Source organism: Erythrobacter fulvus (genome assembly GCF_028595285.1).
GTDB classification, from domain to species: domain Bacteria; phylum Pseudomonadota; class Alphaproteobacteria; order Sphingomonadales; family Sphingomonadaceae; genus Erythrobacter; species Erythrobacter fulvus.
Window position 1 is genome coordinate 1 of sequence record NZ_JAQQXQ010000003.1, and the last position, 115,343, is coordinate 115,343.

87 protein-coding genes and 1 pseudogene (1 of these 88 running past the window's edge) are annotated in these 115,343 nt (G+C 64.1%); 48 read left to right on the top strand and 40 right to left on the bottom strand.

From position 1 onward, the window contains the following. Positions 1-294 precede the first annotated feature (294 nt). Positions 295-765, top strand: a complete 471-nt coding sequence (locus OIK40_RS04665; RefSeq protein ID WP_273676638.1) for a hypothetical protein — start codon at positions 295-297, stop codon at positions 763-765. A gap of 255 nt (positions 766-1,020) precedes the next feature. Here OIK40_RS04665 and OIK40_RS04670 read toward each other — a convergent pair whose 3' ends face one another. Next, the gene (locus OIK40_RS04670; protein ID WP_273676640.1) at positions 1,021-1,338 is read right to left on the bottom strand and encodes a hypothetical protein; all 318 of its coding nucleotides are present in this window, start codon (positions 1,336-1,338) and stop codon (positions 1,021-1,023) included. Between the two features lie 500 nt (positions 1,339-1,838). On the opposite strand from OIK40_RS04670, the gene OIK40_RS04675 reads away from it, so the two are divergent. The 12 genes from OIK40_RS04675 (at position 1,839) to OIK40_RS04730 (ending at position 15,913) form a co-directional block, all read left to right on the top strand. Next, positions 1,839-2,330 carry a PilZ domain-containing protein gene (locus OIK40_RS04675; RefSeq protein ID WP_273676978.1) on the top strand — a complete coding sequence of 164 codons (492 nt, stop codon included), beginning with the start codon at positions 1,839-1,841 and terminating at the stop codon, positions 2,328-2,330. 448 nt (positions 2,331-2,778) lie between these two features. After that, positions 2,779-4,524: a putative bifunctional diguanylate cyclase/phosphodiesterase gene (locus tag OIK40_RS04680; protein ID WP_273676641.1), complete on the top strand. Its 1,746-nt coding sequence runs from the start codon at positions 2,779-2,781 to the stop codon at positions 4,522-4,524. 569 nt (positions 4,525-5,093) lie between these two features. Next, on the top strand, positions 5,094-7,475 hold the full coding sequence (locus tag OIK40_RS04685; protein ID WP_273676642.1) for a xanthine dehydrogenase family protein molybdopterin-binding subunit: 2,382 nt from the start codon (positions 5,094-5,096) through the stop codon (positions 7,473-7,475). A 15-nt stretch (positions 7,476-7,490) separates the two neighbouring features. Beyond that, positions 7,491-7,946, top strand: coding sequence for a (2Fe-2S)-binding protein (locus OIK40_RS04690; protein WP_273676644.1), 456 nt, complete (start codon positions 7,491-7,493; stop codon positions 7,944-7,946). A gap of 409 nt (positions 7,947-8,355) precedes the next feature. Continuing rightward, complete coding sequence (locus tag OIK40_RS04695) at positions 8,356-8,931, top strand: VOC family protein (RefSeq protein WP_273676646.1); 576 nt, start codon at positions 8,356-8,358, stop codon at positions 8,929-8,931. Next, the gene (locus OIK40_RS04700) at positions 8,928-9,071 is read left to right on the top strand and encodes a hypothetical protein (protein ID WP_273676648.1); all 144 of its coding nucleotides are present in this window, start codon (positions 8,928-8,930) and stop codon (positions 9,069-9,071) included. Before OIK40_RS04695 ends, OIK40_RS04700 begins: the two co-directional genes overlap by 4 nt. Then, complete coding sequence (locus OIK40_RS04705) at positions 9,068-9,850, top strand: SDR family NAD(P)-dependent oxidoreductase (protein ID WP_273676650.1); 783 nt, start codon at positions 9,068-9,070, stop codon at positions 9,848-9,850. Before OIK40_RS04700 ends, OIK40_RS04705 begins: the two co-directional genes overlap by 4 nt. Positions 9,851-9,951: 101 nt before the next feature. After that, positions 9,952-10,740, top strand: coding sequence for a GNAT family N-acetyltransferase (locus OIK40_RS04710; RefSeq protein ID WP_273676651.1), 789 nt, complete (start codon positions 9,952-9,954; stop codon positions 10,738-10,740). Further along, positions 10,737-12,764 carry an SMP-30/gluconolactonase/LRE family protein gene (locus OIK40_RS04715; protein WP_273676652.1) on the top strand — a complete coding sequence of 676 codons (2,028 nt, stop codon included), beginning with the start codon at positions 10,737-10,739 and terminating at the stop codon, positions 12,762-12,764. The genes OIK40_RS04710 and OIK40_RS04715 overlap by 4 nt, the downstream gene beginning before the upstream one ends. An 82-nt stretch (positions 12,765-12,846) precedes the next feature. Beyond that, on the top strand, positions 12,847-13,794 hold the full coding sequence (locus OIK40_RS04720; RefSeq protein ID WP_273676653.1) for a sulfotransferase domain-containing protein: 948 nt from the start codon (positions 12,847-12,849) through the stop codon (positions 13,792-13,794). Positions 13,795-13,931: 137 nt separating this feature from the next. Further along, positions 13,932-14,750: a sulfite exporter TauE/SafE family protein gene (locus tag OIK40_RS04725; RefSeq protein ID WP_273676655.1), complete on the top strand. Its 819-nt coding sequence runs from the start codon at positions 13,932-13,934 to the stop codon at positions 14,748-14,750. Between the two features lie 32 nt (positions 14,751-14,782). Then, on the top strand, positions 14,783-15,913 hold the full coding sequence (locus OIK40_RS04730) for a pyridoxal phosphate-dependent aminotransferase (RefSeq protein ID WP_273676657.1): 1,131 nt from the start codon (positions 14,783-14,785) through the stop codon (positions 15,911-15,913). A 36-nt stretch (positions 15,914-15,949) separates the two neighbouring features. On the opposite strand, the gene OIK40_RS04735 is transcribed toward OIK40_RS04730, so the two are convergent. From OIK40_RS04735 to OIK40_RS04780, 10 genes are all read right to left on the bottom strand, one after another. Beyond that, positions 15,950-17,746: a carboxypeptidase regulatory-like domain-containing protein gene (locus OIK40_RS04735; RefSeq protein ID WP_273676658.1), complete on the bottom strand. Its 1,797-nt coding sequence runs from the start codon at positions 17,744-17,746 to the stop codon at positions 15,950-15,952. Then, entirely contained in the window at positions 17,746-19,854 is a 2,109-nt protein-coding gene (locus tag OIK40_RS04740) for a DUF4175 family protein (protein ID WP_273676660.1), read from the bottom strand. Before OIK40_RS04740 ends, OIK40_RS04735 begins: the two co-directional genes overlap by 1 nt. Continuing rightward, positions 19,851-20,993 carry a BatA domain-containing protein gene (locus OIK40_RS04745; protein ID WP_273676661.1) on the bottom strand — a complete coding sequence of 381 codons (1,143 nt, stop codon included), beginning with the start codon at positions 20,991-20,993 and terminating at the stop codon, positions 19,851-19,853. Before OIK40_RS04745 ends, OIK40_RS04740 begins: the two co-directional genes overlap by 4 nt. Continuing rightward, positions 20,990-21,886: a DUF58 domain-containing protein gene (locus tag OIK40_RS04750; protein ID WP_273676663.1), complete on the bottom strand. Its 897-nt coding sequence runs from the start codon at positions 21,884-21,886 to the stop codon at positions 20,990-20,992. The genes OIK40_RS04745 and OIK40_RS04750 overlap by 4 nt, the downstream gene beginning before the upstream one ends. A 3-nt stretch (positions 21,887-21,889) precedes the next feature. Then, on the bottom strand, positions 21,890-22,864 hold the full coding sequence (locus OIK40_RS04755; RefSeq protein WP_374211787.1) for an AAA family ATPase: 975 nt from the start codon (positions 22,862-22,864) through the stop codon (positions 21,890-21,892). A 47-nt stretch (positions 22,865-22,911) separates the two neighbouring features. Further along, positions 22,912-23,643: a DUF4159 domain-containing protein gene (locus OIK40_RS04760; protein ID WP_273676665.1), complete on the bottom strand. Its 732-nt coding sequence runs from the start codon at positions 23,641-23,643 to the stop codon at positions 22,912-22,914. Between the two features lie 27 nt (positions 23,644-23,670). Beyond that, a complete protein-coding gene (locus OIK40_RS04765) occupies positions 23,671-24,993 on the bottom strand; it encodes a TldD/PmbA family protein (protein ID WP_273676666.1) in 1,323 nt (440 codons plus the stop codon). A 22-nt stretch (positions 24,994-25,015) separates the two neighbouring features. Further along, positions 25,016-26,650 carry a TldD/PmbA family protein gene (locus OIK40_RS04770; protein ID WP_273676668.1) on the bottom strand — a complete coding sequence of 545 codons (1,635 nt, stop codon included), beginning with the start codon at positions 26,648-26,650 and terminating at the stop codon, positions 25,016-25,018. A gap of 336 nt (positions 26,651-26,986) precedes the next feature. Further along, positions 26,987-28,024 (bottom strand): formylglycine-generating enzyme family protein, encoded by a 1,038-nt coding sequence (locus OIK40_RS04775; RefSeq protein ID WP_273676669.1) that lies wholly within the window; start codon positions 28,022-28,024, stop codon positions 26,987-26,989. A 116-nt stretch (positions 28,025-28,140) separates the two neighbouring features. Beyond that, positions 28,141-28,614: an Lrp/AsnC family transcriptional regulator gene (locus OIK40_RS04780; RefSeq protein WP_273676670.1), complete on the bottom strand. Its 474-nt coding sequence runs from the start codon at positions 28,612-28,614 to the stop codon at positions 28,141-28,143. 73 nt (positions 28,615-28,687) lie between these two features. Between OIK40_RS04780 and OIK40_RS04785 the strand changes: the two genes are divergently transcribed. After that, positions 28,688-30,187 (top strand): aminotransferase class V-fold PLP-dependent enzyme, encoded by a 1,500-nt coding sequence (locus OIK40_RS04785; RefSeq protein ID WP_273676671.1) that lies wholly within the window; start codon positions 28,688-28,690, stop codon positions 30,185-30,187. Positions 30,188-30,211: 24 nt separating this feature from the next. Here OIK40_RS04785 and OIK40_RS04790 read toward each other — a convergent pair whose 3' ends face one another. The 5 genes from OIK40_RS04790 to OIK40_RS04810 form a co-directional block, all read right to left on the bottom strand. Beyond that, complete coding sequence (locus tag OIK40_RS04790) at positions 30,212-31,879, bottom strand: sulfatase (protein ID WP_273676672.1); 1,668 nt, start codon at positions 31,877-31,879, stop codon at positions 30,212-30,214. Beyond that, the gene (locus tag OIK40_RS04795) at positions 31,876-32,286 is read right to left on the bottom strand and encodes a DUF1330 domain-containing protein (protein WP_273676673.1); all 411 of its coding nucleotides are present in this window, start codon (positions 32,284-32,286) and stop codon (positions 31,876-31,878) included. The genes OIK40_RS04790 and OIK40_RS04795 overlap by 4 nt, the downstream gene beginning before the upstream one ends. Further along, on the bottom strand, positions 32,283-33,191 hold the full coding sequence (locus tag OIK40_RS04800; protein WP_273676675.1) for a haloalkane dehalogenase: 909 nt from the start codon (positions 33,189-33,191) through the stop codon (positions 32,283-32,285). Before OIK40_RS04800 ends, OIK40_RS04795 begins: the two co-directional genes overlap by 4 nt. A gap of 77 nt (positions 33,192-33,268) precedes the next feature. Beyond that, on the bottom strand, positions 33,269-33,889 hold the full coding sequence (locus tag OIK40_RS04805) for a TetR/AcrR family transcriptional regulator (RefSeq protein ID WP_273676677.1): 621 nt from the start codon (positions 33,887-33,889) through the stop codon (positions 33,269-33,271). Between the two features lie 349 nt (positions 33,890-34,238). After that, positions 34,239-34,559, bottom strand: coding sequence for an outer membrane protein (locus OIK40_RS04810; RefSeq protein WP_273676678.1), 321 nt, complete (start codon positions 34,557-34,559; stop codon positions 34,239-34,241). Here OIK40_RS04810 and OIK40_RS04815 point away from each other — a divergent pair. Further along, complete coding sequence (locus tag OIK40_RS04815; RefSeq protein WP_273676679.1) at positions 34,544-35,011, top strand: nuclear transport factor 2 family protein; 468 nt, start codon at positions 34,544-34,546, stop codon at positions 35,009-35,011. The genes OIK40_RS04810 and OIK40_RS04815 overlap by 16 nt on opposite strands. 13 nt (positions 35,012-35,024) lie before the next feature. Here the strand turns inward: OIK40_RS04815 and OIK40_RS04820 are convergent, their stop codons facing one another. From OIK40_RS04820 to OIK40_RS04830, 3 genes are all read right to left on the bottom strand, one after another. After that, entirely contained in the window at positions 35,025-35,882 is an 858-nt protein-coding gene (locus tag OIK40_RS04820) for an ROK family protein (protein WP_273676680.1), read from the bottom strand. Continuing rightward, on the bottom strand, positions 35,882-36,967 hold the full coding sequence (locus tag OIK40_RS04825; protein ID WP_273676681.1) for a glycoside hydrolase family 68 protein: 1,086 nt from the start codon (positions 36,965-36,967) through the stop codon (positions 35,882-35,884). Before OIK40_RS04825 ends, OIK40_RS04820 begins: the two co-directional genes overlap by 1 nt. A 98-nt stretch (positions 36,968-37,065) precedes the next feature. Continuing rightward, the gene (locus OIK40_RS04830) at positions 37,066-39,531 is read right to left on the bottom strand and encodes a TonB-dependent receptor domain-containing protein (protein ID WP_273676682.1); all 2,466 of its coding nucleotides are present in this window, start codon (positions 39,529-39,531) and stop codon (positions 37,066-37,068) included. A 177-nt stretch (positions 39,532-39,708) separates the two neighbouring features. Between OIK40_RS04830 and OIK40_RS04835 the strand changes: the two genes are divergently transcribed. After that, on the top strand, positions 39,709-41,037 hold the full coding sequence (locus tag OIK40_RS04835) for an MFS transporter (RefSeq protein ID WP_273676683.1): 1,329 nt from the start codon (positions 39,709-39,711) through the stop codon (positions 41,035-41,037). 1 nt (position 41,038) lies between these two features. After that, entirely contained in the window at positions 41,039-42,067 is a 1,029-nt protein-coding gene (locus OIK40_RS04840) for a LacI family DNA-binding transcriptional regulator (RefSeq protein WP_273676684.1), read from the top strand. A gap of 6 nt (positions 42,068-42,073) precedes the next feature. Here OIK40_RS04840 and OIK40_RS04845 read toward each other — a convergent pair whose 3' ends face one another. Together OIK40_RS04845 and asd are read right to left on the bottom strand one after the other, a co-directional pair. After that, positions 42,074-43,156 carry an MBL fold metallo-hydrolase gene (locus tag OIK40_RS04845; protein ID WP_273676686.1) on the bottom strand — a complete coding sequence of 361 codons (1,083 nt, stop codon included), beginning with the start codon at positions 43,154-43,156 and terminating at the stop codon, positions 42,074-42,076. 78 nt (positions 43,157-43,234) lie between these two features. Continuing rightward, on the bottom strand, positions 43,235-44,086 hold the full coding sequence (gene asd / locus OIK40_RS04850) for an archaetidylserine decarboxylase (protein WP_273676687.1): 852 nt from the start codon (positions 44,084-44,086) through the stop codon (positions 43,235-43,237). Between the two features lie 175 nt (positions 44,087-44,261). Between asd and OIK40_RS04855 the strand changes: the two genes are divergently transcribed. The 7 genes from OIK40_RS04855 (at position 44,262) to OIK40_RS04885 (ending at position 52,240) form a co-directional block, all read left to right on the top strand. Continuing rightward, positions 44,262-47,822, top strand: a complete 3,561-nt coding sequence (locus OIK40_RS04855; protein WP_273676688.1) for a hydantoinase B/oxoprolinase family protein — start codon at positions 44,262-44,264, stop codon at positions 47,820-47,822. Further along, positions 47,819-48,490 carry a DUF969 domain-containing protein gene (locus OIK40_RS04860; protein ID WP_273676690.1) on the top strand — a complete coding sequence of 224 codons (672 nt, stop codon included), beginning with the start codon at positions 47,819-47,821 and terminating at the stop codon, positions 48,488-48,490. The genes OIK40_RS04855 and OIK40_RS04860 overlap by 4 nt, the downstream gene beginning before the upstream one ends. Beyond that, on the top strand, positions 48,487-49,437 hold the full coding sequence (locus tag OIK40_RS04865) for a DUF979 domain-containing protein (RefSeq protein ID WP_273676691.1): 951 nt from the start codon (positions 48,487-48,489) through the stop codon (positions 49,435-49,437). Before OIK40_RS04860 ends, OIK40_RS04865 begins: the two co-directional genes overlap by 4 nt. Further along, the gene (locus OIK40_RS04870) at positions 49,428-50,417 is read left to right on the top strand and encodes a DUF2891 domain-containing protein (protein ID WP_273676692.1); all 990 of its coding nucleotides are present in this window, start codon (positions 49,428-49,430) and stop codon (positions 50,415-50,417) included. The genes OIK40_RS04865 and OIK40_RS04870 overlap by 10 nt, the downstream gene beginning before the upstream one ends. 292 nt (positions 50,418-50,709) lie before the next feature. Beyond that, the gene (locus OIK40_RS04875; protein WP_273676693.1) at positions 50,710-51,195 is read left to right on the top strand and encodes an Hsp20/alpha crystallin family protein; all 486 of its coding nucleotides are present in this window, start codon (positions 50,710-50,712) and stop codon (positions 51,193-51,195) included. A 32-nt stretch (positions 51,196-51,227) separates the two neighbouring features. Beyond that, entirely contained in the window at positions 51,228-51,443 is a 216-nt protein-coding gene (locus tag OIK40_RS04880) for a hypothetical protein (protein ID WP_273676695.1), read from the top strand. After that, positions 51,440-52,240: a universal stress protein gene (locus OIK40_RS04885; protein ID WP_273676697.1), complete on the top strand. Its 801-nt coding sequence runs from the start codon at positions 51,440-51,442 to the stop codon at positions 52,238-52,240. The genes OIK40_RS04880 and OIK40_RS04885 overlap by 4 nt, the downstream gene beginning before the upstream one ends. Positions 52,241-52,317: 77 nt before the next feature. Here the strand turns inward: OIK40_RS04885 and OIK40_RS04890 are convergent, their stop codons facing one another. From OIK40_RS04890 to OIK40_RS04900, 3 genes are all read right to left on the bottom strand, one after another. Next, on the bottom strand, positions 52,318-52,971 hold the full coding sequence (locus tag OIK40_RS04890) for a BON domain-containing protein (protein ID WP_273676698.1): 654 nt from the start codon (positions 52,969-52,971) through the stop codon (positions 52,318-52,320). A 126-nt stretch (positions 52,972-53,097) separates the two neighbouring features. Beyond that, positions 53,098-53,751, bottom strand: a complete 654-nt coding sequence (locus tag OIK40_RS04895; protein WP_273676699.1) for a response regulator transcription factor — start codon at positions 53,749-53,751, stop codon at positions 53,098-53,100. Between the two features lie 7 nt (positions 53,752-53,758). After that, complete coding sequence (locus tag OIK40_RS04900) at positions 53,759-55,666, bottom strand: PAS domain S-box protein (protein WP_273676700.1); 1,908 nt, start codon at positions 55,664-55,666, stop codon at positions 53,759-53,761. 209 nt (positions 55,667-55,875) lie between these two features. On the opposite strand from OIK40_RS04900, the gene OIK40_RS04905 reads away from it, so the two are divergent. Continuing rightward, positions 55,876-56,454 (top strand): CC0125/CC1285 family lipoprotein, encoded by a 579-nt coding sequence (locus OIK40_RS04905; RefSeq protein WP_273676702.1) that lies wholly within the window; start codon positions 55,876-55,878, stop codon positions 56,452-56,454. A gap of 11 nt (positions 56,455-56,465) precedes the next feature. Here the strand turns inward: OIK40_RS04905 and OIK40_RS04910 are convergent, their stop codons facing one another. Then, positions 56,466-57,131, bottom strand: a complete 666-nt coding sequence (locus OIK40_RS04910) for a phosphoribosyltransferase (protein WP_273676703.1) — start codon at positions 57,129-57,131, stop codon at positions 56,466-56,468. A 320-nt stretch (positions 57,132-57,451) separates the two neighbouring features. Here OIK40_RS04910 and OIK40_RS04915 point away from each other — a divergent pair, with 320 nt between their 5' ends. Beyond that, the gene (locus OIK40_RS04915) at positions 57,452-57,898 is read left to right on the top strand and encodes a response regulator (RefSeq protein WP_273676705.1); all 447 of its coding nucleotides are present in this window, start codon (positions 57,452-57,454) and stop codon (positions 57,896-57,898) included. Here OIK40_RS04915 and OIK40_RS04920 read toward each other — a convergent pair. Further along, positions 57,895-58,350, bottom strand: coding sequence for a baeRF12 domain-containing protein (locus OIK40_RS04920; RefSeq protein WP_273676706.1), 456 nt, complete (start codon positions 58,348-58,350; stop codon positions 57,895-57,897). The two genes, OIK40_RS04915 and OIK40_RS04920, sit on opposite strands and share 4 nt — an antisense overlap. A 231-nt stretch (positions 58,351-58,581) precedes the next feature. Between OIK40_RS04920 and OIK40_RS04925 the strand changes: the two genes are divergently transcribed. Both OIK40_RS04925 and OIK40_RS04930 read left to right on the top strand, forming a co-directional pair. Next, on the top strand, positions 58,582-59,475 hold the full coding sequence (locus OIK40_RS04925) for an ABC transporter ATP-binding protein (protein WP_273676707.1): 894 nt from the start codon (positions 58,582-58,584) through the stop codon (positions 59,473-59,475). Between the two features lie 14 nt (positions 59,476-59,489). Continuing rightward, on the top strand, positions 59,490-63,086 hold the full coding sequence (locus tag OIK40_RS04930; RefSeq protein WP_273676708.1) for an ABC transporter permease/M1 family aminopeptidase: 3,597 nt from the start codon (positions 59,490-59,492) through the stop codon (positions 63,084-63,086). A gap of 10 nt (positions 63,087-63,096) precedes the next feature. On the opposite strand, the gene OIK40_RS04935 is transcribed toward OIK40_RS04930, so the two are convergent. Continuing rightward, positions 63,097-64,428: a sigma-54-dependent transcriptional regulator gene (locus OIK40_RS04935; RefSeq protein WP_273676710.1), complete on the bottom strand. Its 1,332-nt coding sequence runs from the start codon at positions 64,426-64,428 to the stop codon at positions 63,097-63,099. Then, complete coding sequence (locus OIK40_RS04940; RefSeq protein ID WP_273676712.1) at positions 64,425-66,104, bottom strand: sensor histidine kinase; 1,680 nt, start codon at positions 66,102-66,104, stop codon at positions 64,425-64,427. Before OIK40_RS04940 ends, OIK40_RS04935 begins: the two co-directional genes overlap by 4 nt. 216 nt (positions 66,105-66,320) lie before the next feature. On the opposite strand from OIK40_RS04940, the gene OIK40_RS04945 reads away from it, so the two are divergent. The 6 genes from OIK40_RS04945 to OIK40_RS04970 all read left to right on the top strand — a co-directional run bounded on the left by OIK40_RS04945 (position 66,321) and on the right by OIK40_RS04970 (position 74,738). Then, entirely contained in the window at positions 66,321-67,709 is a 1,389-nt protein-coding gene (locus OIK40_RS04945; protein WP_273676713.1) for a dicarboxylate/amino acid:cation symporter, read from the top strand. Next, on the top strand, positions 67,706-68,668 hold the full coding sequence (locus OIK40_RS04950) for an alpha/beta hydrolase (protein ID WP_273676715.1): 963 nt from the start codon (positions 67,706-67,708) through the stop codon (positions 68,666-68,668). Before OIK40_RS04945 ends, OIK40_RS04950 begins: the two co-directional genes overlap by 4 nt. A gap of 2 nt (positions 68,669-68,670) precedes the next feature. Next, a complete protein-coding gene (locus OIK40_RS04955) occupies positions 68,671-71,736 on the top strand; it encodes a TonB-dependent receptor domain-containing protein (protein WP_273676716.1) in 3,066 nt (1,021 codons plus the stop codon). Then, positions 71,736-72,914 (top strand): M14 family metallopeptidase, encoded by a 1,179-nt coding sequence (locus OIK40_RS04960; protein WP_273676718.1) that lies wholly within the window; start codon positions 71,736-71,738, stop codon positions 72,912-72,914. Before OIK40_RS04955 ends, OIK40_RS04960 begins: the two co-directional genes overlap by 1 nt. Positions 72,915-73,189: 275 nt before the next feature. Beyond that, on the top strand, positions 73,190-74,359 hold the full coding sequence (locus OIK40_RS04965; RefSeq protein ID WP_273676720.1) for a hypothetical protein: 1,170 nt from the start codon (positions 73,190-73,192) through the stop codon (positions 74,357-74,359). Positions 74,360-74,372: 13 nt separating this feature from the next. Then, positions 74,373-74,738: an ArsR/SmtB family transcription factor gene (locus OIK40_RS04970; RefSeq protein ID WP_273676721.1), complete on the top strand. Its 366-nt coding sequence runs from the start codon at positions 74,373-74,375 to the stop codon at positions 74,736-74,738. Between the two features lie 10 nt (positions 74,739-74,748). Here the strand turns inward: OIK40_RS04970 and OIK40_RS04975 are convergent, their stop codons facing one another. The 3 genes from OIK40_RS04975 to OIK40_RS04985 are packed head-to-tail and all read right to left on the bottom strand — an operon-like array spanning position 74,749 to position 77,403. After that, positions 74,749-76,317, bottom strand: a complete 1,569-nt coding sequence (locus OIK40_RS04975) for a SulP family inorganic anion transporter (RefSeq protein ID WP_273676722.1) — start codon at positions 76,315-76,317, stop codon at positions 74,749-74,751. Positions 76,318-76,358: 41 nt separating this feature from the next. Next, positions 76,359-77,024, bottom strand: coding sequence for a carbonic anhydrase (locus tag OIK40_RS04980; RefSeq protein WP_273676723.1), 666 nt, complete (start codon positions 77,022-77,024; stop codon positions 76,359-76,361). Positions 77,025-77,037: 13 nt separating this feature from the next. Next, positions 77,038-77,403, bottom strand: coding sequence for an ArsR/SmtB family transcription factor (locus OIK40_RS04985; RefSeq protein WP_273676724.1), 366 nt, complete (start codon positions 77,401-77,403; stop codon positions 77,038-77,040). A gap of 167 nt (positions 77,404-77,570) precedes the next feature. On the opposite strand from OIK40_RS04985, the gene OIK40_RS04990 reads away from it, so the two are divergent. From OIK40_RS04990 to OIK40_RS05005, 4 genes and pseudogenes are all read left to right on the top strand, one after another. After that, positions 77,571-78,275, top strand: a complete 705-nt coding sequence (locus tag OIK40_RS04990; protein WP_273676727.1) for a VIT1/CCC1 transporter family protein — start codon at positions 77,571-77,573, stop codon at positions 78,273-78,275. Between the two features lie 114 nt (positions 78,276-78,389). Further along, on the top strand, positions 78,390-78,872 hold the full coding sequence (locus OIK40_RS04995; protein ID WP_273676729.1) for a (2Fe-2S)-binding protein: 483 nt from the start codon (positions 78,390-78,392) through the stop codon (positions 78,870-78,872). Further along, on the top strand, positions 78,872-81,142 hold the full coding sequence (locus OIK40_RS05000) for a xanthine dehydrogenase family protein molybdopterin-binding subunit (protein WP_273676731.1): 2,271 nt from the start codon (positions 78,872-78,874) through the stop codon (positions 81,140-81,142). The genes OIK40_RS04995 and OIK40_RS05000 overlap by 1 nt, the downstream gene beginning before the upstream one ends. Before the next feature lie 8 nt (positions 81,143-81,150). Beyond that, positions 81,151-81,627 (top strand): annotated as a pseudogene (locus tag OIK40_RS05005) (nucleotidyltransferase family protein); the annotation flags it as partial. Positions 81,628-81,656: 29 nt separating this feature from the next. Here the strand turns inward: OIK40_RS05005 and OIK40_RS05010 are convergent. Further along, entirely contained in the window at positions 81,657-82,661 is a 1,005-nt protein-coding gene (locus OIK40_RS05010) for an XdhC family protein (protein WP_273676732.1), read from the bottom strand. 134 nt (positions 82,662-82,795) lie between these two features. Between OIK40_RS05010 and OIK40_RS05015 the strand changes: the two genes are divergently transcribed. Next, positions 82,796-83,707 (top strand): alpha/beta hydrolase, encoded by a 912-nt coding sequence (locus tag OIK40_RS05015; RefSeq protein ID WP_273676733.1) that lies wholly within the window; start codon positions 82,796-82,798, stop codon positions 83,705-83,707. Here OIK40_RS05015 and eda read toward each other — a convergent pair. From eda to OIK40_RS05035, 4 genes are all read right to left on the bottom strand, one after another. Then, positions 83,704-84,312 carry a bifunctional 4-hydroxy-2-oxoglutarate aldolase/2-dehydro-3-deoxy-phosphogluconate aldolase gene (gene eda, locus OIK40_RS05020; RefSeq protein WP_273676736.1) on the bottom strand — a complete coding sequence of 203 codons (609 nt, stop codon included), beginning with the start codon at positions 84,310-84,312 and terminating at the stop codon, positions 83,704-83,706. The genes OIK40_RS05015 and eda overlap by 4 nt on opposite strands. Before the next feature lie 2 nt (positions 84,313-84,314). Further along, positions 84,315-86,126, bottom strand: coding sequence for a phosphogluconate dehydratase (gene edd / locus OIK40_RS05025; RefSeq protein ID WP_273676737.1), 1,812 nt, complete (start codon positions 86,124-86,126; stop codon positions 84,315-84,317). Next, the gene (zwf, locus tag OIK40_RS05030; RefSeq protein ID WP_273676739.1) at positions 86,119-87,558 is read right to left on the bottom strand and encodes a glucose-6-phosphate dehydrogenase; all 1,440 of its coding nucleotides are present in this window, start codon (positions 87,556-87,558) and stop codon (positions 86,119-86,121) included. Before zwf ends, edd begins: the two co-directional genes overlap by 8 nt. Before the next feature lie 88 nt (positions 87,559-87,646). Further along, complete coding sequence (locus OIK40_RS05035) at positions 87,647-88,936, bottom strand: sugar MFS transporter (protein WP_273676740.1); 1,290 nt, start codon at positions 88,934-88,936, stop codon at positions 87,647-87,649. 137 nt (positions 88,937-89,073) lie between these two features. Here OIK40_RS05035 and OIK40_RS05040 point away from each other — a divergent pair, with 137 nt between their 5' ends. Next, positions 89,074-90,096, top strand: a complete 1,023-nt coding sequence (locus OIK40_RS05040; protein WP_273676743.1) for a LacI family DNA-binding transcriptional regulator — start codon at positions 89,074-89,076, stop codon at positions 90,094-90,096. A gap of 20 nt (positions 90,097-90,116) precedes the next feature. On the opposite strand, the gene OIK40_RS05045 is transcribed toward OIK40_RS05040, so the two are convergent. From OIK40_RS05045 to OIK40_RS05060, 4 genes are all read right to left on the bottom strand, one after another. After that, complete coding sequence (locus OIK40_RS05045; protein WP_273676744.1) at positions 90,117-92,879, bottom strand: phosphoenolpyruvate carboxylase; 2,763 nt, start codon at positions 92,877-92,879, stop codon at positions 90,117-90,119. After that, positions 92,876-93,871 (bottom strand): glucokinase, encoded by a 996-nt coding sequence (locus tag OIK40_RS05050; RefSeq protein WP_273676746.1) that lies wholly within the window; start codon positions 93,869-93,871, stop codon positions 92,876-92,878. Before OIK40_RS05050 ends, OIK40_RS05045 begins: the two co-directional genes overlap by 4 nt. An 86-nt stretch (positions 93,872-93,957) precedes the next feature. Next, positions 93,958-96,096, bottom strand: coding sequence for a S46 family peptidase (locus tag OIK40_RS05055; RefSeq protein WP_273676747.1), 2,139 nt, complete (start codon positions 96,094-96,096; stop codon positions 93,958-93,960). Between the two features lie 92 nt (positions 96,097-96,188). Further along, positions 96,189-96,839 carry a DUF1826 domain-containing protein gene (locus OIK40_RS05060; RefSeq protein WP_273676748.1) on the bottom strand — a complete coding sequence of 217 codons (651 nt, stop codon included), beginning with the start codon at positions 96,837-96,839 and terminating at the stop codon, positions 96,189-96,191. A 170-nt stretch (positions 96,840-97,009) separates the two neighbouring features. Between OIK40_RS05060 and OIK40_RS05065 the strand changes: the two genes are divergently transcribed. The 8 genes from OIK40_RS05065 to OIK40_RS05100 form a co-directional block, all read left to right on the top strand. After that, the gene (locus OIK40_RS05065) at positions 97,010-97,885 is read left to right on the top strand and encodes a hypothetical protein (RefSeq protein WP_273676749.1); all 876 of its coding nucleotides are present in this window, start codon (positions 97,010-97,012) and stop codon (positions 97,883-97,885) included. Positions 97,886-98,247: 362 nt separating this feature from the next. Continuing rightward, a complete protein-coding gene (locus OIK40_RS05070) occupies positions 98,248-99,981 on the top strand; it encodes a ShlB/FhaC/HecB family hemolysin secretion/activation protein (RefSeq protein ID WP_273676750.1) in 1,734 nt (577 codons plus the stop codon). Position 99,982: 1 nt separating this feature from the next. After that, positions 99,983-106,336, top strand: coding sequence for a beta strand repeat-containing protein (locus OIK40_RS05075; RefSeq protein ID WP_273676752.1), 6,354 nt, complete (start codon positions 99,983-99,985; stop codon positions 106,334-106,336). A 1-nt stretch (position 106,337) separates the two neighbouring features. Next, positions 106,338-109,400 (top strand): CHAT domain-containing protein, encoded by a 3,063-nt coding sequence (locus tag OIK40_RS05080; RefSeq protein WP_273676754.1) that lies wholly within the window; start codon positions 106,338-106,340, stop codon positions 109,398-109,400. Positions 109,401-109,422: 22 nt separating this feature from the next. Then, on the top strand, positions 109,423-111,480 hold the full coding sequence (locus OIK40_RS05085; protein WP_273676755.1) for an adenylate/guanylate cyclase domain-containing protein: 2,058 nt from the start codon (positions 109,423-109,425) through the stop codon (positions 111,478-111,480). A gap of 13 nt (positions 111,481-111,493) precedes the next feature. After that, positions 111,494-112,228, top strand: coding sequence for a hypothetical protein (locus OIK40_RS05090; RefSeq protein ID WP_273676756.1), 735 nt, complete (start codon positions 111,494-111,496; stop codon positions 112,226-112,228). A 224-nt stretch (positions 112,229-112,452) separates the two neighbouring features. Then, positions 112,453-113,838: a multiheme c-type cytochrome gene (locus OIK40_RS05095; protein ID WP_273676758.1), complete on the top strand. Its 1,386-nt coding sequence runs from the start codon at positions 112,453-112,455 to the stop codon at positions 113,836-113,838. A gap of 2 nt (positions 113,839-113,840) precedes the next feature. After that, positions 113,841-115,343, top strand: the 5' portion of a protein-coding gene (locus tag OIK40_RS05100) for a heme-binding protein (protein ID WP_273676759.1). The gene runs 450 nt beyond the window's last position; the window shows 1,503 of its 1,953 coding nt (coding positions 1-1,503); the start codon lies at positions 113,841-113,843; the stop codon falls past the right edge of the window.

The following is a 115,343-nucleotide window of genomic DNA, read 5'->3' on the forward strand; positions in this document are numbered from 1 at the left end:
GCAACTTATGGAGTGTGCCGAACAAAACTGAAGGTTCGGCGCCACCTACAATCGGCGCCCAGTGTATCAAGCGCACGCCGTGGCCACGTCCCTCTTTATGACAGGCGACGGCGCCTTCCTTACAGCTGTAACCGCGCATTAAAATTTCATTTGCTGGAATTAGATCGATATATTTGCAAAAAAGTGAAGTGCGAATGAGGTTTTTTTACATAAAAAACATAAAAACGCCATAAATTCAATATAGTTGAGTTCAGAAGAAATAGTCGCAAGCCGTTCAAAGAAGCTCGAGATTTTATGTGCAAGCAAATTCAGAAGGATGAGATTTTCGACCATCAATCGGGAATTGATCCAGCAATTGTGAGCGAGGCTGACGGAAGCCTTTTTCAAGGCCTCCACCGGGCGTTAGCAATAGCTGAACAAGCACCAAAAGACTCGGAGTCGCTTAGCGCGCTTGCAGCTTTGGCTCTCGCCTGGCGAAGCAAGATTGATGCGATCTTCGAATTTGACGGATTCGCAGCCGCGCCGGCATGGGACATCATGCTCGGGCTCTACCAGGCTCACGTCAGCGGCATATCTCTCACACTCGCGGATGTCGTTAACCTATCGCCGTGTACAGAGCCGACAACGGCGCGCTGGATCTCGGCGCTTGAGAGCATGCAGCTGGTCGAGCGCCAGAAGCCGGCTCCTGGCTCTGCCGAACCTGTGATTTCCTTAGCCAACCAAGGCTTGCTCAAAACCGAAATGGCGCTGCACTTGCGTCTCTAGGCAGGAGATGGTTTGAGCTGCGCGTGCTTGGGATTTCGGCAATGCGCACTCACAATCTTACCCGCGTGCACGAATTCTGGCGATTATGTCTTGCTGTTTCAGCCTTCAAACCTGCCCCCAGTGTATGGGGGTGGGGCAGTGCTCATGCGACCCTCATGTGCTGCCCGAATTCGACAAATGAAAAAGCGCGCTACCTGCATGACGCGCCCTTTCGATGAACCATGGGGACCGCGAAAGCGCAGAACGGTCAGCTCACTATTCGGCTGCTTCGGCCATTTGTTCAAACCCAGGCGGGTGCATCTCCAACCAATCAGAGACAAGCAGCTCGAGCCGCTCACCAAGTGATCGTTCGGTTGCATCATCTCGGTTACGCCGGGCCATTTCCAACCTGCGAATGGCAACCGAAATCTGCTCGATCGTTGCAATGTCTTGTGAGGGCGCCCGCCGCGAACGCATTGTGTCCAAGGTTGAATATACTTTGCCCAGCATTCCAATTGGGATGGGTTCCGCGGCATTGAAATTGCTCAGCAATTCAAAAACACTATCATATTTTGAAGCCAGATCGTCATGCATGTTCATATACTCACCACGTACGGCGATTCAGTTCATCGCATCTGCCTTTGTAAATGAACTCAGTTAACGATTACTAAAGGCAGCGCCGAACGGTTGCTCCATAGGAAAACGACTATAGCGGCGGCTTAGTCAATCCCAAGCCCGACTGAACCCTGACGGGCCTCTTGTCGCATCGCCCGCAGCGTTAGCGACCGGCTCCAGTGCCCAACTTGGAGCAGTCACATAGCAAGGCCGCCTTGAAGGCTATTGCCCAAATTGCAGGACACGTCTGCGGCAAGCCCAACATATAATGACTTGGCGTCGGATTCTGGGCGTTCGCTGCTGAAGACGCGTAGGCGATGCTTGACCGGCTTCTCGCCTGTTACGGCATCTTTTCGGTTAAAGACGCGGGTCATCTTTTCGTTAGGGCCTTCCCCTAATGCGCCTTAGGGGCCCATCAACGCGCGTTCGCCGAGTGACAAATCAACACAGAGCGAGTCACGATGTCGATCCCCGCTATAATGATCTTAGAGAAGCCGGCTGAGCGCCGCCGAGAGGAGCGTTGGCGGGTATGCTTTGGAGCACGCCGGCTTGACGCTAGACCTCATGCGCAAGCGCTCACCGTAATTGACCTTTCCGCGTCCGGCCTTCTGATCAAGGTAGACCAGATATTGCCGGTCGGCACATGCATGATCGTCGAATTGCCCAATAGCGTTTCGAAGATATGCAGGACAGTCTGGAACAGTGGCAATTATCATGGTGCACAGTTTTCAGAGCCGCTCAGCACCGCCGAACTTGAAAGTTTGCTTTCGCCGCCGCCCACCATTTGGCCCTTGACCTTAGAACTGGACGAAGCGACCGATCTCGGCTCCCTTCCTCAGGAAGAGCCCGATCATGATGCAGATGACAATAGCGAGCCCCTTTCACAGACTGCCAGCGCTTGGCTCATTGCCGGTGCCACGGCCATCCTCTGGGCACTGCTTGGTTTTGGGGCGTGGGCAGCGGCAGCGTAGGATCGTTCGGTCTCAGTGTTAGGCTAACTCTAAGACAGTTTCGAAAGGCAAACTCCGTGCGGTCGCTAGAAGAGGCCAGTATCGGCAGGCAAATCTGCAATCCCTCGCGGCCGCCAATTTTTGGACAACGAAAGCTGCGCTTAACCCATTTACGGTAGTCTCGACTACGCTACCGGTAAACGACGAGCCAACCCATTAACGCATTTTTTGCTGCAACCGACCTACCGCTAGCCGCGTGTTTCAAGCGCTCTCATATCTCATTCCTGCTCAATCATCCTGCGAGCTCCGCGAGCAGGCGGTAACGAATTTCAGGAGCCTTCGACAGCAAATTCCCCTGCTCTACGCTGTGGCTCTTGTAAACCTTGTCGGTCTTCATGTTGCGACTGGGGGCGAAGAACTGGTTCTATTTTCGCCAGTCAGCCTTCTCACTGCCTTACTGTCGTGGAGAATGATTGTTTGGCTGTTTTTCCAGCGAGACTCCGATGATTTGGATGTAATTTCTGCCGAATTGGTCAAGATGGTGGCGCTGACCGTGCTTGTGTGCGTCGGTTTTTCGATTTGGACACAGGTGCTCATTTCCAAGCACCCTAACGAGACAATGGGGATTCTGTTGTTCACCATTTTGGCCGCGTTGGGCGCTGCCTACGGCCTCAGCAGTTTTCCGCGAGCTGCGATCTTGCCCCTCGCCATCCTGGGCCTTCCGATGGCGATCCGACTCCTATTTATGAGCAACGCAACAACCAGCGGGATCGGCATCAGCCTGTTGCTGGTGATCTTATTGCTGATGCGCCTGCTGCACACCCATAGCCTAGCATTATCGGAGCTGGTGACCAGCAGGCTGGCTGTTGCAAAGGAGCATAATCGCGCGATTTCTGCAGAGGTTGCTGCCCTTAAAAGAGCCGACCAAGATGCGCTAACCGGACTGGCAAACCGCGCAAAAATTTTCCGCGAAATGCAATCCCATATGTCTCAAGGGCCGTCATCAGGGGGAGGCAGCGTTGTCGCAATCTGCGATCTCGACGGCTTTAAGGCTGCCAACGACACGTTCGGTCATGCCGCCGGAGATGCGATCCTCCAGGCTTTTGCGACACGTTTGTCAGAGGCGTTCAGCGACAAGGCCATTGTTGCGCGGACTGGTGGCGATGAGTTTGCCGTATTCTGGCGCGACGGCTTGGCCAAGCAGGAAATCGCCGAGATAGGATACAAGATTTGCGCCATGGCCAGCACTCCGATCGAGTGGGAGGGTAAAAGCCTGAATATCGGGGCCTCTTGCGGCATGACTGAGGCGGGTCCGATTTGCTCTTCGGTGAGCGAATTTCTCCGTCAGGCAGATTCGGCACTGTATCGCGCGAAGGCATCAGGAAGAGGTGTTTGGCGGCTATACGACCGAAAGATGCTTGCCTTGGACAAGCACCGTGCAGCGCTAGAAAAAATGCTCGTGGATCGCAAGGCGCAAATGGAGATGACTGTCCAGTTCCAGCCAATCATTTGCCTAGCATCAGGGCAAGTGGTGTGTTGTGAAGCCTTGGCGCGATGGAACAACGAGGAACTGGGCATCATCCCTCCTTGTGACTTCATTTCCGTTGCAGAGCAGCTCGGTGTCATTGAGGGCCTCAACGAAGTCTTGCTGCAAAAGGCCATAACCGCTGTAAGGCCATGGCCATCGGAGTTGAGGCTTTCGTTCAATCTGAGCGCCATACAAGTCAGTCAGGAGGGCTCTGCTGCCAGATTATTGGACCTGCTAGAGAAAAGCAGTTTCTCTCCGTATTCAGTTCAATTTGAGGTAACCGAAACCGCTTTTCTTGCTGATACGGCACGGGCACGGCGTGAATTACAGAAGCTAAAGGACGCCGGCTGCATAATTGCGTTGGATGATTTTGGTGCTGGCTATGCGTCAGTTTCATATCTGCGCGACTTGGTGTTTGATGTGGTTAAGCTCGACGGTTCCCTCACAACCGATATTCAACATTGCGAACGTTCCCGTCGCATCCTTCTTGGACTGATTGAACTTTGCCATGCCAGCGGCGCTAAATGTGTCGCAGAGCACGTCGAAACCAAAGAGCAGTTGTCCCTGATACGGGCCATGGGGTGCGATTTCGCGCAAGGTTACCACGTCGGGCGCCCGGCGTCTGGAATAACCATCTTTGGAATGGCTCCCGATTGCACGGCTCTGCCCACGCGGCAGGCCGGGTAACCTTCGGTCGGCGACTGCTGTGTCGCGAAAACAAACTGTAGATGCAAGTTTGAGAAAGAAACCGGTCAGATTCTTGAGTGTGGCGGCAATGAAGGGCGAAACCCGAACGACGACCATTGCGGAAGGAACCCCGTGATAGCCGCCGTGCGCAACACGACGCTCGTAATGTCGTCTTCTGGTAAAGCCGGTCATACACCATACCATTTGTGAAGGGCAGCAAAGTCCCAGATCCAGTCGTTGATCACCTTTGCACATTTGCCCGCTTTCAAGCGATCATGAGGTGGTTCGCAGAGACCGAAATGAGAGCGCAAAGCTGCCATGAGTGAGAGACCTTTCACGTTCCGACTGTGAGCACCGCCAGCCACCTGCCGCACATTTCGCTGCTTGCAGCGCCTGCGCCAATGGCCGCACCTGCGAGATGACTCGCTATCGAAATGCCCCGAGCGCCCCTTGGGCTGGCGCGATCATCGCTGGGGTATTCGCCTAAGCACGGTTGCCACTTCGTCCAACCTGCATCAATGTCCTTCGACCGGATGCGAGGGGAAGCTCCGGATAAAGGAGAACCGGCGATGTTGATGCGCGATCTCGGGATCATTCCAGCACGAAAGGCCGATTCGGCGGGCGAGGAGCCGAGCCCGATCGTCAATTTGAGCCGACGCGCCTTCGTCGGCGGAGCGGGTCTATTTGTGCTCGGCGTGACGCTGGCGGGCTGTTCCAGCTATGTCGAACCCGAAATCGATGCCGACGCTTTCAATTTGCCCGAGCCCGGCGCGAGCCCGCTGACGGACGTCAAGGGCGGCGATGCGACCCCTGCCCTCTGGATCGCGATCGAGCGCGACGGCACGGTGAAGATCACCTGCCACCGCTCGGAAATGGGCCAGCAAACCTGGACGGCGATGGCGCAGATCGTCGCCGACGAGCTTGAGGCCGACTGGGACAAGGTCGAGATTGTCCAGGCCGAAGGGCATGAGCGTTACGGTGACCAGAACACCGACGGTTCGCGTTCCGTGCGCTTCAATTTCCACCGCCTGCGTGTGGCAGGCGCGGCGATGCGCCAGATGCTGGTCGCCGCAGCGGCGCTTTACTGGAAACTTCCGGCCGAACAATGTTCCGCCACGGGCGGGATCGTCAGCAACACGCAGAATGACGAGACGCTGTCCTACGGCAATCTCGCCGAACTCGCCGGCAAGCTCGAAATCCCGGCTGAAGCCGACATCACGCTCAAGACCCCGAAGGAATGGCGCTACATCAATGCCGAGATTCCCTCGCTGACAGTGCCGCGCATCGTCAGGGGCGAAGGCACATTCGGGATCGACGTCAATCGGCCCGGCATGGTCTACGCGGTCATCGCCCGCCCGCCGCAGCTGTTCGGGCGGGTGGCGAGCTTCGATGATGAAAAGGCAGTCGCGGTCCCGGGTGTAATCGGCACCGTTCGCTTGCCCGATGCCAAGCCGCCCGCGCTGTTCCAGCCGCTCGGCGGCGTCGCTGTGGTGGCGCGCGACACGTGGGCCGCGATCGAAGGACGCCGCGCGCTCCAGATTGCTTGGGCGACCGGACCCAATGCGGGCTATGATTCCGATAGTTATGCCGAACAGCTCAAGGCCACAGCCCGCCGCAGCGGCAAGGTGCGCCGGACGCGCGGCGATGTCCCGGCGGCGCTGGCAGCGGCAAAGACACGGGTCTCGGCCGAATATTACGCCCCGCATCTGGGCCAGACACCGATGGAGCCTCCCAGTGCGACCGCCGAATGGGACGGCGACCGGCTCGAATGCTGGGCATGCGTGCAGGATCCGCAGAGCACGCGGGCAACCCTCGCCGAGGCGCTCGGCATCGACAAGGAGAACATCAAGGTCACTCCCACCTGGCTGGGCGGGGCCTTCGGGCGCAAGTCGAAGCCCGACTTCGTGGTCGAGGCGGCGCTGATCGCGCGCGAGGTGGGAAAGCCTGTCAAGGTGACCTGGACCCGCGAGGACGATATCCAGCACGGTTATTACCACTCCGTCAGCGCGCAATATTGCGAAGGCGGTCTCGACGCGGACGGCAAGTGCACCGCGTGGCTGCACCGCACCGTCTTCCCGCCGATCTCCTCGACCTTCGACAATACGGTGAACGAGCCGAGCGATGGCGAGATGGGCATGGGGGCAACCGATGTGCCGTTCGCAACGCCCAATCTCAGAGTCGAATCCGGCGATGCCAAAGGCCATGTGCGGATCGGCTGGCTGCGTTCGGTTGCCAATATCTACCACGCCTTTGCGGTGCAGAGTTTCGCCGCCGAGCTCGCCCATGCGGCCGGGCGCGACCAGAAGGACTATTTGCTCGAACTGATCGGGCCGCCGCGCAAGATCGACCCTGAAACCGAAGGCGCGAAATACGGCAATTACGGTGCCTCGCTCGATGAATATCCGATCGATACGGGCCGCTTGCGGAACGTCGTCGAAAAGGCCGCGGCAATGGCCGAATGGGGACGAAAACTGCCCGCCGGGCGCGGCCTCGGGATCGCGGTCCACCGCTCGTTCCTCAGCTACATTGCCACGGTGATCGAAGTCGCGGTGCGGCCCGACGGCAGCCTCGCCATTCCCGGCATATGGCTGGCGGTGGATGCCGGCACCGTGGTCAATCCGCGTCATGTCCGCGCGCAGATGGAAGGCGGCACGATCTACGCGTTGTCGAACGCGCTCTATGGCGCGATCACGGCGAAGGATGGCGCGATTGTGCAGGACAATTTCCCCAGCTGGCGTCTGATGCGGATGAGCGAGGCCCCGCGCGCGTTCGAGGTGGAGATCATCGCTTCCGACGCGCCGCCAGGCGGGGTTGGCGAGCCTGCCTCGCCGCCCGCAGCGCCGGCGCTTGCCAATGCCATTTTCGCCGCCACCGGACACCGCCTGCGCACCCTGCCGTTGATCGGGGCAGAGGGAAGCAAGCTCAAGCTGCCTGCAAAGCAAAGCGCGTAGAACAAGGAAGCGAACATGGCCATTACCCTCAAGATCAACGGGAAATCGGAAACCGTCGACGCCGCCCCCGGCACGCCGCTATTGTGGGTGCTGCGCGATCATCTGCAGATGACAGGAACGAAATTCGGTTGCGGTGTCGCCCAATGCGGGGCCTGCACCGTTCATGTCGACGGCGAACCGACCCGCGCCTGTGTCACTCCGCATGATGCGCTCGAAGGGGCGGATATCACCACCATCGAGGGCGTTTCAGGCGACGCTGCCGACGCTATCCGCAAGGCATGGGTAGCCAATGACGTGCCCCAATGCGGCTATTGCCAGTCCGGCCAGATCATGGCGGCGGCCGCGCTGCTGCGCGACAATCCGGCCCCCGACGATGCTGCGATCGACAAGGCGATGAGCGGTAATCTGTGCCGGTGTGCCACCTACATGAGCATCCGTCGCGCGATCAAGGAAGCCGCCTCGATGGTCTGACGGTGCCTATCTAGGCATAGCCGTTTTCGCCGACGAGATCGGCCGTGCTGTTGGTGAAGACGCCACCGCTGGCCCGAACTTGCGGAGCATGATTCGCGCGTGGCCTGAAGGCACAGGGATTGACGCTTTTTTGACGGTCGGCGCGGTTGACCGAACGGCCTGCGCGCGGGCACTTTACCCCTATTAGAGGCAGCTGAATTCGAACCGCTTCCCAGCGTGTCGGCTCCAAGGGCTGACGCGTGACATGACTTGTGCCCGCGTTTCCGGGGAGCGGTCGTTGATGGCGCTCCGGGAATACAAGCCGCGCTTTGGGAGCAGCGCAGTGAGAACTCCGGCGGGCGGGGATGCGACCTGCTCGCTTGCCGGAGTTCGTCCAAACAATCGGGTCGGGGGACAATGACGTATGACAATGCCAAAACCCAAGCTTGTTCATGTGGTCTACCGCACGCGCCAGCTTGAAGCGATGCTGCGGTGGTATGCCACCGTGTTCGATGCGAGGATTGTCTACCGCAATCCAGCGCTCGCCTTTCTCACGTTCGACGATGAACACCATCGCTTCGCTTTCGCCGATCTCGCGGTGATTGCGCCCGATGGCGAGAATACGGCGCAGGCGCCGGTCGGGGTTGATCATATCGCCTACGAAGTGCCCTCTCTTTCCGCTTTGCTCGCCAGCTGGGAGAGCCTCAAGGACGAAGGCATCGAACCCTATTGGTGCGTCAATCACGGGATGAGCGCTTCGCTCTATTATGCCGATCCTGACGGCAACCAGATCGAGTTTTCGGTCGACTGCTTTGCGAGCAAGGCCGAATGTACAGACTACTTCCAGGGCGATGCGATCGGCGCCAACCCGGTCGGCATCGAATATGATCCCGCCGACTGGCTTGCCCGGATACGTGCCGGGGCGAGCGAAGCGGAATTGCTGGCGATCGATCCTGCCGCTCCGGTCTCTCCCATCCGTGGGCGGCTCGAGGCGCTGGCTGTATGACCGCAGAGGCGGTCGGGATGGGGCAGGAGCGCCGGATCGACCGCTGGTTCACCGGAGGTCTCGTGGTGATTGAAGTTGTCTATGCAATCGCCTGGTGGGCCGCGAATGTTGAGCACAGCCTTGGGATTGCGATCATATGACCCAGCCTCGACCCAGTTTCGATCTTTCCGGCAAGGTTGCCGTCGTCACCGGTGGCAACCGCGGCATCGGCCGTGCCATCGCGCTGGGCCTTGCCCATGCCGGTGCTGCGGTGGCGATTCTGGCACGAAACGCGACCCGCAATGCTCAGGTCGAGGCCGAACTCGAACGGATCGGCCAACCTACCCATGCCGACATCCTGGATGTGACAGACCGCGCCACGCTCGCCCCCGCGATTGCCAATGTGGAGCGCGCGCTCGGCCCGATCGATATCCTCGTCAATAATGCCGGAAATACCGATATCAGCGGCGGCGTGCTTCAGCAGTCGGAGGAGGGTTGGGACAATGCGATTGCCACTCACCTCACGGCGACCTTACTATTGTCCAAGGCAGCGGCGGCATCGATGCAGCAGCGCGGGCGCGGCAAGATCATCAACCTTGCCAGCATGTATTCGATCTTCGGCGCGGGCGCTTTGCCGTCCTATGCCGCTGCGAAGGGCGCGATCGTCCAGCTGACCAAGTCGATGGCGATCGAACTCGCTCCGCATGGGATCCAGGTCAATGCCATTGCGCCGGGCTGGATCGCCACCGAAATGACGCAGGTTGCCCGCGATGATCCCGACTGGAGCGAATTCAACGCGATGTTGATGGCCCGCACCCCGGCCGGACGTTGGGGCGAGCCGGAGGAATGCGCGGGCGCGGCGGTCTTCCTTGCCAGCGCATCGGCTGATTTCGTTACGGGGGTCACCCTGCCGGTCGACGGCGGATATTCGATTTTCTGATGGCGCGCGCGATGGACCGGACTGGATTGGCCGTTGCCATGACGCTCGCAACTTTGACGCGGCTTTCTGTACGCGGAAATTGCGAAATAGAGGGATAAGGCATGTCTTCTTCGACGACCCCGGTCACTACGGACGTGGTAAGCACCTTTGTCGATGCATGGGGCTATATGACCGGGCAATATCCCGGCCATGTACACAGCAGTGATGCAGCGCTTGCCGTTACCCTGTCGCAAACCAATTGTTCGTTTCTGAACGTTATCTCGGTGGATCAACCGGTCCCCGACGCAGCGGTCCTGGAAACGGTGCTTGCCAAGGCGGCGCAGGCCCGTGCGCAATGTCCGCATGATGCCTTGCTGCTGGTTTGTCCCGAATGGCTTCCGGCCGGCGCAACTGACATTCTTGCGGCGAACGATCTTTCGTTCTTCATGAAAATGTGGGGGATGAGCGCCGACCGGCTGCTACCGCCGAGAAGGCCCGCCCCGGCACTGGATTTCCGGTTGATCACCGACGAAACTGCAGGGTTGGATCTCGGGATTATCAATGCGGCCGCTTACGGGGTTCCGTCCGAAACCATGGCCGTCACAGGAACGATCGCGCAGTGGTCGGGCCAGGCCTATGGCATTGTTGGTTACGAGGATGGCCGGGCTGTCACCTGCACGCTGAGCTTCGTGACGGACGAGATGATCTACATTGCCATGGTGGCAACCCTGCCGGGTCTTCATGGTCGCGGCTATGCCGAGGCAGCCATGCGCCGTGCTATTGCCGAGGCGCAGGATGCCGGAGGCGAACGGCGCCTGTGGCTGCACGCGACCGAAATGGGCCGGCCGGTTTACAAGGCGATGGGCTTTGCCGACGGTGCATTGCTCGAATTGTACGGATTTGATGCATGAGCGCATCACTGACAGGCGGGGCCGCCGCATTGCCCGTGAAACGTGAGCGCATGCAATGCGAAGGATTTTATCGCCGGCTTGATACTGGCCGCCGATGGCGGCTTGCCGGTGGCGTGATCGCCGTCCTCGCAGCCTTATCATCCCTGCCTGCGGGCGCGACCACGGATGAGACCGGGCCGCCCCCCTTGGTGCAGGTGGAGCGGTTTCCGGCAGATGGTGGGCTGACCCATGCCGAAGATGGCGTGGTGCTGCCTGATGGCCGGCTACTGGTCGGTGACTGGAAGCACGGACTGGTCACAATCGCACCGGACGGGACGATTGCACCCTTCGGGGATTTCGCCGCAGCCGGCTTCAGGACGAAGCCGGATCCTTTGTGGAACAGCCCCAATGGTATCGCGTGGGAGCCCGACGGGCGCCATGTGCTGGTCGCGGACATTACCGGCGGGCACATCTACCGGGTCGACACCGTGACCCAATCGGTGGCGCGCATTTACGACCATCCCTTCGGCGTCAACGCAGCTATCCGGGATTCTTCCGGTGCAATCTGGTTCACCCAATCGACCCGAAATGCGCCCGGCGCGGGGTCGGAATCGCGGATGTTCGCCGCCGCCGACAGGCCGATGGGCGACGGATCTGTCTGGCGGATTGCGCCGGACGAGGTGGGCAAACCCGTTCCGCGTGCGGTCAAACTGGTGGACCGGCTAGACTTCGCCAATGGCATAGCCCTCGATGCCCAACGCGGGCGGCTCTATGTTGCGGAAATCGTTGCCAGCCGCGTCCTGAGCTTCGCGGTCGATTCGGCAAGCGGCACACTCGGCGACCGGCGCGTGCTTGCCCGCGTGACCACGCCCGACAATCTGGAACTGGCGGCGGACGGCATGCTTTGGGCGGCTAGCCCCTTTGCCAATGCGATCTACCGGATCGATCCCGATAGCGGCGCGGTTGGCACGGTGTTCAATCCCGATCCCGCCAAGAGCGCCCGGATGGTCGCCGAACTCGAGCGCCGGCAGGCCGCGGGCGAGCCGCTGCTGCCACTGCTTTCGCCCGAATTATGGGCGCCAATGCCGGGGCTTGTCACGGGAGTGATCCTGCCGTCCGGGACGGGGCCAGCCTATGTCTCGGGGCTCGGCGATGCGCTGGTCCAACTGGAGGGCGCTCCAGGGCTCGATAATGCCGACGTCGAGGCTGCCAGGAGAGATATTCAGCGGACTATCGACACGGTCTACGCCGCTATTTCCGGGCCTGCCGGATCTTCCCGCGACTGGAACGCTTTCCGCAGCATGTTCAGCGAGGGTGCGCGCCTCTTCACGATCACCAGGGAGGGCATGCGCGGCGGCGGTGTAGAGGACTATATCGCGCTCAGCGACAAGGCGTTGGTCAGTTACGGCTTTCGCGAGGAAGAACTGATCAACCGCATCGATGTGTACGGCAAGCTTGCGCAGGCTTGGTCAAGCTATGAAGGGCACTTTGTAAGAGACGGGGAACCTGGCCGCGTGCGCGGGATCAACGGCTTTCAGTTGCAACAGCACGCCGATGTACGATGGCGCGTGCACTCGCTGCTCTGGCAGCAGGAGAATGCTGAATTTCCGTTGCCTGACTCCATGGCGGGCAACAGGCGCCAGCTTGACGCGTCAGCAAGCGTGGAAGCCCCGAAGGCCGATCGGGAAATCGAAGAGGTGCTTGAACACCGCACCCGCGTGATCCTCGAAGGAATTCGTTCGGATGACGTATCCGGGATCATGGCGCTCTACGCCCCCGGCGCGCTCTATGCGGCGGACAGTTCGACGCTGCTTTCCAAGCCCGAGGCAATTGAAGCCTTCTGGGTCGAGGTCGCGGCCAGCGATGCGCAGGATGCCACGCTTGACGTGTTGCGCATCGAACAGCTCGCGCCCGATGCCTTTGTCGAGATCCAGAAATACGCCGTATTCAACGCGAGCGGAGAGCGCCTGTTCGGCGGCTACGCATCGCTGTTGTGGCGCAAGATCGGGGGCCGCTGGCTGATCGCCGCGGACGTATCCAATTGAGCGGCGTGCCTTTGCCGCTTACCAGCCAAACCGTCAAACGCCCGGCGGTCATCTTCCCGCGTTGAAGGAGTATCCCCTAGCCATGCTGATCCGCCCGGCCCAGAAGACCGTCCGCACGTGGCATACCGACACAAGCATCTGGGATGACTTTGCCTTTCGGGCCGGTGACATCATGGTCGTCACCCCGCCCAAGACGGGGACCACGTGGACCCAGCGTATCGTCGATATGCTGCTCCACCAGTCATCCGCGCCGCGCCAGATCATGGATGAGCATCCCTGGCTCGATGCGCGCTTTGTCCCGCAACAGGAGATTGCGGCAGGACTTGCCACCCGGACCAGCCGACGTTCCCTTAAATCGCATTCGCCCCTGACCGCGCTGCCGCTGCATGACGATGTGCTCTACATCAATGTCGCACGCGATCCGCGCGACGCGGTGATGTCGTACTTCAACCACTGCACCAATTTCGCCGATGAGTTGCTGGCGGGGCTTGACCAGATCGGGATGGACGACCCGATGATCGCCGCCCCCTATCCGCGTGCGCCGGGTGACCCTCGCGCCTTCTTCCGCCGCTGGTTACGCGATCCGCAATTTGGGCCGTTCGACGATTTCACCATGGCCGAATTCTTCGAACTGGAGCGCAGTTTCTGGGAGGAGCGCGAGCGGCCCAACATCCTCATGGTCCACTACAACGACCTCAAGGCCGATCGCGACGGTGAGATGCGCCGGATCGCGCAATTCTGCGGTATCACAACGCCGGAGCCGCTGTGGGACGAGCTTGTCGCCGCGGCAGGCTTCGACGCCATGAAACGCGACGGAGCGAACATGCTCGGCATGGCTGACATGGCGTTCAAGGGTGGCGCGGATACTTTTCTGCACAAGGGCACCAATGGCCGCTGGGCGTCGGTTCTGACGGAAGATGACCTCGCCGATTACGCAGCCGCCCTGCGTTCGCAGATACCCGAAGGCCTCGCGGCGTGGCTGGAGGGCGGGCGGCTTGAAGCTGGCGATCCCACGCCGAAAAATGCGTAGGTACGGTGCATGGGAAGGCAGGACCGCTAGCGTCATGTGATTGAGCAAGAAGGCGGCGGCAATATGCGTCATTTACCCCATGCTGCGGTACGACAAATTGCTTGGAGATGGAGGCGGCGAGCCTATTCTCCTGACCGATGAATACGCTTGTTCCGCTCGCGCTGGCGCTCCCGGCACTGCTGATGGCCGGTGCTGCTGCCGGCTTTGCTGGCGGTCTCTTTGGGATCGGCGGAGGCTTCGTAGTCGTCCCGGCGTTGATGTTCCTGCTACCGATGCTCGGCGTTGCGCCCGATCATATCGCGCATGTCGCTGTCGGAACGTCGCTTGCGACGATCATCTTCACCTCGATCCGTTCGACCAGCAGCCATGCGCGGCGCGGGTCGGTTGATTTCGACCTGCTCAAAGGCTGGGCAGTATGGGTGGTGTTGGGTACGGCGATCGGCACGGTCTTCGCCGATCTTGTTTCAGGCGCGCTTCTGGCTGTGATCTTCGGGACCGGAGTGCTCGCCTTTGCGGTCTATTTCCTGCTTCCTGCGCGGCAGGGAGAGCCGCTGTTCGCCGCTCTGCCCTCGGGCTTGCCGCGTGTCGGCATCGCCAGCGCACTGGGCGCATTTTCAACCTTGCTCGGGATCGGCGGGGGCACCCTGACGACCTTGACAATGACGGTCTGCGGCACACCGATCCACCGCGCCATTGGCACTGCCGCCGGCATGGGCGCCGTCATCGCTATCCCGGCAACTATCGGCTTTGTCCTCATCGGACTTGGCGAGAGCGGGCTCGGTTGGGGCGCGCTCGGCTACGTTCATCTGCCCGCCGCCGTGGTTCTGATCGCCACGTCGGTGGCGTTCGCGCCGTTGGGCGTCGCGGCTGCGCATATGCTTTCGCCAGCGATCCTGCGCCGGGTTTTTGGCCTCTACCTGACTTTCATAGGCGTCTTGATGATCGCCAAATTCTGACCACTAGCCACGCTGACCAGAAGGAATTGACCATGCCGACCAGCCGCCGATCCTTTCTTGCCGGTGCCACTCTTGCGGGCGGGTTCGGTGCCATGCCGATCGCCGGACTTGGTGCTTCCACGACTGCCGCGCCTGCCGTGCCCGATTTCGGACCGAAGGCTGGTCAGGCTCTGTTGAGCCGCAATGAAAACCCCTATGGCCCGGCGCCGTCGGCGCTGCGCGCGATTACCGAAACCGCGAAGATGGGCTGCTATTACGCCGATCGCGGCCTCGATCGCCTGACTGCCATGATTGCAGAGCGGCACGGGGTCATGCCGTCACAGGTCGTTGTCGGGGAAGGGTCGACCGAGATTCTCTGCGCCATTTCGCTGGCCTGGGGACGCGAGGGTGCCATCCTTTGTCCGGATCTGTTCTGGGACACCACGGTGCTGTACGGGGAGCGTCAGGGCGTCACTTCGATCCGCGTTCCCTTGGCCGCGGACATGAGCGTTGATCTCGACGGCATGGCCCCCAAGGTGACTGACGGCGTGGCTCTGGTGCAGATCTGCAATCCCAACAACCCCACCGGCATGCTGATCCCGTCAGCGGCGCTGCGCGACTTCGCGGCAAAGGTCACCCCGCATGCGACGTTATTAGTGGACGAAGCCTATAACGAACTGACCGACCGGCCCGACGACAACTCAATGATCGATCTGGTGCGCAGCGGCGCAGATGTGATTGTGTGCCGCACCTTCTCGAAGATCTATGGCATGGCCGGCATGCGTGTAGGCTATGCCATTACCAGCGAGGCCAATGCACAGCGGATCAAGTCGCATCTTATGAGCTTCGGCGGCAATCTTTCGGGCTTGGCTGCAGCAATCGCCAGTTATAACGACACCCCGTTTCTGGACAGGTCGCGCGCAGCTGTGCTGGAAGGGCGCGCGATGATCCTTGATGCCGTAGCCAAGGCCGGGCTGACCGCGCTGCCATCACAGACCAATTTTGTTTTCGTGCAGGTGCCCGATGCCAATGCTCTGCGCGATTCAATGGCGGAGCGCGGTATCGCCATCAGAGGGGCATATGGCGCTTGGTCAGGCTATTCCCGGGTAAGCACGGGTAAGCTGGAGGATGTGGCGCGTTATGCCGCAGCCCTGCCCGAACTGGCAAAAAGGCTGTGGGCGTAATCATTAGCCGGCATCGGGCAGAGTGGTCGCATTCGACTATGCCTGCGCGCGCAGCCTGCGCTCTGCGAACCAGAGGGTTCCGCTGACCAGCAGCCAGATCAGGAAATAAGGCCATGCCGGACCACGGCGCTCCGGTTCGTCGGAGGCTGACGTGACGGTCTGCTCCGCAGCCCAACGCGCTGTTTGTTCGCCGACTTCATTTGCCCTTATTGTCCCGAGCGCATCCTTTGGCAGGACAAGAAAGGCAAATGTCTGTTCGCCGGAGGCCCCTGTCTGGGAAATGGTGTGAACACGCTGCATTGCGGGCCAGTAGGCAGCGCAACCGCGCGCGCCTGCATTGCGATCAATGGCGAGCGGGATCTCGGCCCCGTCGGGTGCGATCACGCGTGCCGTTCCGGCGATCCCGCATACTGCCATCCGCTCCCCGGCTTGTACAAGCGAGGGCACCTCGGGACGGAATTTGCTGTCGGGGCGTGCAACCGCACTCAGCGTATCGCTCCACCATTGTTCATAGCGATCGGATTGACCGTTAAGAACCAGCGCGAAGCTGTTCGCCACAGACCATACGGCCACGCGCCCGCGCTCGCTTTGCTGCCAGCCTGACAGCACGTTTCCGTCGGCATCTGCGACCACAGGCACGAAGTCCGAGCCGGTTCGCAAGATCCAGCGTCCGAGTTCGGGAGCGGGATCTTCGATCGTGTTGAGGTTCTCCGGAACATCGTCAGAGCCGGGACCGCGGCGGAACGCAAGCGCTTCCGCATCGGGTGCCAGCGGAGGCAACGCGACCGGCGCAATCTCGCTGCCGCCCTCTACGGCAAGGCCTAATCTGCGCCAGGCGTCGCGGGTTCTCGTCGTTGCAGCTTGGCTCATCCGCAAGACGACACCGAGCCCGCCGTCGACCGCCTTGGCCAGCGCAGCGCGCCCGCCGCTTTCGAGCCGTTCGAGCGAACGGTCGTCAATGATGATCACGTCGATCTCGCGCAGGCTGGTGGTGTCAAGGCGTACTCCGTCAGCGTCCAGATCGACCCCGCCGCCCGCATCGAGCCGGCTCTGCAGCCGGATCCCCGAATCCTCCGCCCATCGGCGCAGATATTTGGCCTCGGGCGAGGGCGCACCGATCAGCAGGGCACGGACGGGGCGCCCGGCGAGGGTGCGCAGCGGCACCGGCGTGTCAGAGACGATCGCCTTGTCGCGCCCGCGAAGCCGCAAGGTAAAGGAAGCGAGACCCGGCGTGCGTGCTGCGCCGCCTAGTGTGAAAGCCCCGTCGGGGCCTATCGCCCGGCTATCCACCCGGCGTCCGGCAGGATCGAGCAATTCGGCCGTGCCACCCTCCATGCCCGTCGCTGCGCCCCCCAGCACGAAGACAGATCCCGCCAGCGTATCCGTCGGAGCATCGAGCCGGATCAGGCCGCGCGGGAGTGGCATCTGGGTGAATTCGGCCGGTATTCCTGCCGTAATATCACGATCACGCGGCGGGAGGCCGCGCCCGAGGATCCGCAAATTCTGCACCTGACCATGGCGGCGCAGCGCGGTGGCGAGATCGGGAACCCGTTCCGCGCCGGCGATGGGCGGGGCTTCGGGCAACGCGATCAGCCGCTCGCCCGACTGCGCACGTGTGCCGTCTGGAGTCTCGGCGGTTGCCACCACCAGAGTCTCGCCGCCAATCGGCAGCATCGGCGGGAACAGGGTCAGAAAGAGCAGCAGGCTGCTGGCCAGTGTCAGCGTGGCGAGCAGCCAGGCCTGCCAACCGCGCCGAAGCAGCAGAAGTCGCAATGCCGCTGTGAGCGCGGCTATGGCGATCAGCGTGGCGGCGAGGCTTTCCGGCGCGAACATCAACGCAGGCCCTCGCTGTAGCGGCGTCCCAGCGCGCCACCATCATCGCGGCGGCGCACCTGTGCGGGCGGGCGGGTCAGTACAACCCAAAGCTCGCCGCGCAGCTTTTCGCGCAGGGCGCGTGAGGCGGGCCGGCTGCGCAGCGCGTCGATCGCGGCAAGCACGGCCAGCGGGTCGCGGATCCTTGGGCTGTTGCTCCGCACCCAGCTTTCAAGCCCCGCAAGGTCGATTTCATTGGTAGTGGAGAGGGCCCGCCACGCCGTTGCCGGGACCGCGTCCTCGATCGCAAAGGGGGTCAGCCGCGCACCACCGCTGACGATCCCTTCGCGCTTGCCGGTCAGCCGCCGCGTCATGTCAATCGGCGGCTGCTGCGATCCGATCCGAGGCAAGTAGATCCGTGTCGCCTGCTGCACCTGCTTGATGTAGCCGAGCGCTTCGTTCTCGAACGGGAGCGCCGCTTCGGGTTTCCCGGATCGCAGGTTGAGTTCGGCCTCCCACATCGCATCCAGCGCCGCCTTCAGCAGCTTTCGCGTTTCGGGATCGAGCAGGGTCGCTGCTTCGCTTTCGTCATGCACATGGCCGTATTCTGCGGTGATATTGCCAAGATCGCCGAAGACCGGCGATTCTGGCTCTGCGCCGTGATCGTGACCGTCACCGTCGTAATGCTCAGGCTCGGCAGGCTTGTCCTTGTCTGAAGTCGGCAGCGGCGGTCGCGGTGTCTCCTCGGCTTCCATGCCCACGAATTGACCGTACCTGAGGCGCAGCAAACGCTGATCGACCCCGATCGTGTCGGAACGGACGAGGAATTCGTCGGCGCTAAGGCGGTCGCGCTGTTTGATCAGCGCTTCGGTGTCGATGATGACCTGACGCTGGCTGCGGAAATAGGCGGGCATCGCCTGCTTCGCCATCAGGTCGAGCCCTTCGGCCTGCTGCGGTTCGGGCACAGACCAGCGCAGGATCACGCCGGGGCCGCGCACCACCTGCGGATCGGGATCGCGGGTGTCGGCGACGGTCAGCTGCACTACCAGATCGCTGCCCGGCTGGAGGCCAAAGGACGCAAGCGGGAGTTCGATCACGAAGCGGCGGCGCGTGGGCTCGCCCATGCCGGTGACCGTCCGGCTGCTTTCGGTGAATCTGACGTTCTCGCCTTCACCAATGGCGGTGGTGACTGTCAGCCGGGCGAGCCTGTCGACGGCATAATCGTCACTCGCCTCGAACACTACGCGCCAGCTGCGCTGACCGGGCTGCATGGTGACGAGGCCCGATGCCGGTTCGATCACCCGCACCTGCGGCGGTTCATCGGGGATCGGCTCCAACCGGTGGGCGGGCTGGCTTTCGCGCATTCCTTGGGCGGTGATGCGGTAGAGCGCGGGCATGTCGAGCCGCAGCGATCCGCTCCATCCTTCGTCGGTTCGCTCCAGCGGCAGGCGCTGTCCGCCGATCAGTTGCAGCGCGGCTGCGGAGGGTTGCGGGGTGAAGGCGAAAGTCCATTCGATCCGCGATCCGGCGGGCGCACGTATGTCGAGACTGTCGCTTACGCGTGCCGGCAGGCCGGTATAGGCCGTCGGCACGATCCGCACACGCTGGCCGGTGAGGCGCGGCGGGCCAAGGGTGGCATCCGTAGCCTGCGTGGCGGGTGCTGGTGGGGGCGGCGCGCTGCTTTCACTTTGCCAGTAGGCGATGCCTGCCAGCGCCACCGCGCCCAGAGCCCAGGCCATAAGAATGCCGCGCTTCGGCCAGTCATCGGCAAGACTCACCGGGTCGATAGCTTCGATCCGCTCGGCGATACGGCCTGACTGCACGCGCTCCAGCGGGGCAAGATCGCCCTCGGCAAAGACTAGCCCGGCGCTGTCTTCAAGCTGCACTTCGCGCGCATTGAGACGGCGAACCAGCCAGTCTCGGTCGAGACGGCCTGCGCGCCGGATTGCCACCCAGCCGAGCGCCGTCCCGCTTGTCAGCAGTAGCCCCGCAGCCAGTACGCCGCCGACGACTGCCCAGCCCAATCCGGCAAGCACCAGCACAAGCGGGCTTCCAAGCAGCATAACTTCCCCCGCTGCGCGGCGGCGCGCGGGACGGAGCCAGGTGTCGAAGCGAAACTCGCGGCTCACGCGGCAAACCTCCGCCTGCGGGTGGCGAGCAGTCGTTCGGCAAGGAAGACGATCGCGATCATCACCGCCAGCCATGGCGCGAGGTCGCGCGGCGGGAGCGGGTAGGGCGCGGCCCCGGCGGTCGGGACGAATGCGGCGGAGGCGACCCGCGCAGGTGGCGGGGCAGGGGGAGTGACGAGATCCCGCAATGTGGCGGCGAAATCGGGGGCAAGCAGATCGGGCATCTGGGCCGGGACAAGCGGCCGGGTAAAGCGCATCAATCGCCCTTCGCCCAGAAAACCGCCTTCAACCAGAACGCCGCCGGTCTGGTCGCGCCATAGCGCCTCGGTGGTGGCGGGCATGGCGACTTCGGCGGTGCTGCCGAGCAGAGCGGTGCCGCCTGCGCCGATCCAGTCGGTCACGGCTTGCGGTACGGGGCCAGGGTTGAGCCAGACGAGCACGGCATCCTGCCGAGGCAGCGCGGTGCCCGTGCCTGCATCGAAACGGGGCGCGTCGCTCCATGCTCCGGCGGCGGCGCGGAAATAGCGCACCGCGCCGGCCTGCGCTTGCTGGTACCGCACCGACAGCGCCGGGTTCTCCGGCGGGGCAGGCTTTTCGGCCTTCTTGTCAGCTCCGACAATTCGCCATGTGACCTTGCGAGAAAGGCGCAACCTGTCTGCGTCGACCCCGTCCAGTTCCGGCGGCACGAGGATCGTCAGAGGCGCCTCGGCCGGCAATTCCGCATCGAACTGGCGGATCAGGCTGGAGGTCTGCTCTGGTGATGCGGGCGGAGCAGTGTCGATTGCCGGAAAGCCCGGTGCGATCCAGCGGAGGTCTGCATCCGGCCCAGCCGTTTTGCGCGCTGCGGCTGGATCGATCCCCGGCGCAACCAGAACGCGGGGGCTGTTGTCATCCCAGCCGAGCACCGCCGGGCGGGCAAGCAACAGCGCCAGCAGCGCGATGAGCAGCAGCCGCAACGCGAGCAGCACCCATTCGTCAAAGCGCAGTTTGCTGCGTGGGCGAGGGCGCGGATCGAGCCAGCGCAGCGCGGCAAACTCGATCGGCACCTCTTCGGTGCGCCGCCGCAGGTGGATCAGCAGCGGCACGACCAGAGCCGCGAGTGCAACAAGGCCGAACGGGACCAGCAAGAGCGGCGTCACTTCGGGGGTGCCCCCCGTCCGAAGAAGGTCTGCAAGGGGCTGTCGATAGGCTCGTCCAGCACATAGACGGTGTGCCGGATGCCCGCGCTGTCGAGCCGATCGTCCAGCGCCGCGCGGGCAGCGGCAAAGCGTGCAAGGAAGTCTTCGCGCAGCGCCTTGCCGTCGCCGACCAGCGTTGCGCCGCTTTCCTGTTCACGGAAAAGGTAGCCGCCGTCGAAGGGGAAATCGCGCTCCTCAACGGTCAGCATCTGTACTGCCAGCACCTCCCGCCCCGCCTTGGCGAGCCGTTCGATCAGCGCGATGCCGCCTTCGTCGAAGCAATCGCTGAGGAAGAATACCAGATCATGCGCACCGATCCGTTCCCACAGCGGCGTGAGTGTTCCTGCATCGGGAAAAGTGCCTGCTGCCTGAAGCCGTGCAAAGTCGATCTGCAAGTGGTCTTTCTGCGCGCGCCCGCCATGCGGGTCAGCCACCTCCAGCGCGTCTTCCTGCAAGGCTATCCACCCGAAGCGGTCGCCCTGCATCATCGCGAGTTCGGCAATGCAAAGAGCCACCAACTTGGCTGCATCGAGGCGCGACCAGTCGGGCCGCGCCCGGTCGGCCTGCGCCATTGACGCGCTGGCATCGATCAGGATCCAGACAGAGACCGGACTTTCCTGTTCAGCCTCGCGCACGAAGAATTTGTCCGACCGGGCGAACAGCTTCCAGTCGATCCGGCGCGGTTCGTCGCCGGGTTCGTAAGCGCGGTACTGCGCGAATTCGAGTCCCGCGCCCTTGTTGCGGCTGGGGTGCATCCCGAAGCCGCCCGTACCCAGATCGCTGCGCGTGCGCAGGCGCAGCCGCTTAAGCCGGCTGCGGACCTCGGGCGGGATCGTGAGCGGCGTGTGCGCCATGGGTCAGGCGGCGGGCGGCGGAAGGTGAGCCAGCAGCGCGGCGACCACATCGTCGGCGCTCTTGCCCTCCGCCTCAGCAGCAAAGGACAGCAGCAGGCGGTGGCGCATGACTGGCGCGGCGAGGGCAGCGATATCCTCGCGCGTCGCGGCGAGCCGTCCGTGGAGCAGCGCGCGTGCTTTGGCGCAAAGCACCAACGCCTGCCCGGCACGCGGTCCAGCGCCCCAGCGCACATATTGCCCGACTTCGGAAGGCGCAGCCGGATCGCCCGGACGGGTGGCACGCACCAGCGAAGTGATCCAGCCGAGCAGATCCTCGCTGAGATAAACGTCGCGCACGATCGCCTGCAGCGCCAGCACGTCCGCGCCTTCCATCACGCAGGGCACTGCCGCGCCCGCCTTGCCGGTGGTCAGCGCGAGGATATCGCGTTCCTCTGCGGCGGTCGGGTAGCCGACCCGCACCAGCAACAGGAAGCGGTCGAGCTGCGCCTCGGGCAGAGGATAGGTGCCGGCCTGCTCCAGCGGGTTCTGCGTTGCCAGTACGAAGAAGGGTTTGGGCAGCTGATAGGTCTGCCCGCCATAGCTGACGGTCTTTTCCTGCATCGCTTCCAACAGCGCGGCCTGCGTCTTGGGCGGGGTGCGGTTCAATTCGTCGGCGAGCAGCAGGTTGGTGAACACCGGTCCCTTCTGAAAGCGGAAAGACCGGTGGCCGGTGCCGTGATCCTCTTCCAGCAATTCGGTGCCTAGGATGTCGCTCGGCATCAGATCGGGGGTGAACTGGACGCGCCGGAAATCGAGCGCCAGCGCCTCGCCCAGCGTGCGCACCAGCAGCGTCTTGCCCAGGCCCGGCACGCCTTCGAGCAGGCAATGCCCGCCCGCGAGCAAGCCGATCAGCAATTGTTCGACGACATCGTTCTGCCCGACGATCGCGGTGGCGATGGCCTGCTTGAGTGCGTCAAGCTTTGCGATTCGTCTTTCGATGTCGGCGGCATCCGCCGCAGCCTGCTGTGCCACCTGTCTTCAACCCTTCAATTGCTGAGCGCATACATGATGATGTTCACCCCGAAGCGGGTGTTATCTTCCGCGAGAAAGCGCTTGTTGCGCCAGTCGTAGTCCCACTCGCAGCCGTAGTCCTTGTTGCTGTAGAGGATGCCTAGACGCCCGTTGATGGTGATGCCCTTGAGATAGTCATGGATCAGGTCATCGCCCCAGCCATTGAGCTCGAAGGAGGTCGCGGGCGGGCCCTTGAACTTGAAGAAGCTGGTGTAGACGGGGTGGTCATCGGGCAGCTTTTTCAGCGCCTCGCCGCCGAAAATGCGGGCCATTTGTGCTTCGAATGACTTGGCGAAAAGTCCGTCGATGTCGTGGTTGCAATCATCGACGAAGACAAAGCCGCCATTGCGCACGTAGCGTTCGAAATTCCGGCGTTCGGCATCGGAGAATTCAACCGCCTTGTGCCCCGCGAGGTAGCAGAACGGGGCCGAAAGCATCCGGGGATCATCCAGCGCGACGACGTGTTCTTCAGGGTCAACCCGTAAGGACGTATAATCGACGAGCGAAGTTATGAGGTTTGCCGGCATGCGCTGGTCGACGTCCCAGTCGCCGGAATTGTACTTCAGCCGGGTGAACCAGAAGTCATACCCGCGCGATGCCGCACCACCCGCGCGCTGGGCCGCGAGCGCGCCCGGCAGCGCGGCACCCGCCAGCCCGCAGGCGATAAGCCGGAGGAAACCGGCGCGGGTCATGGCTGTGCCGCTCATGTTACCCGCGCCCGTTCTGTCATGGCGTCAGACGGCGTCCGACAGCGAGGTGAAGGTGAAGTCCCGGATCTTCATGGGCGGTACCATGATATTGCCGTTCTCGACCCGGACCGAGCGGCCCAGTTCCTCGATATTGTTGAGCATGATCACCGGGCTTTCGTTGAAGCGGAAGTTCTTGATCGGATACTTCAGCTGCCCGTTCTCGATGTAAAAGGTGCCGTCGCGGGTAAGGCCGGTCAGCAGCACCGTCTGCGGATCGACCATGCGAATGTACCACGTGCGGGTGACGAGAATGCCGCGTTCGGTGCCGACGATCAGTTCCGAAGTCGACTTGGTGCCGCCTTCCATGATCGTGTTGCCCCAGCTCGCCGTCTCCGGCTTGCCTTGCTTGGAAGCCCAGTACCGCGAATAGTCGAGGTTCGCGACTTTGCCCTGATCAATGATCTTGACCCGGTCGCGCGGCAGGCCTTCGCCGTCCCACGGCATGACCGGCACCACCGGGTTCCACGGATCGGTGTAGATGTTGACGCGCGGATCCATGATCTGCTCGCCGATCTTGTTGCCGCCGCCCTGCTTGCTGAGGAAGCTGCGCCCTTCGTCCGCCGAACGGGCGTCGAAGAAGTTCATCATGAAGCTGATCAGCCCCGATGCAGCCGCTGGTTCCAGAATGACAGTGTACTTGCCCGGCTCCAGCGCCTGTGCATCCACCGATGCCGCCGCCTTGCGCATCGCGATCTGGATGTCGCGGGACGCGTCGAACTCAGCAATGTCCTTCACATTGCTGGCGACCCAGCCCGATCCGCGGCCGTCTTCGGTACGCACGGTGCAGGTGTAATCGGCGACCGTGGACTTCTGGTAGCCGAAATTACCGTTGGAATTGGCATGGGCGAAGAAGGTGTGCCCGTCTTCGAGGAAGCCCGCCGCAATCAGGCCGCGCTCACGGCAGGGCAGGATCGATGCTTCGGCGATCTTCGCGCGGGCCTCCGCCGTCAGCGCGGCGGTCGCCTCGCTGAAGGTGTCGGTAGCGCGATAGGTCTGCTTGCCGACCGCGGGCATGAATTCGGGGTTTTCCGGGGCCAGCTTCGCCAGATCCTCGGCGCGGCGCACGACCCGTTCGAGCGAGGCATCGTCGAACTGGTTGATGGTGGCCGTCCCGACCCGCTTGCCGAACGCGACCTGCACGCCCAGTTCGACATCGTCGACGATCCCCGAGGTGGAAATGTCGTTACGCGCGAAGCGGACGTTACCCTGATAGCCGCCGCCCAGCTGGGCGCTGATCTCGTCGGCAGTGGAAAGCGCGATGACCTTGTCGAGGATGGCCTTGGCTTGCGCTTCTGAAAGAATGCTCATTGCTGCTTCTCCTGTGCGCGCTTCAGCCCAGCGACCGGGCGGTGTTGATGACATTGATCCCGTCGAAACGGGTGGTCGAGGAGCCATGGCTTACGGCCGAAATCTGGCTCGGCTGGCCCTTGCCGTCGAAGAACGATCCGAACATGCGATAATCGCTCTCGTCGCAGATCGCCGAACACGCGCCCCAGAATTCGGGGGTGCGCATCTGGTAGGCGACATCCTCGATCATCGGACCGAGTTTGCCGTTCTTGATCTCGTAGAACACCGTCCCGCCGAATTGCGCGTTGTAACGCTGCTGGTCGATCGAGAAAGAGCCGCGTCCTGAGATGTAGATGCCGTTTTCGACTCCTGCGATCATGTCGGCAGGGGACATCTTGGTCTTGCCGGGGGCGAGGCTGACATTGGCCATGCGCTGGAACTGCACCGAAGACCAGCTGTCGGCATAGCAGCAACCGTCGGATTCATTTTTGCCGACGATATGCGCCTGATCGCGGATGGTCTGGTAATCGACCAGAATGCCGTCTTTCACGAGATCCCAGCGCTTGGTCTTCACGCCTTCATCGTCATACCCGACCGCGCCGAGCGACCCGACCTGGGTCTTGTCGGCAAACAGGTTCACGATATCGCTGCCGTATTTGAACGCGGCGTCGCGTTTATCGAGGGTGGCGAAGCTGGTGCCAGCGTAATTCGCCTCGTAGCCGAGCACGCGGTCCAGTTCGAGCGGGTGGCCGACGCTTTCGTGGATCGTCAGGCCAAGGTGGTTGGGATCGAGCACGAGGTCATATTTGCCCGGCTTGACCGAAGGCGCCTTGAGCTTGGCCTGCGCGTCATTCGCCGCGGCGATGGCGTCTTCCTTCATGTCGTAGGTATTACCGTAGGTGGTCAAGCCATTGGACAGCACGAACTTGTCCTCGTCGCGGCCGTCCATGTATTCCCAGCCCAGACCCATCGGCGCGGATAGGCCATCGCGAGACCGGAACTTGCCGGTGGTGGTGTCCACGGCGGTTACCGTCAGCGGCGCCCAGATGCGGTGCACGTCCTGATCGATGTAGGAACCATCGGTCGAGGCAAAGTACTTCTGCTCGTTGACGAGGAAGAGCAGCGAATTGACGTAGTTGGCCCCGGCATTGAGCGCCGCGTCATTGACGCTCATCAGCAGATCGACCTTGTCGGCGATCGGCACTTCCATCGCGTTCTTCCGGATGGGGGTGCGCCAGCTGACTTCGCCGACCCCGGGCGTGGGGGCGAGCTGTACGGGGGCGGTCTGGATGCGGGCATTGGCCTTGGCAATCGCGGTTGCCTGCCGCGCGGCATCGGCAACGGCGTCTTCGGTCATGCCGTTGGTTGCGGCAAAGCCCCATGCGCCGTCGGCGATTACGCGCACGCCGGTGCCGGTGCTTTCGGTGTTCACTATATTCTCGACATTGCGTTCGCGGGTGATGACGAACTGGCGCAGGTAACGGCCGACGCGCACGTCGCAATAACTCGCTCCAGCAGCGGTCGCGGCCGAGAGCGCCGCGTCAGCAAGCTGCTTCTTGACCGCTACGTCGATCCCGTCCTGCAGCTGGCTGGCGGCAATGGCCTTGCCGAAGATGGAGGGTGACAGCGCCGCACCGGTAAAAAAGGTGCTAAGCGCAAGGAAATCCCTTCGGTCCATTTGGTTGCTCCCCATCGGGCCAGTCACTTTCTTCGGAGTATCCAAAGAAAATTCGGCCATTGCATCACGACATGGGCCATTGCTGCCGAAAGGCCACGCAACAATCAAACCGGCGAACGGGGAGGTTGTGCCAGCCCCGCGCGACGGTCCATGTCTCTTCGATGCCCCTTCGCTAGCAAGCCGAACAGCGATAGGGCAAGGGAGACGACGAAGCGCTCCCCTTAATCGACGAATGTGTAACCACAAGGCGACGATCGAGCGCACTCGGCCGGTCGGTCCGATCCTTAGCGAGTGATCCCACCCCGATTACCGGAAAGGGGCCGATGCATCTGGTTGTCACTCTTTGCGGCTATTACTGGATGATGTCGGCGGGGGCGCCTTGCCGTCATAGGCAAGGCGGAAGCCCACGTTTGACGCACCCAGGCCGGGATCGCGCCCCTGACGGCTTTCGGGGCGATATCGCTGGCAGTAGTTTGGCGCGCAAAGGTAGCTGCCGCCCTTCATGACCCGGCTGGCGAAACCGGGGTTCAACGGGTCATAGGCGTCGTTCTCGCTGGCTCTGCGCGGATTGTCGCGCGTTTGCGGATCGTGCCCGGGCCGATAGAAGTCTGCCGTTACCTCCCAGACATTGCCGACCATGTCGTAGAGTCCGAAGCCGTTGGGCGCAAAGCAACCGACCGGCGCGATGCCCTTGAAACCGTCAGCCGCTTCGTTGACGACCGGAAAGACGCCCTGCCAGCTGTTGGCGCTTTTGGCATCGGGCTGTTCGACATAATCGGGCGCGCCTGCGCTGGCTGCATATTCCCACTCGGCCTCGGTCGGCAGCCGTCCGCCACGCCATGCCGCATAGGCCTGCATGTCTTCCCATGCGAGATGCACTGCCGGTTGATCGGGCACGGCATCGGGCCCCTGCCGGCCGTAGGGCTTTTTCCAGCTGGCACCGGGCACATAGTCCCACCAGTCGGCATAGTTGCGCGAAGGGCGATCGGGCGGGGTGAACACCGCCGAACCGGGCTGCAGCATATGGGCCGGGATCTGTTCCACCGGCACGCCGAACTGCGCCGGATCGACGGGCTTTTCGGCCACCGTGACATAGCCGGTCGCATCGACGAACTCGGCGAACTGGCGGTTGGTGACTTCGTGCGGATCGATCCAGAAACCGTCCACCCGTGTTTCGCGCGGCGGGCCTTCCTCGGCATAGACCGCATCGCTGCCCATTATGAAGCTTCCGCCTTCGATGTACACCGGTAGCGAGCGCGGGGTTTCGCACGTTGCCGTGGCGGCAAAATCTGTGGCCGACCGAGGCAGCGCATTTTCGTCCGTTGCGCCGCCGCAGGCCGCGACCAACCACGCCAGTGCAAGCGCCCAGCCCATTTTTATCCGGCGCAGCCCGGGCGGGCGGCAATCCCGCCCAGGCAGAGAGACCCTGGCTTTCAGCAATTGCCGCAAATCTGTTCCTCTATCCGCCTGAAGCTTTCGGCCCTGCCGGGTCAGGTGAGCGTGACGGGACGGGACGCGATCATTTCCTCCATGACGAAATGACCGGTAACAACCGAAAGTTCGAACCCGTCGACAAGTTGCTGGTAAAACCGGTCATAACCCCTGATCCCGGCCGTAACGACCTTGATAAGATAATCCCATTCCCCGCCGATGCGGTAAAGATCCACCACGCCGGGGATCCGCGCGACATGATCCTTGAACGCCACCGCCCAGTCTTTCGAATGGTGCGGGGTCTTGATCATCACCATTACCACCAGATCCAGCCCGAGCCGCGCGAGATCGATCACCGCGCGCTGGCCGCGCAGCACGCCCTCGGCTTCAAGCCGCTGCAAGCGCCGCCAGCAGGCATTCTGCGACAGGCCCACGGTTTCGGCCAAAGCCCGCTGGCTAAGCGAGGAATCGGATTGAAGCGCCATCAGGATGCGGCGATCAATATTGTCTATCTGGAGCGATTGTGTGGTCATTTGACCCACTATTAGCGCAAAATTTCCCGTTTCAGGTAATGAAATCGCGCGCGATATGCGAGATTCTTCCCCCATGACCCATGCCAGCTTTCCAGCCGCCGAATCTGCGTTGATTCATGCCGAAGCCCTGTTCGAGGCCTTTCGTGCCGATATTCGCGCAAAGATCGCGGCGGGCACGCTGGCACATTCGATTATCGGCAAAGGCGCGGCCGTCGATGGCCCGTTCGGCCCGCAGCCGCTGCTTTATGCCGATTACGCCGCATCGGGCAGGGCGCTGCGCGAGATCGAGCATTTCGTCATCGAACACGTCCTGCCCGTCTACGCCAATCCGCATACCCAGGCATCGTTCTGTGGCCGGTCGATCAATGCGCTTCGTCGCACAGCGCGGGCTGAGGTCGCGCGGTTCTGCGGCGCGGGCGATGACGACGCGGTGATTTTCGCCGGATCAGGCGCGACCGCCGGCATCCAGAAGCTCGTGCGTCTGTTCGGAGCCGACCGCTGCGACGAGAGCGGTTCGCCTGCGCTGGTTCTGCTCGGGCCCTACGAGCACCATTCCAACCTGCTGCCATGGCGCGAGAGTGGTGCGGATGTGATCGAGCTGCCCGAGGATAGGGACGGCGGGCCGGACCGGACAGCCTTGGCCAGAGCGCTGGAACAGGCGCGCGGACGACGGATCATTGCCGCATTTTCCGCCGGATCGAACGTCACCGGCGCGTTGAGCGATGTGGTCGCGCTGTCGCAAATGGTGCAGGCGGCCCGCGGAAAGGTAATCTGGGACTACGCGGGCGCTGCGCCTTACCTGCCGATGGCAATGCAGCTCGCATCAGGCGTGCATGTCGATGCGCTGGTGTTTTCGCCGCACAAGTTCCTGGGCGGCCCGGCATCTTCAGGTGTGCTGGTCGTGCGGCGCGATGCGGTTGTGATTGACCGGCCATCTGCACCGGGTGGAGGCACTGTCGGTTTCGTCTCGCCCGAGGGGCAAGATTACCTGTCCGATCTTTCCGCGCGCGAGGAAGCCGGGACGCCCAATGTCATCGCCGATATCCGCACCGCGCTCGCCGCGATCGTGCGGTCCTGCATGGTGGAGGCCGGGCTTGATCTGCGCGCGCAGGCGCTGTGCCGGGCGGCGCTGGCCTGTTGGTGCGAACATCCGCGGATCGAGGTGCTGGGTTGCACACAGGCAGAACGGCTGCCGATCATATCGTTCCGGGTGCGTGACGGTGCCGGTGCAATTGTGCACCACCAACTCGTTACCCGCATTCTCAGCGATTGTTTCGGGGTTCAGGCGCGTGGGGGGTGTGCCTGCGCAGGGCCCTATGTCCACCGCCTGCTCGGCATCGACGAGGCAGCCTCGCGTGCCATCCATGCAGCGATCCGCGCCGGACACGAACTCGACAAGCCGGGCTTCGTCCGGGTCAATTTCTCGCCCCTGATGAGCGATACCGAAGTCGCGAGGCTGGTCGCCAGTGTCGAGCAGGTGGCTGACGGATATGAGCAATTGGCGCGCCATTTCGTCGCCAATCCCGCGACCGCAGTGTTCGAACCGGTTGTGCAAGCTGCAGTGGCCGGCTGACAGCAGCGCAAGCGTTACGGCCGATCAGTTGGGCCAGTACACCAATTCGTCGCCCGCCACGTAAGGCTCCGCCAGCGTCTTGTCGATCGACACCGGAGTGTCGAAAGTGCTGGCGTAGAGTGGCGGCTTGCGGACACGGTGATGTGCGGCCAGCAGCGCTTCCAGCTCCGCTCGTTTGGCCGGCTCGGCCGCCGCGAGGTTGCGCTTTTCGGTAGGGTCGGCGGCGAGGTTGTAGAGCCACACCTTGTTCTGCTTCGTGTTCACCTGAAGCTTCCAGTCGCCCGCGCGAACTGCCTTATAGTACCCGCTGTTCCAGAATAGCGGCGCATCGGCGCGAAGCTGGGCGCCGGTGCCGGTCAGCGCGGGTGTGAGATCACGCCCGTCGATCACCAGCCCTTGTGGCAGCGGCGCGCCTGCCGCAGCGGCCAGCGTCGGCATCAGATCGACCTGACCGACAGGAAGCGGAATCCGTGTGCCCGGCGCAATCCGCGCAGGCCAGCTTGCGAACATGGGCACCCGGATGCCGCCTTCGAAGAAAGTGCCTTTGCCGCCGCGATAGGGTGCGTTGAGTTTATCCAGCCCGATATAGCCCGGGGCGCCGTTATCCGACGAGATCACCACCAGAGTGTTTTCCGCCAAACCCTCAGCTTCGAGCTTTGCCATGATCCGCCCCACACTACGATCCAGCGCGCGGACCATTGACGCATAGACCCGCAGCCGGTGCGGGCCGATATCGCCAACTGCGTCATAATCCTCGCGCGTCGCCTGCAAGGGCGAATGCACACCCCAGTGGGCAAGATAGAGGAAGAAGGGCCGATTGCGGTTCGCGTCGATTACCTTCAGGCTCTCGTCGGTCCAGTAGTCTGCCAGATAGCCGCCGGGGGCGAACTTCTCACCGCCGTTATAGCTTGTGACGAAATGGCCTGCGGCCCACAGGAAGCGATCGATCGGATCGAAGTCGACCCGGGCGTTGACCGCATCGGGGTGATCTTCAGGCAGGTGAAGCATCCCGTCGAGATTCAGGCTTTCATCGAAGCCTTGCGCGTTGGGATTGAAACTCGGAGCGTTGCCAAGGTGCCACTTGCCGATGTGCACCGTGTGGTAACCGCGCGCCTTGAGAACTTCTGCGACTGTGACCTCTTCTGAGGGCAGCCCCTGTTCCTCGAATGGCGGCGCGACCGCATCGGCCTTGGCATTGTAGATGGTTGGCGGACGATCGGGCGAGATATCTGCGGAGACCATAGAGACAATCCGCGCAAACCCGTCCGGGGTAGGCGTGAATTCGAACCCGGTGCGGGTGGCATAACGGCCCGTCATCAGCTGCGCGCGCGATGGCGAGCAGGTGGCGTTGCCGGCATAGGCTTGCGTGAAGATCGCTCCTTGTGCGGCCAGCCGGTCGATATTGGGGGTTTGGACCTTGCCGTCCCCTACGCCGCCACCGAAGGTCGACAGGTCGTTGATTCCCAGATCGTCGAACAGGATGAAGATGATGTTGGGCGGTCGCTCCGCCGGAGATTGCTCGGCCTTGTCCGGCCCCTGCTGCCACGGCACAGGCCGGTTGTCCGCCACCTGCTGGGTACTGCGCCAGCGGATAAAGGTGAGCGCAAGGTCGGTGCGCCAGATATAGGCCGCACCGCCAAGCATGGCGAGGCATGCCAGCGTGCCGAGCGCCGCCTTGTGCCAGCGTTTCACGGTGTCGCCCTTGTGCAGATGTTGAGCTGCCCTGCCAGCCCCGCGTCGCGATGCTTGGCGATTGTCTGATATTCGGGCGACTGCACCATCGTCATCATCGCCAGCCTCGAGGGATATTCGGCAATCGCGACCATGTCCCAAAGCTCTTCGACTTCGCCCAGCAGCAGCCCGGTTACCGCGCCGCTGAAGCGCACCTTGCCACCGACCGCTGCAAGGCAGGCGCCGACGCCTGCGGCATAGCGCAGATAGGCTTCGCGTCCGGTCAGATCGGGTTCCGATCCGTCGGGATAGGTCGCCTTCTCCCGGAACTTGAGCAGATTGACCATGCACATTGGCCCGTCATCGCCGCCGGTGAAAAAAGCCATTGCCTGTTCGGGCGTGGGATGGAGCTGATTGGTGACGTTCATTTCGTATCTCCCTGCCGGGCAATCTCGAGAATGGCTCCGACGAAGCCCTGCGGGTCGTCTTCCTGAATGAAATGTCCGCCCGAAAGCGTGCGATGCGGCTGGCCTGCGGTCCCGGGAACCCGGCCGATAAAGCGGCTTTCCCCGCCACGGGTGATCGGATCACCGTCGCTGAAGGCGCACAGGAACGGCTTGTCCCACGTTTCAAACACCTTCCATGCCTCGCGCTGGTCGGGCACGGCGAGATTGCCGGCAAAGGGCACGAGGCTGGGGAAGATCCGCGCCCCTGCCTTGTAGCGCGCATCGGGAAAGGGCGCGTCGTATGCCGCGATTTCGGCGTCGGAAAGGCCGCGTTTGGTGCCTTTGGCGATGATCTTGCCGATCGGGAAAAAGGGACTCCATTGCGAAAAGGCGCGCCAGATCGCGAAAGCGCGCGGGGCGGGGCCACCTTCGGGCAAGCCGCCATTCGACAGAACGACGCCCGCAAACCGTTCGGGCATGGCTGCCACCAGTCTGAGTCCGATAAGCGACCCCCAGTCCTGGCAGGCCAGCGTGATGCCACCGAGTTCGAGCGCTTCGATCCATTGACGCATCCAGCCGACATGGCGGGCATAGGTGTAGTCGGATTTAGCCGCGGGCTTGTCCGATTTGCCGAAGCCGATCAGGTCGGGCGCAAGCACGCGGTAACCGGCGGCGGCGAGAGGGCCGATCATGTGGCGATAGAGATAGGACCAGCTCGGCTCGCCATGCATCATCAAGACGATCCGGCCTTCGCGCGGGCCTTCGTCAATGTAGTGGATGCGAAGGGGCTGCCCGGTCCGCGCATCCACAATGTCGAGATAATGCGGTTCAAAGGGAAAATCATCGATCCCCGCGAAGGCTGCGTCAGGGGTGCGCAAAATCTCCAAACTACCCTCCCGCCATTCCTTCAACTATTGGCATGATAAGTGTCATTATATCGCATGTCCGTCAATCTGCGCGCGCATCATGCTCCGGATTGCTGTGCCAGTGCATCGTCGAGCATCCGCCGCACCACCGCTTTGGCTTCATCTACCGTCAGACCCTGATCATGGCGCAACAGCCGCCAGGTGTTGAAGCTGAGGATTACATTCAGTCCGCGCGCACCCATGGTGTCGGCGCGCACATGTTCGGGCAGGTGGGCTTCGAGCGTTTCCGCTTCGAGCCGCAGAAGCCGCCGGTAGTCCTGCATCAGATAGGGGGATTCGAACCGCCGGATGTTGGCCGAAATGCGAAAGGGCATGATCGCCTCGAAAATCCGCGCACGGCGCTCTGCAAGGTCAGTCAGGCGTTGCTGCCAAGTCGCCCCTTGGGGCGGACGCAGCAGGATCGGGAGGACGCGCGCCTCGATCTCCTCACTCATCTCGCGATAAAGCGCGTCCATATCCTTGAAGTGGCGAAACACCGAGCGCAGTCCCACTCCGGCGACTTCGGCAACCTGTGCGGCGCTGGGTGCAACCTCGCCCTTGGCCACCAGTTCAAGCATGGCGGAAGCAATGCGCGAACGGCTTGACCGGCTGCGTTCGCGCCTGCCGTCCGACAGTGGGGCCGCGGTGGCCGAAGTTGCGGAAATCTTCGTTGCAGCCATGTGCCTCGCAACCTTTGCGGGAAGGGCGGGAACCCAAGTCTTCAAAACGTAAAATATGGCACACAAACTGTCAATTTAATAACCCTGAGGCAGACGCCTTGGCGGGTTAGGTGATGTCGTGGCAGTGACCGTCATCACCCTTTTCGGGCGAGGCATCGGCCCTGCGGCGCCGGGGTTTTGACTGCCGGACAGTCTGCAATTGCGTGCGCGGGCCGCCGACGTGCATGGACGTGGCGCGCAGCGTAAACCAGCGCCAGTCCGCCGAGATTGATCACGCCCGCTGTCAGCGATCCACCGGCAAACAGACGGGTGCGACCGTCCGGGGACAGGGCCGCACCCGCATTGCGTTTCAGAAGTTGTAGATGACGTCGGCCAGCGCCTGGTGCTGGTCCCACTGGCCACCATTATTGCCGAAATCGCTGAAGCGATATTCGACCCGCGCGCTGATATTATCGGTGATCGCGCGTTCGACGCCGCCGCCGACCAGCCAGCCGTCGAGATTGTCGGACGCCTGATGCGGGCCTTCCTCGCCGCTCAGCGTGGTGCGCACCTGCAGGTTGGCGTAGCCGCCGCGCAGGTAGACCAGCGTCTTGTCATTGACGAGATAGCCTGCACGCGCGCTGAGATCGAAGCTGTAGCGTGGGTCGATGGTGATTGCGTTCCCGTCCACCCTTGCTGCCCTTTACCCTCGAAAGTGCGACCGAAAAGGTCAGGCTTGCCGAGTACGGCTGGAATACGCGCGACCCCGAACGGGTGGCGCTGGCCTATTCCCCGGACACGAAATGGCGCAACCGGGTCGAATTTCCGCAGGGGCGCGACGAGGTCTGTGAATTCCTCACCCGCAAATGGGCGCGCGAGCACGAATACCGGCTCGTCAAGGAGCTTTGGGCATTCACGGGCAATCGCATTGCGGTGCGTTATGCCTACGAATACCGTGACGACAGCGGCCAGTGGTTTCGCGCCTATGGTAACGAGAACTGGGAATTCGATGCCGACGTGTTGATGACCGGGCGGCACGCCAGCATCAACGAGAAACCGATCGCTCCAGAGGATCGCAAGCTGCACTTGCCGTTGGGGCCGCGTCCGGCCGATCATCCCGGGCTGACGGAACTCGGCTTTTAGTGGTTTTTGTGCCCTAGGCGGCTTTCGCGGCTAGCATCATTGCTCCGGTGATTCCTGCATCATCGCCGTAATGCGGACGGATGACGCGGTGGCGGTCGCCGCCAGGTAGATAGCCCGCGCCAAGCTGCGCAGTGCGTTCGGCAATGCGTTCGACCAGACCTTGCGTCTTGGCCACGCCGCCACCGATCACCACCCGCTCCGCCGCCAATGTGGCGAACAGCATGTGGCAGGCTTGTGCGACATAATCGGCGATGATCGCGTGCGCGGGATGATCCTGTGGCAGTTCCGAAAGCGATGCGCCCCAGCGGGCCTTGATCGCTGGCCCGCTGGCAAGCCCTTCGAGGCAGTCGCCATGATGCGGGCAGATGCCGGGAAAGTCGCGGTCCTCGGCATGTCGGCGCGGGTAGATATGGCCCATTTCCGGGTGCGCGATGCCGTGCACAGGCCTGCCGTCGAGCACCAGTCCGCCGCCGATCCCTGTGCCGATGGTGAGATAGGCGAGGCTGCGGCAACCCTGCGCTTCGGCCGCGGCATATTCCGCCAGCGCGGCTGCGCCCACATCGGTGTCGAAACCCACCGGCACGCCCAGGCGATCTGTGAAGAAACCGGCGATGTCGCAATCCGTCCAACCAGGCTTGGGCGTATTGGTGATGTGCCCCCAGCCGACCGAAGCGGGATCGAGCGCGACCGGACCGAAGCTGCCGATGCCCAGCGCGTCGATCCGCCCTTGCGTGTCGAACCACGCCGCTGCTGCGGCAAGAGTGGTCGCCGGATCGCGGGTCGGGATCGTATGGCGCGCAGCAATGGTATCGGGGGATGGCCCCACCGCCAGCACGAACTTGGTCCCCCCTGCCTCGATCGCGCCCAGCATCAGAGAGCGGTCTCCGGCGTTGCAGCATGGATTGTCGCCCGATCGCCATCGAGCTCCAATCGCAGCAACGGTGCGGGCACGCCCCCGAAGCTGCCGTCGGGGAGCATATCGACAAAGCTGCACACGGTCAGCGAGGCGTCGACATACCAGCTATAGGTCTGCAGCGGGCGGTCGGCGGGATTGGCAAGCACCAGTCCCGTGCCGTTTAGCGGCCGCCACGGTCCGGCCATGCTGTCCGCCACCATCCCGTAGAGCCCCCCCGGTGCATCGCGCAGTTCCGGCGCGAAAGTCGCGGTCTGCGTCGACCAGAAAGCGTAGTAATGTTTCACGTGAAACACCAGATGGGCCCGTTCCAGCTCGTTGTTGACGCCTTCCGAATGGAGACACGGCGGGGCGAGGGCCCACCCTGAAGGCCCCTTGCGCGCCAAACCGAAGGCACCGTTGAAGGCGCTGTCCGATCCGGCAAGCGAGGCGGTGAAGGCGAGATATTCGGTGCCGTCGGCGGGATCGCGGAACCATGCCGGGTCCCGGAACGCCTTGATTGTTCCGGGTGCCCCGTCATGCGCGTCGGCAGGCATGTAGAACGTGCCGTAACCTTCGATCAGCGGCTTTGGATCAGACCAGCCGTGCGGCAGGCCATCGTCGCCGATCCGGGCGGATGCCGCCCACAATTCCTGCTGGTAACCGCCAGCCTTCATGCTCGTGCCTGCGGCGGTGAAGAACAGCGTCAGCATCCCGTCATCAAGCAGCGCGGAGCCTGCCCATTCGCGTTCGTAAGGAACGGCGAAATCCGGCAGGGCGGGGCCGAGATCGCGCCAGTCATCGCCGCGCCGTTCGATCAGGTGGATCTTCGCCTCGAAATGGCGCAGTGCCGGGTCGCCGCGGTCGGGCGCGGTCAGGGCCATCCACAATTGGCGTCCTGCGATCACGGTCCGCGCACCGTGTGCATCCTGCACCGGCCACATATCCCAGTAGAGCCTGCCCGGATCGAGCCGCGAGCGGTCGGGCGCCGTCACCGGCGGGATCGTCACCGCGGCTTCCCGCGTGATCGCGCGCACATGCTCGGCTCTCCAGACGCTCGTCATGACAGCAGTCTATCCCGTTTATGAATTCGAAAAAGGGGGCTGGCCGCCCAGCAAGGGGGGAGAGCAGGCGGCCAGCCCTTGGTTTGCGATGCGGACGATCAGAAGTCGAAGCGCACCGAAGCCAGTACCGTCCGTCCCGCGATCGATCGAGCGCGCACGATGCCGTTGGCCGGAATGGAACCTTCCTCCGCCTCGGTGAAACCGGTGGCGTTGAACAGGTTGGTGGCATTGAGGCCCAGCTCGATCCGATCGATCGGGCGGAAGGCAAGGAAGGCGTTCACCTGCGCAAAGGCAGGCAGCTTCAGTTGGTTGGAATCCTGCGTGAAGCTGTCGGTGGTGCCGACGATATTCGCGCCCACCGTGAAGGCGTCCTGTTCGTATTGTGCAGTTGCCTGATAGACCAGATCTGCCTGACGGCGCGGACGATTGCCCAGCACTGTCGCATCGAGCGCATCCTTGATTTCCGCGTCGGTCCAGGTTGCACCTGCCGACAGGCTGAAGGGGCCGGTACGGTAGGAGCCTTCCAGCTCTAGGCCGAATGCCTCATAGGTGGTATCGAACAGCACGACCGGCGCGATGTCGACATTGGTTTCGGCCGTTTCGGCATAGAAACCGGTGGCATAGACTGCCAGCCCGCCGGACTGATACTTCAGGCCCGCTTCCAGCTGGTCGACCCGTGCGACAACGCCCGCATCGCCGCCCGGCAGACTGCCGTCGACGGTGCTGACCGCAGGCGAGAACAGGCTGCGATCGGCAGTGTGGCGGCCGCCCTGACTATAGCGAGCGAAGATGCCCAGATCATCGGTCAGCAGGTAGTTCGCGCCGAGCGAGAAGCTGAAATAGTCGAAGTCGTAATTGACCGGACGGGCATTGCCGAGCGGCAACACACTGGTCTGCGCTTCGGCCGGGCTGATGGCCCCGTCATTGTCGAAATCGAAGCTGGTCAGCCCGATGCCGAAGCCGCTGTCGGCCCCGGTGATCGTCCCGCTGGCATCGCCGAAATCGTAGCGGATGCTGGCGTCCAGGGTCAGCCGGTCGAGTTCGACAGAAAGCGACGCGAAGGGCGCATAGGTGCTGTAGTCGACGTCGTAATTGCGACGGCAGCAATTGCCGAAGAAGCTTGCGCCGAAGCCGACCGTGCCGTTCTGGGTGACGAGATCGCCGCCCGCGTCACGAATGTCGACCAGCACGGCATTGCCGTCGCCCTCGACCGTCTGGACGTGGCTGGTCCACAGCCAGTCGGTATCGATCGACTGGCGCGAAAGGTAGAAGCCGGTGGTAAAATTGGCCGAGCCGCCGCCGAAATCGAATTCCTTGTTGATGCGGAAATCATTGGTGACGTTGTCGAGACTGTTGAGCCGGACGTTGAACACGACGACATTGGCGAGCAGGCCGTTGCCGCCGATGGTGGCCGGGTTGGCGACCCCGCCGGCGTTCGGCCCGGTGGCGAAGCTGATCGTCGAGCCCGCGCCGCCGATGGCGTTGGCGATGTCCTGCGCGGCGCCGGCCCCGGCCGGGAAGGGCGACTGGAAGCTGCCCGAATTGTCGGCAAAGCGGAAACGGTTGGTCAGCGTCCAGCCGCCGCCCACGTCGATCTCGCTCTCGATCCCGAAGGCGAGGCTCTTGACCGAAAGCCCGTCACGGAAATCGTAACGCGCCGGATTGTTCGCCCCATCGAGCGTTACCGCCGGGGTCAGGAACGGGCTGTAAAGCGAATCCGTGCGCGGGTCGAAGCCGGGGATCGCGTTGTAATCGGGGTTGGCATTGGTGCCGCCGACGAACACCGGCTGCGGCAGGATCGTCGGGGTCTTGTCGTCGAGATACTTGGCCGACAGACGCACGTAACCGCCGTCGAAGCTTTTGGTGATGTTGGCCTTGATCTGGCCGCCGTCATAGCCGTTGTAGCCGATGTCGCGCGGGCCTTCGCCGGTGCGGTAGAAGCCGCCGATGTGGAAGGTCAGATCATCGGCCAGCGGCGCACCGTAATCGAAATCGAGCCGGTAGCTTTCGAAATCGAGCCCGACACTTCCCTGGATCGCGCCGCCTTCGCGCTCACCGGTCTTGGAGATGAAGTTGATGACCGCGCCCGGCGCGTTGGAAGCGAAGGTCGAGGCCGAGCCGCCGCGCACCGCTTCGACCCGTGCGACAGAACGGTCGGCGCGCAGGAAGTTGTCGGCATTGCCGAAGATGATGTCGCCGAATTCGAGGATCGGCAGGCCGTCTTCCTGCAGCTGGATATAGCGCGCACCGCCGGTCGACACCGGAATACCGCGCACCGCGATATTGGCGTTGCCTTCGCCGCCTGAGGCTTCGGAACGGATGCCGGGGATTTGGCGGATCAGGTCGGCCGATGACGGTGCGGCGAGATTGGCGATGGTGTCCGCGCCGATGGTGCTGACCGAGACCGAGCTTTCGATCCGGTTCTGCCCGCGGGCCACAGCGGTGACGATGATTTCATTGCCTTCGGCTGCGGCCGAATCGCTGACGGTCTCGTCCTGGGCAAAGGCCGGGCTCATCAGGCTGCACAGGGCTGCACTGGCGCAAAGCGCGTGACGCAATTTCATGATCTCTCTCCTCTCGGGTTCGCGCTTCTCTGGCGACGACGACGGTATGCCTAACGCTGTTGCAAACGTTTGCAACAGGAATCTTGCAAACGTTTGCAAATTTCCCCCGATCGTGTCACTCCGGTATCGCAGCGTGACGTGACGATTGCGCGCGACGAGAGGATCAGGACAAGGCAAATGACGGAAAAACCGCGCCTTTCGCTGTTGCGAATCATAGAGATGAACATCGGCTTCTTCGGTCTGCAGTTTTCTTTCGGGCTGCAACAGGCCAATATGGGCCCGATTTATGGCTTCCTCGGCGCGGACGAGGCGACCATGCCGCTGTTGTGGCTGGCGGGGCCAATGACCGGCCTGATCATCCAGCCGATCGTCGGCGCGATGAGTGATCGTACCAGCACCCGCATGGGCCGGCGCACCCCCTATTTCCTGATCGGCGCAGTGATTTGCACCCTGTCGCTGTTCGCCATGCCCTATTCGAGCACCTTGTGGATGGCGGCGAGCCTGTTGTGGATCCTCGATGCGGGCAACAACATCACGATGGAGCCCTACCGCGCCTACGTGGCCGACCGCCTAGCAGCCGATCAGCGTTCGACCGGATTCCTGACCCAGAGCGCCTTTACCGGGCTGGCCCAGACCCTGTCCTATCTCGCGCCGTCGCTGCTCACCGCTTTCGTCGCGCGCGATGTGCTGGATGCCAACGGCATTCCGGTGATCGTCCGCATTGCTTTCGTCATCGGCGCGATCCTGTCGATCTCCACCATCGTGTGGTCGGTATGGCGGGTGCCGGAACTGCCGCTTGATGCGGGCGAGCAACTCGAATTGGCGAGCAAACCGCTCACCGCAAGCGCAACGATTGCCGAAATCCGCGACGCTATCCGCGAAATGCCGCGCCCTATGAAGCAGCTCGCCGGCGCCATGTTGTGCCAATGGTATGCGATGTTCGCCTATTGGCAGTACATCACCTTCGCTGTCGGCCGCAGCCTTTACGATACCAGCGATCCGGCCAGCGCCGCGTTCCGCGAAGCGACCTTGACCACCCAGCAGGCGGGCGCGCTTTACAATTTCATCGCATTCCTTGGCGCGCTGGCGCTGATACCGGTGGTGAAGCGCTTTGGTGCCCGCCACGTCCATGCTGTCTGCCTCGCGGCCTCGGGGGCGGCAATGCTGATGATCCCCGGTGTATCGACGCCGGCGGCGCTGTTTGTGCTGATGCTGGGTATCGGCATCGGCTGGGCCGGGATGATGGGCAACACCTATGTCATGCTCGCCGACTGCATCCCGCCGCGGCGCAACCGCATTTATATGGGCATCTTCAACCTGTTCATCGTCATTCCGATGCTGATCCAGACGCTTACCATGCCGCTGATCTACCGCCCGCTGCTTGGCGGAGATCCGCGCCACGTGCTGATGCTGGGCGGCGTCTTGATGCTGGCGGGTGCGCTGGCTACCCTGATGGTTGATGCGGGTCACCGGCACCCGCGCGAACAGGGGCTGGCAACGGGCTAGAATGTCGACAGACAACGAGCGGACCCCTCGCGGGACTGTGCGCACGATTACCGATCTTGCGCGGATCGCCGGGGTTTCCCCCGGCACGGTGTCGCGCGCGCTCGCCGGCAAGAGCCTTGTCAACACCAAGACCCGCGAGAAGATCGAGGCGATTGCCCGCGAGCACGGCTTCCGTCCCAACCAGATGGCAAGCGGGCTGCGCCGTCAGAAGACCGGGGTGATCGGTGTTGTCATCCCGCTCGGCCACGATACCCGCCAGCAGATTTCCGACAGTTTCTTCATGACCTTGCTCGGATACCTGGCCGACGAGCTGACGCGCGAGGGTTACGATCTGATGCTGCGCCGCGTGGTGCCGGAAACCGATGCCGACTGGCTCGACCGGTTCATCGGTTCGGGTATGATCGACGGCGTGATCGTGATCGGTCAGTCCGACCAGTTCGACAGGATCGAGGATGTCGCCGACGGCTATCTGCCGATGGTTGTCTGGGGCAATCATACCGAAGGGCAGCGCCACTGCGTTGTCGGCACCGACAACCGCCTTGGCGGCAGGTTGGCGGCAGAGCGCCTGATCGCCGCGGGGGCAAGCCGCCTTGCTTTCCTTGGTGATACCAAGCCGATGGAATTTGCTGCGCGCTATGCCGGGGCGCAGGATATCGCCGCGCGCATGGGCGTACCGATCGTCGCACTGCCGACCCACCTTTCGCCCGATCACGCGGGCGAGGAAATCGCGCGGCACCTCGGCGATCACGCAGGGAACATCGACGGCATATTCGCCGCGACCGACACACTCGCCGCGCTATGCCTCACCGCGCTGCGCGAACGCGGGATCGCTGTGCCGGACGACATGCGGCTCGTCGGTTTCGACGATTTGCCAATCGCGCGCCAGACTGTCCCGCCGCTCACCACCGTGCGTCAGGACATTGCCGCAGGCGCGCGCGGGCTGGTCGATCTGCTGTTGCGGCGGTTGGCGGGGGAGAGCACGGAAAGCCTTGTTCTGCCCCCGAACCTCGTCATCCGCCAGTCGGCCTGATGCGGATCACAGGACGTGGGTGTAGTCGATTGTCTGCGAACCTGCGGGCAGACTGACCAGATCGCCATCATCGCCAAGCCGGATATCGCCGCCGAAGGCTTTACCGGTGCCTTCGAGAAACATGTTCTCGATCAGCGAGGAGGGCATTGGCGGGATGGTGTGATAATAGACCAGCATCCGCGCCCCGGCGAGGGCGGCGATCCGGGCGGCATCGACCGGATCGGTATGATATCCTGGAATATCGGCCAGCACCTTGGCGACCGGCTTGGCACCATTTCGCTGGGCTGCCTCTCCCATCGTGGCGATCATGTCCACATCGAGAGCCTCGTGGAACATAACGTCCACGCCTTTGGATGCCTCGGCGAAAGCGGGATCGAAGGCGGTATCGCCACTGATTGCGATTGATCGGCCCTTGTAGTCGATGCGGTAGCCATAGGCGTCCTTGACTGGGTCGTGCGAGACCCGGATCGCGGTTACGACGAGGTCTCCGTCGCGCAGCACCTCGACGCTGGTGGCACCTTCGGGGATCACGATTTCTTCGGGTGCCAAGCCGTAACCCGCCGGATTGGCGACCTCGGGGCCGTGATGTGCGGTGCGATAGCCGCTGTCGATACGGTAGGCGAGATTGAAGCCCTCGGCGAGTTCGGCGGTGCCCGGCGGGCCGAGCATTGGCAGCGGGACGGCGCGGGCATTGGGCACCCAGCTCTGCACCATGAGTTCGCCAAGCCCGTCGAAATGGTCGGAATGCAGGTGGGTAAGGAACAGCTTGTCGGTGCGGCCAACCGGAAAGCCCATGCGTCCCAGCACCCGGATGCTGCCGGATCCGACGTCGAAGATCATCCGCTGCTGGCCCGCGATCACGCCAAGGCACGCCCCCGCACGATCGGGATCGGCCATCGGCGAGCCGGAACCGCAAACATAGACATGGAGACCATCCGGAAGCGCCGCGCTGGGATCCCTGCCGAGATTGCGGTCGACCTCGTATTCGAACACCGCCTGTGTCAACGGGCCTTGGGCAACCTTGAAACCCGCGAAACCTGCGACGGCGATCCCGGCAACGACAAGAGCGAATTTGGCGCTACGCTTCATTGAACAATCCTCCCCTCCAGCCCCTTTTCGGCTCTTTGTTCGCGCGCGGCAACCGCTGCATCCGGCAGGGCGTCCGCCTTAACTCGCGAGCCGCCGTCCGATCGCTTGCCCCATCCGCAGCGCATCGCCCGGCACGAGTTCTTTCAGCCATTCGACTCGCCCCGGTTCGAACAACAGCACAACCGTAGAGCCGAGGTAGAACCGGCCCATCTCGTCCCCGGCGGCAAAATCATGTGCCGCGGCTGCGAATTCCTCGCGCACCGGGGCAGGGGCGTGGGTCCGGAAATGATTTCCCCAGACGGTGTCGATCCCCGCGACGATCATCGCTCCGACCATGATGCTGGCGAAATGCCCGTCCGGCCCATCGAACAGGCACGCCAGCCGCTCGTTGCGGGCGAACAGGCGATCGACCCCTTCGGCCGTCTCCTGATTGACCGAGAACAGGTCGCCCGGAAGATAGGCGGTCGAATTGAGGCGGCCCGCAGCCGGCATGTGCACGCGGTGGTAATCGCGCGGCGACAGGTAGATCGTCATGAATCGTCCGCCTTCGAACCGCGCTGCCGCCGCTTCGTCGCTCTCGCCGAGGATTTCCGCCACGCTGTAATCGCGGCCCTTGGCTTGCAGGATGCGTCCGCCGGTAATCGGCCCGAGCTGGCTGATTGCGCCGTCGGCGGGACTGAGGATGAAGGCATCGGCATCGGCAAGCGGCCGCGCACCGGGCTTTAATTCGCGCGTGAAGAAATCGTTGAAGCTGGCGAATTGCCCGATCCCGCGTGCCGCCTCGCTCAGATCGACGTTGAAGGCAGCAACAAAGCGCCGGATCAGCTGGTCGCGAAGCCACGGCTGCTCGCTCGCCGCCAGCGCTCCGGCAAGCCGGGAGAGAGTGTGCTGGGGAACGAGATGCTGGAGCGCGATGAAGGTAGAGGGCATGGGTAGGTTCGCTATCGTGGGGAAGGCAGGGCGCGGGTCGTCGTTATCCTTCCCGCTCCCTAGCCCCAAGCCGCCCGTGTCGGCCAGCCGGAAAACAGTACCGCCGGCGAAACCACCTGCCGAAAGCCGCCCGCGCACCCTTGCAATCCCGCGCGCCTCGGACGACACCCGCGCCATGAGCATGGCACCCTCCGGCGCATGGCGGTTCGCGATCGATCGCGGCGGCACCTTTACCGATGTCGTGGCCACTACGCCGCAAGGACTGTTGGTGACCGACAAACTGCTGAGTGAGAACCCCGGCCATTATGCCGACGCCGCGAGCGAGGCAGTGCGGCGATTGATGGCGCGGTTTGGGGACGCACCGATTGCCGAACTGCGCATCGGCACCACAGTCGCCACCAATGCGCTGCTGGAACGCAAAGGGGAACGGCTGGCGCTCGTGACCACCCGTGGCTTTGCCGATGCTCTGAGGATCGGGACGCAGGCGCGGCCCGAAATCTTTGCGCGGCACATCATCCTGCCCGAGCAACTGCCCGCCAAAGTGATCGAGATCGACGAGCGTGTCGCGGCCGACGGCACGGTGCTGCGCCCGCTTGATCGCGAATCGGCGAAAACTGCGTTCGCGGCTTTGCGCGCCGAAGGTTTCGATGCGCTCGCCATCGTGCTGATGCACGGATGGCAATATCGCGATCACGAAACCGCGCTGGCACAGCTGGCGCGCGCGGCCGGTTTTGCGCAGGTGAGTGTCAGTCACGAGGTCGCCCCCCTGATCCGCTTCGTGCCGAGGGGCGATACGACTGTGGTCGACGCCTATCTCTCCCCGGTCCTGCGCCGCTATACCAATACGCTGCGCCGGGAATTGCCTGCGGCGGCAAGGCTGCGCTTCATGCAGTCCAACGGCGGGCTTGCCGAGGTCGGCGCGTTCAGGGGCAAGGACGCGATCCTGTCCGGCCCGGCGGGCGGCGTGGTGGGCATGGTCGCCGCGAGCGCACCGCTTGGCCATGATCGGCTGATCGGCTTCGACATGGGCGGTACCAGCACCGATGTCGCGCATTATGCCGGACAATACGAACTGACAGGTGATAGCGTGGTGGCAGGCGTGCGGGTGGCCGCGCCGATGATGCAGATTCACACTGTGGCGGCGGGCGGCGGCTCGATCTGTGCCTTCGACGGTTCGCGCTTCCGGGTCGGGCCGGAGAGCGCCGGAGCCGATCCGGGACCGGCATGCTATCGCAAGGGCGGCCCGCTGACGATCACCGATTGCAACCTGTTCCTGGGGCGGATCGATCCCGCCTTTTTCCCGCATGTCTTCGGCCCTGAAGGCGACGCGCCGCTCGATCCGCAGGCTGCCCGGGCGCGGCTTGAGGAGGTGGCTGCCGCGCTGCCCGAGCCGAGGCCACTGAAGGACATTGCCGAAGGCTTTCTCGCGATCGCGGTCGACAACATGGCCAACGCCATCCGCAAGATCAGCGTCGCGCGAGGGCATGACGTGACGACCTATGCACTCGCCTGTTTCGGCGGGGCAGGGGGCCAGCACGCCTGCAAGGTCGCCGATGCTCTGGGGATGGAGACTGTGCTGGTGCATCCGCTAGCCGGGATGCTTTCGGCTTTCGGTATCGGGCTCGCGCCGGTGAAGGCAATTCGTGAGGTCAGTATCGTCCGGCCGCTGGGGGAAAGTTTCGCCGCGTCGCTGGCCGCGCTGGAGGATGAGGCCCGCAGCCCGCTCGTCGAACAGGGGATTGCCGCCGATGCCGTGACGCTCGAAGCGCGCGCGCGGCTACGTTTTGCGGGGAGCGACAGTGTGCTCACCATCCCCGTCGATGCGCCGCAAGCTATGGATGCCGCGTTCCGCAAGTTGCACCGCCAGCGCTTTGGCTATTCCGATGCCGAGGCCGCGATCATCGTCGAGGCGCTGAGTGTCGAGGCGAGCGGGCAGGCAGGCGGGCTCGGCAGTGCTGCCGCCGAACCCCAGACGGTGCGGGGCGAGGCTTCAAGTCGATGGCCCACCATCGCGCGGAGCGCCATGGCATCGGGCGAGGCCTATCCCGGCCCGCTGCTGGTGATCGATCCAGGTTCAACCACGGTGGTGGAGGATGGCTGGCAGGCGCGGCTGGCTAACGAAGGCAGCCTGATCCTTACCCGTGCCGTGGCGATGGCGCGCGAACAGGCCGCTGGAACCGCTGTCGATCCGGTGCGGCTGGAGATATTCAACAACCTGTTCATGGCGATTGCCGAGGAAATGGGTGTGGTGCTGCAATCCACCGCCACCTCGGTCAACATCAAGGAACGGCTCGATTTCTCCTGTGCGCTGTTCGACGCGAGCGGTGCGCTGATCGCCAATGCACCGCACATTCCCGTCCACCTCGGCAGCATGGGCGATTCCATCGCTCGCGTGATCGAAGCCCGGGGACAAAGCCGCGACGGGCGCGGGTTTCGCAGGGGCGATGCCTATGTCCTCAACGATCCCTATCGCGGCGGCACCCATCTGCCCGACATCACCGTGATCGTGCCGGTATTTTATAGCGAGGAAAGCGTCGAGCCTGACGCCTTCGTCGCCGCGCGCGGGCACCATGCCGATATCGGCGGGATCGCCCCCGGTTCGATGCCGCCCGAAAGCCGCACGATCGAAGAGGAAGGCGTGCTGATCGACAATCTGCTGATGGTCGATGAAGGTACTTTCCGCGATGCGGCGGTGCGTAACGTGCTGTCCAATGGGCCGCGTCCGGCGCGCAATCCGGCGCGCAACCTTTCCGATCTGCGCGCCCAGCTCGCCGCCTGCACCCGTGGAGCCGAATTGCTGGAAAGTGCCGCGCGCGAACATGGGGCCAAGGTTGTCGCCGCCTATATGGGCCACGTCATCGCCAATGCCGAGGAAAGCGTGCGCCGGTTGCTGGACAGGCTTGACGACGGCGAATTCGCCTATGAAATGGACAATGGCGCGGCGGTGAAGGTGGCCATCCGTGTTGACCGCGAAAGCCGTTCGGCGGTGTTCGACTTCACCGGAACGAGCGCGCAATTGCCCGATAATTTCAACGCCCCGCGCGCGATCACCCGCGCCGCCGCGCTCTATGTGCTGCGCACACTGATCGATGATGCGATCCCGATGAACGACGGGTGCCTGCGGCCGGTGACGCTGGTGGTGCCGGAGGGTTCGATGCTGAACCCCCACCCCGGCGCGGCGGTGGTGGCGGGCAATGTCGAGACCAGCCAGGTCGTCACGGACGCGCTGTTCGCAGCAACGGGCCGGCTCGCGCCGTCGCAGGGGACGATGAACAATTTCACCTTCGGCAACGAAAACCACCAGTATTACGAGACGATCTGCGGCGGTTCGGGCGCTGGGCCGGATCATGACGGTACAGACGCTGTGCAGACCCACATGACCAATTCGCGCCTAACCGATCCCGAAATCCTAGAAACCCGCCTGCCGGTCCGGCTCGACGAGTTTGCTATCCGGCGCGGTTCCGGCGGGGCCGGGCGGCATCGCGGCGGCGACGGAGTGGTGCGGCGCGTGACCTTCCTTGAGGAAATGCGCGCCAACATGCTCGCCAACCGCCGAAAGGTGGCGCCGCGCGGAATTTGCGGTGGGGGCGATGCGCTGCCCGGTCGCAACTGGGTCGAACGGCTCGACGGCACCCGCGAGGAACTAGGCGCAACCGGATCGGCGGCAATGCGCCCGGGCGATACTTTCGTGATCCTGACGCCCGGCGGGGGCGGTTTCGGGGAGGGAACGGCGTGAATTACTGGCCGCTTCTCGGGATCGCGCTGGTTGTGATCGGCTTTGCGCTGCGGTTCAATCCGCTGCTGGTGGTGGTCGGCGCAGCCGTGGCCACGGGCTTGCTTGCGGGACTCGATCCGGTCGCCGTGATCGAGGCATTGGGCAAGGCCTTCAACGACAACCGCTACATTTCGGTCACGTGGATCATCCTGCCGGTGATCGGGCTGCTCGAACGACACGGGCTGCAGGAACGTGCCCGTGCAGTGATTGCGGGTGTGCGCGGGGCGACGATGGGGCGGCTGCTGGTGATCTATCTCGGCTTCCGCCAGATCACCGCGGCGCTGGGCATGAAGGACATCGGCGGTCACCCGCAAGCCGTCCGCCCGCTGGTCGCGCCGATGGCGGAAGCGGCGGCGGAGCAATCGCACGGGCCGCTGGCAGATGACGAGCGCGAACAGGTGCGCGCCATGGCCGCGGCGACCGACAATATCGGGCTGTTCTTCGGCGAGGACATCTTTTTCGCCATCGCGTCGATCCTGCTGATCCAGGGGGTGTTCGAAAGCGCAGGCTACCCGCTCACGCCGCTGCAATTGTCGGTCTGGGCGATCCCGACCGCGATCTGCGCCTTCATCATCCATTCGTGGCGGATCACCGCGCTCGACCGCAGGCTGGGGAGGGTGCGGGCGTGATCACCTATGAATGGCTCTACTTGCTCGCGGGGGCGTTTTTCGCGGGTTGGTCAATCCTCAGCCTGCGCGACCGGCGGATCGGCAATGCTGCCTTCTGGGGCGTGCTGGCGGCGAGTTTCTTTCTCGGCAGCCATGTCTCGGACTTCGTCAACGGGGTGCTGGTGCTGGCGCTGGTGACGATTGCGGGCGCGGGCGGAATTAAGCGCAGTGCGCCTGCCACCACCACCCTGGCAGAGCGGGTCGGAGATGCCGAACGGTTCGGCAACCGCCTGTTCTACCCCGCGTTGATCGTGCCTGTCACGGCAGTGGCGGGGACGCTGCTCTACAACTACACCCCGTTCGGCGAGACCGGTCTGTTCGAGCCGCGGCGCGAGACGCTGTTGCTGTTCGGGATCGGCGTACTGGTGGCGCTTGCGGCCGCGACGGTGTGGCTGCGCCCGCCGTTGCTTGCGCCTGCCGAGGAAGGGCGGAGGCTGCTGGATTCGATCGGCTGGGCGGCGATCCTGCCGCAAATGCTCGCCGCGCTGGGCGCGGTTTTCGCGCTGGCGGGCGTTGGCGAGATCATCGGCGCGCTGGCGGGCGGGGCGATCCCCGAAGGCAGTGTGTTGCTGACCGTGGTGGTCTTCGCACTCGGCATGGTGCTGTTCACGATGATCATGGGCAATGCCTTCGCCGCCTTCCCGGTGATGGTGGCCGCGATCGGTATTCCGTTGCTGGTGGAGGAATATGGCGGCAACCCGGCAGTGATTGGCGCGGTGGGGATGCTGGCGGGTTTCTGCGGTACGCTGATGACTCCGATGGCGGCGAACTTCAACATCGTGCCCGCCGCGCTGCTGGAACTGAATGATCAGAACGCGGTGATCCGCCAGCAGATCGGCACGGCGTTGCCGCTGCTCGCTTGCAACATCGTCATCATCTATGTCGGAGCCTTCCTGCTGTGGAACTGACCGAGGATATCGCCCGCAATTTCGCGCGCATCGCGCTGGGCCACGTGGCGCGGCCTTATCCCTACGTGGACCAGCACGTATTCGAGAGCGAGGCGGACTTGCGCCTGCCGCGCGCCGCGCATCCCGTTTTCTTCGGCAGTTTCGACTGGCATTCCTGCGTCCACGGCTGGTGGACCCTGCTGACGTTGCGGCGGCTCTATCCCAATATGCCCGAAGCGTTGGAAATTGCCGCACTGGCCGATGAAACTTTCACCCCTGAAAAACTGGCGATCGAACTGGCCTATCTCGACCGGCCGTCCTCGCGCGGGTTCGAACGGCCTTATGGCTGGGGCTGGCTGCTCTATCTCCACCACGAGGCCGAGCAGCACGGGGATGCGGAATGGGGCGCGCGGCTGAAGCCACTGGCGCGGGCGTTTGCCGACAGGTTGCGGGATTACCTGCGCATTCTGACTTATCCGATCACCGTCGGCACGCATTACAATACGGCCTTTGCCCTGATCCTTGCCCGGCGCTGGGCAGCCCGGCGCGATCCGGCGCTTGCGGCATTGATCGATCAATGGGCCGAACACGCCTTCGGTCACCGCACTAACTATGCAGGTTGGGAGCCGGGTGGGGACGAGTTCCTTTCTCCCGTCCTTACTGCCGCACTGCTGATGGCCGAGGTGCGCCCGCACCTGTCCTTTGCGCCATGGTTCGAGGCACTCGTGATCGCAAACGGCTGGCTCGCCCGCGAATGCATGCCGGTATTCGTCTCCGATCGCAGCGACGGCAAGATCGCACATCTCGACGGGCTCAATCTCAGCCGCGCGTGGTGCCTGCTCGGCTGCGCGAAGGCGCTTAGCGATCAGGCTCTTCGGCAGCTTCTTCACAAGCGCGCAGAGGATCATCTCGACGCAGCTCTGCCGCACGTCGCGGGCGATTACATGGGCGAACACTGGCTGGCGAGTTTTGCGCTGCTTGCCTTGCTCCCAACCGAGTGACGGTCCCACACGCCCTTTAGCGGGAATCGCGGACGTCGCCGTTCTTGCGTGATCATGCCTCCGCCTGGGTGCAGGCAATCGGGAAGCAGCTTTTGGGGGAAGCGAACTTGCCGCGATTGCCTGCCGTGACAGATAAACACACCAACGCGTGTGCTCCCAATCCGTGAATGCCCCGAACTGTGCTTCCGTAGGTTTACCGATCCACTCCGGACGGTGACAGGCATAGCCTTGACCCAAGTTGCAGGCGTCAGGACCCGACTGCAACACACCGCGAGAGGAGGAGCAGGAAGCGATGAACAAGCAATCGGAAATGGTCCCCGTGCAGGCATCGGCAGAGCATGGTCTTGCGGCGGTCTTCGGTCGTTTGCGTAACGAGATCGACCAGCTTTTTGACGATTTCAGCATGCCTTCCCAGATGCGCCGTCTGTTCCCGCTGCCCGACGGCACCAACTTCAGCCCGTTGGTCGAACTGAAGGACAAGCAAGATCATTACGAACTGGCGATTGAAGTGCCGGGCATGGAGGACAAGGACATCGACGTCGAATTCGCCGATGGTGTCCTATCGATTTCGGGCGAGAAGCGTGAGGAAAGCGAGGAGACATCGGGCGGCTGCCTGATCAGCGAGCGTAGCTATGGCAGCTTCCAGCGACGTCTCGGCATGCCGCCCGACGTCGATCCGGAACAGATCGATGCCAAGTTCCGCCAAGGCGTGTTGAAGATCACTATCGGCAAGGACAAGGAAGCGGCGCGCCGCGTCCGCAAGATCGCGGTCGGTTGATCTTGGGCCACGTGTCTTTGACCGTAGGCGGGATGCCACCGCAGCGGCCCGACCGGATCGCGTCCGATGAGCCGCCCGGTATCGTGCCGCTGCCCGACGAGCCCCCGCCGCCAGACCTGCCCGAAACCGAGCCGCTACCGCCCGATACGGACCAGCCAGGCCGCGCTCCCGACGAATTTCCCGTCCCGCAGGAAAGCCCGTCTTTCCGGCGGGGCTACCTCTGCATCAACAGGAGGAATGCCGCATGAAGAACATCCTGCTTTTGGTCCATGACGATCCCGGCCAGGAATCCCGCTTGCAGGTCGCGCTTGATGTGACGCGGGCTGTCGGCGGGCATCTCGAATGTCTTGAGGTGCGCGATTTGCCGATGCTGGCGCTCGGCAATTACGCGGGCGGCGCGGAAGCACTGGCGCTGGCCGAGGTCGAACGGGCTCAGCGCGCCTTGCGTGTGGCGATTGAGCAGCGGCTGGGTGGCGAGGATGTGCCATGGTCGTTCGGTCAGAGCTTCGACCGGCCGGTGGATGCGCTTTCGCGTGGTGCCGATCTGGCCGATCTGATCGTGTTGTCGGCGCGGCTGGCGGACGAAGACACGGACGGTGGCGATGCCAGTCCGCAGCCCCTGCCGCTCAGATCCGGAAGGCCGCTGCTGGCGGTGCCGCCTGCTGTCCGCGGTCTGGCGCTCGACAAGCCGGCACTGGTGGCGTGGGATGGCTCCGGCCCCTCGATCGAGGCGGTGCGTGCCGCCGTGCCGCTGCTACGCCATGCGGCAGGGGTGGTGGTGCTAGAAGTCGATCCTCCTTCGGGGGTAATGCCGATGGAGGATATCGCCACCTATCTTTCGCGCCACGGGATAGTGCCCGAACTGGTCGAGCGGCGCAGCGATGACACTATTGCCGCCGTGCTGCGCGACCATGTCCGCGCGATTGATGCCGGAATGCTGGTGATGGGCGCTTATGGTGCGGGCAAGCTGGCGCAGTCGATCTTCGGCGGCGTGACCCGGACGATGCTATCCACGAGCACGGTGCCGCTGCTGCTGGCGCATTGACTGCCAGATGAAAATTGGGTCGGCGGTCTGTGCCTCTGGACCGCCGACCCACGCCCTTGAACCGGGCGAACCCGCATTCAGCCGATTACGATACGATCCTCCACCTGCGTCACGCCGGGTGCGGCCCAGGCGGCCTGTTCGGCCAGCTGCCGTTCGTGCCATGCTTTGACCGTGCCGCCGAGGGTGACTTTGTGGCCGCTGGTGGCAATCGTGACGGAGGCCGCGTCCAGCCCGGCCTGACGCTTGAATGCGTCCTCGATCCGCTCGCGGATGTCGGGGATGCTCGCCTTGATGCTGATCGCGATATTGTTCGAAACGCCGGTCACACCTGACACCTTGCCCGCCGCCCGTGCGGCCTCGTCGCTCTGGTAACGCCATTCGACTTCGCCCGTCAGGCTGACCCATCCGCGCTCGACCGCGACCTTGATACGGTCTTCGGGAATCAGGACATCATAGGCAAAGATATCAAGGATCCGTTTGGCGATTTCGTGATCCGCAGTCTTGCGGTCCGAGGGATAGCGGACCTTGATCTGGTCGGCGATCGCTCGCACGCCTTCGACTCGCATCGCCGCGCGTTCGGCCGCAGTCTTTTCGGCATAGCTTTTGACATAGCCGTTCAGCGCCACCACGCCGTCGATCACCGATACGCCGATATCCGCGTGATCAATGCTGGGTTCCCAAGCGAGCTCATCCAGCACGTCGCGCTGAAGCTCGCTGTCGGTTTTGTGCATTGCCTGTCTCCCTATCACATCGCTGGGGCAGGCAGAGCGGCAAACCGTCGCGCGAGCGCCCGCCCGCTGTCTATTCTTGCTATTTCAGGGACGCGGGCGGGATGCGGAATTGTCCGGAAGCGCGCCTTACTCCTGCGGGTGCTCCCGGACGATAAGCGTGTGGGATTCGAGCCATTGGCGCTCCGATCCCAGTCCGGCGGCAAAGGCGATACGCAAGGCATCGGCAAAGCTGTTCACGCCGAGTTTTTCCATCAGGTTGGCGCGATAGACTTCCACCGTGCGGGCGCTGATGCCGAGATCATAGGCGATGGTCTTGTTCGGGTAACCGCAGGCGAGGCCGTCAAGCACCTCCTGTTCGCGCGCGGTAAGCCGGCCAAGCTGGGTCTTGGCCCACTCTGCGCGATTGCGCTGATCTTCGCTGTTATCCATCGAAGCGAATGCGTTGGCGACCGATTCCAGCACGTGCTGCCGGTCCGCCGGTTTCTGCAGGAAATCCACCGCACCGGCCTGCATCGCCTGCACTGCCATCCCGATATCGCCATGGCCGGACAGGATGATGACGGGGAAATTGAAACCTTGCGCCTTCATTTCCAGTTGCAGGGCAAGTCCGTCCATCCCCGGCATGCGAATGTCGAGCATGGCGCAGGCCGGTACCATCTTGTCGGCTCCCTTGAGAAACGCCTCGGCGCTGTCCCAGCGCTGAACCGCGTATCCCGCATGCGTAAGCAGGAAGTCGAGCGACCGTCGCACGCCCTCGTCATCGTCCACAATGTGGATCATCCGCAGTTCATTCGGCATCATCGCTCTCCTCTGCATATTGCGGAAGCGTGAAGACGAAAGCCGCCCCTCCGCCGGGCGCGGGTTCGTACCAGATTGTCCCTCCGTGGGCCTCGATGATGGAACGGCAAATGGGCAATCCCAATCCCATGCCTTCGGACTTGGTTGTGTTGAACGGCTCGAACAGCCGCTTGACCCGATCAGGCGATATTCCGGGCCCCGTATCGATCACGGTGAAGCGCATCTGATCCGGTTGCGCCACAACCCGGACGACAACCCTGCCATCGGCATCGACTGCCTGGATCGCGTTCTTCACGAGGTTGAGGATCACCTGCTGGATCTGGACCCGGTCAACCAGAATCGGCGGCATGCCGGGTGTCGTGCACTCGACTGCGCAGGCGATATTGCGATAACGCGCGCCGGCCGCTTCGAAATAGATGGCGTCCTCGGCGAGCTTGCAAGGCTCCTCAAGCGTCTTTTCCAGTTCACCGCGCGACAGGAAGACCCGCAGGCGGCGCAGGATGTCGCCCGCCCTCAGGGTTTCCCGGCCTGCGTCCTCCAGCGCTTCCGCCAGAACCATGCGGCTGGCCGGATCGCCTTTCTTGAGGATATCTGCCGCGGTCTGGACGATATTCGCCACCGCCATCAGCGGCTGGTTGAGTTCGTGCGCGATCGTGCTCGCCAGCGTGCCCATTTCGTGGACGCGCGACATGTGCGCAAGTTCGCGCTGCAATTCCTCGAGCTTGGCTTGCGTCGCTTCCTCGTCGCTCAGATCCTGCATGAAGCCTGCTATCATGCGCTGTCCGCCGCCGATGGCTTCGGCGATCTGGAGTGCGTGCGGGAATTCCGTGCCGTCCTTGCGCTGCCCGATCAGGCGACGCTTGCGGCCCATCACCCGGCTTTCACCGCTGCGGCGATAGTGGCTCATGTAGGCATCATGCGCCGCACGATCGCGTTCGGGCATCAGCATCGAAACCGAGCGTCCCATTACCTCGCGGGCTTCGTAACCGAACATCTCCTCGGCTGCCTTGCTGAACAGCAGGATGCGGCCTTCGATGTCGATGACGACCAATGCATCCGGAATCGTCTGCATGATGGCGCGCAACAGCACTGTGTTGGCTTCAAGCGAGCGCGCCTGAAATTCCTCGTTGCTTACATCGCGCAGGATCTGTCCAAAGCCGCTGGGGAGCAGATCATCGCCCTCGATCCGCGAAATCATCACGTCGGCGCGAAAACGGACGCCGTCCTTGCGCACCCGCCATACGCGGTCGCTGAAAGTTCCGTTGCGGCGCGCCAGTTCGAGCTGCTGCAGCGGTACACCCTGCTCCCGCTCCTCCGGATCGAACAGGAACTCATAGGTCTGGCCCAGCGCTTCGGCCTCGCTCCAGCCGGACAGGCGTTCGGCCCCCGAATTCCAGATCGTCACCTTGCCTTCCTCGTCGAGCATGCAAAGCGCGAAGCCTTCGGCATTGTCGACGAACAGCGACAATTCCTTTCGCAGCACCTTGGAACGCAGGGTCTGTTCCATCTCGGCGGTGACATTCTCGCACACCAGCATCGCGCCGCGCACATTGCCGCGCGTGTCGCGCCATGGACCGACATGCGAACGGAACCATGTTTTGCGTGCGTCGGGCACGTTCGGAGCGGCAGGTTCGCTGGAGAAGATTTCGCCGGCAATCGCCCGTTCGAGATAGCCGCGCAGCAATTCGCAGCCGTTGGTGAACAAATCACTGCAATCGCGACCGACAGGGTCGCCGGCAGCGAAAGGGAATTGGCTGAGCCAGCGTGCATTGACCATCACGCAGCGCAGATCCGCATCGAACAACGCTATTGCGGCCGGGATCTGGTCGATAAGCGGACCGGCCAGCCGGGTATAGGGCACCCGCCCTTGATGATCGCCTGAATCCCCCAGTTTCATCTGCCTCCCGATCACCAAGCTTAGTCGAGGTTCCGGACATGCACCAGAGATACCGGGTGCGCATGAAGCGGCATCCGTAAATATACGGAAGGACACGAACTGATCGCGCCATTCCTTCCGACACCTATTCGGGAATTACCGGATTTCGCGCTGGTCCATGCCCGCCAACATCGGCTCCGGGATCGTGACCCGTAGAAAAGGGACGTGCGATGAAACAGTTCATTGGGCCGGCATTGTTGGCCTGTGCCGCAGTAGTACTGACCAATTGTTCGCAGGCGACGCCGTACCAGCCCGAATCCGCTTCAAGCGCGATCCATGGCGGATATTCGCACGAACAGATTGCCCCCGACCTGTTCCGCGTGCGTTTCCACGGCAATTCGCTGACCTCTCGCGAAACGGTCGAGGCCTATCTGCTCTATCGCGCAGCCGAACTTACGGTCGAACAGGGCGGGACCTGGTTCAGGCTGCTGGACCGCGAAACCGAACACACCGTCACCCGCGAGATCCGCCGCGATCCGCTCTATCGCCCCTGGTATGGCACCAATTACGGCTATTGGTTGCCATACTGGAGTTATCGGGTGCGTGGCGGCGGCTGGCTCTATTACGATCCCTGGCATGCCGATCCGTTCTGGGCCGACCGGTTCGACAGCCGCGAGATCGAGGAATTCGAGGCAAGCGCCGATATCAGGATCGGGCGCGGCCCTGTCCCGACCGATGATACGCGGGTTTATGATGCGCGCCGAGTGATGGCCGATATCGGGCCGCGGGTGGTGCGGCCCAAGGGCTGACGGCCTAGCCGTCAGCCCTCCGCCTGCTTGCGCGCCAGCGCAAGCAGGCGGATCACCTCGGCATCGGTGGTTTGCGAAAAATCGCGGTAATGCTGGCCTACCGACAGGAAGGGTTCGGGCATGGCGAGCACCACCATCTCGTCGCAGAGCGGTTGCAGACGTCGGAATGTGTCGCGCGCGGCGACCGGCACACCTGCCACCAATCGTGCTGCTCCGGCCATGCGCGCGCCGCGGATGGCCGCGGTAATGGTCGCGCCGGTGGCAATCCCGTCATCCACGATGATCACCGTCCGCCCGGCAATGTGCGGCTTGTGCCGTTTTCCGACATAAGCATGACGGCGTCGTTCCAGCTCCGCGATCTGCGCGCGCTTTTCCTGCTCGAGATAGACGTTGCCCGGCGCGAACAGCTTGCTCGTTTCCGGATTGAGCACAAGTTGCGGTTCTTCCCCGTCGACCACCGCGCCGATCGCGAATTCGCTATTGCCCGGCGCGCCGAGCTTGCGCACCATTAGCAGATCAAGCTCCGCGTCGAGCGCGGTGGCAATTTCGAATGCCACGGGCACACCGCCCCGCGGCAGGGCAAGTACCAGCGGATTATCGGCCTGAAGATGCATCAACTGCGCGGCCAGCAGCTTGCCCGCCGTTCTGCGGTCGGCAAGGGGGAGCGGCGTTGTCATGCGCCGCTCCGTAATCCTTGTCGGCGACCCAACGAGCCGGCTTCCTGCACTTCGAACAGGCGACTACCGGCCCCGGGGCAAAGGACGTCGTTATGGCGGAGCAATTGCGAGCACATGGACAGGGCGACTTCGTTGTTTTCCTGAAAAATCTGCATGAGGACACGGCCTGCTGTGTGAATATGCTCCAACCGTGCGGCTTCGCGCACTTGGGTTAACTACGAGGCGTCGGCCGGAATGTTACAGGCCCAGTGGTTCGACGCTGCCATAAAGGGTCGTTGCGAGCGGCCACTCCAACGCCAGTTATCCGTCGGGATGATGCCTTGGCGGCGTTGCATCCGGAGAATTGCGGGGCGCAGCCGCTATGCGCCGTCGTCAAACTGCGCGGCAGGAAGGGGAAGATTCGGATGCCGCACGCGCTCATCATTGACGAGAACATCGCCATCAGTCGGGCGATCAAACACTATCTGGCGGGGCTTGGTTTCGGCTCCTTCGATCTGACCTGGACCGAACAGCAGGCATTGGCGGCGGCGCGGCGGTGCAAGCCCGACCTTATCGTCATCGGCGACGACATCGAATTCGGTTGTGTCATGCGTGCGGCGAGGCGCATTTCGGGCGATGGCAGCATCCCGGTGCTGATGGTGAGCGGCGATCCGGCCCGCGCCTCGGGCAAGCTGACGCGCGCCAGCAGCTATGAAGGCCCGTTCCGGATAAACCAGATTGAGGAAGCCGTAGACCTCGCCCTGAATGGCCGTGCTGGATTAAACTAGCGCGCGGCCGGGAACTCAGCCAGAGCGAGATAGTCGGTGATGTCCCCAACCGTCATCGCTGTGAGATCCTTGTCGAATTCGGTCAGCAGCAGCTTGGTGATGTCCTGCGGGTAATGCTGCCTGAGATGCCCGAGCGACACCGGATCGGCGGCAATGATGATGCCCGGCGTGTCCTTCGTCACATGGCTTTCCAGCGCGGCGGAGGCGGAGGCGAGAAATGCGCGCTCACGCTCCGCGTGTGGATCGCGGTTGTCATAGGCGCTGCGCGCAGGCGAATGGCTTTCGAAGGCGCGCCCCGGCGCATCGGCAAACAGGTCGCGATTGGCCGGAGCGGGATTGTCGCGGTGCTCGATCACCGCAAGCTTGGGCGAAACCGCATCGCCGTCATTGCGCATCAGCATCATCCGGCCACCGTCGGCAACCAGTACGAGAACATCTTTCGGCAGGATCATTTGCGTTTCCCCATGACAGCAAGGCCCGAACATGATCGGCCGGCTGACAGCACTCTGCCGCTCCCGGGTTCTGCGCGCGCTCCGTAATTGCACTGATCCCAACTGCCGTGATCAGATCGCGACCGTTCAACGGTGCGTCACTCGATGAACGGCATGCGTCATCCTGCGAAGGGTGCTTTCGCTTGCCGAGACAGGCGTTAAGCTGGACGCTCGCAGCACAGGGGGACCATCATGCTCGAACTCGCCGGCGTCAGCCACGTCTATCCCAACGGCACGCGTGCGCTCGACAATGTCACTTTGTCGATCCCGCGCGGAATGTTCGGGCTGCTGGGGCCGAACGGCGCTGGGAAATCTACCCTGATGCGCACCATCGCCGGGCTGCAAGCCCCGACGTCGGGCAGCATCCGTTTCGGCGATATCGACGTGCTGGCCGAACCCGACATGCTGCGCCGTACCCTCGGCTATCTGCCGCAAGATTTCGGTGTCTACCCGCGCATCTCGGCCTACCGGATGCTCGATCACATGGCGGTTCTGAAGGGTGTCGGGAACGCGGGCGAGCGGCGCGAGCTTGTCGAACACCTGCTCAACCAGACCAACCTGTGGGCAGTGCGCGGCAAGGCGATTGCCGGCTTTTCGGGCGGGATGCGTCAGCGTTTCGGTATCGCGCAGGCGCTGATTGGCAATCCCGAACTGATCATTGTCGACGAACCGACGGCAGGCCTCGATCCGGAAGAACGCAACCGCTTTCTCAACCTTCTGGCCGGGATCGGCGAGAACGTAGTGGTGATCCTGTCGACCCATATCGTCGACGACGTGGCCGATCTGTGCCCGCGTATGGCGGTGCTTGCTGCCGGACGGGTGCAGCTGGAAGGTTCTCCGCGCGAACTGATCGGCTCCATCGCCGGGCGTGTCTGGCAACGCACCATCCCGCACACCGGTCTGGCCGAAATGCAGGCTGCCCACGAGGTTATCTCGCACCGCTTCTTCGCGGGCGAAATTATCGTTCATGTGCTGGCCGACAGCCAGCCCGAAGGCTTTGCGCCGGTCGTCGGCGGGCTTGAGGACGTCTATTTCGCAACGCTGGCGGAAACCCGCCGCCCTGCCACCGCCGCTGCCGCGGCTTGAGAGGAGCGCGCCCCATGCTGACCGCTTCGCTCGCGGCGTTTGAACTGCGTTACCAGCTCCGCAATCCCGTATTCTGGGTATCGGTCGCGATATTCTTCCTGCTCGGCTTCGGCATTTCCGCCAGCGCCAATGTCAGCATCGGCACGCCCGGCGCGGTGCACGAGAATTCGCCCTATGCCGTCACCATCGCAACCGCGCTGTTGGGGTTGTTCTACCTGTTTGTGATCACCTCCTTCGTCGCCAATGCGGTGGTGCGGGACGATACGACCGGCTTCGGTCCGATGATCCGCGCCACCCCCGTGGGGCGTTCGAGTTTCCTGGCCGGACGCTTCCTTGGCGGGCTGGGGATAGCGACGCTTGGGTATACGGCGGTGCCGCTCGGCATCGCGATCGGATCGGCCATGCCGTGGGTCGATCCCGAGACAGTCGGCCCCGGGGGTTTTGTCACCTATGCCTGGCCGTTCCTGGTCATTGCCATTCCCAATCTGATCCTGTCCTCGGCGCTGCTGTTCAGCCTCGCGACGATGACCCGGTCGATGCTGGCGAGCTATATCGGGGTGCTGATCCTTGTGATGGGTTATCTCGCCGTCAACGTGGTGCTGTCGGCGAAGCCCGAATATCAGGACGCGGTCGCCCGGTTCGAGCCGCTGGCCGTGGGCGCTATCGGCGAGGTGTCGCGGTATTGGACCGCAGCGGACATGAACACCCGGCTGATCCCGCTTGAGGGTAACCTGCTGATCAACCGCGCGCTGGCGCTGGTATGGAGTGCGCTGTTTCTCGCCGTCGCCTGGTGGCGTTTCAGCATGACCGAGCGCGCCCCTTCGCGCTGGCGCCAGCGGCGGCTTGCCAAGCAGGCCCGTCGCACGGCCAAGGCGGAGACTGCGCTCCCGCAGGCGCTCGCGGGGCCTGTACACCGCAGCTTCGGGGCAAGCCATGCCGCGCGCAGCTTCTGGCGGCGACTGAAGATAGAGACGCTGCTGGTTGTGAAGAGCCCGGGGCTGATCGTCCTGTTGCTGATCGCGCTCGCCTTCACCACGCTCAACCTTGCCCTCTCGCAGACCTCCTACGGCACTGCCTCCTATCCGCTGACCGCCGATGTCGTGACCACGGTTATCGGCAGCATGAGCCTGTTCACGCTGATTGTTTCGGTGTTCTACGGCGGAGAGCTGGTGTGGCGGGAACGCGACGTGAAAATCAACGAGATCATCGACGCGACTCCGGCCCCCGGCTGGGCCATGTTCATTCCCAAGATCCTCGCAATCTTCGTCGTGCTGCTGGCGATGTCGCTGGCCGGGATGCTTGCGGGCCTGATCTACCAGGCGGTGCTGGGGGCAAAGAGCATCGATCTCGGGCTCTATCTCGTCTCCTACGTCATGCCGCAGAGCATCGATCTGCTGCTGATCGCGGTGCTGGCGGTGTTCTTCCAGGTCCTCAGCCCCAACAAATATGTGGGCTGGGGGGTGATGCTGGTGTGGTTCGTCAGCCGTATCTTCCTGAGCAATCTCGGCTATTCGAACATGCTCTACATGTTCGGCGGCGGCCCGGGCGAGCCGCTGTCCGACATGAACGGCACCGGCGGTTTCTGGGTCGGCGGGCTGATCGCACGGGCTTACTGGGGCGCGTTCGGCGTGCTTCTGCTGGTGCTGGCGCATTGGGCCTGGCCGCGCGGCACGGTGGTGGCGGTGCTGCCGCGGCTGAAGCGGATGGGCAAGCGCATGACGCTTGCCTCGGGCAGTGTCGCGCTGGCGGCAGTGGGCGGAATGATCGGCACGGGGCTGGTCATCCATCACAATATCAAAGTGCTGAATGAATATCAGACCGCCGACGAGCGCGAGGCGCAAACCGCCGAGTTCGAGCGCAAATATCTCAAATACGAAAAGCTGCCCCGCCCGGTAGTGACCGACGTCGCCTTTGATGTTGCGATCTTCCCGGACGAACGCCGGATGACCGTGACAGGGCATTATGACCTGCGCAACGACACCAATGCTCCGATTGCCGAAGTGCATGTACGGCAGGGCGATTCCTCGGTCGAATTTACCCGACTGGTGCTGGCCGGAGCGGCGCTTGCCAGCCATGACAAGACTCACGGCTATCGCATCTATCGCTTCGACACGCCGCTGGCGCCGGGGGGCACTACGCGGCTCGACTTTGCCTCGCAGGTCTGGCGGCGCGGCTTTGCCAATCGGTCGGCGGCGACCGACATTGTCGACAACGGCACCTTCGTGAACAACTTCACCTTTGCGCCGATCATCGGAATGGACCGCCGCGGATTGCTGCAGGACCGCACCGTGCGGCGGCGGCAGGGGCTGCCCGACGAGCTGCGCACGGCGAAGCTCGAGGACACCGCGGCACAGCGCGAAAACTATATCCATGCCGACTGGGTCAATTCGCGCATCACCATCAGCACATCGGCGGATCAGGCGCCGATCGCGCCGGGCAACAAGCTTTCCGACGAAGTGCGGGGCGATCGCCGCATCGCGGTGTTCCGAAGCCCGGCGCCGATCCTCAACTTCTTCTCGGTGCAATCGGCCCGCTATGCCGAGGCGACCGACCGCTTCGGCGATATCGAGCTGGCGGTCTACCACGATCCGCGCCACGACTGGAACGTGCCGGCGATGCTGAAGGCTATGAAGGCGTCGCTGGGCTATTACACCGCCAATTTCGGCCCCTACCAGTTCGGCTATGCGCGGATCATCGAATTTCCGGGCTATGCCAGCTTCGCTCAGGCCTTTGCCGGGACGATGCCCTATTCTGAAAGCATCGGCTTTGCCGCGGATGTGCGCGATCCGGACACGATCGATTACGTGTCCTACGTTACCGCGCATGAACTGGGGCACCAGTACTGGGCGCACCAGATCGTTGGCGGGGACATGCAGGGATCGACCCTGCTTTCGGAAACGCTGGCGCAATACAGCGCGCTGATGGTGATGAAAGAGCTCTATGGCGAGGACAAGATCCGCCGCTTCCTCAAATACGAGCTCGACCAGTATCTGGCAGGACGCAAGGGCGATGTGCTGGGTGAACAGCCGCTGCTGCGGGTCGAGAACCAAGGGTATATCCATTACCGCAAGGGCAGCCTCGTGATGTATCTGCTTCAGGACCGGATGGGAGAGGAGGCTGTGAATCGCGCGCTGGCACGGCTGGTGGCCCGATACCGCTTCAAGGGCGCACCCTATCCGCGCAGCGTCGATCTTGTAGCCGAGCTCCGCAAGGAAGCGACCACGCCCGAACAACAGGCGCTGATCAATGACTTGTTCGAAAAGATCACGATCTACGACCTCAAGGCAAAACAGGCTGTTACCAAGCAGTTGGCAAACGGGCGCTGGAGCACCCGCATCACGATCGACGCGGGCAAGTTTACCGCCGATGCCAAAGGCAAGGAGACGCCCGCGAAGCTGGCTGAAAGCATCGAGGTGGGCCTCTTCACGGCGCGACCCGGACAAGGCTCATTCGACAAGGCGGACGTCTTGTCGATGGAACGCAGGCCGGTTCGCGTCGGTGAACAGGTGGTAGAGGTCGTCAGCGACAAGAAGCCGCTTTTCGCCGGGGTCGATCCGTACAACTTCTACATCGACCGCGATTCCGACGACAACATCGTAGCGGTGGAATAACCGGGGCCGATCAGCGGAAACGGGACGGCTTGAGGTCGTATTTCGCCAGCTTGTCGTAGATCGTCTTGCGCGGGGTCTGTAGCATGTCCTGCACCCGCGCCATATCGCCTTCGCATTGTCTCAGCGCGTCCTCTAGTACAGTACGCTCGAAATCGGCGACGATCTGGTGCAGCGGCCGCTGTCCGGCCAGCGGGTGCGCGGAGGCATGCATGTCCGACAGGCCCAATACGAAGGCGCGGGCATAGGCGCTGAGTTCATGAAGATTGCCGGGCCAGTCATGCGACTGGACATGCCGCCACTGCACCTCGCCGATCGGCGGCGCGGAAAGTTCCAGCGTGCGTGCGTGGCGGGCCACGAAAAGGCGGAAGATTTCGGCCACATCCTCGCGCCGTTCACTCAAGGGAGGAAAGGCGACCTGCACCGCGCCCAGCCGGTGCCATAGCGGATCGCCGGCGGCTTCTGTTCCATCATCCGCCAGCCGCGCGATGATGATGCGGATATTGAGCTGGCGCGCGCGCGTCGCGCCGATCGGCAGAACCTGACGCTTTTCCACCAGCGAGGCCAGCCGTGCCGTCAGCAGCGGACTTGCTGCAGCGATATCGTCGAGGAACAAAGTCCCGCCATTGGCGCGCTCGGCCATCCCGGTGCGTGACAGCCCGCCCCCCGATGCCGTGGATCCCGGGTCGCGACCGAACAGCAGCAGTTCGGCATCCTCGTGAGCGAGAATTCCGGCATCGACTGCCACGAAGGGGCGGGCGCGGCGCGAACTCAAATCGTGGATTAGACGTGCAGCATGGCTCTTTCCCGTGCCGGGCGGCCCGGTCAGCACGACGTCGATTTCCGATCGAGCCACCCCTTCGATCACAGAACGCAGCCGTTCGGCTGCAGCCGAAGAGCCCGGGATCGCCTCGCTGGCACTGCGACCCGCTTCCTCGCGCAACCGGCGGTTCTCCAGCGCCAATGCGCGCCGCTCGTTCGCGGCCCGAACGGCGCGGATCAGGTCGGCCGAGGAATAGGGCTTCGTCAGAAAATCGGCTGCGCCGTTCTTCATCGCCTCGACCGCCATTGCAATGTCGCCGTGCCCGGTGGTCAGGATCACCGGCAGTTCGGGGTCGATTTCTCGCAGCCGCGCAAAGAAGGCGATCCCGTCGATCCCGGGCATCCGCACGTCGCTGACCACCACGCCCGCGTAATCGGCGGTAAGCCAGGCCAGCGCGGCGCGGGCATCGGGAAAAGCCGTTACCTGCGCACCCTCCAGCGTGAGCGCCTGCATGGTGGCATCGCGCAGCGGCGGGTCATCCTCGACCAAAGCGACTTGGAGGGGCGGGGCGATGCTGTTCATGCTGCGGGCATGACCATGGTGAAGCGGGCACCGCCGACGGTGTCTTCGTGCAGCAGATCGCCGCCAAGCTGGCGCATGATGTCGCGTGCTATCGCTAGACCCAGGCCGATGCCTTCGGTCTTGCTGGTCACGAATGGCTGGAACAGCGTGTCACGCAAAGCAGGGGGCACACCCGGCCCATTGTCCGTGATGCTGAGGCGGACAGTCTGACCATCGGTTTCGATTGTCAGCGCGACCTGTCCGTTCTCCTCGCAGGCCTGCACCGCGTTCTGCAGCAGATTGACCAGCACCTGTTCCAACTGGACATGACGCGCGCGGACGATCGCGGCAGCAGTCGCTTCTGGGTCGGGTAGGGACAGGGCGATACCCTTGTGGCGGATCTGGTCGCGCAGCAGCAGCAAAGAGCCGTCGATCACGGCGGCGAGCGCGATGTCGCGCGGCTCCTCGGCCGAACGGCGGCTGAACTGTAGCTGTTCCTCCGTGATCTCGCCGATCCGTCCCGCCAGTCCGGCGATGCGGGCGAAGTTTTCTCCCGCCTCTGCGCTTCTGTCGGCGGCGAGCAGGCGTTCACCGTTCTCGGCATATACCCGCATGGCGGCAAGCGGCTGGCGTATTTCATGGCCCAAGCCTGCAGTGATCTGGCCGAGCGTGGCGAGCCGGTTGGCTTGCTGCAATTGTTCGCGCAGTGTTGCGGTTTGCGCCGCGATTTCGGCGGCAGCGCGCGCCTGGCGCTGACGCCGCCAGACGAGGGCGCCCCCGCCGCCCAAGGCGAGCAATGCCAGCACGATCACCCCCGCAAGCCGCCCGTTGGCGATCGCGACAGACAGGCGCGGGGCGGGATCGGATAGCAAGTGCAATTCCCAGCCAACCGGAGCGATGGGCTGGATCTTTTCGATCATCCGCAACGGAGAGGCGTTCTCGCCGCCGCCGGGCAGATTGATTGGTTTGGGCTCGGCCACGCCGAAACGCATCGCATCGCGTGCCGGGTCGCGGCTGGCGGTGTCCGGATTGTCGGTTGTTGCCGAACGAAACCGCCATTCGGGATTGCTAGCGAGCAGCACGATCCCTCCGGCATCGGTCACGAATACGCCATCCTCCGCATCGCGCCACTTGCGTTCGAGACTGTCGAATTCAACCTTTACCGCCACCACTCCGAGCGCGCGCGTCCCCGGGCCAACCCGCTCGGCGAGATACAGCCCCGGACGGCGGCTGACCGTGCCCAGCGCGAATTCGGCGAAAGTGCCATCACGCAGCGCGCCGCTGAAATAGTCGCGGAAACCGTAGTTCGAACCGATGAAGCTATCGGGCCGGTCCCAATTGCTGGCTGCGAGCGTCAGGCCATCGGCATCCATCAGGTAAATCGCGGCGGCATCGGTCTGCCTAGCCAAGGCCGCGAGGCGGCGGTTGAGAACGTCTCGCTGGCTGCGGTCGCCGGCAAGCAGTGCAGCGACTTCGGGATCGGTCGCGAGCACGCGCGGGACGAGGGTGAATTTGTTGAGCTCGCTTTCCAGACCTGCGGCAAGGATTGCGGCCTGGCTGGTGGCGGCAGCGCGGGTCTCCTCCAGCGCACGGACCCGCATCGCGCGATCAAGGCCAAGCATCGCGAGCGACGCCAGCAGAACGACAGCCACCATCGCAATCGCTATCAGATACCAGCGGCCCAGCCTGCCCTGCATGATGCGCGCGTTCCTCCTCCCTTTGCGACCTGCGTTGTGCGCATTTCCGCACCCGGGGCAAGAAATTTGTGCGGATTTCCGCACAACTATGATGGTTGTTTGGTGTAACCCTCTGATTTTCAGTCTTCCGTTCCGATGAAGCGATAAGCTTGCGGATTGCCGCGGCGAGCCTGATTCTTTGTCCGGAGAGTTGAGAGCCGGGGGAACCAGCGACCGATGGGTTCGCACACAACCATTACGCCGCAAGCGGTTGCCGCACCGGCAAGGAAGCCGCTTTATCGCCAGCTTTATGTGCAGGTGCTTGCGGCAATCGCGCTGGGGGCGCTGATCGGGCATTTCGCGCCCGAATTCGGCACCTCGCTCAAACCGCTGGGCGACGGTTTCATCAAGCTGGTCAAGATGATCATCGCGCCGGTGATCTTCCTTACCGTCGCGACCGGTATCGCCGGCATGAGCGACATGAAGGCAGTCGGCTCGGTTGCGGGCAAGGCCTTTGCCTACTTTCTGTTCTTCTCGACCCTTGCGCTGATCATCGGTCTTGTCGTCGCCAATGTCGTGCGTCCGGGCGAAGGGCTGAACATCGATCCCGCAACGCTCGATGCGTCTGCCGTCGCAGGCTATGCCAAGACCGCCGAAGCCCAGTCGATCAGCGGCTTCCTGCTCAATATCATCCCTGAGACCCTGTTCAGCGCCGTTACGGAAGGAAACATCCTCCAGGTGCTGCTGGTCGCAATCCTGGCGGGCGTGTCGATTGCTGCGACACGCCCGCACAGCGATCTGGTGACAGACGTGCTGTCCTCGTTCAGCGAGGTCGTTTTCAAGCTTGTTCACATGCTGATGAAGTTCGCGCCGATCGGCGCCTTCGGCGCGATTGCCTTTACTATCGGCGAATTCGGGCTCGGATCGCTCGCCAGCCTCGCTGCACTGATCGCGACCTTCTATGTGACGTCGCTGCTGTTCGTGTTCGTGGTGCTGGGATTGGTCGGCTGGTTCAACGGGTTTTCGATCTTCGCGCTGATCCGCTACCTGCGCGAGGAATTGCTGTTGGTGCTCGGCACATCCTCGTCCGAGGCTGCGCTGCCAAGCCTGATGGAGAAAATGGAGATTGCCGGTTGCCGCAAGGCGGTGGTCGGGATGGTTGTGCCGACCGGCTATTCGTTCAATCTCGACGGCACCAATATTTACATGACTCTGGCCGCGCTGTTCATCGCGCAGGCGCTGGGTATCGATCTGTCGCTGTCCGAACAGCTCGCGCTGGTGCTGGTCGCGATGGTCAGCTCCAAGGGGGCTGCCGGGGTAACGGGCGCGGGCTTCGTTATCCTTGCGGCCACGCTTTCGGTGGTGCCGAGCGTGCCGGTGGCGGGCATGGCGCTGATCCTTGGTATCGACCGCTTCATGAGCGAGTGCCGCGCACTCACTAATTTCATCGGCAATGCGGTGGCGACCATCGTCGTCGCCCGGTGGGAGAACGGGCTCGATCGCGAACGGTTGGCCGCGGCGATGACGGGCGCGCCGATGGAATTGCCCGAAGAAGATATCGAACGTCACGAGCGCAGCGGGCCGGTGAGCGAGAAGATCGCTCAGGTGCTGGAGAAGACCCCGTGATCGCGCGGCGTAACTTGCTGTCGGCGGGCGCGGCGTTGGCGCTGTTTGCTGGAGCGGCGCCGCTGGTGCCTGCGGCGCTGGCCGAAAGCGCGCCAGAAGAAATTCTGCTGTGGCCCGGCCACCCACCGGGCAGCGGGAATGTGTCGGGGCCGGAAAAGATCGGCGGTCCGGGCGCGGGCTTCGGCGCGGTGTCGAATGTCTCTACGCCGCGGATGCGCGTCTACCGTCCGGCCCAGCCCAATGGCGCGGCGGTGCTGGTGGCAGGCGGTGGCGGCTATTTCCGCATCCAGCTGTGGAAGGAAAGCACCCCCGCCGCCGAATGGCTGCAATCGCGCGGCTTCACCGTATTCGAACTGATCTATCGCCTGCCCAATGACGGTTGGGATTCGACTGCTCCATTCATGGACGCACAGCGGGCAATGAAGATCATCCGCGCCCGTGCTGGCGAATTCGGGGTCGATCCGGGCAGGATCGGGATCATGGGCTTTTCCGCGGGCGGGCACCTTGCCGGGTTCACCGCCTACCAGCCCGAACGTGCGCTCTATGCCGGAAACGATGCCTTCGAACAGGTCTCCGCCCGACCCGATTTCGCCGTGTTGCTGTTTCCGGTGGTGACACTGCGCAAGCCTTACGACACCACCCGCACCCGGCGCGAGATCGTCGGCGACAAGGCGACCGCGAAGGCAGAGGTTGAGTGGTCGCTCGATACCTGGGCGGGTAAGGACGCGCCGCCCACCATCATCTTCGCGTCCGCCGACGACAAGATCACGCCGCCGGGGCACGGCATTCTTTTGTTCGAAACTCTGGTCGCCGCCGGGGCGAGCGCGGAACTGCACCTGTTCCGCGACGGCGGGCATGGCTGGGGTCTGGGCAAACCCGATCAAGTCATCAGCCAATGGCCCGATTTGTTCGAGAATTGGGCAAAATCACTTCAAATTACTGAAAAACAGGGAGAATGACAATGTCGACTAGGCTTCTGGGCAGGCTTGCCCTGATGTGCGGAGGCAGCCTGATCGCCGCCACCGCAGTCCATGCACAAGACACCGCTTCGCCTGTCGCCGGGACGGAGGCGAGCGAGGACGCGCCGCGGGCGGAACGCGAGATTATCGTTACCGGTACCCAGATCCAGGGCGCCAAGATCAACGATGTGCTGCCGGTAACCGTGGTCGATGAAGTGGATATCCAGAACATCGCCGGGACGTCCGGTGACGACCTGTTCCGCGCCATTCCGCAGGCAGGCTCGGTCGCGTTCAACGAACAGAACGACGTCACCCAGAACAATGCCCGCGGCGACGTCGCCTCGGTCAACCTGCGTGACCTTGGCACCGGCAATACGCTGATGCTGATCAACGGGCGCCGCATGGTGCTTAACCCCGGGTTCCAGACCGAACTGCTGGTCCCTGTGGTCAGCGCCGATGCCAACGAAATCGCGCCGGGCAGCGTCCGGCGGCTCGAGGTGCTTCGCGACGGCGCTTCGGCGATCTATGGTGCCGACGCGGTGGCGGGCGTGGTCAACACTGTGCTGCGCGGCAACCGGACGGGCGGTTTCCTGGAAGGCGAATGGCGCGGTTCTGACGGGACCAGCCTCTACAGCATCCAGATGAACGGCGGCTACGGCTTCGATTTCGGCGGCGGACGCGGCAACTTCACTGTTTATGGCAGCTATTTCCATGAAAACGGTCTGCCGTCCTCGGCGCGGCCCTACTCCGCGGACGACAACAAGTTGCCACTGGTGGAAGGCACCGATTTCGAAGGCGATACGCAGTTCAACAACCGCAACACCTTCGGACCCTTCGGCCAGTTCGACATTCAGGCGCCGGCCAACCGCACGCCTATCCGCGATGACGACTTCTATCTCCAGCCGAGCACATTCGAAGGCTGCCGGCTCGACTTCGGCAATGGCCTTTGCGCGCGCGCCGGCACGACCCCGGCGCAGGAGGTGCGCTACAACCGCGCCTTCGGCACGACGCTGATCAGCGAAAAGACCCGCTACAACGCGATGGCGCTGCTGAGCTACGAGCTTAACAACAGCCTCGAGGCCTATTTCGAGGGCAGCTACTACCGCTCCGAAAGCAGCCGCAATATCACCCCGGCGGCGATCCTCAGCGCGGTGCCGGTGGGGATTTCGCGCAATGCCTATTGGAACCCCTTCGGCGCGACGACGCTGCCTGACGGTTCGCCCAACCCCAACCGCCTGCCCGGCACCACAATCGCGGCCGGCGGTGCGGACGTCATCATGGAGCGTTATCGCTTCGTGGATGTCGGCCCGCGGACCGTTGATGTCGACAAGGACACCTATCGCCTCGTCGCCGGTCTGCGCGGCAATTTCGGGTCGTGGGATTTCGATACGGGCTTCGTCTATTCCGAAGCCAGACTGACCGATCTTGAAGGCAACCGCGTTTCCCTGACGCTGATGCAGGATGCCATCAACCGCTCGACGCCGGATGCCTACAACCCGTTCAACGGCGGCTGCGTGACCGGCGACCCGGGGCAGGGCGATTGCACCCCCAATCCGCGGAGTTCGATCGATCCGTTTGTGATCGACGTGTTCCGCCGCGGCGGCACCACCCTGGCTCTCGCCGATTTCAAGGTCAGTAACAGCAGTCTGTTCGCGCTGCCGGGCGGCGATGTCGGCATCGCGGCGGGGATCGAATGGCGGCGTGAGACCTTCTTCGACGACCGTGATCCGCGCCTTGACGGCACGATCACTTGGACCGACAGCGTGACCGGCGTATTCAACGAAAGCGACGTCGCGGGCACCAGCCCCTCGCCCGATACCAGCGGTGCGCGGGAAGTCTGGTCGGCCTTTGCCGAGGCCTTTGTTCCGCTGGTGAGCGAGGACATGGACGTGCCGCTGATTGAGGCGCTCAGCCTCCAGCTTGCGGGCCGGATGGAGCATTTCGCCGACATCGACGAAACCGCGATTGTCCCGCGTGTTGCCGCGTCCTGGACCGTTATCCCCGGTGTCAGCTTCCGCGGTGCCTGGTCGCAGGGCTTCCGTGCGCCGAACCTCGTGCAGGTCAATGATGCGGGGACCACGCGTTCCAACACCCGCGACGACTTCGTGATCTGTCAGGCGCAGGTTGAAAAGGGCATCATCGACGATCTCGGTGTGTGTCCGGGGGCTGGTGTCATCAGCTTCCGTTCGGGCAGCGACAATCTTGCCCCGGAAGATAGCACCAGCATCAACCTTGGCATCGTGCTTGAACCGGCCTTCATTCCCGGCCTGACGCTCACGGCGGATTACTGGCGCGTAAAGCAGACCGGGCTGGTCGGCACCTTCGGCGATGACAATGCCATCGCGCTCGATCTGCTGCGGCGGCTTTCGGGCGGGGTGAACCCCAATGTCGTACGTGCCGATCCGACCCAGGAGGAGCTTGATCTGTTCGCTGGTACCAGCCTTGCCCCGGCAGGCGAGATCCTGTTCGTCAACGATCCCTATCTGAACCTCGACAGCCGCGTATCGAAGGGCTGGGACTTTGGGCTGTTCTACAACGTTCCCGATTTCGGCATGGGCAAGTTCCGCCTGCGCTTCAATGCGGCGCGACTGGAAAGCTTCGTCCAGTCGGCCGGGCCCGACGCGCAAGAACTGATCGATGCGGTTGCTACCGGCGCGCTGCCGCCCGAAGTCCGGATCGACGGGCTGGGCGAACTGCTCGAGATCGAAGGGCGGCCCAAGTGGCGCTTCAGCGGCTCGGTCAACTGGGGCAGTGGCCCGGTGGACGTGTCGCTTTTCGCGAATTACGTGGGCGAGGTGTGGAACACCAGCGTGAGCCGTGATGTGCCGATCGTGTCGGATGATCCGAACGCGAACTTCTATCGTGTCGACGACTTCCTGACCTTCAACACCGCGATCAGCTACACCATCAAGAACGACACCGCGCTTGATGGAACGCGGATCCGGTTCGGCATCAACAACCTGTTCGACAAGGATCCACCGCTGGCCGACGACACCTACGGCTATCTGAGCGCGCTGCATACGCCGCGTGGTCGGGTGTTCCGGGTGGAACTGCGCAAAGCGTTCTGATGAGGCGGGCGGTGCGGCTTACGGCGCTGCTGGCGCTGGCGACGGGGTTGGGTGCATGTGCGCATGTGCCGCCCCCGGAGCCGGACCAGCCGCCCGTCGCCGCAACCCCGGCTTGTCGCAGCGCTGCGGCGAGTCTTCATTTCGATTTTGTCGGCGCCGCGCCTTCGGCCTGTTCGGTCGAGGGCGCGCGTGCATTTGGCCTGCTGGTGACGCCCGAACATGCGCCGCCGATCAATCCCAGCCCGTGGTATGCTTTCCGCTACGAGGCGGAAGGGGGCGAACCGCTTGCGGTGACCCTTCGTTATCTCGGCGCGCAGCATCGCTATGCGCCGAAATGGAGCGACGGTGCAGGGGAGTGGCGCGATTTGCCGGTTGAACCGGAAGCGGACGGCAAGGGCGTCATTCTGCGCCTTCCGGCGGGTAAAGGACTGGTTGCCGCGCAGGAAATCCTGACGCCCGGAGATACCGCCAACGATCTGGCGCGCTGGAGCGCTGCCACGGGCGCGCAACCTTTCACTCTTGGCCTTTCGCATGACGGACGTCCGGTCGACGCCATCCGGCTGGGTCGCGCGGATGCGCCGCGGCTGGTAATCCTGCTTGGCCGCCAGCACCCTCCCGAAGTGACCGGGGCGATCGCGATGCGCGCTTTCGTCGATGCGCTGGCCGAACAGGCGGCTGATCTGGGCGATGTGCAGTTCCTGATCGTACCGATGCTCAACCCCGACGGCGTCACGCGTGGCCATTGGCGCGCCAATCGCGGCGCGAAGGATCTCAACCGCGACTGGGGGCTGTTCACCCAACCTGAAACCCGTGCCGTCAAGGCCTGGCTCGATGCTCTGCCGCAAGCGGTGCGTCCGGTGCTGATGGTGGATTTCCATTCGACCCGCGCCAATCTGTTCTATGTGCAAGGCCCGGACGAAGCCAGCGCTGCCCAGCAGCGGTTCCGTGCAGCATGGTTGGATGGCCGCGAAAGCGCGCTACCGGGCTATCCCTTCACGATCGAGCCGCGCAACGCCAATCCCGGCAGCGGCACGGCGAAGAACTGGTTCTTCGAGAATTTCGCTATCCCGGCCTATACCTACGAGGTGGCCGATGATGCCGACCGCGTCGGCACCCGCGCCGCCGCGCGCGCGCTGGCGGACAGCCTGATCCCGGCGCTGGACACGCTAGAGCGCTGAATACCGCCGTGGCGGTGCCATCAGGCCGATTGCGCATCTTTTCTGTCATGCATCAATGTAGCGCTTAAGCGCTTCTGCGGCGCCTTCGGCTACGTCGCGAGATCGATGGTATGGCCGCTGCTGCCTCGAGCTGACCCCGGCAGCAAACCGACTGATCGGGGCCGGAAATGCATATCTATAAAATAGAATAGTTTTGAAGATATATTGAATTTTTCAGACAAAGGATGCTCGTCTAGACAGCCGCCTCGTAACCGCAAATGCGAAAGGGCTGAGCCATGGATAGAGCCAATCACAAGCCGGAATCCTTGACCCTTGCAGCGGGCCGCCCCGCGGCTTCGGCGGGTGCGCAGGCTCGTCCGTCGCTGCGTCTGATTTCCACTGGCCTGCGTCTTGCCGAGCCGGTTGTGCCCGCCGATGCTGCTTGGGCCGATGCTTTTGCGCGGCTGCTGGGCTGGCTTGGAATCGATGTCGAGGCGGTCGAATTGCCGCGCGCCACCGGTCTACGCAAGGTTGCCGGCTGGGCACGGGCTGCCGCTGCCGGCGCCGCTGCACCGCAGTTTGCGCCGTGGCAGGCGATTTCGCCCGTGGCGCTACAAAACGCAGGCAGCAGCGAATTGCCGCGTGCCGACTGGACGGTCAGCTACCTGTTCGATCACGGACAAGGCAGCGCCGCGCGCGGGGCGTCGATCGATCTGGCGCTTATGTCTCCCCACCCGGCACGCTGCGAGGCCGAGGAAGCGGGCGATCCGCCGGTGACGCGCCCCGCCATACTGGAAGCCATGATCCGTGCAGCGCGGGACGAGGGCCGCGAGCATATTGTGATCATTGCCGCCGCTCGCCAGCGTAATGCGCTGGCCCGTCAGCTTCTGCTGATCGATCGGGCGCTAACCCGCGAAGGGCTGGAGCTCGAAATCCTGGCCGTGGAACAGGCTTTGCCTGCGTTGATGGTGCCCCGTCCGCGCTGGGATGCACTGATTGTGATGCCCGAATTGCGCAGCATCGTGTTCACGCTGCTGGCCGAGGCGAGCGAGGTGCGCGCGCCGTGGCCGATGCTGTGGCACGATGCCCGCGGGCCGGTGCTGGTGGCCAGCGAGGCACTGGGCGAGGCCGGTGCGCGTCTGTCGCTTGATGCCGTGGCGCTGGTGCAGGCGCTGGCGCTGACCTTGCAGCATGCCGGCATGAATTCTGCCGCGCGGCGCCTGCATGAAAGCAGCGCCAGGCTGCGCGACAGCGGGACTGTTACCGCCTCGCGCGGCTCGCCCGCGCCCTATGTCACCCAGGTCGACGATGCACAGTTCGTGCAACTGGTTTGCGCAGGTCTTCCGGCGGGCGGCCGTGCCGTGCCACAATGGCGTGCGCTGGGTGATGTTGTTTCCGGGGGAACCGGGCGCGAAGATATGCGTCTTTATATCGTCGCGTCCGGTTCCTCTTCCTCCTCTTCGTGAAAGGTCGCCTCCCATGCCAAGCCGCAAGATAGTCGCAAACGAGCTGGCCAACGTGCTGCGCCAGATTTCCCATCCCGACCGTATCCGTCTGCTGCTCAAGCTTCAGACCGGCGATCTGACGGTGAATGAACTGGCCGAAACGCTGGAAATTCCGGCCACCCGCGTGTCACAGCATCTCGGCGTGCTACGCGCGATCGCGCTGGTCGAAACCGAGGCGCAGGCCCAGAAGCGGGTCTATCGTCTGAGCCAGCCGGAGCTTGCCCTGTGGCTGATCGACGGCATCGACTTTATCGCCCACCGGCTCGGCCGGGCCAGCGCCAAGGACATCGAGATGGCCAAGGAGCTGTGGCACCAGGAAGCATCGGAAACGGTGATCTGAACCCGCTGGCTCAGGCAGCTGGCCGCTGCATGAGTGCCGGGATTTCGGTGCGCGAGGGATCCTGCGAGCGGCGGCCATAGGCCTGGACCAGCGCATTCCATTCGACGGTCAGGCTGCCGCCGGTGCTCTGGTGAAGCTTTTCCCACGAGGAAAGCATCTCAAGACAGGCGTGGTCGATGTAGTCCAGCTTTTCGACATGGATATGCACCTCGGCCCCGCGCGGAGTGCTTTCCAATGCGCCCGATAGCTGCGGGATCGAGAAGAATGTGGCCGAACCGGTCATCCACACGTCGGTGCGGTTGGATTGCTTGTCGTGCGTCACGTCGATCGACAAGTGTGAGAAGGTGTAGACCAGCTTCAACGTCGCCAGCACGAAGCCGAGGATCACGCCGGTAAGCAGATCGATCGCCACAACACCGATCAGCGTCACGAAATAGATCGCCAGCTCTTGCCTGCCGAATTCGGCGATCTTGCGGATCTGCGCCACGTTGACGAGCTTGTAGCCCGTATAGACGAGGATCGCGGCCAGCACCGCAGTGGGCACCTGATTGAGAACGAAGGGGAAGGCAGCCACTGCCAACAGCAGCCATGCGCCGTGCAGGATCGCGGAAATGCGCGTGGTGGCTCCGGCCTCGACATTGGCGGCCGAGCGGACAATGACCCCGGTCATCGGCAAGGCACCCAGCGCGCCGCAGATGATATTGCCGATCCCCTGCGCGCGCAGCTCCTTATCGTACTGGGTGCGCGCGCCGATGTGCATCTTGTCGACCGCCGTTGCGCAGAGCAGCGTTTCGGCGCTGGCAACGAAGGCGAACACGATGCCCAGCGTGATGATCTCGCGATCGAGCGCGCCGGCCAGTGCTTCGGGGGTGGGGATGTTGAGCGCGTCGGTCAGATTGGCGGGCACAGCCACCAGCGTGATAGGCAGCGCGAAGACGAGCGCGAAAATCGTGCCGACGATGACGCCAAGCAGCGGCCCGGGCAGTAGTGCGAGTGTTTTGGGCTTGAACTTGTTCCAGGCGATAATGGTCGAAATCGTGATGATCCCCGCCATCGCCGCGAGGTGATGGACCGAGCCATCGGCCGGGAACACCTTGATAATCGCCTCGGGGATCGCGGCGAGATTGGCGAGCCCGCCCGAGCGCGGGGCATCGTCGAGCATGACATGGAACTGCGATGCGAAGATCAGCACGCCGATGCCCGCCAGCATCCCGTGGATCACCGAAGGCGAGATAGCGCGGAACCACTGGCCCAACCGGAACACACCCGCCAACAATTGCAGCGCACCGGCGATCAGGCCGACGACGCCGAGCATGATCAGGCCATGTTCGTCCACCAGCTGGAACACCAGCACCGCCATACCCGCTGCCGGACCGCTGACCTGCAGCGGCGAACCGGCGATGCTCCCCACCACCAGCCCGCCGACAATCCCGGTAATGAGGCCAAGCGCGGGCGGCGCGCCCGAAGCGATGGCGATGCCCATGCACAGCGGCAAGGCGACCAGGAACACCACGATAGAGGCGAGAAAATCCCTGCCGACAACGGCGGAATTCAGGCCTTGGGACGCTTGTGCATTCATCTAATGGGTGCTCCGAAAAGTATGGTGTTGGCCAGCCGCGATCAGCAGGCGTGGCTGGCGAGCGCCGCCGAGGCGAGTTCCGAAGCGTAGCGTTCTTCAACAGGCAGCCAGGATCCGGTCGTCTCGTCGAAGGCCGAAACCTCGCCGGTCTTGATGTCGTAGACCCAGCCGTGCAGCTTCACCGCCTTCTGCGCCAGCGCGACCGCCACTGTCGGGTGGGTCTTGAGGTGCTGCAATTGCAGGATGACGTTCTGTTCGAGCAGCATGCGCATCTTGGCTTCGGGATCGAGACCCGCGCCCAGCGTTTCGACGATGTCGACCGCGCCCTGTGAGTAGCCCAGCCATTCGCGCACGTGCGGCAGATTGGTCAGGCCCTCACGGTTCATGGCACCCTTCATCGCCCCGCATTCGGTGTGGCCGCAGATCACGATGTGGGGAATGCCCAGCGCGCCGATGGCGAATTCGATCGACGCGGTCATCCCGCCGGTCTGGTTGGTGTGCGGCGGAACGATGTTGCCTGCGTTGCGGCAGATGAACAGCTCTCCCGGATCGGTCTGGGTGATCATCGCCGTCTCTATCCTGCTGTCCGAGCAAGTGATGAACAGCGCCTCTGGGCTCTGGCCGGTGCTCAGCCGTTCGAACAGCTCCTGCTTCTCGGGGAAGACCTCGCGCTGGAACTTTATGACACCAAGGGCAAATTTCGACATTCGGGTAGTCCTTCTAGCTGGAACTTTGGGGGGACTCGGCCGTCCACAATTCGCGCACTTCGTCGATATGCGCGCCTTCGCCGAGGCGGTTACGGACATCGACGAAATCGAGCGCCTCGACGATCCACGCAGCGATGCCGGGGTGGGTGAGGCGATAGAAATGATTGCGCCCCTCGCGCCGGTCTTCGACAATCCGGTGGGCGCGCAGCGGGGCAAGGTGCTGGGAGATGCGGGTCGCCGGCAGATCGAGTGCGGCGGCGATGCTGCTTACGTCCTGTTCGCCAAGGCGCAGCTCCTCGATCAGGCGAAGCCTGTCGGGATGAGCCAGCAACCTTAGCAGGTCGGCCAGCTCGCGGGATACGATGATCCTGCTCGGCAATGCCCCCTCCCAAACCTGCAAGAATATGCAGATGTGAAGCTGTATAGCTATTGAAGATATTCGAGTCGGTCAAGAGATCTTCCCGAAAGCGGTCGTTTGCCCGCGCGCGCAGGTGCTTGCATTCGCGGCAAACACGTCGGAAACTCCCGCGACAGGAGAAGTTTTTGATGGTCCACCCGAGCGCCCACGCCGATGACCCCCATTACGTCCACCGCACCGGCTGGCTGCGCGCGGCGGTGCTTGGGGCCAATGACGGGATCGTGTCGGTCTCCTCGCTGATCCTTGGCGTGGCGGCAGCAACGCCCGAGCCCGGGGCGATCCTTGTGGCGGGGGTGGCGGGGCTGGTCGCCGGCGCGATGTCGATGGCTGCGGGTGAGTTCATTTCCGTTTCCTCGCAGCGCGATTCCGAGCAGGCCGACATTCGCCGCGAAAAGGAGGCGCTGGTCGAAACGCCCGAACAGGAACTGGCGGAACTCGCGGCGATCTATCGCGAGCGCGGTCTGAGCGCGGAAACCGCGAGGCTCGTCGCGCGCGAATTGAGCGCGCATGATGCGCTGACGGCCCATGTGCGCGACGAACTGGGCCTGTCCGAACACCTCGCAGCGCGGCCCTTGCAGGCGGCATTCGCATCGGGCGTGACCTTCAGTGCAGCGGCGGCGATCCCCCTGCTGGCGGCTTGGCTGGCACCGGTCGGGGCCATCATCGAAGTGGTGCTGCTAGTGTCGATCGTAACGCTCGCGATCCTTGGTGCGCTGGGGGCACAGGCTGGCGGAGCGCCGTTGCTGCGGGCGACCTTGCGCGTGGTCGGCTGGGGCGTTTTCGCCATGGCGGTCACCGCCGCGATCGGCTGGCTGTTCGGTGTGAGCGTCTGACGGGACACTGTGCATTTGGCGGTCCGCACCGGTCTGCGGTGTCTTTCCCATGGCTCGGAGACGACAGCGCTGCTAGGCTGCACCCTAAGGGAAACCAGAGAAGGATAGGCGGGCGTGGCAATCGGCTTTACGGTCAATGGCAAGCAAGTGAACGTGGAGGCGGAGGCCGACACCCCCTTGCTGTGGGTATTGCGCGAAGATCTTGCGCTGACCGGCACCAAATTCGGCTGCGGCATCGCAGCTTGCGGGGCATGTTCGGTGCATGTCGACGGGGAGTTGACCCGCTCGTGCAGTGTCCCTGTCAGCGATATCGCGGGCAAGGCGGTCACCACCATCGAAGGCTTGAAAAGCGATGATGGTGCGCTGCATGCCGTGCAGCAGGCATGGATCGACGCGCAGGTGCCGCAATGCGGATATTGCCAGTCGGGCCAGATTATGGCCGCAGTGGCGCTGATCGAGCGGACGGGCACACCGTCGGACACCCAGATCGACGAGGCGATGACCAATATCTGCCGCTGCGGCACCTATCCGCGCATCCGCGCAGCGATCCTCGCGGCGACCGGTCAGGCTGCCGCCAATATTCAGGGAGAGGCATGATGGCCGATAATCCCAACCCCAATATCGACGAAACCGATGCCATCCCGGCACAGGTGCCTGCGAAGAAAAAGGGCGTGAAGCGGCGCATCTTTCTGGCCGGCTCGGCGTTGCTGGTGGGCGGTGGTGTTTTCGGCCTCTATTGGTCCGACAGCAACGCGGGCAAGCATGCGCGCGCGCTGACCGAAACTGGTGCAGGCGAGCGCAATTTCCTCACCTGGATGAAGATCGCCCCCGACGACACGGTGACGGTCTATTCGCCGCATATCGATTTCGGGCAGGGGACACACACGGCCTTGGGCCAGATGCTCGCCGACGAGCTCGACGCCGACTGGAGCAAGGTCAGGGTCGAACAGGCACCGGCTGACATGGCCTTTGCCAACACGCCGCTGGTGAAGAGCTTCCTTGGCGAGATGAGCGGCTATCCCGGCGTCATCAGCGCGCTCCCGGCGGCGCTGATGGGGATGCTGGCGCGCTCGCAGAAAATCCAGATCACCGGCGGCTCCTCCGCCGTACGCTTTACCGGGCAAGGTGGGATGCGGGTTGTCGGCGCGGCGGTGCGTGCCGCGTTGATCGAGGAAGCGGCAGACCGGCTAGGCGTGCCCGCAGGCGAGTTGACCACCGCGGACAGCGCAGTGACTCACGCCGCCTCTGGCCGGTCCTTGCGCTACGGAGAGTTGGCCGCCGGCGCGGCCGGGCGCTCGCTCGCCAGCGATCCGGTGCTCAAGAGCCGCGCCGAATGGAAGCTCATCAACAAGCCCGTCATCCGGCGCGACATTCCCGCCAAGGTCGATGGCAGCGCGATCTACGGGATCGACTTGAGCCTGCCCGACATGCGCGTGGCGACCATCGCAGCCGCCCCGGTGCGCGGCGGCAAGCTCGAAGCCGTCGACGAGGCGCCTGCGCTCGCGGTTCCGGGGGTCGAGAAGGTGGTGAAGCTTGATGACGCGGTGATCGTTGTCGCCAAGGGTTACTGGCAGGCGCTGAAGGGTCTCAACGCGCTCAGCCCGAAATTCACCGATGGCGGAAACGGGGCGATGTCGACGCCGTCGATCTACGCCGCGCAGGACAAGCTTCGCGAAGCCGGCAAGCCGGATAACACCGCAGGCGATGGCGATGTCGATGCAGCCTTCAAGGCTGCGGGCGACAAGGTCATCAGCGCCGATTATCGCGTCCCCTTCCTGCACCATGCGATGATGGAGCCCTTCGCGCTCACCGCCCATTTCAAGGACGGCAAGCTGACCTTGTGGGGCGGTTTGCAGGATCCCCTCGGTGCACGCGACCGCGCGGCCAAGGCTGCCGGGATCGACATGGACGACGTGATCTTCAATCCGATGATCATGGGCGGCGGTTTTGGTCGTCGCTTCCCGCCGATGACAGAAATCATCGATCAGGCCGCCTTGCTCGCCAAGCAGGTGCCTTACCCTGTCAAGCTGGTGTGGAGCCGCGAGGAGGAAGTGCGCCACGGCACTTATCGTCCGCAGTCCTCCGCCCGGCTTAAAGCCACGCTCGAAAACGGGCGAATAGCTGCGTGGCAGAACGACTATGTGCAGGGCGACAATGCCGAAGGTGAAGTTGGCTTCATTTACGAAGTGCCCGCCACTGCGCGCCGCCATTTCGCCTACAAGTCGAACCAGAACGACGGGCCGTGGCGCTCGGTCAATTCGACCCAGCACGGCTTCTACAATGAAAGCTTCGTCGACGAGCTCGCTTATGCTGCTGGTGAGGATCCCTTCGCGTTCCGCCGCAAGCACCTGCCCGAAGGCTCGCGCCATAGGAAGGTGCTCGAAACTGTGGCCGAACGGGCGGGCTGGGGCTCGCCGTTGCCCGAGGGCGTCGGCCGGGGCATTGCGATTGTCGAGAGTTTCGGCACCATCGTGGCCGAAGTGGTCGAGGCGACAGTGAAGGAAGACGGCAGTCCCAAGGTGCTCAAGGCCTTTGCGGTGGTCGATTGCGGCACCACGGTGAACCCGCTCAATGCCGAAGCGCAGATTGCGGGCGGGATCATCATGGGGCTGTCCTCCGCGATCGGTGAGGCAATCACACTCGATAATGGCGCGGTGGTGGAAAGCAATTTCAGCGATTACAACGTGCTGAAACTGGCCGACGCGCCGCCGGTGATCGACGTCCACTTCATCGAAAGCGATGCGGCGATGGGGGGGATCGGTGAACCCGGCCTGCCACCCGCCAGCCCAGCGCTCGCCAATGCGCTGTTGGCGGCGACGGGCAAGCGCATCCGCACCCTGCCGCTGCTCCAGCAGGCCAAAGCCTAGGGCCTGATGTGGACGGTTGGTCGGCGCTGATCCTCGCCGGGGGTGCCGGACGGCGCTTCGGCGGCGGCAAGCTGCTGGCCCCGCTGGCAGGTGTGCCGGTGATCCGGCGCACGGTCGAAGCGGTGCTGTCCGTCGGATTTGCCGCCCCGGTGGTCGCCACCGGTGCCAATCATGCCGGGATCGCTGCTGCGCTTGAAGGGCTTGCCTGCCGTATCGTCCCTGCACCTGATTGGCAGGAAGGTATGGCCGCCTCGCTGCGTGCCGGACTGGCCGCGCTTGGCGCACGCGGAAGCGGTGTGTTCGTGTTCCTCGGAGACATGCCGCTGGTCCCCGTCGAACTATGCGCGGCACTGGCCGATATGGCGACGCGCGAAGGCTATGCCGCGCGCCCGCGAGTGGGGGGAAAGCCCGGCCATCCGGTCGCCTTCACCGGTGCGGCCCTGCCCGATCTGGAAGGACTGACGGGCGATGTCGGCGCGGCGGCGCTGCTCAAGGGACGAAGCGAAGGTGTCGGCTATCTCGACACCGACAGCATCGGGGCGGTGCTCGATATCGACTCGCCAGAAGACCTTGCCGCAGCGACACGCGCATGGAACGCCTGCGCGACCTCGGCCACCAGCGACAGTGCGATCTCGCGCGGGGCCTTGCCGAAGCCCTGAAGCCCGACCGGCGCGTGCAGACGCGCGATCTGCGTTTCGCTCACCCCGTGGCCGCGCAGCCTGGCAATCCGGGCATCGAGCCGTGCCCGCGCACCGATCGCGCCGACATAGAAGGCGGGTGATTGCAGCGCCGCCGCCAGACCGCGCTCGTCATCCTCGCGGTCATGGCTAAGCACCGCGACGGCGCTCCAGCGGTCGATCCCGATTTCGGCCAGAGCCTTGGCAGGTGCGGAGCGATAATAGGCGATGCCGGGAAATGGCGGTGCTTCCGGCCCGCCGGACGTGACGAGCGCGACCTCCATCCCCGCCTGCACGGCCAGCGCCGCAGCGGCCAGCGCGGTGCCGTCCTCGCCGATCAGCACAAGGCGGGCGGAGGGGACGTAGAGTTTCGTGTAACCCGCGCCATCCCACGAAAAGGCGGCATCCTCGCCCTGGCTTGCGCTGCGGTGCCGCCCGTTGCTTTCCCACATCACAGGCTTGCGCGCGGCAAAGCCTTTCATCAGGGTCGCAGCCGCCGGGTCATCTGCCGCAATCGGCTCGACCAGCACGGTAATTCCGCTGCCGCAGGCCAGCTTGATATCGATCCACGGGCTGCCCTCCCCATAGAGAAGGATGCGCGGCGTGCCCTCGGCCAGCGCCTCACGGCCGTGACGCGCAACATCGGCCTCGATGCAGCCGCCCGACAGGAAGCCCCAATATTCGTCCGCCGTGATCAGCATCTGCGCGCCCGGCTCGCGCGGGGCCGAGCCTTCGACGGCGACCAGCGTGGCGATGGCAAAGGGTTGTCCTGCCGTCCGCACCCCGGCAAGCGGAACCCTGATATCGTCGATCTGGGCGGTCATCCGCCAGGAGGAGGTCATGTGAGCCTTGCTTTCTGAACGTGCGGCGACCCTAATCATCGGAGCCCACCCGTGCAATCGCCTTGGCCGGTGGCCAAATGACGCAAGGCTGCTATCCCTTTGGCACCACCTGGTTGTTCGGTGGGGAGAGACGGATGCGTCTGATTTTTGCATTGCTGGCCCTGCCGACCTGCCTTGTCGCACCGCTGCGCGCGCAGGAGACGGGTCCCCTGATCGAATACGAACATGTGCCTGCCGCGGGCCTGCCAGATCAGCGCCTCAGCATCTGGCTGCCGCCGGGTTATGACGTTGGCGAGCGCCGCTACCCGGTGCTTTACATGCATGACGGGCACAACCTTTTCGACGTCGCCAAGTCGAACTTCAACAAGATCTGGGCAGCGGACAAGGCGATGCTGGCCGCGAGTGCGAGCGGCAAAGTTGAACCGCACATCATCATCGGCATCTGGGCGCCGGGCGCGGACCGGTATCGGCAGTATCTGCCCCGCAGCGCCTATGACGCAGTAGGCGGACCCTTGCGTGCGCAGATGGACGCGACTGCGGGCGGCGAGGTGGTGTCCGACCGCTATCTGGCGTGGATTGCGGGCCCGCTGAAGTCGTGGGTGGATACCGCGTTCCGCACCCGCCCAGCGCGCGACGATACCGCCATTATCGGCTCGTCGATGGGCGGATTGATGAGCTGCTATGCCTTCGTCGAACGCGCCGATGTGTTCGGAAGGGCGGGCTGCGTCTCCTCGCACTGGCCCGCGATCGATCCGCAGATCGTCGAGGGGGAAAGCGATGCCGTAAAGGCGCTGTGGGACGGCTGGTTCGCGGCGCGGCTTGGTGCGCCCGACGGACGGCGGGTGTGGATGGATCACGGTACCGCCACGCTCGATGCCTACTATGCGCCTTATCAGCAGGTGATCGACAAGCGCTTCGCGGCGGCGGGCTGGGTTAAGGGCCGCGACTGGCAGAGCAAGGTATACGAGGGCGCCGAGCACGAGGAGAACGCCTGGGCGGCGCGGCTCCCCGAAATCTTCGGCTGGCTGCTCGCCAAGAGCGATTAACGCAAGCCGAAAGCCTCGCGCGCCAGCTTCTCGATCACCGGCTTGTCGGGCGCACCCTTGGGGGAGACCCAACTGCCGCCGACGCACAGGACGGGATCGAAGGCGAGCCATTCGGGCGCATTCTCAAGGCTGATCCCGCCCGTAGGGCAGAACCGGCATTGGCCGAAGGGCGCGGCAAGGGCCTTCAGGGCGGGCAAACCGCCTGCGGCCATCGCCGGGAAAAACTTGAACCGATCAAGCCCCAGATCCAGCCCGCGCATGATGTCGCCCGCATTGGCGATGCCGGGAAGGAAAGGAACGCCCGCCGCAATCGCCGCCTTGCCCAGCGGCTCGGTGAGGCCGGGTGATACGACGAATTCGCTGCCCGCCTCAAGCGCCGCGTCGAGCTCGCGCGGGTTGGTGACGGTGCCCGCGCCGACAATCGCCCCTTCGACCTGTTTCATCGCCCGGATCGCGCCCAATGCGGCCGGGGTGCGCAGCGTGACTTCGAGCACGCGCAGTCCGCCCGCTACCAGCGCCTCTGCCAGCGGGACTGCGTGTGCTTCGTCCTCGATCACGATCACCGGGATGACCGGAGCCGTGCGCATGATGGCGTCAATATTCATGGTCACATCCCTCCGGTGGCAAGCATCGCGCTGGCGCCTTGTTCGGCCCCGTCGGCGAAACGGCGCATCATGCCGAACAGCTCGCGCCCGGTGCCCCATTCCTCGCGCGGATCCGCGGCGGGTTCGCGTGCCGACAGATCGGCGGTGGTCGAAAGCTCGCCCGTCACCGCGCAGACTTTCACCACGTCTCCGTCGCGCAGTCGTGCCAGCGGTCCGCCGCCCAGCGCTTCGGGGGTGCAGTGGATCGCTGCGGGCACCTTGCCGCTCGCGCCCGACATGCGACCGTCGGTGACCAGCGCGACGCGGTGGCCGCGATCCTGCAGCACGCCGAGGGGCGGGGTGAGCTTGTGGAGTTCGGGCATGCCGTTGGCGCGCGGACCCTGGAAGCGCACCACCACCACCACATCGCGATCAAGCTCGCCCGCCTTGAAAGCGGCGGCGACGCTCGGCTGATCCTCGAACACGCGGCACGGTGCCTCGATCGTCCAGCGTTCGCGGTCGACGGCCGAGGTCTTGAAGCAGGCGCGGCCGAGATTGCCGGTGAGCAGACGCATGCCGCCGTCCGGCTTGAACGGGTTGGTGACAGGTCGCAGCATGGTATCGTCCATGCTCGGACCGACCTCGCGCCACACGAGTTGCTCGCTGTCGAGCCCGGGCTCACGCGCATAATCGCTGAAATCGCCGCGCCCGACAGTCAGGATGTCGGGGTGGGCAAGACCGCTTTCGAGCAATTCGCCGATCACATAGCCCATGCCGCCTGCCGCGTGGAACTGGTTCACATCGCCCGAGCCGTTGGGGTAGACCTGCGCGATCAGCGGCACCGCGCCGGAAAGCTCGGACAGGTCGTTCCAGTCGAATATCACCCCGGCCGCGCGCGCCATTGCGGGCAGGTGGATCGCATGGTTGGTCGAACCGCCGGTGGCGAGCAGGCCCACGGCTGCATTTATGATGGCCTTCTCGTCGACACAGTGTCCAAGCGGGCGGTAGTCATCGCCCTTCTTCCCCATCGCGGCGACCCGGTGCACGGCCTCGCGGTCCAATGCCTGGCGCAGCTGGGTACCAGGCTGGATGAAGGCGCTACCCGGAATGTGCAGGCCCATCATTTCCATCATCATCTGGTTGGAATTGGCGGTGCCGAAGAAAGTGCAGGTGCCGGGCGAGTGATAGCTCGCCATTTCGCTCGCCAGCAGTTCGGCGCGTGTGGCTTTGCCTTCGGCATAAAGCTGCCGGACGCGCTGCTTTTCCTTGTTGGGAATTCCCGTCGGCATTGGGCCGGAGGGAACGAAGATCGTCGGCAGGTGGCCGAAGCGCAGCGCCCCCATCAGCAGGCCCGGCACGATCTTGTCGCAGATGCCGAGCATCAGTGCGCCGTCATACATCGCATGGGACAGCGCGACCGCAGTCGACAGCGCGATCACGTCGCGGCTGAACAGCGACAGTTCCATCCCCGTCTCGCCCTGCGTCACCCCGTCGCACATGGCAGGCGTGCCGCCCGCGACCTGCGCGGTGGCGCCGACTTCTCGGGCGTAGATCTTCAGCCTTTCGGGGTAACGGCCATAGGGCTGATGGGCCGAAAGCATGTCGTTGTAAGCGGTGACGATGCCGATATTCGCACCCCGTCCGGAGACCATCGCCGCCTGATCCTCCAGCGCGCCGGCATAGGCGTGGGCGAGGTTTGAACAGGACACCGCCGAACGGTCGCCCATCGCATCGCCTTCGCGGGCGATCAGATCGAGATAGGCACTGCGGGTCGCCCGAGAGTTTTCGATCACGCGCTGCGTGACCTTGTGAAGCGTGTCGTTGAGATTACTCATGCCACGTTACTCCGTCGCGTTCCGCCAGTGCGATGGCAGCGCTCGGGCCCCAGCTTCCGGCGGTGTAGGTTTTGGGGGTCAGGCCCTCGGTTGCCCACAGGCTACGGATCGCGTCGATCCATTCCCACTGCGCCTCGACTTCGTCACGGCGCACAAACAGCGTCTGGTCGCCTTCGACCAGATCGAGCAGCAGGCGTTCATAGGCGATGCGCCGCACTGCGCCGCTGAAGGCATCGGGCATGGCGATGTTAAGCGGCACCTGCCGCAAGCGGATGCCTTCGCGGTCCAATCCGGGCACCTTGGCCATCAGCGAAAGAGTGATGTTCTCTTCGGGCTGGATGCCGATTACCAGCCGGTTTGGCTGCATCGTCGCCCCGCGCCCTGCGAAAATCGAATGTGGCACGCAGGCGAACTGGATGACGATCTCGGTGACGCGCTTGGGCAGGCGCTTGCCGGTGCGCAGGTAGAAGGGCACGCCCTTCCAGCGCCAGTTGTCGACATGGGCCTTGATCGCGACAAAGGTTTCGGTGTCGGACGGCTTGCCCAATTCCTCGTCATAGCCCGGAACAGCTTGCCCGCCGATTGCGCCTGCGCGGTATTGGCCGGTGACGGTTTCCCCGGCAATGACGGGACGCAGCGCGCGCAGCACTTTGACCTTTTCATCGCGCACTGCGGTGGCATCGAAATGGGCCGGGGGCTCCATCGCCACCAGTGCGAGCAGTTGGAGCATGTGGTTCTGCACCATGTCGCGGATCGCGCCGGCATCGTCGTAGAAAGCAACGCGCCCTTCGAGGCCGACAGTTTCCGCCACGGTGATCTGCACGTGATCGATATGGGCGGCGTTCCACAGCGGTTCGAACATCAGGTTGGCAAAGCGCAGGGCCAGCAGGTTCTGCACCGTCTCTTTGCCGAGATAGTGATCGATCCGGAAAATCCGGTTTTCCGGGAAGGCACCCGCCACCGCATCGTTGATCTCGCGGCTGGAGGCGAGATCTGTGCCGAGCGGCTTTTCAAGGCACATGCGCACGTTCTCGCCCGTCAGACCCGCCGATTGCAGGCCCCTGATGGTGGGGCCGAACAGGCTCGGCGCGGTCGACAGGAAGATTGCGAGGCCGCGCGCCGGAGTGCCGACCTTCTTCGCCAGATCGTCATAGCCTTCAAGCGTGGTCGCATCGAGCGTCTGGTAGCTGAGGCGGTTGAGGAATTCCGCCATCCGCCCGCGGCGATCGGCCGGGAGATATTTCTCCAGCGCGGCGCGGGCGAAGTTGCGATACTCGCCGTCGGTCATCTCGCTGCGCGCGGTGCCGATGATCTTCAGATCGGGCGCGAGCAGCCCGTCGGCGTCGAGCGCGAACAGGCTGGGCAACAGCATGCGCTGGGCAAGGTCGCCGGTGGCTCCGAACAGCAGCAGACGGTCAGCGGTGAAGCTCATGCAAAACGGCCCCTTTTGGTGCGTGCCCTAACTAGGCCGGCAAGCCTTCGCCTGCCAGCCTCGCGCATACTTATTCAGGGGCCCGCACTCAGGCAGGGCGGCGTGCGAACACCCCGAACCCGGCGATAATGGCATAGCATGCTGCGGGAAGCACCAGCGCAAAAGCAAGGCTAGTGGCATCGGCGAGCGCGCCGTACATCGGCGGGATGATCGCGCCGCCGCAGATCGCGACGTTGATGATCCCCGATCCATCTGCCGCACGCGGCCCCAGCTTTTCGCAGGCGAGGCTGAAGATGGTTGGGAACATGATCGCGTTCATCAACCCGACCGCGAGCAGGGTGTAGCCGGCAACGACGCCGCTGGTATTGGCCGAAATGGCGATAAGCGTGATTGCGCCCGTCGCCACCGTTGCCAGCGTCAGGCCGGGGCTGACCATGCGAAGCACCGCCGAACCGATAAAGCGGCCCACCAGCGCGCCGCCCCAGTATATCGAGATCAGCTTGCCTGCGTCCTGTTCGGCAAGGCCCAGGACTTCGGTCTGCATCAGGTAATTGACGATAAAGCTGCCGATCGCGACTTCTGCCCCGACATAAAGGAAGATGCAGGCTGCACCGTAGCCGAAGCGCGGGCGCTTCAGCAGCGCAAGGCCATCGGCAAGGCTGGTCTGTTCATGCTTTTCGCCCTTTAGCCGGTTGCGGAACAACCACACCACTCCCGCCACGATGGCGAGTGCGGCAGCAAGGCCGAGATAGCCGTTGACGATCGCCTGACTTTCGGCGGTGCGATAGGCAGCCAGTTCTGCGCCCGAAAGCTCGGCAGCGGTGACCCCGGCAATTCCACCGAGAATCAGGATTGCACCGAAATAGGGGAAGATCGTCGTTCCCAGCGAATTGAACGCCTGCGCAAAGGTCAGGCGGCTGTGGGTGGTGCGTTCCGGCCCGAGCAGGCTGATCAGCGGGTTGGCGACGATCTGCACCAGCACCACGCCGGTGGCTAGAATGAAATAGGCCAGCAGGAACATCGGGAAAGCCGCGGTCTGGCTCGCCGGAATGAACAGCAGACAGCCCGCCATCATCGCCAGCAGGCCGGCCACCGCGCCGCGCATGTAACCCAGCTTCTTCACCAGCCGCGCGCCCGGAATCCCGACCACGGCGTAGGCGATGAAGAACCAGAATTGTACCAGGCTCGCCTCGAAGAAGCTGAGCGTGAACAGCTCTTTCAGCTTGGGAATGATGACGTCGTTGAGCGAGGTGATCCCGCCGAAGATGAAGAACAGTGCGAAAACGAAATAGTTCAGACCCGGCGCATCGACCTGCGGGCCGTGCTCCTCGACCGGATTGGGATCGGTGCTGGTCGCCAGCCCGGGTGCAATCGCCATGTTCTCTCTCCCCATTGCGAACGTTCTCAAGACGCCGCTCATGCCCCAATGCGTGATGGCTTGGCAATATTCCAGTGCGAATAGGAATGCACACAGCCGCTTGCGCGCGGATATCAACAGGCCGTAGAGGACAGGCCATGAGCGGGGGATCACGCAGACGACCGACATCGTTCGATGTGGCGGAGCGGGCCGGCGTCAGCCAGCCTACCGTCAGCCGTGCGCTGTCGGGCAGTCCCGCGATTGCAGAGGCCACCCGCCGCAAGGTGATCGAGGCAGCGACCGAGCTCGGCTATTTCGTCGATGAACGCGCCGCACGGCTGCGGCGCGGCTCCACCGGAACGCTGGCGGTGGTGGTGATCTGCCGCCAGGGTGACAGCGCGTCGAGCATCAATCCCTTTGCCTATGCCCTGTTGGGGAGCGTGTGCGTCGCTGCATCGGAACGCGGGTTCGAAACACTGGTGTCGTTTCAGGCACAGGCCGATGATTTTTTTGGCCATTATCAAGAACAGGGCCGCGCCGATGGTCTGATCGTCATCGGCACCACCACCAACGGGCAGGCATGGGAGTATTTTCGCGGCCTCGAAAGCGATGGGCGACGCGTTGCATATTGGGGTTCGCCTTATGAAGATATCGAATGGGTGCGATCCGACAATCGCGCAGCCGGACGCCTGGCGGTCGAACATTTGCTGGCCGCCGGATACCGGCGTCCGTGCTTCCTCGGTGCGCTGAATACGCCGCAGGTGCAATTCGCCGAGCGTTATGAAGGCTATGCCGAGGCCATGCGCGAAAAAGGGCTGGAGCCATGTCTCGCCCCGACCGTCAAGGCCGCAACCCGCGAGGAGGAAGGCCGCCGCGCCGCGCGCCGTCTGATCGAGCGGGGCGAGGATGTCGATGCCGTCTTTGCCGCCTGCGATGCGATGGCGCTGGGTGCGATCGAAGCCTTCGCCGCAGCCGATATCGCGGTGCCGGGCGAGGTCGGGGTGATGGGCTTCGATGATCTGGTGGCAGGCCGTTTCAGCCGCCCCCCGCTCACCACCATTGCGCCCGACCCGGCCGAGGCCGGTGCAGCACTGGTCGAGGCGGTGCTGGACGGCGAGGGCACAAAGGCGCGTCAGCGTGTGCCGGTGTCGCTGATCGTGCGCGGGAGCACGGCGAAGTAATCCTGCCCTAAGGGGCAGGATTACCCATGCGCGCCGAATTCGTTGGCAATCGCAGTTGAAATCCGCAGCGACAGATCATGCGCCCGTGCGATCGGCGTCATGAAGTCGCGCTCGATCGCGCCATAGCCTTCCTCGCCGCCGTCGGGGTAGTCGCTCGGTTCGTCGAGGGGGAAGTCGCGCGGGCCGGGAATGCGCACCGGGAAGGCGCGCCGCAGCTGGGCCAGCGCCTCGTCCACCCGCAGCGTCATCACCATCTCGATCACGTCGCCACGGCTGATGTCATTGGCGCGGCTGAACGCGGGGACGGCCACCACCTTGAGGAACATGTGCTGCAGCAACGTCAGCCGCAGCGCCTGCAACACCCCGATCCGGCGACGCACATGTTCGCGGCGTTCGTCGCGGGCATCGTCGGGCAATAGGTCGGTAAGCTTGTGAAACTTGAGCGCATCGATCCTCAGCCGCGAGGCCAGGCGGCGGAACACGCCGGTGCGATCATCCCCGACAAGATATTCTGCCAGCGCCGCGCAACTTCCCGCGAGATGATCTTCGGTCCCGCGATAGGTGCGGCTGGCCCAGTATGCCGAGTTGAACAGTTCGCCGAAGGCCGCGACTGTCTTGATGCTGGCCAGCGCGTTGGAAGCGCGCGCCAGCCGCAGGATCTGCCGCCCGCGCGGAGAATCCGATAGCAATGCGGCAATTTCTTCCCGGTTTCCTTCCGCAGCGCTGCCGATACCAGCGATGACATTGACCGGATAGCCCAGTTGCTGGAGGATTGCGTTGTGCGGGATCGCGCGGATCTGCCGCAGGCTCATCTCGCGATCGGCGTTGATGTCGCTCTGGCGGCGCGAAACGCGGCTGCCGGTGGTGTTGAGAAGGCCCAGCCCGAAAGCTGTTACTGCGCGCGAATAGGTGCGGCTGGCGAGGAAATCGCCCTGATATTCCTTGATCGCGCGATAGAAATCCAGGCTGATGTCGGTGCGATGATAGAACGGATCGGCGGGCGCGGCGAGATCGGTTTCGGCCGGGCGCAGTTCGGCAATGCGGGTGAGGGTCGCCAGCGCCAGTTCGGGTGTGGCGAAGAACAGATAGCCGTCGCCGCCCTGGAAGCTTACCTCGGGCTCCAGCCGGATGCCCGCCCGCGCGAAGCGCCTCCGGGCCCAGGGGGATAGCGGCCATTCGAGCCGGTCCGCAAAGCTTGCCGGATGTGCGCCGCGGCCCATGCTTTCGCCGTGGGTGTTGAACACCAGCGCCGCGACATCACCGAGGCCGTTTGCGGCCATGGCTTCGGCAAGGCGGCCTTGCAGGCGCTCGATCGCAAGGCTTGCTGGGATCTGCCCGACAAATCGCCCGGCGTCCGAAAAGCCCGTCTGCACCGCCACCCGTCCGCGGATGCGGGCATAGTCGCGATAGGCCGGTTCGGCGAGCAGCGCGTCAAGGAAACGCCCGCCATGCTCCAGCGCGGTCTCGGTTTCGAACAGCGGCGAGACATCGACCTTGTCCGCCACCCCGAACAGCTTGGCGAAATACAGTGCCGCCAGCACCGTGGCGGGCTGTTCGCATTCGGCCACCAGCATCCGGATCGGCGCGTCGGCATCGATGTGCTTGAGTATCTGCGCCATCGCGATGAACTGACGGATCGCGGTCGAGCTTTCTGTGGCGAGCGCGGCGAAATTGGTGCGCAGCGGGCGCGCTTCCTCGATCATCCGCCGCAAGGTGGCGAGCGCGCCCTTGCTGGCAAGGTCGATCACCTCGCCCTCGGGCAGGCGGCGGCGGATCGCGTTATGGAGCTGCTTGGCGTTAACGCGGAAATGGATCCAGCCCATGCCAAGACCGTCGGCGCGCATGGCGGCAGCGAGGGTCAGCAGCGCGACGGCGCGCGGGGCGTCGGCCCCGGCGGCTTCGGCTTCCAATACCGCGATCAGCGGCGTCAATGACAGCAGATTGTCAGCGCTATGGGCGGTCAGCCGGTTGGCGGCGGTCGACAGGGCGTCGGCGCCTGACAGGTCTGCTGCGAAGTCCTTTGCGCGGGCCTGCGCGAAAGCGGTGGCGGGACGCAACGTCGCTAGCAAGGCATGCGCGGGGTCGATTGCTTCGAGTTGCGCGGTGTAGCGGGCCAGCCGCTCGGCCTTTTCCGAAAGACGGAAGCCGATCGAGGTGTGCCAGCCGATGTCGGTGCGTCCGTCCATGTCATAGCCGACCCAGCTGGCGAAGCGGAACGGCAGCGGGCGCAGGGATTGCCAGTTATCGGGCCAGCGGGTGCGTGCGTCGTCCAGCAGCCGCGCCACGATTACGTCGCGGGCGTCCTGCGCCCGGGCCATGGCTGCCATCGCCTCACCATGTTCGAAGGCGAGCGTGACGGCAGGGCGCGCGGCAGGTGCCGCGCACACCGTCTCGTCGATGGCTTCATCGGCAGAGGCCGCCGCTGCCACCGCCGCCGCCTGTGCGGGTGCGAGCAGGAAAGTCGGGTGGGCGGTGAACACGGCGTGGAGCTGGGGCCGTTCCCAGCGCGCGCGGAAGGTTTCGAATTCCTCGTCCGCATCGGCCAGCGGCGCCGCACCCGCAGGCGGCGCGAGCAAATTGCGCAGCTTGCCCGCGCGCGCCTTCAGCCCTTCACATTCAAGTCCTGCGACAAGACCGGCCACGTCGTCGAGACTGATCTGGCCGCCTTCAAGCGCGCGCGACAGGTCCAGCGAGAGCTGGAATACCGGATTGAACAGCGGGGTTTCCCGAGTGCGCTGGTGCAGTTCGCCGAGGCGCGCTTCGAGATCGGCAATGGTTCTCATGCCGCCTCGCCATGTTCCGCCACGAAGGCTGCCGCTGCACCGAACAGGCCGGGTTGCGGATGAACGATCAGCTTGACCGGGATGCCCGCCATTAGGTTTTCGAACCGGCCCTTGGCGCGGAACCTTTCGGCAAAGCCCGATGCCAGCAGCGTGTCGCGGATGCGGTAGCCTAGCCCGCCGGCGATCACCACGCCGGCAAAGCCGCCCTGCGCCAGCGCGACATCGCCCGCGACCGATCCCAGCGACAGGCAGAAGCGGTCTACCGCGGCGGCGGCTAGGCTGTCTTGCCCGCTGGTGCCGAGGTTCCAGATCTCGATCGCGTCGCGTTCGGGCACGGTGCGCTGTTCGAGCGCGGCGAGTGCCTGATAGATGTCGACAATGCCGGGGCCGGCGACCACCCGTTCCACCGAAACGCGGTTATGACGCCGGCGCAGGCGGGCAAGGATCGCGTCCTCGATGGAATCGAGCGGAGCGAAGTCGATATGCCCACCCTCGGTCGCCTGCACGCGGTATTGCCTGCCCGAACGCCACAGATGCGCAACGCCAAGGCCCGTGCCGGGGCCGAGCACGCTGATCGTGCCTTCGCTTCCCAGCGGCTTTTCTGGGCCGGCAAGATGCAGGAACTGGCTGTCGTCCGCGCGCGCCACAGCATGGGCGACGGCGGCGAAATCATTGACCAGCGTGAAGCGTTCGACGCCCAGCTTTTCATTGATGAGCGCGGGGCGGATGATCCACGGATTGTTGGTGAAGCGGATGACCGGATTGGGATTGCCGGGACTGCCGACCGGGCCGGCAATCGCCATGCTGACAGCCGCGGGAAGGGTGCCGCCCTTGCGCGTCCGGAAGGCTTCCCACGCGGTCTGGAAGCTGGCGTGATCGGCGGTGTGCAGGGTTTCCGGTTCATCGAGGCTGATCGCCCCGTCCGCACCGATGCTCGCGATGGCGAAGCGGGCATGGGTGCCGCCGATATCGACCACCACCAGTTCGCGCATGTTCCTCTCCCTGTCGGCTCGTGTCAGCGGGGAGGGTGTAGCAGGCGGCGCGCAGGATTCCCACGCGCCGCATACTTATTCAGATTTTACTTGGTCGTGACGCCCATTTCATCGAGCAGCCGGGTCGCGCCGTCGACCTTTTCCATGGTCCACAGCATGAAGCGGCTGTCGACGTGGATGGTACGGTTGATCTTGGGATCATACATCCAGTCGCTGACCACCCCTTCGATCGTGCCGTCGAACGCCAGCCCGACAAACTCGCCGCGCGCATTCAGGGTCGAGGAGCCCGAATTGCCGTTGGTGATGTCGACGGTGGACAGGAAATCGACCGGCAGCGTGCCCAGTTCGGGCGCGGCATACTGGCCGTAATCCTTCGCCTTGATCAGTTCGATCATCTTGTCGGGCGCATCGAATTCGCCGCGACCAGTGTGCTTGGCGACGATCCCTTCGGCGGTGGTGAAGGGCGTCCAGATCTGCCCATCGACCGCCTTGCCGGTCACCTTGCCATAGGTGAAGCGCAGCGAGCCGTTGGCATCCGGGTACATCGTCTTGCCGAGCGATGCGGCATAGGCGAGGCGCGCTTCCATCACCTTGGAACGCGCCTTCTGGAGATCGCCCGAGCGGGCCTTTTCCTCGGCTTCGTTGGCCATTCCCTCGTCATACATGGCCACTGCCAGCTGGATGAAGGGATCGTCCGACGCCTTGAAGTCGGCCGGGGTCTTGTCCAGCCATGCCAGCCGCGTGGCCGTGTCGCCGAGCTGTGTCGCGTCATAGAGCGAGGCGATGTCGCGGCCTTCCATATAGGCATCGAAGCTCTGGTTGCGGTCTTCGGGGGCAAGCTGGCGGTATTCCTCCAGTGCGTCGGCCCAGATCGCCTGCTCGATCTCGGCGACATAGCGCCGCTCGATCCGCTGGAGCGACTGGACCAAGAAGGCCTTGTCGCGCGCCTGATAGCCCGGTTCGCGGTCCTTTTCCGGCTTGGCCTGCTCATTGGCCCAGCGATAGAGGCGCACGGCAGCGCCCAGCAGCTGGCTGCGGCCAAGCATGCCGCGTCGCGCATCGGCCAGCGCTTCGGCGTTGTTCGCGGCGATCATCCGGTCGAGTTCGGCCAGCGCGGCTCCGTACTTCGCCTCGCGCGCCGGATCGGCAGCGACCCACGCCCGGAACGCCTCTTCTTCGGCCTGCTTCTTCTCGATCAGCGAGATGGCATCGGCCCCGGCCAGCTGGCCAGCGATCTTCTTCTCGTAGTTTTCGACGCCCTGAAGCGTCGCGGCATAGGCGATCTTGGTGGCCGCATTGCCTTCGGTCAGCGCGTCGATCAGGTCGCCATATTCGGCCAGCATGCGCTGCTGATAGGGGTACAGCTCCTCGTAATAAAAGCGCGCTTCCTCGGCGGTGCGCAGGCGCTCGGTGGTTCCGGGGAAGCCCGCCACCATGATGAAATCGCCTTCCTTCACGCCCTGCTTGGCGATGGGGAGCCAGGCCTTGGGCTTGAACGGCACGTTCTCCTCAGCGTAGTCGGCCGAAGACCCGTCCGGGGCGACGTAGGCACGGTAGAACGAGAAATCGCCAGTGTGGCGCGGCCACATCCAGTTATCCTTCTCACCGCCGAAATTGCCGACGCCCGCAGCCGGAGCGTAGACGAGACGCACGTCCTTGATCTCGAGCTGCTGCTGGAGCCAGTATTGCTGCCCGCCGAAATAGGCGCGCACGTCGCAGCGACGGTTGGCCTGCTTCTCGCACGCCTCGATCAGCGCGGTGCGGTTGGCCTGCAGGCGGTCGTAACGCGCGCGACCTTCGAGCTTGTCCGCACCTTTGAGCATCGCGGCGGTCACGTCGCGCAGATCCTCGATCACATAGACGCGGCTGCCGGGCGAGGCGGGCAGTTCGTCACCCAGCGTCTTCGCGAGGAAGCCGTTGGTGAGGTAGTCGTTCTCGGGCGAGGAATTGTACTGGAGCGAACCGGCCACGCAGTGGTGATTGGTGGCGACAAGGCCTTCCGGAGAGAGGAACGCTGCCGAACAGCCGCCCAGCGATGCGATCGCCGTCAGCGGGGGGCGCTGGAGATCGCCCAGCGTGGTCGGATCGAGTTCGAGGCCGGCGGCCTTCATTTCGTCGGCAATCGCTCCGGTCTGGCTCGGCAGCCACATGCCTTCATCGGCAAGAGCGGCAACAGGCACGCAGACGGTCAGGACACTGGCCCCGGCAAGCAGGAATTTCTTCATGGGAAGCATAACCTCGTGATTGCGGCAGGCCGCGTCCCCCCGTGCGCGGCGCTCTACCGAATTGACGCCCGGTCAAGGGCATGGCGCACCTGTTAGGATACAAGTGCCGATCTGGAAATGGGAGAATCCGCGCTATCGACGAATGGCTTCTGCACAGGGTTGAGCACCATCAGCAGGCGCGCCGCGCCGGTTCCGGCAATCGGCGGGGAGCGGTGGATCGCGGGGCGATCGGTGGCCAGCTTCCCCTTGAACAGGCCGACGTCGAAGGGGTTCAGGCGGTTGATGCGCCGGGGCTGTTCGCCCGCCGCCACCAGTGCGGCATCAGAATCGTCGAGCCAGTCGGTACCTTGGCCGACATAGGTCGTAATCAGCCGGGCGGTGACATAGTCGGCGTGGAATTTGCGGCAGGAATCGGTGCGCACCACTTCCAGCCGCAATTCGAACCGGGCAAGGTCTAGCGCCTTGCAGAACAGCCCGGCAAGCAGCGCGGCATCGCGTGCCAGCACCGGATGGAGTGCCGCGCCGCCAAAGCCATTCTCGGCAAGGCCTTGCTGGAGAGCATCGGGCAAATCCGCAAGCCCGCTCTCGAAGCGCAGGTCGCGCGCCATATCGGTCATCAGGGGATCGAAGTCGGCAAAGGGCGCGCGCTGCCAGATCGCAAGGTTGCAGTCCTCCGACGCGATGGCTTCCAATACGGACGGGTGATTGGCCGAATGGGCCAGACGGGCAAGCAGGGCGGTCATGGATGAAAGCGACCTTTCAGTAAAAGAGATGTTGTAACATATATAGTTGGGGAGGGCGCAGCTGGCAAGGCGGCCGCGCCGGTGTGCAAAAGGTCACTTGCGAACGATTATCAATTCCGCCATGACGCGGGTCCCTAGTCATCGACTCAACCCAAAGGACGAACCGCCCCATGAACAGCAAGCTCAAGCTCTGGACCCAGCTCGGCCTTGGTACCGCGCTTGCGGGCGGGATGCTGGCCGCGTGCGGCGGTGAAGCTGGCGGCGAGGCCGGCGGTGAAGGAGGCGAAAGCGCTGCGGTTGCGCCTGACACGGCGGCGACACCGGGCGGCGAAGGCGAGGGCGGTTCTGGCGCCGGCGAAGGTGGCGGCGGCGAAGCAGCCGGCGGCGAGGGCGAAGGCGGCGTTGCGGTAAGCCGCGCCGATAGCGACCCGGTTGCCTACGGGATTGCGCTGGCCGTGACGGAGGCCCACGTCGTTGCCGCGCGCGATGCTTTCGTCGCGGGCAAGAAAGATGCCGCGGCCGAAATGTTTGCTCATCCCGCCTCCGAAGTGCTGGTCGAAATGGACCCGGTATTTGCGAAGCTCGGGGTCAAGGATTTCAAACCGCTGCTGACCGATGCCTCGGTCGCGGTAATCGACGGCAAGGATGCAGCCGAGGTGGGCAAGCGCTATGACGCGATCATCGCCGCGCTGCGCGCTGCGGCGAAGAAGGCGCCCGCGGGCTCGGCAGATGAAGCCACCATTGCCGCCGGCATCATCGCCGACCAGATCGAACGCGCCAGCGCGATGTACCGCATCGCGGGGAAAGACGATCGTTACGAGCCCTATCTCGACGGCTACGGCTTCTACAAGGTGGCCGAGCGCACGTTTGAACGCGAAGGTGCGGCGATCAAGTCCGCCAACCCGGATGCCCACGCCCGCATCGGCGAGGCGCTGGCGTTGCTGGGCAAGGCCTATCCCGCCGCCGCCCGGCCCGGAAAGCTGGAAGTCGCCCAAGGCGCGTTGTCGGCTGCGTCCTCGAAGGTGATGCTGGCCGCAGGCAGTTGAGGCCCCTCGTGGCGGCTGCGGGCAATCGCCCCGCGCCGGTCATTTGTGCAAATGCGACAAAGTGCCGATTGCCGGCCTCCTCACGGGCTTGTCCGCTTGTTTTTGTGGCGTGTCGCTGTAGGGTCGCGCACGATGTCCGCTCGGCAAGCGGGAGCAGGTCGGGATGACCCGCCTTGCCCGTGCGCAGACCGGGCATTGCGGCGCGGACGGGGCGCGCTGCTGTGCCGCAAGGCTAGCATTCCGAGGGGGAAAATTTGGCGATCGCTCAGCAAGACCTGCAAGGTGAATTGCATCCGCCAGCCTTTCGTACCGACCGTTCGGGACGGGCGATGGTTTCCGCCCTTGCTGTTGCAGCAGCAGCTATGCTTTTTCCGCAGGCGGCATCGGCTCAGGTGCGGATTGCGCCGCCCACCCGAAGCGATCTTGCCCCGCCGGAATTGCGGCGCGACGCACCGACCACCACGCTGACGGTCGACGGCGATTTCGAACGTCCGCCTTGTGCGCTCGACCGGCCGGAATTCGCCGATATCCGCTTCACTGTCGGCGGGGCACAGTTCAACGGGCTTGAAAAGGTGCTTGGTCTCTCGCTCGATGCGGCATGGCGCGATTATCAGGGGCGCGAGTTGCCGGTTTCGGTGCTGTGCGACATCCGCGCCGAAGCCAATGCCGTGCTGCGCCGCCAGGGCTATCTCGCCACGGTCGAAATTCCCGAACAAAGCCTCGCCGACGGCATACCCGATTTCAACGTGGTTTTCGGACGGCTTGCCTCGGTCCGGGTGCGCGGGGATGCCGGGCCTTCGGAACGGCTGGTCGCGGGATATCTGGAAAAGCTGACGCAGCAGGAGGTGTTCAACACCAACACCGCCGAACGTTACCTGCTGCTGGCCGACGATCTGCCGGGGCTCGACGTGCGTCTGTCGCTACGACCGGCGGCGGGCGGGGCGCCGGGGGATCTGGTTGGCGAAATCGCGGTCTTGCGCCAACGCGGCATGATCGATGTCAATATCCAGAATTTCGGTTCCGACGCGATCGGGCGCTTTGGCGGGGTGCTGCGGGGCGAGCTCTACGATCTCACCGGACTAGGCGACCGGACCTCTGTTTCGGTGTTCTCGACGCTTGAATTCGCGGAACAGCAGACGGTGCAGATCGGGCACGATTTCCGCGTCGGCAGCGAGGGTTTGCGGCTGGGCGGGCAGCTAACCTGGAGCACCACCGATCCCTCGCTCGGGCTTGCCGGCTTCGATGTCGAATCCGAAACCGTCTTTGCCAGCATCTTTGCCAGCTATCCGCTGGTGCGCACCCGCGCGCACAGCCTGTTCGCCGATGTGGGCTTCGATATTGTCGATCAGAATGTCGATGTGAACAATATCGCGCTGACGCAGGACAAGGTGCGGATGGTTTATGCACGGCTCGACGGCGCGTGGACCGATCGCGCCTCGATCCAGCGTATAGGCGGTTACAGCCCGTTCGAACCAAGGGTGCGGATGCATTACGGGATCGAGGCGCGTCACGGGCTCGACGTGTTTTCTGCCAGCCCCGATTGCCGACCCAATCTGCTCGCCTGCCTGTTCGGCGGCGTTGCGCCGCCCAGCAGGATCGAGGCCGATCCCACCCCGCTGCTGGCGCGGATCGATGCGGGCATCGAATATCGCCCCGATCCGCTGTTGACCTTCTCGCTTGAGACCGTTGGACAGATCAGCAGTGATCCGCTCCCCGCGTTCGAGGAACTGGCCGGGGGAAGCTTTACCGTCGGGCGCGGTTATGATCCGGGCGCGGTGCTAGGCGACAGCGGCATCATGGGCAGTTTCGAACTGCGCTATGGATCGCTGATGCCTGACGGGCCGGATGCTTTCGCGCTCCAGCCTTATGTGTTCACCGACGTGGCCTGGGCCTGGAACGAGGATCCCAGCCGCCGCCCGAACAACCCCGACCGGCTGTGGTCGGCCGGCGGCGGTCTGCGCGTGGCATGGGGCCGCGGGATGCAGACCGACATGCTGGTGGCCGTCCCGCTTGAACGGCCCGACCTGGCAGCCCGGCGCGGGGATGTGCGCTTCATGGTCTCGCTGACCGCCAGACTGTTCCCGTGGAGATTTTGAGATGACCTGTCCGATCAGGAACCGTTCGCGTCTGCTCGTCAGTTCAGCCAGCTCCGCCTTGGCGCTTGCGCTAGTGCTGGCAGTGCCGCAGCGCGCCGACGCTCAGGCAATCAATGCCTCGGGCAGTGTAGTGCAGGGCTCGGCCAGCATCGATGATATGGTGCCGGGCGAAACAACGGTCAGCGTGTTCAGCCGTACGGCGGTGATCGATTGGACCCCCGCCGAAGACAATAACGGCGATGCGCTCGACTTCCTGCCGACGAATACCACCGCCTTGTTCCTCGCGGGGGACAGCGTCCCCGACTTTGCCGTGCTCAACCGCATATTGCCCTCCACCAACGGCAATGTCGTGGTGATGGACGGAACCGTGCTATCCCGCGTTTTCGACCAGACGGGCAGTCTGGTTCCGGGCGGGTTTGTGGCGTTCTATTCGCCCACCGGGATTCTGATCGGCAGCAATGCGACCTTCGATGTGGGCAGCCTGCTGCTGACCACGCTCGAACCGGATCTCACCAGCTTCCAGAACTTTGTCGAGAACAACGGAACGCTGGCACTGGCCGCTTCGCCCGGTTCGACCGCGCGGATCCAGATCGATCCCGGTGCGCTGGTGATCGCATCGCCGGAAAACGCCTTCTTTTCGGTCGTGGCCGCCGATGTGCAGATGTCGGGCAACTCGATCATCAACGGCAGCCAGGCCTATGTCGCGGGCGAGGTTGTCAACCTGCGTTTTTCGAACGGGCTGTTCGATATCGAAATACCGACGGGGACAGCGGCAAGTGGCACGGTGCTGCAACTTGATGGCAGTGTATCCGGTCCGGCCAGCAATGGTCCGGGCGACAACCACGTGATCTACGGCGTCGCGGCGGCCCAGAATGACCCGATCAGCATGCTGTTTCGCGGCAATCTCGGCTTTGCTCCGGCGCAGCAGGCGGGGATCGTCAATGGCGAGATCATTCTGTCGGCCAATTACGATGTCTTCGGGCGCACGGTTAACAATGGCACCTCCACCGACGGCATCAGCGCGCGTTTTGACGGCAATCTCCAGACCAGTTCGGTGCAGGCCGACATCTTCATCGAGGATGTGATCGCGACCAGCAGCCTGCTGGCGATCGGCACCCACACGACCCGGATGAGCGCGATCAACGCGCCGGGCGGCGTCAACGGGAACCTGCTGCTTGTGGGCGGGCAAGCGGCGGAATTGCAGGTCGGGGCAGGTCTTGGCTTCGACGTGACCGGCGATCTGCTCGTCTCCGCCGACGCCTATGGTCTGGTGAGCGGCGATCTGGCCGATCCGGCAGATGCCGATGGGGTGGCGGGAGATGCGTTGATTTCTGCCGGGGCCGGCAGTGTCCTGACCATCGGCGGAAACGTCCGGGTCAGCGCGGATGCCTATGCCGGGCTTGATTTCCAGACCGGCATTGCAGGCAGGGCACAGGGCGGGTCGGCCCGCTTCCTTGGTAATGATGCGGGCATCGCCATCAACGGCCAGACGACCATCAGCGCGCGCGGGCTGGGCAGCGATTTCAGCGGCGTTCTCACCGATGGCGAAGTGCGCGGCGGCCTCGCCGAATTGTTGCTCACCGGGCTGAGCGACATGACCGTCAGCCAAGAGCTGTCCGTCAATGCAGAGGCGATCGGCAGGGCCCTCGGCGCGAATGTTGCGGCCAATGCCTTCGGTGGCACGGCACGGGTTTCCAACAGCGGCGGCACGCTCACCCTGCTGGCTGATACCTTCATCAATGCTTCTGCTACCGGCGCGGATTCCTTCGCTGCGGGCGACGGGGCGCTGGCCGATGCGGGCGAGGCGGTGATGGAGGTGTCGCAAGGCGGGCAGACCAACCTTTCCGGCCTGCTGTCGCTTTCGGCCAATGCGCTGGCCGGCAATAATGGCGCCGGCAACGGCGGCAATGCGTTCGGGGGCGTTGCGTTGGCGACTACCCAGAGCGGCGGCTCGCTGTCGGTCGAGAGAGATCTGTTCGCCAATGCAGAAGCATTTGGCGGCAATGGTTCGGTCGGCGGCAATGCCGCTGCGGGTATCGCCGGAGCGATCGCCGTTACCGGCACGATCAATATTCTGGGCGACGGTGTGGCGGTGGCTGCGGCCGAGGGCGGCGATGCCCAAGTCGGATTTGGCGGCGCGGGCGGCAATGCGCTGGGCGGCACCGCGCTGCTGCGCGCCGATGGAACCCTGAACGAAACCGCGACAATGACGATCGGCGGCGGTGCAACCGTGCTGGCCGAAGGCGTCGGGGGCTTTGGCGGCAGGACCGACGGGACCGTCCGCGGCGGGCGCGGCGGCAATGGCCAGGGCGGCAGCGCGGCTATTGCCAATCAGGCCGATCCGGCCTTCATCGGCGGGGCTTATCTGCTCGCCGGAGGCGACAACGGCACGCTCTCCGTCGGCGCATTGGCGACCGTTTCGGCCACTGGCCAGGGCGGCACGGGCGGCGAATTCAATATCGATTTCACCGGCGAAGGCCCGGAGGATGCCGGCGATGGTGGCGACGGTATCGGCGGCTGGGCGCAGGCAGGGGTTGCGCTGCTGGCCGGTGACGGTTCGGTCGGGCTTGGCAGCGCCGGTCTGGGTAGTCTCCGGATAACGGCCGACGGGTTTGCCGGGAGCGGCGGTTTTAACGCAGGACAAACATTCCTTGCCGGCTTCGGGCTGGGCGGAACAGGGACGGGCGGCGATGCCCTGCTGACGGCCAGCGCCGGAGCAGTGACGGCCAGCGATGTCGACCTTTCGGCCGGTGGCTTCGGCGGGACTTCTGACAACGGCGCGGACGGTACGGGCGGACGTGCGGGGCTTTCCGGCGAACTGGGCGGCGCGATCACGATCAGCGCACTGTTCGCCAATGCAGAGGGCTTTGGCGGATCGGGTTTCATCGGTGTCGGCGGGAACGGCACCGGGGGTGAGGCCTTCATCCAGCTTCAGGGCATTGATGTTACCGTCAACGGCGATGCCTTTCTCAATGCCAACGGCTTTGGCGGTTTCAGCGAAAGCGGCGACGGCGGCGACGGGACGGGCGGCACGGCGTTCATCGGCTTTAATGCAGGCACACCGGGCAGCGGCACGATCACCGCTAACGCCTCAATCGTCGCCAACGGCTTCGGCGGCGGGCCGGGCAATGGCGCGACCGGCGGCACCGGACGCGGCGGGCTTGCCTATGCGCAGGCGCTGGCCGGCAGCACGGTGCGGTTCGGCACCCTTCAGGTCACCGCGAGCGGTGTGGGCGGCCAGAACGAGGGTTTCACACCCACCTCAGCCGGGGGTGACGGGTTTGGCGGCACCGCAGAAATGCGCAGCTTCGGGTCGGGCAGCCAGTTGATTATCGAGCGAAATTTTACCTCCGCCTTCGTCGATCAACAGACCAATCGCGGCGCGATTGTGGCAGCGATCGGGATCGGGGAACGGACCAATGGAGGAAGCGCTATCGGTGGTTCCGGGACCGGGGGCAGCATCGCTCTGCGCGCCAATCTCGGCGGCAGCATCGCCTTGCCGGCTGATCCGCTCAACGATCCCGGCAGCATCGGATTCATCAATCTGCTCGCCCGCGGCTTCGGCGGAGCATCCACAGTCGATGGCGGGGCTGGCGGCATCGGCACGGGTGGCTCGGGGATCTTCGAGATCGATGGCGGATCGATCAGCATGGGCCGGACCAATTTCTCGGTCTTCGGGGCAGGTGGTAACGGGCTTAATGGCCAGGCCAACATTATCGGTGGCGACGGTTTCGGCGGCACCCGCCTGATCCGCATCATCAATGGCGGAACGCTTTCTGCTGAGTTGTTTGCAGGCGGGAGCGGTTCACTTGGCGGGAATGGCACGGGCACCGGCAATGGCGGCAACGCCACCGGCGGCAGCAACCGTATCGAGATCATCAACGGCACGCTCAATTCGGTTGGGCGCATGTTCGTTGCCGATCAGGCCTTTGGCGGCAGTGGCAATGCCGGGGGCGATGCCACGGCGGGCACGGTCGCCTTCGAGGCCGCTAATGCCACCATCAATTTCACTCCCGATGCGCAAGGCAATTTCGGTCTTTTCCTCGGCGGGCAGACCATTGGTGGCAATGGCGTCGTGGCTGGCGGTGACGCCGTCGGCGAAGCGGTCCGTCTCGTGCTGGAAAACAGTACGGTCACCGGAGGCAATTTTCAGATCAGCCCGCTTACGATTGGCGGCAATGCCAGCGGCGCAAGCGGGATCGGTGGCAATGCCACAGGCAGCCTCGCTGCTTTCAACGCGACCGGTTCCGCCGTCGCGCTGCTGGGCGAAACAATCATTTCCGCCGATGCCCTGGGCGGCACAGGCGGAGCGCAGGGAACGGGCGGAACGGGCGGCAATGCCCAGGCCGGAAGCGTCGGCGCCAACTTCCTGAATTCGCAGATCACCATTACGGCCGCCAATTCGCAGGCAGGCATCCTACGTGTGCGTTCGCAGGCCAGCGGCGGCGGCGGCGACCAGACCGGCGATGCCTTTGCATCGGTAGCGCAGCTTTCGGTCGACGGCGGCTCGCTTGATGCAGACGAGATCGCGATCGAGGCGCAGGGCTTCGCCATTGCCGGCACTGCGGGCCAGTCCGGCGGCGCGGCGGCGGCGGGCGCGGCCGATTTCATCATCGATGGTGCCGCGACGATCAACGCGACCGGGATCGCATTGCTCGCTAATGCCGAAACCTCCGCCGGCGGCACGGCCCGGGCGGGACAGGCCGTGTTCCAGACCTTTGCGGGCAGCGCGGCGCAGGTCACCGCCGATGATCTGGTGCTGTTCGCCGACGCCAATGGCAGCGACGATCCGTCGGGCAATATCGCCGGGCGGGTCGGCGCCGAAGTGCGCGGCGGAACCGTCAGTCTCGGCAATCTGACCGGCTCGGCCATCGGCGACGTTCTCGACGTGCAGGCGCAGCCTTCGACACTGGTGGGCGACGGCGGCAGCATGCTGGTATCGGGCACGCTCGGTCTCAATGTGCTGGGCGATATCCGGGTGCGTGCCGGACAGGGCGGGGTCATCGGAAGCCCCGCCAATACCGCTACAACCACCGCGATTGCGCTGACCGCCAACGGGATCATCGAAATCATCGGGGATAACGACACCTTTATAGGGATGGGCGGCGATACCATCGCGCTGACGGCGCGCGATCTCGATATTCTTTCGGGCGCGCGGATCGGCGCGCAATCGGTGACGGTCACCTCGCTCGAAACCGAGCTTACCGCCGTGCTGGGCGGGACAGTCGCTGGCGGAGGCTTTTCGCTGACCGCAGACGAGGCCGGCCGTATCTCGGCGGATGCATTCAGCCTGATCGTGCCCGAAATCGCCACCAGCGATCCCGACCAGCCCGACCTGCTGATCGGCAACCTGACGCTCGACGGCACCGGTGGCGGGGCGCCGGGCGGCTTCGGAAGCATCCAGGTCCTTGCCGGGGCCGACATCAGCGGGATCATCCGCGTCGAGGGCACGCTGCAACTGCGCGACGCCGCGCCGGGCGATGCAATCAGCATCCGCGCCGCCGAACGGATCGAGGTTGTCACTCCGGGCGGCATCCTGATTTCCGACGCCGCCAACTTGCCGGGCGGCACCCTGTCGTTCAATTCGGGCAGCATCTGGGTCGCCGATGCCGGTGTCATTGCCCAGTTGCAGGTCGATCCCGTCTTTGCTGGACGCGATGCGTTGCTGGCGGTCGCCGCAGCAGGAAGTGACGACCCGCTCGGCTACCTGCGCGCGGGCGGGGTTTCGATTGGCGTCGGTTCGCAATTGCTGGTGCGCAATACCGGCATTCCTTTCGAACAGGGCGGCATTCTGGTGGGCGGGGGCGGATTGTCGATCGGCGCCGACGGACAGTTGAACCAGGGCACGCCGCTTGATGTCTTCGCCTATGGCCGCCGCCAACGCGCCGACGGGACTTTCGTCACCGGGGAGGAATTCTTCAGGGAGGTCAATTTCAACCTGACCGGACAGAACCTGACCAGCTATCTCGATGCGAGCGCCTTCAACGATTGCATCATCAACACCGGCGAATGCCCGCAACCACCGCCGCCACCGCCACCGCCGCCGCCGCCACCGCCGCCGCCGCCGCCGCCGCCGCCGCCACCGCCGCCGCCACCGCCACCGCCACCGCCGCCGGAGAGAGTGGAGTTCCTGGCGCAGATCAACAATCCGACGGTGATCGTCGATCCGGTGACGATCACCGCGCCGATCAACCCGACCACGAGCGAGCAGAACCAACAATTCGGCACGGACTTCCCCGAACAGCCCGAAGCACCGCTGATCTCGGAAGATCCGCTGCTTGACGATCCGGTGACTAGCGGCGGCGATGCCTCGCTCTACACCGTGCCTGGTGCCGACGACGAGAAGGAGGAGTGACATGACTCTGCGTGTTCTCATCCGCATTGCCGGTCAGGTCGGGGCTGCGGCCTGCGGGATCGTCGGAATAATGGCGTCCCCGGCTGCGGCACAAAGCCTTGCTGCCGCCGAACAGTCGAGCCTTAGCCTGCGCGATACGTTCCCGATCGGATCGAACGGCCTGTGCGAGGCGCAGATCCTTTCGCCCGAGCCCGGCGCAGGCCTGTTCGACCGGCGCTATTCGGTTATCTGTCGCGATGCTGCCGCGCCGGTCGGCACCTTGTGGGTGGTGCGCGCCGCCCCCGCCGATGCACCCACTGCCCGCTTTGCCGGCGACGGCAGCACCTGTACGCCCAGCGACGCGGCCCCGGCCGCGCCGGGCCTGCCCGATGCCGAGCGGCTGATCTGTGCACGCGAAGGTAACATCATCCGCACCGAGCTGCTGATCGGACGCCGCGGTTCGCGCACCTTCGCCGCCAGCGGGCTGACCGCTTATGGCAAGGCGCTCGAACTCGGGCTGGCCTCGCTTGTAAGCGACAGGGTGGTGCCTGGCACGGTCGAAATTCCGCTTACCAGCGCGACTGACGAAATCGCCTTTGCCCGCCAGCAGGCCGAAGCGATTTCCGCCGATCAGGCGCTGATCGAGGCATATCGTCGCAGTAACGCGGGCAATTTCGCCGAGGCGGCCGAATTTTTCGCGGTGTCATCGGCGGCACTCGCCGGGTCGGGTGCGGTCGAGGCGCAGCTCAACGAGGCGTTGCAGCAATCCAATCTCGGCAATTTCGCCGAAAGCCGACGGATATTTGCCTCCAATCGCAGCGCCAGCGCGGCGAGCCCCGTGCTCGCCCGCCTGCTGCGCAATTACGAGGCGATGGATGCGCTCAACCGGCGTCGGCCCGAAGCTGCGCTGGCTCTGCTCGACGCGCCGCTGGTATCGGATTTCGCAGAAGGCGACGCGCTGCGGGCCTTGCAGATCGGCCCCGCGCTGGCGGGACAGCTGGCGAGCGAGAGCGGCCGCGTGACCGGGGCCTATTCCCTAAGCCTCACGCCGCTCGAACGGGCGCAGCTGCTCGACGGGCAACACGCCTATCTCAAGGCCACCGCTCTGCGCCTGCTTGGCCGCGCGGGAGAGGCAACCGCTCTGCTCGAACGCGCCGAAGACACGCTTTCCACTGTGCGCGACGGACGGGTGATCTCGGTCGTCTGGCTGCGCGCGCAGGTACTGGGCGAGCTTGCCGAAGTCGCCGAACGCGGCGGGCGGATGGCCGAGGCCGAAGGGCTGCACAGCCGTGCGATCGCGCTGCTTGATGTGACCTATCCGGGGTCACCCGCCTATGATAGCGCCCGCGCGCAGCTTGCCGGGTTCTATGCCCGCACCGGACGGCGCGACGATGCACTGGGGCTTTATCGCGACATTGTTGCCGATGCCAAGGGCCGTCCCTTGCCCTCGCTGCGCGGTTTGCTGGCACCCTATTTCGCGTTGCTGCTGGATGATGGCGCCGACAAGGCAAGCGCCGCCACCGATCTGTTCGCAGCCAGCCAGTTGCTCCAGCGCCCCGGTCTCGCGCAGACCCAGGCCGTGCTGGCACGCGAACTTTCGGGCGGCAGCGACGAGGCGGCGCAGCTGTTCCGCACCAGCACCAATCTCGGTCGTGCGATCGAACAGACGCGGCTGTCGTTGATCGAGCTGCGGACGGCCGAGCAGATGGGGCAGGATCGCGCTGCCGCGATTGCCGAGCGCGAGCAGCGGTTGGTGCAATTGCAGGAACAACAGGCCGAAGTGTTGCAGAAGCTGGCAACCTACCCGCGCTACCGGGCTGTCGCGGCGGACGGCATCGCGCTGGCCGACCTGCAGGCGATGCTGCGCGAGGGCGAGGCCTATGTGAAACTCGTCACGCTCGATGACGGAACCTATGTGCTTTATGCCACCGGCAGCGATGCGCAGGTGTGGCGCGCCGATGCGAGCCCGGCGGAGCTGGACAGGCTGGTGGGCCAAATCCGCGAGAGCATTGCCGTGGTTGAAGGCGGCCAGGTGCTGACCTACCCCTTCGATATCGAACGTGCGCGCGAGCTATATGTGCGGTTGTTTGCCCCCGTGGCCGAGCGCCTGCCGCAGCTTCACCACATCGTTTTCGAACCCGACGGCGCGCTGCTGAAACTGCCGATCAACCTTCTGGTTACCGACGATGCCAGCGTGGCCGCATACAAGGCGCGGATGGTAGGGCGCACGCCCGACGAATATGACTTCCGCGGCACCGCGTGGCTAGGCCGGACGACGCAGATCAGCACCTCGGTGGCGGCATCGGCGTTCCGTGACGTGCGTGCGGCGCGGCCTTCGGACGGCAAGCGCGCCTATCTCGGCCTTGGCGAGAATGCGCCGATCGGATCCGGCACGATCGGCAGCGCGCGCACCCGCGCCGTGATCGAAAGCGGCGACAAGTGCCAGTGGTCGCCCAATATCTGGGCCAACCCGATCAAGGCCGACGAACTGCGCGAAGCAGCTTCACGCTTTGGCGGCGGGGCGCGGGTGCTGACCCGCGACGAATTCACCGACAGCGCAATCCGGCAACTCGACGATCTTGGCGAATACCGCATCCTGCATTTTGCCACGCACGGACTGGTCACCGCACCCCAGCCCGAATGTCCGCCGCGCCCGGCGCTGCTGACCAGCTTCGACAAGAACGAAGATTCGGACGGGTTGCTGACCTTTGCCGAGATCTTCGGTCTGAGGATCGATGCCGATCTGGTGATCCTTTCGGCTTGCGACACCGCAGGCAGCGCCACCATCGGTGCCACCCGCGAGGCCGGGGTGACGAGCGGCGGCGAATTCGCGCTGGACGGGCTGGTGCGCGCCTTCGTCGGCGCGGGCGGGCGCACCGTGTTGGCCAGCCACTGGCCGGTGCCGGATGATTTCGACGCTACCGGGCGGCTGATTTCGGGACTGTTCGCAGAAGACGGGCGGGAGACCGCTGCGGCGCTGCGCGAATCCCAGCTGGCGCTGATGGACGATGCCGATACCTCGCACCCTTTCTACTGGTCGGCCTTTGCCGTGGTGGGCGACGGCGCGGCCCGTCTCGCGCGCTGACAGGGCGCAGGGACGCAAGGGGATGGAGCAGGCTGAACAGCGCGCGGCCACGCCGATCGGGTTGTTGCGGCGCGGCTGGCGCAATGTGCGCGAGGCGGGCGGGGTGCAATTGCTCGCGACCTTCGTGGTGCTGTGCATGGCGCTGTTCATTGCCCGCTTCAGCTGGGTGCTACCCGACGGCGATGTCCCGACCCCGCTCACCAGCGAGGCCGAGCGCGCATTTTATGACTTGCGTGCCTATTACGCCGCCGATCTGGTCGAGCAGGATTCGCGCGTCGTGCTGGTGGTCTACACCGACCAGACGCTGATCAAAGCGCAGAAACGTTCGCCGCTCGATCGCGGGATGCTGGCCCGCACGTTGCGCAATCTCGACGGCATGGGGGCCAAGGCCATCGGGATCGACATCCTGTTCGACCAGCCGCAGGACGAGGATGCCGAACTGATCGAAACCCTGCGTGCGATGCAGACGCCCGTTGCGGTTGCCTATGCCAACCTGGCCACCAACCAGGATGATATCGTCTACGAACAGCAGCAATATCTCGAACAATTCCAGGCGACGCTAGCCGGTACGAGGGCGCGGCCCGCCAGCATCCGGCTCGACAATACCTTCGGGGCGACGCGTGTCTGGCCCAATATCGTCGAGGGTTTGCCTCCGTTGCTTGGCCGGGCCCTGCTGAGCGATGCTGGCGATGCGGCCCCCGCTTTCGACCGATACGAGGGCGCGATCGATTATCGCCGGCCGAAGTTTGTTGATTCGCCGCTGTTCGCCTCGCTCCAGATCGATCTTTTCGCCGATCCCGACCCGGAGGTGATCCCGTTTCTGGCGGAGCAGATTGCGGGCAAATATGTCCTGATCGGCGGCGACATCGTCGATTACGACCGGGTGGAGACGACCTTCACGTCGATCAATGGCGAGGTGCCGGCCGGGATCGCGGTCCATGCCGAAATCATGGCGCAGATGCTCGACAACCGGTTGCTGGCGCCGATCCCGGTGTGGGTGCTGTGGGCCATGGCGGTGCTGGTGGTGGTAACGGCGGCGCTCACCGCGCTGCTCGAATGGCCGGCGCGCCGCCTTGCACCCTTTCTGGTGCTGCTGTTTGCCGCCTTCATCGGCACCCCGGTGGCGCTGCAACTGCGCGATGTCGATACCTACGGACTGCCTGCCTTCGGCTGGCTGATCGGTTGGGTGATGGCCTTCACCGCCGTCACCGCGGCGGCGCGGGCGTCGGGCGCGGTGCAGCGCAATTTCGCCACCGGTGCGCTCGGCAAATATATCCCGCGCGACATCGCACAGGCGATCATCGACAAGCCCGAACTGCTGTCGCTGGGGGGCGAGAAGCGCGCGATCTTCGTATTGTTCAGCGATCTCGAGGGCTTCACCAAGATGAGCCACGCGATCCCGCCGGAAATGGTGGCCAAGTTATTGAACCGCTATCTCGATTTGCTCAGCCAGGTGGTGCTCGACCATGGCGGGGTGATCGACAAGTTCGTGGGCGATGCGGTTGTCGCCTTCTGGGGCGCGCCGATCAGCCGCGAGGACGACGCTAATCGTGCGGCGAAGGCGGGCTATGCGATGTGGCAGGCGGGCGAGGAATTCCGCCGCGAGGTGGCGGCAATGGATCCCGATCTGCCCAAGATCGGCAAGACCCGGGTGGGCCTGCATTATGGCGAGGCTGTTATCGGCAATTTTGGCGGCGCGACGCGTATCCAGTATACCGCGCTGGGCGATTCCATGAACACTGCCGCACGGCTGGAGGCGGCCAACAAGGCGCTCGATTCAAGCGTGATGGCAAGCCGCGAGTTTGCCGAGGCTTCGGGTCTGGACTGGTGGCGCCAGATGGGCAGGGTGCGATTGCGCGGGCGGGCGCGTCCGGTGGACCTGTTCGAGCCTGCGCCGGACTTTCCCGATGAAGATCGCGCTCTGCTGGCCCGGGCTTGCGGGCTGGCTGCGACCGACCGCGACGCCGCGCTTCGGCTCGTGCAGGATGTCGCCGGTCGTCATACGGATGATACAGCATTGCGTAATCTGCTAAGGCGGATGCATGAAATGGACGAGGGAGGAACTTATGTTCTCGGCTAGAATGAAACGGACGATGGCGGCGCTGGCACTGGGCGGCGCGGCGCTGGCCCTGCCGGTTGCGGCTATGGCCGGCGTGGTGGTCAAGTCCACCGGCCCGTCGTCAACGAAATACCCGGTCGGCACCAAGCTTGACGATGATGCCAGTATCACCCTGAAAGCGGGCGATGTGGTGACGGTGCTGACATCGGACGGTACGCGCGTGATCAAGGGCGCGGGCACGTTTCGCGTCGGCGACAGGCCACAGGTCGCGTCAGACCGCTTCGCTTCGCTCACCCGCAAGCGCGCCGCCACCCGTGTGCGCACCGGGGCCGTGCGTGCGCCCGAGGACGAGGCGGTGACCAATCCCAGCCTGTGGTATGTCGACATCACCCGTTCGGGCACAATCTGTCTTTATGATCTGGCCACCGTCCGCCTGTGGCGCCCCGGAACCGAAGGCACTGCGACCTATCGCGTTACGGCGCATGGTGACGGCGATCACGGCGAGACCGGGCCGCAAGCCGAAGTAACCTTCGATGACACGGTGACTGTCGCGGCGCTTGATCCGGCGCGTATGCCGATTGCCGAGGGCGGGCATTACATGGTCACCGGCCCCGACGGTGCGACCAGCGCGGAACTGAGCTTCGTGTTGCTGGCAGATGACTTCGAACAGCCCGATGCGCTGGCAGAGGCCCTGATTGCCAAGGGCTGCTCGGTCCAGCTCGAAGCGCTGGCGAGCACGCTGGAGGCATCGGCCGAAGCGGCAAGTTAAGGCCGATCGCCTTCGGGTTGCGGACCTTACGGGCATAAAAACGGCGCTTTGCCTGTTGCATCGCGGTCCCAAGCTTGGGACAAGGGGGTAATCGGTCGGCCCGGCGGGGGAGTCGGCACGCGATTGCATTGCTGACGCGGCTCTACAAGCGCGGGTCCGGGCAGCTTGCTAGCCTGCCGCTTCCGCCACAAGGTTGGAAAGGCAGGCATCTCGGGGGGGATGGGATGACGGGAGTTCTGGCGAAACTGATCGCTGGCCTCGATCGCAGGCCACACATCGTGCGGTTGCTCGCGGTGCTCGGCCTCGCTGCGCTCTATCCCGCATCTGTTGCGATCGGCAATCCGACTTTCGAAGGCGTGGCGACTTGCGCCGGATCAACCTGCCATGGCCGGGCGGAGGGCAATGGCGCGGTGGTGCGGCAGGACGAAATCGCCACCTGGCAGGAACCGTCCTCGCCCTCGGGCGCCCACAGCCGCGCTTATGCAGTCCTTGGCGGGCGGCGCGGACAGCAGATCGCCGCCAGCCTCGGCCTTGGCAATGCACAGGCAGCCCCGGCGTGTCTCGGCTGCCATTCGACCTACGCGCCTGCCAGCCAGCGCGGCGCGAAGTTCACCCTTTCGGACGGGGTCGGGTGCGAAAGCTGTCATGGACCATCGGGCGGAAGTTGGCTGGCCGAACACTATGCACTGCCTGCCACCCATGCTTCGAATGTCGCGGCCGGGCTAACCCCGCTTGAAAATCCCAAGGCGCGGGCCAATGTGTGCCTTGATTGCCATTACGGATCGGACAAGCCGGGTCAGTTCGTCACCCACGCGATGATGGCCGCAGGCCACCCGCGCGTGTCGTTCGAGCTCGACCTGTTCAGCGCACTCCAGCAGCACCACAACATCGATGCCGATTACACCGCGCGCAAAGGCGCGCCCGGTTCGCTGCGCTTCTGGGCAGTGGGGCAGGCCGAAGCGGTGCGCCGCGCCACGACGCTTTTCGCCCAGCCCAGGTTCCAGATGCAGGGTGCCTTCCCGCAGTTCTATTTCTATGACTGCCATTCGTGCCATCGCACCATCACCGACGGCCCGCAGCGCAAGCTGACCTTCGAGACCAATCCCGCCCGCCCGATCCCGTTCGGCAACCCGCCCTTCAATGACGAGAACATCATCATGCTTTCCGCCGTCGCGGGCGCGCTGGTGCCGGGCGAGGCCGAGGCGTTCCGCAGCGCGAGCCGCGAATTCCACCGCGCGATGGCGGCAGATCCGGCCGATGCGCGCGCCGCCGCGCAGGCACTCGCCACCCGCGCCGGATCGCTTTCCGACCGGCTTTCGGCCCGCGGCTATGCCGATGCCGATGCCTTCAAGGTGATCGGGGTGATTGCGGGCGAGGCGACGGCGCCGCGCTTTACCGACTATGCCGGATCGGTGCAGGCGGTGATGGCGGTGGATACGCTGCTGAATGCGCTGGTGCGCGAGGGCCGTGTCACGCGCGGCGCGGCCGCCGGCATCCGCGCCGACATCGCCCGCGCTTACAAGGCGGTTGAAGAACCCAATGCCTATCGCCCGGCGGATTTCCGCAGCGCGCTCAAATCGGCAGCGGGCGCAATCGGAAGGTTGCAATAGGCATGCGCGGGGGACGGGCAACCGGATTACTGGCAGGTGCGGCGCTGCTGCTCGCATCCTGCGGGGGCGGTGACAGCCCGTCCAGCAATGGCGGTGCCACCGGCGGCGGCACGCCCCCTCCGCCGCCTCCTCCGCCGAGCGGCGGTGTCTATTCGATCCCGCCCGCGATCAGCCTTTCGGCTACCGATGTCGGCACTGTCATCGCGCAGGCTGCCGCCGAGGCGCGCAGCCGCAATGCGGCAGCGACCATCGCGGTGACCGACCGCGTCGGCAATGTCCTTGCCGTCTTCGCCATGCCGGGAGCTGCGCCTACCGCGACCATTCCGGGTGCGCCCAATGGAGATGACATCGACATACAGGGGCTGACCATCCCCAGCGCCGGAGCAGCCATCGCCAAGGCAATCACTGGCGCTTATCTGTCGAGCGGCGGCAATGCCTTTTCCACCCGCACGGCGAGCATGATCGTGCAGGAGCATTTTCCCCCGGCGCCGACCACCGCAGGACTGGAAAGCGGGCCGCTGTTCGGCGTGCAGTTCAGCCAGCTGCCGTGCTCCGATCTGTCCGCGCGGGCCAGCGAAGGACTGATCGGGCCCAAGCGTTCGCCGCTCGGCCTGTCGGCCGATCCGGGCGGCTTCCCGCTTTACCGCAACGGCGTTGTGATCGGCGGCGTGGGCGTGATTGCCGACGGGACTTACGGCTTCGATCCCAACGTGCTCGACCGCGACACCGATCTGGACGAGGCGATCGCGCTGGCAGGCACGGTGGGTTTCGAGGCACCGGTACGCATCCGCGCCGACAGGATCACCGCCGACGGCACGAGCTTGCGCTACACCGATGTGGAATACCCGCAGATCGGCAATGTCGCGGGGGCGAGCTTTGCCGGCACCGCGGGCGCGCTTCTGCCGGTGACGGGCTATTTCAGCGGCGCCGGCCTGCTGGCGGGCAGCGCCTACGGGACCGAGGCTTCGGGCATCCGCCCTTCGACCGCGGCCGAATTCTCGATCCGTGATGCCTTTGTGCTGTCCAACGGCGCGGGGGCCAACCGCTTCCCCGTGCGCGGCGGCACCGACGGAGCCGACATTGCCGCCCCGATCACCGCCGGCGAAGCGCAGGCGATCCTTGAAGAGGCCTTTACCGTGATGAGCCGCGCGCGGGCGCAGATCCGCCAGCCGCTCGACAGCCGCGCGCAGGTCACGATCAGCCTTGTCGATACGCGCGGGCGGGTGCTGGGCATCGTGCGTTCGCCCGACGCGCCAATCTTCGGCATCGACGTGTCGTTGCAGAAAGCACGCACGGCCAATTTCTTCTCCGGGCCCTTTGCTGCGGGCGAGCTGCTGGCCGCGCCCGGCGAGGTGCCCGAATTCGTCCAGCGCGTGCGGACTTTCCTCGGCGATCCGAACGCGTTGACCGGGACTTTCGCCTTTGCCGATCGTTCGGGCGGCAACCTGTCGCGCCCCTATTTCCCCGATGGCGAGGTGGGCCAGCCGCACGGCCCGCTGTCGCGT

Bases quoted from the DNA above. Each gene is read 5' to 3' on its own strand.
- OIK40_RS04665 (WP_273676638.1), top strand. From the start codon at position 295: ATGTGCAAGCAAATTCAGAAGGATGAGATTTTCGACCATCAATCGGGA.
- OIK40_RS04670 (WP_273676640.1), bottom strand. From the start codon at position 1,338: ATGCATGACGATCTGGCTTCAAAATATGATAGTGTTTTTGAATTGCTG.
- OIK40_RS04675 (WP_273676978.1), top strand. From the start codon at position 1,839: ATGATCTTAGAGAAGCCGGCTGAGCGCCGCCGAGAGGAGCGTTGGCGG.
- OIK40_RS04680 (WP_273676641.1), top strand. From the start codon at position 2,779: ATGATTGTTTGGCTGTTTTTCCAGCGAGACTCCGATGATTTGGATGTA.
- OIK40_RS04685 (WP_273676642.1), top strand. From the start codon at position 5,094: ATGTTGATGCGCGATCTCGGGATCATTCCAGCACGAAAGGCCGATTCG.
- OIK40_RS04690 (WP_273676644.1), top strand. From the start codon at position 7,491: ATGGCCATTACCCTCAAGATCAACGGGAAATCGGAAACCGTCGACGCC.
- OIK40_RS04695 (WP_273676646.1), top strand. From the start codon at position 8,356: ATGCCAAAACCCAAGCTTGTTCATGTGGTCTACCGCACGCGCCAGCTT.
- OIK40_RS04700 (WP_273676648.1), top strand. From the start codon at position 8,928: ATGACCGCAGAGGCGGTCGGGATGGGGCAGGAGCGCCGGATCGACCGC.
- OIK40_RS04705 (WP_273676650.1), top strand. From the start codon at position 9,068: ATGACCCAGCCTCGACCCAGTTTCGATCTTTCCGGCAAGGTTGCCGTC.
- OIK40_RS04710 (WP_273676651.1), top strand. From the start codon at position 9,952: ATGTCTTCTTCGACGACCCCGGTCACTACGGACGTGGTAAGCACCTTT.
- OIK40_RS04715 (WP_273676652.1), top strand. From the start codon at position 10,737: ATGAGCGCATCACTGACAGGCGGGGCCGCCGCATTGCCCGTGAAACGT.
- OIK40_RS04720 (WP_273676653.1), top strand. From the start codon at position 12,847: ATGCTGATCCGCCCGGCCCAGAAGACCGTCCGCACGTGGCATACCGAC.
- OIK40_RS04725 (WP_273676655.1), top strand. From the start codon at position 13,932: ATGAATACGCTTGTTCCGCTCGCGCTGGCGCTCCCGGCACTGCTGATG.
- OIK40_RS04730 (WP_273676657.1), top strand. From the start codon at position 14,783: ATGCCGACCAGCCGCCGATCCTTTCTTGCCGGTGCCACTCTTGCGGGC.
- OIK40_RS04735 (WP_273676658.1), bottom strand. From the start codon at position 17,746: ATGTTCGCGCCGGAAAGCCTCGCCGCCACGCTGATCGCCATAGCCGCG.
- OIK40_RS04750 (WP_273676663.1), bottom strand. From the start codon at position 21,886: ATGGCGCACACGCCGCTCACGATCCCGCCCGAGGTCCGCAGCCGGCTT.
- OIK40_RS04760 (WP_273676665.1), bottom strand. From the start codon at position 23,643: ATGAGCGGCACAGCCATGACCCGCGCCGGTTTCCTCCGGCTTATCGCC.
- OIK40_RS04765 (WP_273676666.1), bottom strand. From the start codon at position 24,993: ATGAGCATTCTTTCAGAAGCGCAAGCCAAGGCCATCCTCGACAAGGTC.
- OIK40_RS04770 (WP_273676668.1), bottom strand. From the start codon at position 26,650: ATGGACCGAAGGGATTTCCTTGCGCTTAGCACCTTTTTTACCGGTGCG.
- OIK40_RS04775 (WP_273676669.1), bottom strand. From the start codon at position 28,024: ATGGGCTGGGCGCTTGCACTGGCGTGGTTGGTCGCGGCCTGCGGCGGC.
- OIK40_RS04780 (WP_273676670.1), bottom strand. From the start codon at position 28,614: ATGACCACACAATCGCTCCAGATAGACAATATTGATCGCCGCATCCTG.
- OIK40_RS04785 (WP_273676671.1), top strand. From the start codon at position 28,688: ATGACCCATGCCAGCTTTCCAGCCGCCGAATCTGCGTTGATTCATGCC.
- OIK40_RS04795 (WP_273676673.1), bottom strand. From the start codon at position 32,286: ATGAACGTCACCAATCAGCTCCATCCCACGCCCGAACAGGCAATGGCT.
- OIK40_RS04805 (WP_273676677.1), bottom strand. From the start codon at position 33,889: ATGGCTGCAACGAAGATTTCCGCAACTTCGGCCACCGCGGCCCCACTG.
- OIK40_RS04820 (WP_273676680.1), bottom strand. From the start codon at position 35,882: ATGCTGGGCGCGATCGAGGCAGGGGGGACCAAGTTCGTGCTGGCGGTG.
- OIK40_RS04825 (WP_273676681.1), bottom strand. From the start codon at position 36,967: ATGACGAGCGTCTGGAGAGCCGAGCATGTGCGCGCGATCACGCGGGAA.
- OIK40_RS04830 (WP_273676682.1), bottom strand. From the start codon at position 39,531: ATGAAATTGCGTCACGCGCTTTGCGCCAGTGCAGCCCTGTGCAGCCTG.
- OIK40_RS04835 (WP_273676683.1), top strand. From the start codon at position 39,709: ATGACGGAAAAACCGCGCCTTTCGCTGTTGCGAATCATAGAGATGAAC.
- OIK40_RS04840 (WP_273676684.1), top strand. From the start codon at position 41,039: ATGTCGACAGACAACGAGCGGACCCCTCGCGGGACTGTGCGCACGATT.
- OIK40_RS04845 (WP_273676686.1), bottom strand. From the start codon at position 43,156: ATGAAGCGTAGCGCCAAATTCGCTCTTGTCGTTGCCGGGATCGCCGTC.
- asd (WP_273676687.1), bottom strand. From the start codon at position 44,086: ATGCCCTCTACCTTCATCGCGCTCCAGCATCTCGTTCCCCAGCACACT.
- OIK40_RS04855 (WP_273676688.1), top strand. From the start codon at position 44,262: ATGAGCATGGCACCCTCCGGCGCATGGCGGTTCGCGATCGATCGCGGC.
- OIK40_RS04875 (WP_273676693.1), top strand. From the start codon at position 50,710: ATGAACAAGCAATCGGAAATGGTCCCCGTGCAGGCATCGGCAGAGCAT.
- OIK40_RS04880 (WP_273676695.1), top strand. From the start codon at position 51,228: ATGCCACCGCAGCGGCCCGACCGGATCGCGTCCGATGAGCCGCCCGGT.
- OIK40_RS04885 (WP_273676697.1), top strand. From the start codon at position 51,440: ATGAAGAACATCCTGCTTTTGGTCCATGACGATCCCGGCCAGGAATCC.
- OIK40_RS04890 (WP_273676698.1), bottom strand. From the start codon at position 52,971: ATGCACAAAACCGACAGCGAGCTTCAGCGCGACGTGCTGGATGAGCTC.
- OIK40_RS04895 (WP_273676699.1), bottom strand. From the start codon at position 53,751: ATGATCCACATTGTGGACGATGACGAGGGCGTGCGACGGTCGCTCGAC.
- OIK40_RS04900 (WP_273676700.1), bottom strand. From the start codon at position 55,666: ATGAAACTGGGGGATTCAGGCGATCATCAAGGGCGGGTGCCCTATACC.
- OIK40_RS04905 (WP_273676702.1), top strand. From the start codon at position 55,876: ATGAAACAGTTCATTGGGCCGGCATTGTTGGCCTGTGCCGCAGTAGTA.
- OIK40_RS04910 (WP_273676703.1), bottom strand. From the start codon at position 57,131: ATGACAACGCCGCTCCCCCTTGCCGACCGCAGAACGGCGGGCAAGCTG.
- OIK40_RS04920 (WP_273676706.1), bottom strand. From the start codon at position 58,350: ATGATCCTGCCGAAAGATGTTCTCGTACTGGTTGCCGACGGTGGCCGG.
- OIK40_RS04925 (WP_273676707.1), top strand. From the start codon at position 58,582: ATGCTCGAACTCGCCGGCGTCAGCCACGTCTATCCCAACGGCACGCGT.
- OIK40_RS04930 (WP_273676708.1), top strand. From the start codon at position 59,490: ATGCTGACCGCTTCGCTCGCGGCGTTTGAACTGCGTTACCAGCTCCGC.
- OIK40_RS04935 (WP_273676710.1), bottom strand. From the start codon at position 64,428: ATGAACAGCATCGCCCCGCCCCTCCAAGTCGCTTTGGTCGAGGATGAC.
- OIK40_RS04940 (WP_273676712.1), bottom strand. From the start codon at position 66,104: ATGCAGGGCAGGCTGGGCCGCTGGTATCTGATAGCGATTGCGATGGTG.
- OIK40_RS04945 (WP_273676713.1), top strand. From the start codon at position 66,321: ATGGGTTCGCACACAACCATTACGCCGCAAGCGGTTGCCGCACCGGCA.
- OIK40_RS04955 (WP_273676716.1), top strand. From the start codon at position 68,671: ATGTCGACTAGGCTTCTGGGCAGGCTTGCCCTGATGTGCGGAGGCAGC.
- OIK40_RS04960 (WP_273676718.1), top strand. From the start codon at position 71,736: ATGAGGCGGGCGGTGCGGCTTACGGCGCTGCTGGCGCTGGCGACGGGG.
- OIK40_RS04965 (WP_273676720.1), top strand. From the start codon at position 73,190: ATGGATAGAGCCAATCACAAGCCGGAATCCTTGACCCTTGCAGCGGGC.
- OIK40_RS04970 (WP_273676721.1), top strand. From the start codon at position 74,373: ATGCCAAGCCGCAAGATAGTCGCAAACGAGCTGGCCAACGTGCTGCGC.
- OIK40_RS04975 (WP_273676722.1), bottom strand. From the start codon at position 76,317: ATGAATGCACAAGCGTCCCAAGGCCTGAATTCCGCCGTTGTCGGCAGG.
- OIK40_RS04980 (WP_273676723.1), bottom strand. From the start codon at position 77,024: ATGTCGAAATTTGCCCTTGGTGTCATAAAGTTCCAGCGCGAGGTCTTC.
- OIK40_RS04990 (WP_273676727.1), top strand. From the start codon at position 77,571: ATGGTCCACCCGAGCGCCCACGCCGATGACCCCCATTACGTCCACCGC.
- OIK40_RS05000 (WP_273676731.1), top strand. From the start codon at position 78,872: ATGGCCGATAATCCCAACCCCAATATCGACGAAACCGATGCCATCCCG.
- OIK40_RS05010 (WP_273676732.1), bottom strand. From the start codon at position 82,661: ATGACCTCCTCCTGGCGGATGACCGCCCAGATCGACGATATCAGGGTT.
- OIK40_RS05015 (WP_273676733.1), top strand. From the start codon at position 82,796: ATGCGTCTGATTTTTGCATTGCTGGCCCTGCCGACCTGCCTTGTCGCA.
- eda (WP_273676736.1), bottom strand. From the start codon at position 84,312: ATGAATATTGACGCCATCATGCGCACGGCTCCGGTCATCCCGGTGATC.
- edd (WP_273676737.1), bottom strand. From the start codon at position 86,126: ATGAGTAATCTCAACGACACGCTTCACAAGGTCACGCAGCGCGTGATC.
- zwf (WP_273676739.1), bottom strand. From the start codon at position 87,558: ATGAGCTTCACCGCTGACCGTCTGCTGCTGTTCGGAGCCACCGGCGAC.
- OIK40_RS05035 (WP_273676740.1), bottom strand. From the start codon at position 88,936: ATGGCGATTGCACCCGGGCTGGCGACCAGCACCGATCCCAATCCGGTC.
- OIK40_RS05040 (WP_273676743.1), top strand. From the start codon at position 89,074: ATGAGCGGGGGATCACGCAGACGACCGACATCGTTCGATGTGGCGGAG.
- OIK40_RS05045 (WP_273676744.1), bottom strand. From the start codon at position 92,879: ATGAGAACCATTGCCGATCTCGAAGCGCGCCTCGGCGAACTGCACCAG.
- OIK40_RS05050 (WP_273676746.1), bottom strand. From the start codon at position 93,871: ATGCGCGAACTGGTGGTGGTCGATATCGGCGGCACCCATGCCCGCTTC.
- OIK40_RS05055 (WP_273676747.1), bottom strand. From the start codon at position 96,096: ATGAAGAAATTCCTGCTTGCCGGGGCCAGTGTCCTGACCGTCTGCGTG.
- OIK40_RS05060 (WP_273676748.1), bottom strand. From the start codon at position 96,839: ATGACCGCCCTGCTTGCCCGTCTGGCCCATTCGGCCAATCACCCGTCC.
- OIK40_RS05065 (WP_273676749.1), top strand. From the start codon at position 97,010: ATGAACAGCAAGCTCAAGCTCTGGACCCAGCTCGGCCTTGGTACCGCG.
- OIK40_RS05070 (WP_273676750.1), top strand. From the start codon at position 98,248: ATGCTTTTTCCGCAGGCGGCATCGGCTCAGGTGCGGATTGCGCCGCCC.
- OIK40_RS05075 (WP_273676752.1), top strand. From the start codon at position 99,983: ATGACCTGTCCGATCAGGAACCGTTCGCGTCTGCTCGTCAGTTCAGCC.
- OIK40_RS05080 (WP_273676754.1), top strand. From the start codon at position 106,338: ATGACTCTGCGTGTTCTCATCCGCATTGCCGGTCAGGTCGGGGCTGCG.
- OIK40_RS05085 (WP_273676755.1), top strand. From the start codon at position 109,423: ATGGAGCAGGCTGAACAGCGCGCGGCCACGCCGATCGGGTTGTTGCGG.
- OIK40_RS05090 (WP_273676756.1), top strand. From the start codon at position 111,494: ATGGCGGCGCTGGCACTGGGCGGCGCGGCGCTGGCCCTGCCGGTTGCG.
- OIK40_RS05095 (WP_273676758.1), top strand. From the start codon at position 112,453: ATGACGGGAGTTCTGGCGAAACTGATCGCTGGCCTCGATCGCAGGCCA.